Source organism: Thalassococcus profundi (assembly GCF_003344785.1).
Classification (GTDB): Bacteria; Pseudomonadota; Alphaproteobacteria; order Rhodobacterales; family Rhodobacteraceae; genus Puniceibacterium; species Puniceibacterium profundi.
This window is the reverse complement of sequence record NZ_QPMK01000004.1, coordinates 168,672-283,465: the sequence shown is the minus strand read 5'-3', so window position 1 is coordinate 283,465 and position 114,794 is coordinate 168,672. Positions and strand designations below refer to the sequence as shown.

The 114,794-nt window shown below is 65.8% G+C and carries 101 protein-coding genes, 2 tRNA genes and 1 pseudogene (2 of these 104 cut by a window edge); 46 read left to right on the top strand and 58 right to left on the bottom strand.

The genetic code is table 11. The features are described 5' to 3' along the window. From DU478_RS08350 to DU478_RS08335, 4 genes are all read right to left on the bottom strand, one after another. Positions 1-2,100, bottom strand: partial view of a glycogen/starch/alpha-glucan phosphorylase gene (locus DU478_RS08350; protein WP_233501162.1) — the 5' portion only. The gene continues 279 nt to the left of window position 1, outside the view; only the first 2,100 of its 2,379 coding nucleotides appear in the window; its start codon is at positions 2,098-2,100; its stop codon lies beyond the left edge, outside the window. A 171-nt stretch (positions 2,101-2,271) separates the two neighbouring features. Then, positions 2,272-3,255: a glucokinase gene (locus DU478_RS08345; RefSeq protein WP_114510487.1), complete on the bottom strand. Its 984-nt coding sequence runs from the start codon at positions 3,253-3,255 to the stop codon at positions 2,272-2,274. Next, entirely contained in the window at positions 3,248-4,582 is a 1,335-nt protein-coding gene (locus tag DU478_RS08340) for a GH1 family beta-glucosidase (protein WP_114510486.1), read from the bottom strand. The genes DU478_RS08345 and DU478_RS08340 overlap by 8 nt, the downstream gene beginning before the upstream one ends. A gap of 52 nt (positions 4,583-4,634) precedes the next feature. After that, positions 4,635-5,663 (bottom strand): LacI family DNA-binding transcriptional regulator, encoded by a 1,029-nt coding sequence (locus DU478_RS08335; protein WP_114510485.1) that lies wholly within the window; start codon positions 5,661-5,663, stop codon positions 4,635-4,637. A gap of 260 nt (positions 5,664-5,923) precedes the next feature. Here DU478_RS08335 and DU478_RS08330 point away from each other — a divergent pair, with 260 nt between their 5' ends. From DU478_RS08330 to DU478_RS08305, 6 genes are all read left to right on the top strand, one after another. Continuing rightward, the gene (locus DU478_RS08330) at positions 5,924-7,279 is read left to right on the top strand and encodes an ABC transporter substrate-binding protein (RefSeq protein WP_114510484.1); all 1,356 of its coding nucleotides are present in this window, start codon (positions 5,924-5,926) and stop codon (positions 7,277-7,279) included. 73 nt (positions 7,280-7,352) lie between these two features. Further along, a complete protein-coding gene (locus DU478_RS08325) occupies positions 7,353-8,330 on the top strand; it encodes a carbohydrate ABC transporter permease (RefSeq protein WP_114510483.1) in 978 nt (325 codons plus the stop codon). A 3-nt stretch (positions 8,331-8,333) separates the two neighbouring features. After that, positions 8,334-9,605, top strand: coding sequence for a carbohydrate ABC transporter permease (locus tag DU478_RS08320; RefSeq protein WP_114510482.1), 1,272 nt, complete (start codon positions 8,334-8,336; stop codon positions 9,603-9,605). 92 nt (positions 9,606-9,697) lie between these two features. Then, complete coding sequence (locus DU478_RS08315) at positions 9,698-11,350, top strand: alpha-glucosidase family protein (RefSeq protein ID WP_114510515.1); 1,653 nt, start codon at positions 9,698-9,700, stop codon at positions 11,348-11,350. Positions 11,351-11,377: 27 nt separating this feature from the next. Continuing rightward, a complete protein-coding gene (locus DU478_RS08310) occupies positions 11,378-12,472 on the top strand; it encodes an ABC transporter ATP-binding protein (protein ID WP_114510481.1) in 1,095 nt (364 codons plus the stop codon). A gap of 124 nt (positions 12,473-12,596) precedes the next feature. Further along, positions 12,597-12,884: a putative quinol monooxygenase gene (locus tag DU478_RS08305; protein WP_114510480.1), complete on the top strand. Its 288-nt coding sequence runs from the start codon at positions 12,597-12,599 to the stop codon at positions 12,882-12,884. Between the two features lie 5 nt (positions 12,885-12,889). Here DU478_RS08305 and DU478_RS08300 read toward each other — a convergent pair whose 3' ends face one another. Continuing rightward, complete coding sequence (locus DU478_RS08300) at positions 12,890-15,082, bottom strand: VWA domain-containing protein (protein WP_114510479.1); 2,193 nt, start codon at positions 15,080-15,082, stop codon at positions 12,890-12,892. Positions 15,083-15,330: 248 nt separating this feature from the next. Between DU478_RS08300 and uvrA the strand changes: the two genes are divergently transcribed. Continuing rightward, positions 15,331-18,213, top strand: a complete 2,883-nt coding sequence (gene uvrA / locus DU478_RS08295; RefSeq protein WP_114510478.1) for an excinuclease ABC subunit UvrA — start codon at positions 15,331-15,333, stop codon at positions 18,211-18,213. A gap of 473 nt (positions 18,214-18,686) precedes the next feature. Here uvrA and DU478_RS08290 read toward each other — a convergent pair whose 3' ends face one another. The 7 genes and pseudogenes from DU478_RS08290 to DU478_RS08265 all read right to left on the bottom strand — a co-directional run bounded on the left by DU478_RS08290 (position 18,687) and on the right by DU478_RS08265 (position 27,027). Continuing rightward, on the bottom strand, positions 18,687-19,034 hold the full coding sequence (locus DU478_RS08290; protein ID WP_233501161.1) for an excinuclease ABC subunit A: 348 nt from the start codon (positions 19,032-19,034) through the stop codon (positions 18,687-18,689). A 115-nt stretch (positions 19,035-19,149) separates the two neighbouring features. Further along, the gene (locus DU478_RS08285) at positions 19,150-20,802 is read right to left on the bottom strand and encodes a tryptophan halogenase family protein (protein ID WP_114510477.1); all 1,653 of its coding nucleotides are present in this window, start codon (positions 20,800-20,802) and stop codon (positions 19,150-19,152) included. An 81-nt stretch (positions 20,803-20,883) separates the two neighbouring features. Next, positions 20,884-21,756 carry a 3-hydroxyisobutyrate dehydrogenase gene (mmsB, locus tag DU478_RS23630; RefSeq protein WP_325048092.1) on the bottom strand — a complete coding sequence of 291 codons (873 nt, stop codon included), beginning with the start codon at positions 21,754-21,756 and terminating at the stop codon, positions 20,884-20,886. 33 nt (positions 21,757-21,789) lie between these two features. After that, positions 21,790-22,803: pseudogene (locus DU478_RS23625) on the bottom strand (enoyl-CoA hydratase/isomerase family protein); the annotation flags it as partial. A gap of 173 nt (positions 22,804-22,976) precedes the next feature. Continuing rightward, positions 22,977-24,119, bottom strand: a complete 1,143-nt coding sequence (locus tag DU478_RS08275; protein ID WP_114510475.1) for an acyl-CoA dehydrogenase family protein — start codon at positions 24,117-24,119, stop codon at positions 22,977-22,979. Positions 24,120-24,260: 141 nt separating this feature from the next. Beyond that, entirely contained in the window at positions 24,261-25,388 is a 1,128-nt protein-coding gene (locus DU478_RS08270) for a carboxylate-amine ligase (RefSeq protein WP_114510474.1), read from the bottom strand. Between the two features lie 139 nt (positions 25,389-25,527). Continuing rightward, a complete protein-coding gene (locus DU478_RS08265; protein ID WP_114510473.1) occupies positions 25,528-27,027 on the bottom strand; it encodes a CoA-acylating methylmalonate-semialdehyde dehydrogenase in 1,500 nt (499 codons plus the stop codon). A 98-nt stretch (positions 27,028-27,125) separates the two neighbouring features. Between DU478_RS08265 and DU478_RS08260 the strand changes: the two genes are divergently transcribed. From DU478_RS08260 to coaD, 3 genes are all read left to right on the top strand, one after another. Next, complete coding sequence (locus tag DU478_RS08260) at positions 27,126-28,019, top strand: LysR family transcriptional regulator (RefSeq protein WP_114510472.1); 894 nt, start codon at positions 27,126-27,128, stop codon at positions 28,017-28,019. 62 nt (positions 28,020-28,081) lie between these two features. After that, positions 28,082-28,516 carry a CBS domain-containing protein gene (locus DU478_RS08255; protein ID WP_114510471.1) on the top strand — a complete coding sequence of 145 codons (435 nt, stop codon included), beginning with the start codon at positions 28,082-28,084 and terminating at the stop codon, positions 28,514-28,516. A gap of 147 nt (positions 28,517-28,663) precedes the next feature. Continuing rightward, positions 28,664-29,155 carry a pantetheine-phosphate adenylyltransferase gene (gene coaD, locus DU478_RS08250; protein ID WP_114510470.1) on the top strand — a complete coding sequence of 164 codons (492 nt, stop codon included), beginning with the start codon at positions 28,664-28,666 and terminating at the stop codon, positions 29,153-29,155. 104 nt (positions 29,156-29,259) lie between these two features. Here coaD and DU478_RS23120 read toward each other — a convergent pair whose 3' ends face one another. From DU478_RS23120 to gap (DU478_RS08235), 4 genes are all read right to left on the bottom strand, one after another. Next, the gene (locus DU478_RS23120) at positions 29,260-29,421 is read right to left on the bottom strand and encodes a hypothetical protein (protein WP_199488303.1); all 162 of its coding nucleotides are present in this window, start codon (positions 29,419-29,421) and stop codon (positions 29,260-29,262) included. A gap of 499 nt (positions 29,422-29,920) precedes the next feature. Beyond that, positions 29,921-30,922: a type I glyceraldehyde-3-phosphate dehydrogenase gene (gene gap / locus DU478_RS08240; RefSeq protein ID WP_114510468.1), complete on the bottom strand. Its 1,002-nt coding sequence runs from the start codon at positions 30,920-30,922 to the stop codon at positions 29,921-29,923. A gap of 108 nt (positions 30,923-31,030) precedes the next feature. Further along, positions 31,031-31,174 carry a hypothetical protein gene (locus DU478_RS23115; RefSeq protein ID WP_199488302.1) on the bottom strand — a complete coding sequence of 48 codons (144 nt, stop codon included), beginning with the start codon at positions 31,172-31,174 and terminating at the stop codon, positions 31,031-31,033. A gap of 143 nt (positions 31,175-31,317) precedes the next feature. Then, positions 31,318-32,322 carry a type I glyceraldehyde-3-phosphate dehydrogenase gene (gap, locus tag DU478_RS08235; RefSeq protein WP_114510467.1) on the bottom strand — a complete coding sequence of 335 codons (1,005 nt, stop codon included), beginning with the start codon at positions 32,320-32,322 and terminating at the stop codon, positions 31,318-31,320. A 167-nt stretch (positions 32,323-32,489) separates the two neighbouring features. Between gap (DU478_RS08235) and DU478_RS08230 the strand changes: the two genes are divergently transcribed. Together DU478_RS08230 and DU478_RS08225 are read left to right on the top strand one after the other, a co-directional pair. After that, positions 32,490-32,894 (top strand): DoxX family protein, encoded by a 405-nt coding sequence (locus DU478_RS08230; protein ID WP_114510466.1) that lies wholly within the window; start codon positions 32,490-32,492, stop codon positions 32,892-32,894. After that, the gene (locus tag DU478_RS08225; protein ID WP_114510465.1) at positions 32,891-33,859 is read left to right on the top strand and encodes a DUF808 domain-containing protein; all 969 of its coding nucleotides are present in this window, start codon (positions 32,891-32,893) and stop codon (positions 33,857-33,859) included. The genes DU478_RS08230 and DU478_RS08225 overlap by 4 nt, the downstream gene beginning before the upstream one ends. Here DU478_RS08225 and DU478_RS08220 read toward each other — a convergent pair. The 3 genes from DU478_RS08220 to DU478_RS08210 all read right to left on the bottom strand — a co-directional run bounded on the left by DU478_RS08220 (position 33,853) and on the right by DU478_RS08210 (position 37,346). Next, positions 33,853-34,986: a serine hydrolase domain-containing protein gene (locus DU478_RS08220; protein WP_114510464.1), complete on the bottom strand. Its 1,134-nt coding sequence runs from the start codon at positions 34,984-34,986 to the stop codon at positions 33,853-33,855. The two genes, DU478_RS08225 and DU478_RS08220, sit on opposite strands and share 7 nt — an antisense overlap. A gap of 108 nt (positions 34,987-35,094) precedes the next feature. Next, entirely contained in the window at positions 35,095-36,288 is a 1,194-nt protein-coding gene (locus DU478_RS08215; protein ID WP_114510463.1) for a PQQ-dependent sugar dehydrogenase, read from the bottom strand. Positions 36,289-36,443: 155 nt separating this feature from the next. After that, positions 36,444-37,346, bottom strand: coding sequence for a LysR substrate-binding domain-containing protein (locus tag DU478_RS08210; protein ID WP_114510462.1), 903 nt, complete (start codon positions 37,344-37,346; stop codon positions 36,444-36,446). 101 nt (positions 37,347-37,447) lie between these two features. Between DU478_RS08210 and DU478_RS08205 the strand changes: the two genes are divergently transcribed. From DU478_RS08205 to DU478_RS08195, 3 genes are all read left to right on the top strand, one after another. Beyond that, a complete protein-coding gene (locus DU478_RS08205; RefSeq protein WP_114510513.1) occupies positions 37,448-38,671 on the top strand; it encodes an acyl-CoA dehydrogenase in 1,224 nt (407 codons plus the stop codon). 287 nt (positions 38,672-38,958) lie between these two features. Further along, positions 38,959-39,402, top strand: a complete 444-nt coding sequence (gene aroQ, locus DU478_RS08200; RefSeq protein WP_114510461.1) for a type II 3-dehydroquinate dehydratase — start codon at positions 38,959-38,961, stop codon at positions 39,400-39,402. Then, complete coding sequence (locus DU478_RS08195) at positions 39,399-40,160, top strand: LuxR family transcriptional regulator (RefSeq protein ID WP_233501160.1); 762 nt, start codon at positions 39,399-39,401, stop codon at positions 40,158-40,160. Before aroQ ends, DU478_RS08195 begins: the two co-directional genes overlap by 4 nt. A 386-nt stretch (positions 40,161-40,546) precedes the next feature. Here the strand turns inward: DU478_RS08195 and tsf are convergent, their stop codons facing one another. Next, the gene (gene tsf / locus DU478_RS08190; RefSeq protein ID WP_114510460.1) at positions 40,547-41,422 is read right to left on the bottom strand and encodes a translation elongation factor Ts; all 876 of its coding nucleotides are present in this window, start codon (positions 41,420-41,422) and stop codon (positions 40,547-40,549) included. Between the two features lie 93 nt (positions 41,423-41,515). Then, positions 41,516-42,286 carry a 30S ribosomal protein S2 gene (gene rpsB, locus DU478_RS08185; protein ID WP_114510459.1) on the bottom strand — a complete coding sequence of 257 codons (771 nt, stop codon included), beginning with the start codon at positions 42,284-42,286 and terminating at the stop codon, positions 41,516-41,518. Between the two features lie 266 nt (positions 42,287-42,552). On the opposite strand from rpsB, the gene DU478_RS08180 reads away from it, so the two are divergent. Further along, a complete protein-coding gene (locus DU478_RS08180) occupies positions 42,553-43,926 on the top strand; it encodes an NAD-dependent succinate-semialdehyde dehydrogenase (RefSeq protein WP_114510458.1) in 1,374 nt (457 codons plus the stop codon). 63 nt (positions 43,927-43,989) lie between these two features. Here the strand turns inward: DU478_RS08180 and DU478_RS08175 are convergent, their stop codons facing one another. Next, on the bottom strand, positions 43,990-45,291 hold the full coding sequence (locus tag DU478_RS08175) for a HupE/UreJ family protein (protein ID WP_233501159.1): 1,302 nt from the start codon (positions 45,289-45,291) through the stop codon (positions 43,990-43,992). A 147-nt stretch (positions 45,292-45,438) separates the two neighbouring features. Here DU478_RS08175 and DU478_RS08170 point away from each other — a divergent pair, with 147 nt between their 5' ends. The 4 genes from DU478_RS08170 (at position 45,439) to DU478_RS08155 (ending at position 49,138) form a co-directional block, all read left to right on the top strand. Next, the gene (locus tag DU478_RS08170) at positions 45,439-46,338 is read left to right on the top strand and encodes a PfkB family carbohydrate kinase (protein WP_114510456.1); all 900 of its coding nucleotides are present in this window, start codon (positions 45,439-45,441) and stop codon (positions 46,336-46,338) included. A gap of 66 nt (positions 46,339-46,404) precedes the next feature. Next, the gene (locus DU478_RS08165) at positions 46,405-47,349 is read left to right on the top strand and encodes a pseudouridine-5'-phosphate glycosidase (protein WP_114510455.1); all 945 of its coding nucleotides are present in this window, start codon (positions 46,405-46,407) and stop codon (positions 47,347-47,349) included. 52 nt (positions 47,350-47,401) lie between these two features. Beyond that, the gene (locus tag DU478_RS08160) at positions 47,402-48,097 is read left to right on the top strand and encodes a DUF502 domain-containing protein (RefSeq protein ID WP_114510454.1); all 696 of its coding nucleotides are present in this window, start codon (positions 47,402-47,404) and stop codon (positions 48,095-48,097) included. A 111-nt stretch (positions 48,098-48,208) separates the two neighbouring features. Then, a complete protein-coding gene (locus DU478_RS08155) occupies positions 48,209-49,138 on the top strand; it encodes a calcium/sodium antiporter (RefSeq protein WP_114510453.1) in 930 nt (309 codons plus the stop codon). On the opposite strand, the gene DU478_RS08150 is transcribed toward DU478_RS08155, so the two are convergent. Together DU478_RS08150 and DU478_RS08145 are read right to left on the bottom strand one after the other, a co-directional pair. Beyond that, a complete protein-coding gene (locus DU478_RS08150) occupies positions 49,119-50,150 on the bottom strand; it encodes a patatin-like phospholipase family protein (protein WP_114510452.1) in 1,032 nt (343 codons plus the stop codon). The genes DU478_RS08155 and DU478_RS08150 overlap by 20 nt on opposite strands. A 132-nt stretch (positions 50,151-50,282) precedes the next feature. Continuing rightward, the gene (locus tag DU478_RS08145; protein ID WP_114510451.1) at positions 50,283-51,056 is read right to left on the bottom strand and encodes a 3-hydroxybutyrate dehydrogenase; all 774 of its coding nucleotides are present in this window, start codon (positions 51,054-51,056) and stop codon (positions 50,283-50,285) included. Positions 51,057-51,480: 424 nt separating this feature from the next. Here DU478_RS08145 and DU478_RS08140 point away from each other — a divergent pair, with 424 nt between their 5' ends. The 6 genes from DU478_RS08140 (at position 51,481) to DU478_RS08115 (ending at position 56,485) form a co-directional block, all read left to right on the top strand. Then, a complete protein-coding gene (locus DU478_RS08140; protein ID WP_114510450.1) occupies positions 51,481-53,298 on the top strand; it encodes an extracellular solute-binding protein in 1,818 nt (605 codons plus the stop codon). A 5-nt stretch (positions 53,299-53,303) separates the two neighbouring features. After that, a complete protein-coding gene (locus DU478_RS08135) occupies positions 53,304-53,417 on the top strand; it encodes an entericidin EcnA/B family protein (RefSeq protein ID WP_114510449.1) in 114 nt (37 codons plus the stop codon). A gap of 111 nt (positions 53,418-53,528) precedes the next feature. Continuing rightward, positions 53,529-54,221, top strand: a complete 693-nt coding sequence (locus tag DU478_RS08130; protein WP_114510448.1) for a hypothetical protein — start codon at positions 53,529-53,531, stop codon at positions 54,219-54,221. Positions 54,222-54,403: 182 nt separating this feature from the next. Continuing rightward, positions 54,404-54,769, top strand: coding sequence for a helix-turn-helix domain-containing protein (locus tag DU478_RS08125; RefSeq protein ID WP_114510447.1), 366 nt, complete (start codon positions 54,404-54,406; stop codon positions 54,767-54,769). 67 nt (positions 54,770-54,836) lie between these two features. Further along, entirely contained in the window at positions 54,837-55,538 is a 702-nt protein-coding gene (locus DU478_RS08120; RefSeq protein WP_114510446.1) for an autoinducer binding domain-containing protein, read from the top strand. A gap of 98 nt (positions 55,539-55,636) precedes the next feature. Continuing rightward, positions 55,637-56,485: an acyl-homoserine-lactone synthase gene (locus DU478_RS08115; protein WP_114510445.1), complete on the top strand. Its 849-nt coding sequence runs from the start codon at positions 55,637-55,639 to the stop codon at positions 56,483-56,485. A gap of 68 nt (positions 56,486-56,553) precedes the next feature. Here DU478_RS08115 and DU478_RS08110 read toward each other — a convergent pair whose 3' ends face one another. Continuing rightward, a complete protein-coding gene (locus DU478_RS08110; protein ID WP_114510444.1) occupies positions 56,554-57,177 on the bottom strand; it encodes a helix-turn-helix domain-containing protein in 624 nt (207 codons plus the stop codon). An 89-nt stretch (positions 57,178-57,266) separates the two neighbouring features. On the opposite strand from DU478_RS08110, the gene DU478_RS08105 reads away from it, so the two are divergent. Continuing rightward, complete coding sequence (locus DU478_RS08105; RefSeq protein WP_114510443.1) at positions 57,267-58,772, top strand: class I adenylate-forming enzyme family protein; 1,506 nt, start codon at positions 57,267-57,269, stop codon at positions 58,770-58,772. A gap of 79 nt (positions 58,773-58,851) precedes the next feature. Then, a complete protein-coding gene (locus tag DU478_RS08100) occupies positions 58,852-59,490 on the top strand; it encodes a DsbA family oxidoreductase (RefSeq protein WP_114510442.1) in 639 nt (212 codons plus the stop codon). 3 nt (positions 59,491-59,493) lie between these two features. Here DU478_RS08100 and DU478_RS08095 read toward each other — a convergent pair whose 3' ends face one another. From DU478_RS08095 to pdxH, 7 genes are all read right to left on the bottom strand, one after another. Continuing rightward, complete coding sequence (locus DU478_RS08095; RefSeq protein ID WP_114510441.1) at positions 59,494-60,321, bottom strand: lysophospholipid acyltransferase family protein; 828 nt, start codon at positions 60,319-60,321, stop codon at positions 59,494-59,496. Beyond that, a complete protein-coding gene (locus tag DU478_RS08090) occupies positions 60,318-61,076 on the bottom strand; it encodes a GNAT family N-acetyltransferase (protein WP_114510440.1) in 759 nt (252 codons plus the stop codon). Before DU478_RS08090 ends, DU478_RS08095 begins: the two co-directional genes overlap by 4 nt. A gap of 451 nt (positions 61,077-61,527) precedes the next feature. After that, positions 61,528-65,208 (bottom strand): vitamin B12-dependent ribonucleotide reductase, encoded by a 3,681-nt coding sequence (locus tag DU478_RS08085; protein ID WP_114510439.1) that lies wholly within the window; start codon positions 65,206-65,208, stop codon positions 61,528-61,530. A 640-nt stretch (positions 65,209-65,848) separates the two neighbouring features. Next, positions 65,849-65,925, bottom strand: a tRNA-Pro gene (locus DU478_RS08080). A gap of 52 nt (positions 65,926-65,977) precedes the next feature. After that, positions 65,978-66,463 carry a DUF192 domain-containing protein gene (locus DU478_RS08075; protein ID WP_114510438.1) on the bottom strand — a complete coding sequence of 162 codons (486 nt, stop codon included), beginning with the start codon at positions 66,461-66,463 and terminating at the stop codon, positions 65,978-65,980. Then, positions 66,433-66,966 carry a cold-shock protein gene (locus DU478_RS08070; protein ID WP_233501158.1) on the bottom strand — a complete coding sequence of 178 codons (534 nt, stop codon included), beginning with the start codon at positions 66,964-66,966 and terminating at the stop codon, positions 66,433-66,435. The genes DU478_RS08075 and DU478_RS08070 overlap by 31 nt, the downstream gene beginning before the upstream one ends. A 123-nt stretch (positions 66,967-67,089) precedes the next feature. After that, positions 67,090-67,695, bottom strand: a complete 606-nt coding sequence (gene pdxH / locus DU478_RS08065) for a pyridoxamine 5'-phosphate oxidase (protein WP_114510436.1) — start codon at positions 67,693-67,695, stop codon at positions 67,090-67,092. Between the two features lie 110 nt (positions 67,696-67,805). Here pdxH and fabI point away from each other — a divergent pair, with 110 nt between their 5' ends. The 7 genes from fabI (at position 67,806) to trpE (ending at position 75,149) form a co-directional block, all read left to right on the top strand. Next, complete coding sequence (fabI, locus tag DU478_RS08060) at positions 67,806-68,612, top strand: enoyl-ACP reductase FabI (RefSeq protein WP_114510435.1); 807 nt, start codon at positions 67,806-67,808, stop codon at positions 68,610-68,612. 4 nt (positions 68,613-68,616) lie between these two features. After that, positions 68,617-69,225, top strand: coding sequence for a LysE family translocator (locus DU478_RS08055; protein ID WP_114510434.1), 609 nt, complete (start codon positions 68,617-68,619; stop codon positions 69,223-69,225). After that, a complete protein-coding gene (locus DU478_RS08050) occupies positions 69,226-69,837 on the top strand; it encodes a LysE family translocator (RefSeq protein WP_114510433.1) in 612 nt (203 codons plus the stop codon). A gap of 22 nt (positions 69,838-69,859) precedes the next feature. Continuing rightward, positions 69,860-70,363 (top strand): xanthine phosphoribosyltransferase, encoded by a 504-nt coding sequence (gpt, locus tag DU478_RS08045; RefSeq protein WP_114510432.1) that lies wholly within the window; start codon positions 69,860-69,862, stop codon positions 70,361-70,363. Between the two features lie 184 nt (positions 70,364-70,547). Beyond that, positions 70,548-71,741: an aminotransferase gene (locus tag DU478_RS08040; protein ID WP_114510431.1), complete on the top strand. Its 1,194-nt coding sequence runs from the start codon at positions 70,548-70,550 to the stop codon at positions 71,739-71,741. Between the two features lie 41 nt (positions 71,742-71,782). Next, a complete protein-coding gene (locus DU478_RS08035; protein ID WP_114510430.1) occupies positions 71,783-73,633 on the top strand; it encodes a peptidylprolyl isomerase in 1,851 nt (616 codons plus the stop codon). 4 nt (positions 73,634-73,637) lie between these two features. Continuing rightward, entirely contained in the window at positions 73,638-75,149 is a 1,512-nt protein-coding gene (gene trpE, locus DU478_RS08030) for an anthranilate synthase component I (RefSeq protein WP_114510429.1), read from the top strand. A gap of 343 nt (positions 75,150-75,492) precedes the next feature. Here the strand turns inward: trpE and DU478_RS08025 are convergent, their stop codons facing one another. Continuing rightward, a complete protein-coding gene (locus DU478_RS08025; RefSeq protein ID WP_114510428.1) occupies positions 75,493-75,900 on the bottom strand; it encodes a SufE family protein in 408 nt (135 codons plus the stop codon). 127 nt (positions 75,901-76,027) lie between these two features. On the opposite strand from DU478_RS08025, the gene DU478_RS08020 reads away from it, so the two are divergent. Continuing rightward, the gene (locus DU478_RS08020) at positions 76,028-76,549 is read left to right on the top strand and encodes a hypothetical protein (RefSeq protein WP_114510427.1); all 522 of its coding nucleotides are present in this window, start codon (positions 76,028-76,030) and stop codon (positions 76,547-76,549) included. 7 nt (positions 76,550-76,556) lie between these two features. On the opposite strand, the gene rnd is transcribed toward DU478_RS08020, so the two are convergent. Then, positions 76,557-77,714, bottom strand: coding sequence for a ribonuclease D (gene rnd / locus DU478_RS08015; protein ID WP_114510426.1), 1,158 nt, complete (start codon positions 77,712-77,714; stop codon positions 76,557-76,559). Between the two features lie 223 nt (positions 77,715-77,937). Here rnd and DU478_RS22870 point away from each other — a divergent pair, with 223 nt between their 5' ends. After that, positions 77,938-78,114, top strand: coding sequence for a hypothetical protein (locus DU478_RS22870; protein ID WP_158545758.1), 177 nt, complete (start codon positions 77,938-77,940; stop codon positions 78,112-78,114). Between the two features lie 3 nt (positions 78,115-78,117). On the opposite strand, the gene purN is transcribed toward DU478_RS22870, so the two are convergent. Both purN and purM read right to left on the bottom strand, forming a co-directional pair. After that, positions 78,118-78,711 (bottom strand): phosphoribosylglycinamide formyltransferase, encoded by a 594-nt coding sequence (gene purN / locus DU478_RS08010; protein ID WP_114510425.1) that lies wholly within the window; start codon positions 78,709-78,711, stop codon positions 78,118-78,120. Further along, on the bottom strand, positions 78,708-79,763 hold the full coding sequence (gene purM / locus DU478_RS08005) for a phosphoribosylformylglycinamidine cyclo-ligase (protein ID WP_114510424.1): 1,056 nt from the start codon (positions 79,761-79,763) through the stop codon (positions 78,708-78,710). The genes purN and purM overlap by 4 nt, the downstream gene beginning before the upstream one ends. Before the next feature lie 129 nt (positions 79,764-79,892). Between purM and DU478_RS08000 the strand changes: the two genes are divergently transcribed. Next, positions 79,893-79,969: transfer RNA gene (locus DU478_RS08000), tRNA-Ile, on the top strand. A gap of 71 nt (positions 79,970-80,040) precedes the next feature. On the opposite strand, the gene DU478_RS07995 is transcribed toward DU478_RS08000, so the two are convergent. From DU478_RS07995 to DU478_RS07975, 5 genes are all read right to left on the bottom strand, one after another. Continuing rightward, the gene (locus DU478_RS07995) at positions 80,041-81,432 is read right to left on the bottom strand and encodes a hypothetical protein (RefSeq protein ID WP_114510423.1); all 1,392 of its coding nucleotides are present in this window, start codon (positions 81,430-81,432) and stop codon (positions 80,041-80,043) included. A gap of 288 nt (positions 81,433-81,720) precedes the next feature. After that, positions 81,721-82,512 (bottom strand): FAD binding domain-containing protein, encoded by a 792-nt coding sequence (locus DU478_RS07990; protein WP_114510422.1) that lies wholly within the window; start codon positions 82,510-82,512, stop codon positions 81,721-81,723. A 99-nt stretch (positions 82,513-82,611) separates the two neighbouring features. Then, the gene (locus DU478_RS07985) at positions 82,612-84,975 is read right to left on the bottom strand and encodes a xanthine dehydrogenase family protein molybdopterin-binding subunit (protein WP_114510421.1); all 2,364 of its coding nucleotides are present in this window, start codon (positions 84,973-84,975) and stop codon (positions 82,612-82,614) included. A gap of 90 nt (positions 84,976-85,065) precedes the next feature. Continuing rightward, entirely contained in the window at positions 85,066-85,551 is a 486-nt protein-coding gene (locus DU478_RS07980) for a (2Fe-2S)-binding protein (protein WP_114510420.1), read from the bottom strand. Positions 85,552-85,613: 62 nt separating this feature from the next. Further along, the gene (locus tag DU478_RS07975) at positions 85,614-86,132 is read right to left on the bottom strand and encodes a CoxG family protein (RefSeq protein WP_114510419.1); all 519 of its coding nucleotides are present in this window, start codon (positions 86,130-86,132) and stop codon (positions 85,614-85,616) included. 261 nt (positions 86,133-86,393) lie between these two features. Between DU478_RS07975 and DU478_RS07970 the strand changes: the two genes are divergently transcribed. Further along, on the top strand, positions 86,394-87,134 hold the full coding sequence (locus DU478_RS07970) for an ABC transporter ATP-binding protein (protein WP_114510511.1): 741 nt from the start codon (positions 86,394-86,396) through the stop codon (positions 87,132-87,134). Continuing rightward, entirely contained in the window at positions 87,131-87,922 is a 792-nt protein-coding gene (locus DU478_RS07965) for an ABC transporter permease (RefSeq protein ID WP_114510418.1), read from the top strand. Before DU478_RS07970 ends, DU478_RS07965 begins: the two co-directional genes overlap by 4 nt. A gap of 306 nt (positions 87,923-88,228) precedes the next feature. On the opposite strand, the gene phoB is transcribed toward DU478_RS07965, so the two are convergent. From phoB to DU478_RS07930, 7 genes are all read right to left on the bottom strand, one after another. After that, positions 88,229-88,918, bottom strand: coding sequence for a phosphate regulon transcriptional regulator PhoB (gene phoB / locus DU478_RS07960; RefSeq protein ID WP_114510417.1), 690 nt, complete (start codon positions 88,916-88,918; stop codon positions 88,229-88,231). Positions 88,919-88,922: 4 nt separating this feature from the next. Further along, complete coding sequence (phoU, locus tag DU478_RS07955) at positions 88,923-89,663, bottom strand: phosphate signaling complex protein PhoU (protein ID WP_114510416.1); 741 nt, start codon at positions 89,661-89,663, stop codon at positions 88,923-88,925. A gap of 3 nt (positions 89,664-89,666) precedes the next feature. Then, on the bottom strand, positions 89,667-90,464 hold the full coding sequence (gene pstB / locus DU478_RS07950; RefSeq protein ID WP_114510415.1) for a phosphate ABC transporter ATP-binding protein PstB: 798 nt from the start codon (positions 90,462-90,464) through the stop codon (positions 89,667-89,669). 12 nt (positions 90,465-90,476) lie between these two features. Further along, positions 90,477-91,838 (bottom strand): phosphate ABC transporter permease PstA, encoded by a 1,362-nt coding sequence (pstA, locus tag DU478_RS07945; protein WP_114510414.1) that lies wholly within the window; start codon positions 91,836-91,838, stop codon positions 90,477-90,479. Continuing rightward, on the bottom strand, positions 91,835-93,316 hold the full coding sequence (pstC, locus tag DU478_RS07940; protein WP_114510413.1) for a phosphate ABC transporter permease subunit PstC: 1,482 nt from the start codon (positions 93,314-93,316) through the stop codon (positions 91,835-91,837). Before pstC ends, pstA begins: the two co-directional genes overlap by 4 nt. A 111-nt stretch (positions 93,317-93,427) precedes the next feature. Further along, positions 93,428-94,468, bottom strand: a complete 1,041-nt coding sequence (locus DU478_RS07935; RefSeq protein WP_114510412.1) for a PstS family phosphate ABC transporter substrate-binding protein — start codon at positions 94,466-94,468, stop codon at positions 93,428-93,430. Between the two features lie 166 nt (positions 94,469-94,634). Continuing rightward, entirely contained in the window at positions 94,635-95,981 is a 1,347-nt protein-coding gene (locus DU478_RS07930) for a YihY family inner membrane protein (RefSeq protein ID WP_114510411.1), read from the bottom strand. A gap of 320 nt (positions 95,982-96,301) precedes the next feature. On the opposite strand from DU478_RS07930, the gene trhA reads away from it, so the two are divergent. Then, positions 96,302-96,946 carry a PAQR family membrane homeostasis protein TrhA gene (gene trhA / locus DU478_RS07925; RefSeq protein ID WP_114510510.1) on the top strand — a complete coding sequence of 215 codons (645 nt, stop codon included), beginning with the start codon at positions 96,302-96,304 and terminating at the stop codon, positions 96,944-96,946. 12 nt (positions 96,947-96,958) lie between these two features. Here trhA and DU478_RS07920 read toward each other — a convergent pair whose 3' ends face one another. From DU478_RS07920 to DU478_RS07905, 4 genes are all read right to left on the bottom strand, one after another. Continuing rightward, entirely contained in the window at positions 96,959-97,990 is a 1,032-nt protein-coding gene (locus DU478_RS07920) for an ATP-binding protein (RefSeq protein WP_114510410.1), read from the bottom strand. After that, positions 97,987-99,165, bottom strand: coding sequence for a trans-sulfuration enzyme family protein (locus DU478_RS07915; RefSeq protein WP_114510409.1), 1,179 nt, complete (start codon positions 99,163-99,165; stop codon positions 97,987-97,989). Before DU478_RS07915 ends, DU478_RS07920 begins: the two co-directional genes overlap by 4 nt. Positions 99,166-99,406: 241 nt before the next feature. Further along, positions 99,407-99,949 carry a holin family protein gene (locus DU478_RS07910; protein ID WP_114510408.1) on the bottom strand — a complete coding sequence of 181 codons (543 nt, stop codon included), beginning with the start codon at positions 99,947-99,949 and terminating at the stop codon, positions 99,407-99,409. Then, positions 99,940-100,575, bottom strand: a complete 636-nt coding sequence (locus tag DU478_RS07905; protein WP_114510407.1) for a holin-associated N-acetylmuramidase — start codon at positions 100,573-100,575, stop codon at positions 99,940-99,942. Before DU478_RS07905 ends, DU478_RS07910 begins: the two co-directional genes overlap by 10 nt. An 88-nt stretch (positions 100,576-100,663) precedes the next feature. Between DU478_RS07905 and DU478_RS07900 the strand changes: the two genes are divergently transcribed. After that, the gene (locus tag DU478_RS07900) at positions 100,664-101,086 is read left to right on the top strand and encodes a cupin domain-containing protein (RefSeq protein WP_114510406.1); all 423 of its coding nucleotides are present in this window, start codon (positions 100,664-100,666) and stop codon (positions 101,084-101,086) included. Between the two features lie 72 nt (positions 101,087-101,158). Here the strand turns inward: DU478_RS07900 and DU478_RS07895 are convergent, their stop codons facing one another. The 4 genes from DU478_RS07895 to zwf all read right to left on the bottom strand — a co-directional run bounded on the left by DU478_RS07895 (position 101,159) and on the right by zwf (position 105,778). Beyond that, positions 101,159-101,896: a PRC-barrel domain-containing protein gene (locus DU478_RS07895; RefSeq protein WP_233501157.1), complete on the bottom strand. Its 738-nt coding sequence runs from the start codon at positions 101,894-101,896 to the stop codon at positions 101,159-101,161. 164 nt (positions 101,897-102,060) lie between these two features. After that, complete coding sequence (pgi, locus tag DU478_RS07890; RefSeq protein WP_114510405.1) at positions 102,061-103,644, bottom strand: glucose-6-phosphate isomerase; 1,584 nt, start codon at positions 103,642-103,644, stop codon at positions 102,061-102,063. A 5-nt stretch (positions 103,645-103,649) separates the two neighbouring features. Further along, positions 103,650-104,327 (bottom strand): 6-phosphogluconolactonase, encoded by a 678-nt coding sequence (pgl, locus tag DU478_RS07885; RefSeq protein WP_233501156.1) that lies wholly within the window; start codon positions 104,325-104,327, stop codon positions 103,650-103,652. Next, positions 104,324-105,778: a glucose-6-phosphate dehydrogenase gene (gene zwf, locus DU478_RS07880; protein WP_114510403.1), complete on the bottom strand. Its 1,455-nt coding sequence runs from the start codon at positions 105,776-105,778 to the stop codon at positions 104,324-104,326. Before zwf ends, pgl begins: the two co-directional genes overlap by 4 nt. Before the next feature lie 207 nt (positions 105,779-105,985). Between zwf and DU478_RS07875 the strand changes: the two genes are divergently transcribed. The 3 genes from DU478_RS07875 (at position 105,986) to DU478_RS07865 (ending at position 111,512) form a co-directional block, all read left to right on the top strand. Next, a complete protein-coding gene (locus DU478_RS07875; RefSeq protein WP_114510402.1) occupies positions 105,986-106,936 on the top strand; it encodes a radical SAM protein in 951 nt (316 codons plus the stop codon). 103 nt (positions 106,937-107,039) lie between these two features. Next, positions 107,040-108,284: a lytic murein transglycosylase gene (locus tag DU478_RS07870; protein WP_114510401.1), complete on the top strand. Its 1,245-nt coding sequence runs from the start codon at positions 107,040-107,042 to the stop codon at positions 108,282-108,284. Positions 108,285-108,515: 231 nt separating this feature from the next. Beyond that, positions 108,516-111,512: an Ig-like domain-containing protein gene (locus DU478_RS07865; RefSeq protein WP_158545757.1), complete on the top strand. Its 2,997-nt coding sequence runs from the start codon at positions 108,516-108,518 to the stop codon at positions 111,510-111,512. Between the two features lie 69 nt (positions 111,513-111,581). On the opposite strand, the gene DU478_RS07860 is transcribed toward DU478_RS07865, so the two are convergent. Then, positions 111,582-113,324 (bottom strand): methyl-accepting chemotaxis protein, encoded by a 1,743-nt coding sequence (locus tag DU478_RS07860; protein WP_114510400.1) that lies wholly within the window; start codon positions 113,322-113,324, stop codon positions 111,582-111,584. Between the two features lie 21 nt (positions 113,325-113,345). Further along, the gene (locus DU478_RS07855) at positions 113,346-113,918 is read right to left on the bottom strand and encodes a hypothetical protein (protein WP_407703152.1); all 573 of its coding nucleotides are present in this window, start codon (positions 113,916-113,918) and stop codon (positions 113,346-113,348) included. Between the two features lie 426 nt (positions 113,919-114,344). Here DU478_RS07855 and DU478_RS07850 point away from each other — a divergent pair, with 426 nt between their 5' ends. After that, positions 114,345-114,794, top strand: the start of a protein-coding gene (locus DU478_RS07850; protein ID WP_114510399.1) for a trimethylamine methyltransferase family protein. 1,089 nt of this gene lie beyond the right edge of the window; only the first 450 of its 1,539 coding nucleotides appear in the window; it begins with the start codon at positions 114,345-114,347; its stop codon lies beyond the right edge, outside the window.

Sequence of the window (114,794 nt, the reverse complement as noted above, 5' to 3'; positions counted from 1 at the left end):
CGCGGACTTCAACCTCGTGTCGTTGGCGATGGCCTTGGCCGCGTGGCCGTCGATGGCGCGGCGGGCATCGACCTCGTCGGCGGTCATGCCGAAGAGAAAGAAGTTCTCGGAGCCCACTTGTTCGCGGATCTCGACATTGGCGCCGTCCAGCGTGCCGACGGTCAGCGCGCCGTTCAGCGCGAATTTCATGTTGCCGGTGCCCGACGCCTCTTTCCCGGCGGTCGAGATCTGTTCGGAGAGGTCCGCGGCGGGGATAAGCCGTTCCGCCAGCGTCACGTTGTAGTTCGGCAGGAACACCACCTGCAACAGATGCCGCGTCTCCTCGTCCGCGTTAATAACCTCGGATACATCGTTGATAAGACGGATGATATCCTTAGCAAAGAAATAGCCGGGTGCGGCCTTGCCGGCGAAGATCTTGACCCGCGGCGTCCAGCCCACATCGGGGTTGGCCTTGATCTCCTGCCAATGGGCGATGGCTTCGAGGATGTTGAGATGCTGGCGCTTGTATTCGTGCAGGCGCTTGATTTGCACATCGAACATCATCGCCGGATCGACGGTGACGCCCTGCGTTTCGGCCATCCAGGCAGCCAGCTCGGCCTTGTTGTCGTGCTTGGCGGCAGCGTAACGCGCCAGCCATTCGGCATCGTCGACGTGGCTTTCCAGACCCTTGAGCTGCTCGAGGTCGTCGACCCAGCCGCTGCCGATGGTGTCGGTGATGAGCGACGACAGGCGCGGGTTGCAAGACAAAAGCCAGCGCCGCGGCGTGACACCGTTGGTCTGGTTGAGGATGCGGTCGGGATGCAGCCGGTGCAGTTCCTCAAAGACGGTGGTGGTCATCAGCCCCGAATGCAGCGCCGAGACGCCGTTGACCTTGTGTGCCATGATGAAGCTCAGCTCGCCCATCTTGACCTGTCCGTCGGCCCTCGCGCTGACTTTGCGCGACGGGTTGGCCTTGGCATGGGCGTCGTCGATGCGGTCGACGATCTGCAGGTGCCGCGGCAGCAGCTTGCCAAAGAGGTCCTCGCCCCAGGATTCCAGCGCCTCGGGCAGCAGGGTGTGGTTGGTGTAGCTGAGGCAAGCCTGCGCCGTGGCCATGGCATCCTCGAATCCCATGCCGCGCTCGTCGAGCAGCAGCCGTACCAGTTCCGGCCCGGCAATGGCGGGGTGGGTGTCGTTGAGCTGGATAGCGACCTTCGACGGCAGCAGGCCCAGGTCGTCGTATTCGCTGTCGAACCGGCGCAGGATGTCGCGCAGGGCACTGGCGGTGAGGAAATATTCCTGCTTCAGCCGAAGCTCCTTGCCCGGCCCGGTGGTGTCGTCGGGATAGAGCACGCGGGAGATGGTGCGCGCCAGCGCCTCGGGCTCGGCCGCCCCGGCGAAATCGCCACGGTTGAAGCTGTCGAGGTCGAAGGGGTCCACGGCCTTCGCCGACCACAGACGCAGCGTGTTGGCCCAGCGGCCTTTCCAGCCGACGATGGGCGTGTCGTAGGCTTCGGCCTCGACGAATTCCGCGGGCGACCAGGTGGCGGTCTCTCCCTTGACGTCGACCGTGCCGCCGAAGCCCAGCCGGAACCGCGCCTCGGGGCGTTCGAACTCCCAGGCATGCTGTTGCAGCAGCCAGGTTTCCGGCGCCTCGATCTGGCGGCCGTCCTTGAACGACTGCCGGAACAACCCGTGTTCGTATCGCAGCCCGTAGCCGTAGGCCGGGCAGCCGAGCGTCGAGAGGGATTCGAGGAAACAGGCGGCAAGACGGCCCAGCCCGCCGTTGCCCAGCGCCGCGTCCGGTTCGTCCGCCAGCACCGTATCGTAATCCTGGCCCAGCTCCTCGAGCGCGCCGCGGGCCTGGTCCACCAGCCGCAGGTTGACGATCCCGTCTTCCAGAAGCCGTCCGATGAGAAATTCCATCGACAGGTAATAGACCCGCTTGGCCTGCTCGGCATAGCTCTTGCGGGTCGCGGCGAACCAGCTGTCGACGATCTGGTCGCGCACCGCGAGGCTCAGCGCCATGCGCCAGTCCTGCACCTGCGCGTGTTCGGGGTCTTTGCCCAGCGCATATGTGAGGTGGCGCAGGATCGCGTCGCGGAACTGTGCTGCGGTCATCGTGGGGCTCGTTACCATATTCATGTCGGATCCTATGTCTTCGCTGTCCCGCGGTAAGGCGTCCGGGGCGCCGTTACCGCTATCAACCGTTTTCCCGTCCCTCTGACAAGGCGGGCTGCGCGATTTGCGCGCAATCGAAGGGCGCCTGCACAAGGTTTGTGCAGCGGGTCATCACGTGTCGCCGTGCCGGCCCAGAATTTCGGCCAGGTGACAGGCCGACCCGGTCAGAGCGGCGTAGTCGTCGGTGATCAGATGCACCGGGAACTGGCCCATGAAGTCGCGGAACCGGCCCTTGTCGGCAAAGGCTTCGGCAAAGCCGCCGGTGATCAGATGTGGGGCGAAGTGGCGCGCCACGCCGCCGCACAGATAGATGCCACCGAAAGGCAGCATGACCAGGGCGAGGTTGCCGCAGACCCGGCCCAGCATCTTGGAAAAGACCGCGACTGCCTTGGTGGCGCGGGCGTCGCTGCCGTCCGCCGCGGCCTGCATGATCGCACCCGCGTCGAGCGGCGCGCCGTCGCCATCCTCTTCGCAGAGCCAGGCATAGACCCGTTCGAACCCGCGGCCCGACAGCACGTCCTCGACCCCGGGCGTGCCGTGCTTGCGGGCGATGAACGCCATGAGCCGCAGTTCTTCCTCGGTCTGGACAGGCAGGGTGATGTGGCCCGATTCGGACGGCGGCACCAGCGTCTGGTCGCCCAGACGGAACACCGGCGCGGCGTTCATGCCGGTGCCGATGCCGATCACCAGCTTGGCGGCGTGGGGGGCGGCCTTCTGCCCCGGCAGCAGTTCGGTCAGCGCGTCTGCAGCGAGGAAATCCAGCGCATGGCCCTGCGCCTGCAGGTCGTTGAGCACGGCGACCGTGCCGGCCCGTGTGGCGTCGCGGATCACGTCCCGGTCGATGGTCCAGTCAAGGTTGGTGAGCTGCCCGACCCCGTCGCGTACCGGCCCCGCCATTGCGACGCAGGCGGCGGCGGGGGCGGCGTCCATATCGGCCAGGTAATGCGTCAGCACGTCGGTCAGTCCGCCGTTATCGGCATTCCGATAGCGCCGGATGCTGTCGGCGATCACCTCTGTTCCGCGGCTGAGCGCCACGCGGGTGTTGGTGCCGCCGATATCGGCGACGACCGCCAGCCTGTCCAAGGGTTCAGCCATGATCTTGCCTTTCCAGCGCTCGTGCCAGCGCGTGGTACGAGGCTTTGGGCGTGCGTTCAAGGCTGTCGAAATCCACGTGAACGAGGCCGAAGCGCTTTTCATACCCCAGCGCCCATTCGTAATTGTCCAGAAGCGACCAGAGGAAATAGCCCTTGACCGGCACACCGTCATCCATGGCGCGGCGCACCGCCGCCACATGGTCGCGGATGTAGTCGATGCGGTGGGTGTCCTCGACCTTGCCGCCGGTCATCGGATCGGGCGCGGCCATGCCGTTCTCGGTCACGAGGATCGGCGTGTCGCCGGTATATTCGGCCGCCGTGCGGATCAGGAACTGGTAGAGCCCGTCGGGATAGATCTCCCAATCCATGTAGGTCTTGGGCAGCGGCCCCTCGACATCACGCAAGGAAGGCCAGGCGCCGTCGGTGGCCGCGACGATGCGGCGGGTGTAGTAGTTGATGCCGCACCAGTCGACGGGGGTCGTGATGGTGGCGAAGTCGTCCTGCCAGCCGTGGGGCAGGTGCGGCTCCAGCCCCGCCAGAACCTCCGCCGGGTATGCGCCCTTGAAGACGCCGCTGAGGTAGAAGCGGTTGTAATATCCGTCGAACCGTGCACGGGCGGCCTCGTCGGCGGCGCTGTCCGACGCGGCCTTGGCCCATTCCATGTTGAACACGGCCCCGAGGTTGTTCATCCCCATGGCCCGCATCGCCTGCGTCGCGGTGCCGTGCGCTTTCAGAACATGGTGCATGGCCCGCGCGGTGGCGCGGATGTCGCGCAGGCCGGGGGCGTGGATGCCTTCGAAATGCGACAGCCAGGCGACGCACCAGGGTTCGTTGATCGTTGCCACCGAATGCATGCGATCGCCGATACGGCCCATGATCACTTCGGCAAAGTCGGCGAACCATTTTGCCACGTCGGGATTGGTCCAGCCGCCGCGATCGGCGAGGGCCGAGGGCATTTCCCAGTGGTAGAGCGTCACGCAGGGCTTGATCCCCCGCGCCAGCATCGCATCGGTGAGCCGGTCGTAGAAATCGAGGCCCTCCGGGTTGGGCGTGCCGCGCCCCTCTGGCAGGACGCGCGCCCAGGAGGTGGAAAACCGGTAGCAATCGAAGCCCGCCGTCTGCACGAGGTCGAGGTCCGCTTCGTAGCGGTGGTAGTGATCGCAGGCCAGCGCGCCGTTTTCGGCCCGCAGCACGTTGCCGGGGGTGGCGGCGAAGGTGTCCCAGTGGGTCTGGCCCGCGCCGCCAAACTGGTGACCCTCGATCTGGTAACTCGATGTGGCGGTGCCGAAAAGGAAATCGTCGGGAAAGTCGGCGCGGCGGAACGGCATGCTGTGGTCCTTCTCGGAATTTGCTTCTGTGTCAGAGGGATATGGCGCAACGTTAAGACTGCGGGGCAGGGCCGGTGGAGCGGCCGATGATCAGCTCGGCCTCGAGCATCCGGTGCCGCGGCCCGCTGCCGGGGTCGGCGATCAGCTCCAGCAGCATCTCTGCCGCCAGCGCCCCATGGCTGCGCACCGGAGAGCGTGTCGCGGTGAAAACCGGCACGGCAGCGCGGTTGCGCAGGTAGCTCAGGTCGTCGTCGTGGCTGACCAGCGACACGTCGCGGCCCATGACCAGCCCCGCCTCGTCCAGCGCGTGGCGCACCCCGATGGCGGTCACGATGGAGGATGTGACGACGGCGGTCGGCGGCGCGGGGGCGGCCAGCATCTGCCGCATGGCATTGTAGCCCAGCTCCTCGGTCATCTCGCCACTGAACAACAGGGCAGGGTCGGGCGTGAGGCCTGCGTTTTCAAGTGCGGCGCGATAGCCTTCTCGGCGGCGATAGGCGAAATCCATCGCCTCGATCCCGTTGATCAGCGCGATCCGGCGGTGTCCGAGGTCGATCAGGAACTGCGTCGCCCGGCGAAAGGCGCGGCGGTTGTTCATGTCGATCCAGGAATAATCCGCCGTCATGTCCGAGGCGCGGCCGTGCACGACGAATGGAATGCCAAGATCGGCCAGGAAGTCGATGCGGCTGTCCACCCGCTGCGGCCCGTGCACGATCAGCCCGTCGACATTGCCCTTGGCGCGCAGGTCGCGGTAGCGCTGCTCCTGTGCGCCGTCCTCGACCAGGCTGATGACAAGGTCATAACCGGCGCGGGTGTAGACCTCGGAGCTGCCGGTGATGAAATCGGCAAAGACCGGGTTCACCATCTCGTGCTTCTTCGACACCGGGATGACGTGACCGATGGACATGGCCCGGCCCGTGGCCAGCCCCTTGGCGCGGGCGTTGGGGGTGTAGTTGTGCAGCCGCGCGGCCTCCTGCACCCGCAGCCGCGTCGCCTCGCGCACTTCGGGATAGCCGTTCAGCGCGCGGCTGACGGTGGTCTGGCTCAGCCCCAGATGTTCGGCGAGTTGCTTCAGGTTCATGTGGCGCAGTGTCCAAAGCGCTTTAAATTCCGCTGCACCATAGCCGCAAGATTTATCGAATTGAAAGGGGGAAGCGCACAGGTCTTTAGCTGCAGCGCAGCATTATTCTTGCAGGAAAAGTTCCTCTCAGCCGTTGACTCAAGATCGGGGTTCAGACAGCTTGCAGACCATCAAAGCGCTTTGAAAAAGGCGCGCGGCGAATTAAATCTTGCGCCAAGGTGCAGGAATGCCCTGACATATGACTAGGGAGGATCAAGAACATGAAACACACGTTATACGTGAGTGCGGCCGCGCTCGCCCTGTCCGCCGGCGGGGCCCTCGCGCAAAGCGATCTGCCCTTCGCCGTCGGCGAGGGGGCGTTTGACTGGGACAGCTACACCGGCTTTGCAGAACAATACGATCTGTCGGGCGCGACTGTGGAAATCACCGGCCCCTGGACCGGCAACGAGAAGGAAAAGGTCGACCAGGTCTTCCGGTATTTCGAGGAGGCCACGGGCGCCGACGTGAACTATTCCGGTTCCGACAGTTTCGAGCAGGACATCGTGATCTCGACCCGTGCGGGATCGGCCCCGAATCTCGCGGTCTTCCCGCAGCCGGGGCTTGCCGCCGACCTCGCCAGCCAAGGCCTTCTGACGCCGCTGCCCGACGGCACCGCCGAGTGGGTGGCAGAGAACTACGCCGCCGGCCAGTCCTGGGTGGATCTTGCCACCTACGAAGGTCCGGACGGCACGGAGGACCTCTACGGCCTCTTCTACCGCGTCGATGTGAAATCGCTGGTCTGGTACAGCCCCATCGCCTTTGACGAGATGGGCTATGACATCCCCGAGAGCATGGAAGAACTCAAGGAACTGACCCAGCAGATCGTCGATGACGGCGGCACGCCCTGGTGCATCGGCCTGGGATCGGGCGCCGCCACCGGCTGGCCCGCGACCGACTGGGTCGAGGACCTGATGCTGCGCACCCAGAGCCCAAAGGATTACGACGCCTGGGTCGCCAACGAGATGCCCTTCGACAATCCCAAGGTCGTCGCGGCGATCGAGGAATTCGGCTGGTTCGCCCGCAACGACGAATTCGTGCAAGGCGGCGCGTCGAACGTGGCCACGACCGATTTCCGCGACAGCCCGGCGGGTCTCTTCACCATTCCGGCGGAATGCTACATGCACCGCCAGGCCTCCTTCATCCCGGCCTTCTTCCCCGACGGGACCGAAGTGGGGCAGGACGTGGATTTCTTCTACTTCCCAGCCTACGAGGACCAGGATCTGGGCACGCCGGTACTGGGCGCGGGCACGCTCTTTTCCATCACCCAGCCGTCCGATGCCACCAGCGCGATGATCGAATTCCTCAAGACTCCGATCGCGCATGAGGTCTGGATGGCGCTCGGCGGGTTCCTGACCGCCCATGCGGGCGTCAATCCCGACACCTACGTGGAGGACGCCCAGCGCGCGCAGGGCCAGATCCTCGCCGATGCGACCACCTTCCGCTTCGACGCCTCGGACCTGATGCCATCCGAGATTGGTGCCGGCGCCTTCTGGTCGGGCATGGTCGACTACGTGACCGGCGCCTCGGCCGAAGAAGTGGCCAGCGACATCCAGGCACGCTGGGATTCGATCCAGTAAGCCCGAACGCCCTAGACCGCCGCCCTTGATCCGGGGCGGCGGCCGTCCGCGAAACCGCAGGCAGGAGCGCCCCATGTCCCCGATCCTTCAGGGTATTCTGACCATCATCATCGGTGTCGGCGGCTGCGTCGCCTATTTCTACAGTTCCAACTGGGTGCTGGATAAGGTGATCTTTCCGCCCCGGAACGACGATCATGGACGCAACATCAACCGCGCCACGCTGGTGCGGCCCTGGCTGTTCCTGTTTCCCGCGATGTTCGCGCTGGGGCTCTACCTGGCCTATCCGGTGGTGGGCTCGTTTATCCGCTCGCTCTACAACCGCTCCGGCGACACCTTCATCGGCTTGGGCAACTACACCCAGATGTTCTCCGAGGAAGGGTTCCGTACGGCGGTTCTGAACAACATCCTCTGGGCGCTGTTCGTGCCCGCCGCGGCGACCTTCCTGGGGCTTCTGGCGGCGCAGCTGACGGACAAGCTGCGCTGGGGCAACATCGCCAAGTCGCTCATTTTCATGCCGATGGCGATCTCCTTCGTCGGCGCCTCGCTGATCTGGAAATTCGTCTATGCCAACGATCCCGACATCGGCATCATCAACGCGGTGCGCGATTTCATCGGCCTGTCGCCGGTAGACCCGCTGCAGATCCCGTTCTGGAACAACTTCTTCCTGATGATCATCCTCGTGTGGATCCAGACCGGCTTCGCCATGGTGATCCTCTCGGCGGCACTGCGCGGCATCCCCGAGGAAACCGTCGAGGCGGCGATCATCGACGGGGCCAACCCGTTCCAGATCTTCTTCCGCATCAAGGTGCCGCAGATCATGGGCACCATCGTCGTGGTCTGGACCACGATCACCATCCTCGTGCTCAAGGTCTTCGACATTGTCTACGCCATGACCGGGGGCAATTTCGACACCGAGATCCTGCCCAGTTACATGATGGATTACATGTTCCGCGACGACGGGCGGGCGACCGCGGTGGCCTTTGTCATCATGATCATCGTGCTGCCCGTGATGGTCTGGAACATCCGCCAGGCGCGCAAGGAAATGAGGTAACCCATGGATAATATGGCCGGACAGAAGACCTCTCTTTCCATCGTCACCAACCTTTCGGTGGTGCTGCTGGTGGTGCTTTGGCTGGTGCCGACCGTGGGCCTGCTGGTCAGCAGCTTCCGCGACCGCGAACAGATTTCCGAAACCGGCTGGTGGGCGTCGATGTTCCCGGTCGAGGCCGCCTACCGCGTGTCGCCGGAGCCGGAGGACGTGACGCAGGACGGCGATCTTTACATGTTCTCGGGCAACCTCTTTGCCGCCTCGGACGATGTGACGGCGCAGGGCTCGGGCGATGTGTCGGGCTTCGGCATCACCGGGCGCGATCCCGGCATCGCCACACCCGGCACCACCTACGGGCGGTTGAAGCTGTTGGTGGCCGAACCGGATGGCGGCACGGACGAGGAAAACTTCGAGACTTCCTGGCAAACCGACGCCACGCCCGACGTTCCCGGAGAGGACGAGGACGGCCGGCCGGTGCAGGACTTCTATATAGACCGGGCGGTGACGGTGCAGGCCAACGGCGATTTCACCTGGATGCAGGACGGCGAGGTCTCGCGGCCGCCCACGATCTACATCACCGCCGCGGCACCGCCCGACTTCGGGCTGCAGAACTACGAGCAGATCCTCACCTCGGACAACATGGACCGCGCCTTCATCAACACGCTGACGGTGACGATCCCGGCGACCATCATTCCGATCCTGATCGCGGCCTTCGCGGCCTACGCGCTGGCCTGGATGGACTTCCGCGGCCGCGGCTTTCTCATCGCCATGGTGGTGGGTCTGCTTGTTGTACCGCTGCAATTGGCTCTGGTGCCGCTCTTGCAGCTGCACAACGCCGTGGGCATCGGGCAATCGTTCCTGGGCATCTGGCTCGCGCATACAGGCTTCGGCCTGCCGCTGGCGATCTACCTCTTGCGCAACTACATGGTCGGCCTGCCGCGCGACATCATCGAAAGCGCAAAGGTCGACGGGGCCACCGATTTCCAGGTCTTCACCAGGATCGTGCTGCCGCTGAGCTTTCCGGCGCTGGCGAGCTTTGCCATCTTCCAGTTCCTCTGGACCTGGAACGACCTGCTGGTGGCCAAGGTGTTCCTGCCGTCGAATTCCGAATCCTGGGTGATGACGGTCAAGATCGCCGACGACCTGCTGGGGTCGCGCGGCGGCGACTGGGGCATCCTCGCGGCGGCGGCGTTCATCTCGATCGCGGTGCCTCTGGTGGTGTTCTTCGCCATGCAGAAATACCTGGTGCGCGGCCTGCTGGCCGGCTCCGTCAAGTAATTCCGCGCTGCCTCGGTCACGGGCCGGGGCAGGGCGCCCAAACGCGACTTCGGGTCCCGGACGGACCCCATCCAAGGATACGACCCATGACCATGGCCATGGCGCAAAGCGCCCCCGCCCCCGAGACCGCAACCGCCTCCGACTGGTGGCGCGGTGCGGTGATTTACCAGATCTACCCGCGCTCCTTCCAGGACAGCAACGGCGACGGCATCGGCGACCTTCTGGGGATCTCCCAGCGGCTGCCGCATGTGGCATCGCTGGGCGTCGACGCGATCTGGATCTCGCCCTTCTTCAAGTCGCCCATGCGGGATTTCGGCTATGACGTGAGCGACTATTGCGACGTCGACCCGATGTTCGGCACGCTGGCGGATTTCGACATCCTGATCTCCACCGCGCACCGGTTGGGGCTGAAGGTGCTGATCGACCTGGTGCTGTCGCATTCCTCGATGGATCACCCGTGGTTCGTCGAAAGCCGCGCCAGCCGCGACAACCCGCGCGCCAACTGGTACGTCTGGGCCGATCCCAAGCCCGACGGCACGCCGCCCAACAACTGGCTGTCGATCTTCGGCGGCTCGGCCTGGCAGTGGGAGCCGCAGCGGATGCAGTACTACCTGCACAACTTCCTGACGGAACAGCCCGACCTCAACTTCCACGAGCCCAAGGTGCAGGAGGTGCTGCTGGACACCGCGCGGTTCTGGCTGGATCGCGGCGTCGACGGCTTCCGGCTCGACACGATCAACTTCTACGTCCACGACGCACAGCTGCGCGACAACCCGCCGCTGCCCGAGGAAGAGCGCAACCCGATCACCGCACCAGCGGTCAATCCCTACACTTGGCAGAACCACCTCTATGACAAGACGCAGCCGGAAAACCTCGATTTCCTGCGCAAGTTCCGCAAGCTTCTGGACGAATACGGCGCGGTGTCGGTGGGCGAGGTCGGCGACGACCAGCGCGGGCTCGAGATCCTGGGCGAATACACCGCCGGCGACGATCTGGTGCACATGAGCTATGCCTTCGAGCTGCTGTCGGATCACATGCCGACCGCGAAATACGTCGCCAAGGTCATGGACGACATCGCCCGCGCCGCCCCCGACGGCTGGGCCTGCTGGGCGTTTTCGAACCACGACGTGCCGCGCCACGGCTCGCGCTGGGGGCTGAACGACGCGGCGGCGCGGTGCTTCATCACGCTGATGATGTGCCTGCGCGGCTCGGCCTGCCTTTACCAGGGCGAGGAACTGGCGCTGCCCGAGGCCGAGGTCGCCTTCGAGGACCTGCAGGATCCTTATGGCAAACGCTTCTGGCCGGCGTTCAAGGGCCGCGACGGCTGCCGCACGCCGATGGTCTGGGAGCCCAGCAACCAGAACGGCGGGTTCTCGTCGGGCATGCCCTGGCTGCCGGTGAGCCACGATCACCTCAACCGCGCGGTGTCGACGCAAGAGCAGGACCCGGCGGCGATCCTGCATCACTATCGCCACGCGATCCGCTTCCGGCGCAACCACCCGGCGCTGCGGACGGGCGATTTCACCCCGCTCGAGGTGCGGGAGACGGTGCTGAGCTTCATCCGCTCGGACGGCGAGCAGACCCTGTTCTGCGCCTTCAACCTGAGCGGCGATCCGGCGGCCATCGACATGCCCGAGGGCACCTGGCGTCAGATCGGCGCCGAACTGGGCAGCGCGGGCGTGTCGCCGGACGGGCGCCTGCATCTTGGCCCGTGGCAGCCCAGCCTCGCGCTGCGCACCGACTGACGGGAAAGAATTGGGGGAGGAGAGACCATGGCAAACCTGAAACTGACCGATGTGGCCAAGACCTATGGCGGCACGGTCGATGTCCTCAAAGACATCAACCTCGACATCAAGAAGGGCGAGCTGATCGTCTTCGTCGGCCCCTCGGGCTGCGGCAAGTCCACGCTGTTGCGGATGATCGCGGGGCTGGAGAAGATCACCGGCGGCGAATTGCAGATCGACGGGCAGGTGGTCAACGATGTGCCGCCCGCGCAGCGCGGCATCGCCATGGTGTTCCAGTCCTATGCGCTCTACCCGCACATGACCGTGCGCGACAACATGAGCTTTGCCCTCAAGATCGCCAAGAAAAGCCAGTCCGAGATCGACGCGGCGGTCGAGAAGGCCGCGAAGATCCTGCAGCTCGATCCCTACCTTGATCGCCTGCCCAAGGCGTTGTCGGGCGGCCAGCGCCAGCGCGTCGCCATCGGCCGGTCGATCGTGCGCGACCCCAAGGTCTATCTCTTCGACGAACCGCTCTCGAACCTCGACGCGGCGCTGCGCGTGGCCACCCGGATCGAGATCGCGCAGCTGAAGGAATCGATGCCCGACTCGACGATGATCTACGTCACACACGACCAGGTCGAGGCGATGACGCTGGCCAGCCGCATCGTGGTGCTGGCCAACAAGGGCATCGCCCAGGTCGGCAGCCCGCTTGAGCTCTACCAGAAGCCCAATTCCGAATTCGTGGCGCAGTTCATCGGCTCCCCCGCGATGAACCTGCTGCCCGGCACGGTCACCGGGACCGGTTCGCAGACCACCATCCGGATGGACGGCGGCGGCTTGGCGGTGTCGGATTACCCGTCCGAGCCGTCGGACGAAGGCGCCGAGGTCAAGGTCGGCGTCAGGCCCGAGGATTTCCTCGAGGTCGAAAGCGGCGCGGAACATATCTACGCGGGGAAGGTCGATATCACCGAGGCCTTGGGCGAGGTGACGCTGCTTTATTTCGAGAAGGAGATGGGAAGCGACCCGGTGATCGGCAAGCTACCGGGCATCCACGCCGACCTGCGCGGCAAGGAGGTCAAGCTGGGGGCCACGCCGGACAAGGTGCATGTCTTCCGGAACGGACGGTCGCTGCTTTATCGGTGAGCTGGGGGGATCCGCGCGATGCGCGCGGATACGAGAGACACCGTCCGGTGCGCTTGCGCAGCGGCGCAATCACAACCTACTCTCGTGCTCTCTGGAGTTTATTGGCAAGATGAAGGAGGGGCGTATGGCTTTGACGGTTGTGGCGCGCATCACGGCTGTGGCCGGTGAGGAAGAGGCCCTGAGGCAGGCGCTCGAGGATTTGGTGGCGCCGACGCGGGCGGAGGCGGGATGCCTGCAGTACGACCTGCACCGGGACAACGACGCGCCGGGGGTGTTCCTGTTCTTCGAAATCTGGGAAAGCCGCGCGCTCTGGCAGGATCACATGTCCGCGCCGCATATTCTCGCGCACCAGGCGGCGACCGGGGAGATGGTCGCCGACGTGGCATTACACGAGATGACGCGGATCGCCTGACGCGTCTATTCCGCGGTCACCTCGAGCGGACGGCTGGCGATGACGGCCTTGCCGTCACCAAGGTGATAGCGCAGCTCGTAGCTGCCGGGCGTTTCGGGCACCTCCATGACCATCGGGCTGTCCTCGGTGGTATAGACGTAGCTCAGGTATTCGCCCTCGGGCGCGCCGGCGCCGACGAGGCCGATGAAATCGCCGCGATAGTCCGGCCCCTCCCAGTCCACCGCCAGCTTGCCGCCCGCAGGCGCGGTGTCGGCGGCGGCGAGGGTCGCCGTGACCTCCTCCAGCTTGATGTCCTTGCGGGTGAGGATCACCGTGCCGTCGCCGGTCGCCACGTAGCGCAGCTCGTAGGTGCCGGGCTCGGTCGGCATCTGCAGGATCAGCGGCGATCCTTCGCGGGTGTAGGTGTATTTCTCGTACCCCTCGTCCCCGGGCCGGGACACGGCGATATAGTCGCCCTGGTAGGCCGGACCGTCCCAGCCCACCGCCACCGGCGCGCCGGCGCGGGCGCTTTCCGGCGCGCGGAGTTCGGCGCCGACGGCGACGACCTCGATCGGGTAGGCGGCCAGCTGGGTCTTGTCCTGGCTCATGTAGTAGCGCAGTTCGTAACGCCCGGTTTCCAGCGGCATCTTGAGCCCGAGGGGCGAGCCGTCGCGGGTGTAGGTATAGGTCTCGTAGCCCGCGTCGTCGGGTTTGGACACGGCGAGGTAATCGCCCTTGTAGTCCGGCCCGGTCCAGGTCAGCGACACCGTCTCGCCTGCCTGGGCCTGCGGCGGCGCGTCGATCGTGGCCGTCACCGGCGTCACGGTGAGCGGCCGGGTGGCCAGCACGCGGCGGTCCTGGCTCATCACGTAGCGCAGCTCGTAGGTGCCGGGCTCCGGCGGCAGCAGCAGCTGCGCGGGGCTTCCGTCGCGGGTATAGGTGTAGTTGATATAGGCCTCGTCGCCGGGCCAGCCGACGGCGATGTAATCGCCCTGGTAACCGGGCCCTTCCCAGGTCACCGGCAGGGTCGCGCCCGCCACGGCGCTGTCGTCGGCCATCAGCGAGGCGGGCGGGTCGGTGACGGTGATCAACGCCCGGGCAAGCACCTTGCGACCTTCGGACTGCACGTAGCGCAGTTCGTAGACCCCCGGTTCGGACGGCAGGCGCAGCTGCAGCGGCGAGCCGTCGCGGGTGTAGGTATAGGTCTTGTAGCCGTCCTCTTCCGGCAGGGCGGCGGCGATGTAGTCGCCCTTGCCGTCCGGGCCTTCCCAGCCCACCGGCACGGTGTCGCCCGCGACGCCGGTTTCGGGGCCGTCGACGCTGGCGGGCGGCAGCGGCACCGGCAGGACCAGCGTGACAGTCTTGTCCGCGCCTTCGACCATGACGCTCTGGCTGTCGGTTTCCTCGTCCTCGGGGCGCAGTACGGTGACGGTATAGCCGCCGTCCTCCAGCGCCTGTTCCAGCGTTGCGCCGCGCTCGAAGGCCACGACCGGCGTGTCGCCGGCATCAAGGCTCCAGATCAGCGGCGTGTCGATCTGCGGGCCGTTCGGCCCGGCGGTGGCGCGGAAGGTCACGGTGGCGGGCTCCGGCGCGGGTTCGGCCACCACGTCCGACAGGGCGGTGCCAAGTTCGCTGGCATTGGCGGCGGTCAGGAACCGGCCGCCGGTTTCGTCCGCAAGGCATTGCATCTGCGCCAGCGCCTCGGGGTCGGAAACATCGAAGCCGACCACATGGGCGGTGAAATCCACGCCGGTTTCCTCCAGCACACGCGCCGCGGCGCAGGGATCGGGGTTGCAGGTCTCGATCCCGTCCGAGACCAGGATCACGGTCGCCTTTTCCTCGCCGTAGCGCAGCGCTTCGGCGGCCATGCGCACGGCGTCGGTCATCGGGGTTTTGCCCTTGGGCTGGATGCCGTTCACCGCCGCGGCGATGTCGTCGCGGGTGCCCGCGCCGGGGGCCACCAACGTTTCGATATCCGTGCAATCGCCGCGGGTGCGGTGGCCATAGGCCGACAGCCCCAGCGCCTGCTCCTCGGGAAGGCTCTCCAGCAGGTCGCCGATCACCGATTGCGCGATGCCGATCTTGGCGGTGCCGTCGATCTGACCCCACATCGACCCCGAGGCGTCGAGCACGAGGATCGTCTGGCCGCCGGTCGACTGGGCGGCTGCGGGCAGGGCAAGGGACGCGGCCAGTGCGGCGGCAGAGAGAATACGGCGCATGGAAAACTCCTGGTCTCAAATCCCGGGCAGGATTTCACAGATACCCGGCTCTGAGAAGTCCGGATTCCCGGAAATCCCGGCGTACGCCCCACGCCCATTTGCCCATTCCCGAGGCAGAGCGCAGGACGTCGCGGCAGGCGCCCCGGGAATCCGCGGCTCGCGGCCAAAGTTCCGTATTCGTTCTCATTTTCCGGTTGGCGAAATCGCGGGTCTCGCCTATGTGTTAAAAATTGGTTTCAGGGGGTCCCATGGCCGAGCTCAAGCATATCGAGGTGCGCGGCGCGCGCGAACACAATCTCAAGAACATCGACGTGGATATTCCGCGCGACCAACTGGTTGTGATCACCGGGCTTTCCGGCTCGGGCAAGTCCTCGCTGGCCTTCGACACGATCTATGCGGAAGGCCAGCGCCGCTATGTCGAGTCGCTGTCGGCCTATGCGCGGCAGTTCCTGGACATGATGGAAAAGCCCGACGTCGATCATATCTCCGGCCTCAGCCCGGCGATTTCCATCGAGCAGAAGACCACCAGCAAGAACCCGCGCTCCACCGTCGGCACGGTGACCGAAATCTACGACTACATGCGGCTTCTGTTCGCGCGGGTCGGCACACCCTACAGCCCGGCCACCGGCCAGCCCATCGAGGCGCAACAGGTGCAGGACATGGTCGACCGCGTGATGGAGATGGAGGAGGGCACCCGCGCCTACCTGCTGGCGCCCATCGTGCGCGACCGCAAGGGCGAATACCGCAAGGAATTCCTCGAGCTGCGCAAGCAGGGCTTCCAGCGCGTCAAGGTCGACGGGCAGTTCTACGAGCTGGACGAGCCGCCGACGCTCGACAAGAAATTCCGCCACGACATCGACGTGGTGGTCGACCGGCTGGTGGTGAAGGACGGGTTGCAGACGCGCCTCGCGGACAGTTTCCGCACCGCGCTCGATCTTGCCGACGGCATCGCCATCCTCGAGACCGCGCCGAAAGAGGGCGAGCCGGAGCGCGTGACCTTCTCCGAGAATTTCGCCTGCCCGGTCAGCGGCTTTACCATTCCCGAGATCGAGCCGCGGCTCTTCTCCTTCAACGCGCCCTTCGGCGCCTGTCCGTCCTGCGACGGCCTGGGGGTGGAGCTCTTCTTCGACGAACGGCTGGTGGTGCCGGATGCGGACCTCAAGATCGGCGACGGGGCCATCGCGCCATGGCGCAAGGGCAAATCGCCGTATTTCACCCAGACCATCCAGTCCATCGCCAAGCACTACGACTTCAACCCCTCGACCAAGTGGAAGGACCTGCCCGCGCATGTGCAGCAGGTGTTCCTTTACGGGTCGGGAGACGACGAGATCCCGTTCCGCTATGACGAGGGCGGGCGCGTCTACAACGTGACGCGCAGCTTCGAAGGCGTCATCCCCAACATGGAGCGGCGCTACCGCGAGACCGATTCCAGCTGGATCCGCGAGGAATTCGAGCGCTACCAGAACAACCGGCCCTGCGGCACCTGCGAGGGCTACCGTCTGCGGCCCGAGGCGCTGGCGGTCAAGATCGGTCCGGCCAAGGGTCAGCCCGAGGACCGGCTGCATGTGGGCCAGGTGGTGCAGATGTCCATCCAGGAGGCGTTCGACTGGTGCGAAACCGTGCCAGGCTCGCTGACCCAGCAGAAGAACGAGATCGCCCGCGCCATTCTCAAGGAAATCCGCGAACGCCTTGGTTTTCTGAATAATGTCGGGCTGCAATACCTGACGCTGTCGCGCAACGCGGGCACCCTGTCGGGGGGCGAGTCGCAGCGCATCCGCCTTGCCTCGCAGATCGGGTCGGGTCTGACCGGCGTGCTTTACGTTCTGGACGAACCCAGCATCGGCTTGCACCAGCGCGACAACGACCGTCTGCTCGGCACGCTCAAGAACCTGCGCGACCAGGGCAACACGGTGATCGTGGTCGAACATGACGAAGAGGCGATCCGCGAGGCCGACTACGTTTTCGATATCGGTCCGGGCGCCGGGGTGCATGGCGGGCAGGTGGTGTCCAAGGGCACACCGGCCGAGATCATCGCGGATCCGAATTCCATTACCGGTCAATACCTTGCGGGCACGCGTGAAATCGCCGTGCCAGCCACCCGGCGCAAGGGAAACAAGAAGAAGCTGACGGTCGTCAAGGCCACCGGCAACAACCTCAAGACCGTCACGGCGGATTTTCCGCTGGGCAAGTTCGTCTGCGTGACCGGCGTCTCGGGCGGTGGCAAGTCGACACTGACAATCGAAACGCTGTTCAAATCCGCCTCAATGGCGCTCAACGGCGCGCGGCAGACGCCGGCGCCCTGCGAGACCATCAAAGGGTTGGAGCATCTCGACAAGGTCATCGATATCGACCAGCGCCCCATCGGACGGACTCCGCGTTCGAATCCAGCCACTTACACCGGGGCCTTCACCCCGATCCGCGACTGGTTCGCCGGTCTGCCAGAGGCCAAGGCGCGGGGCTACAAGCCCGGGCGGTTCAGCTTCAACGTCAAGGGCGGCCGCTGCGAGGCCTGCCAGGGCGACGGCGTCATCAAGATCGAGATGCATTTCCTGCCGGATGTCTACGTGACCTGCGAGACCTGCAAGGGCGCGCGCTATAATCGCGAAACGTTGGAAATTCGCTTTAAAGGCAAGAGCATCGCGGACGTTCTTGATATGACGGTTGAAGATGCCCAGGAGTTCTTCAAGGCGGTGCCGAGCATCCGCGAGAAGATGGATGCGCTGGTGCGCGTGGGTCTGGGCTATATCAAAGTGGGCCAGCAGGCGACGACGCTGTCGGGCGGCGAGGCGCAGAGGGTGAAACTGTCGAAGGAACTGGCGAAGCGATCGACCGGGCGCACGCTCTACATCCTCGACGAGCCGACCACGGGTCTGCATTTCGAAGATGTGCGCAAGCTGTTGGAAGTGCTGCATGAACTGGTGGATCAGGGCAATTCGGTGGTGGTGATCGAGCACAACCTCGACGTCATCAAGACCGCCGATCACCTGATCGATATCGGTCCCGAAGGCGGCGACGGCGGCGGCAAGATCGTGGCCGAGGGCACGCCGGAACGGGTGGCCGAGATCGAGGCCAGCCACACCGGCCGCTACCTCAAGCCGATGCTCGCGGCCCGCAAGGTCGCGGCGGAATGAAAAAGGCGGGCCACGACGGCCCGACCTTTGCATTTCGTGGTGCAACTCGTGGCGGAGCTCCTTGCGGACCTGACGCTATCTACGGCAAAGCCTGCCGAAGAGGTCTTCGGGTGGCCGCCGTGCCGGAGGCCGGCTTGGCCGAGGTAGCGGTCGTTGTCCAGTCGTGCCAGCGCCGGACCGGGGAACGGCGCATCTGGCGGCTCTGCTGATGCGTTTTATGGTCGCCAAGTCCGTCGTCGCGAAAAGCTAAGAGCCGAATTCAGACAAAGCGCCGGCCCACGGGGCCGGTCCGGCGCTGGCACGGCCGCCGCCTGCGGCGGCCTCGATTCCGTGCCGGGAGACAGAGGGGGGCGCTGTGCGAAAACGGCTCGGAGCGGATATATCGCTCCGAGCCTTTAGACCTATTTGCACCGCGAAATGCACAGGACTGGGCCAAGGCGGCCGGCCTTTTCACATCGGTTCAGAGGTCCGCGTCAGTTCAGCAATGCCGAGGCCAGCCCGATGATATCCAGCACCTGGCGCGTTTCGCGGTCGACACGGAAGATCTGGTCGCCGGTGCGATAGTAGGTGTAGTCGGGGTTCAGACCCCAGCGGCCGGGATCGCGGATGATCACGTAATCGCCGTCGATCCGGTCACCGACACCATAGCGGTAGCGCACCTCGTCGCGGCGGTCGTCGTAGCCTTTCTTCGCCTGACCCGGCGGCACGCAAGCGGGGCTTTTCTTGGCAAGTCCCGGCGGGCAGCCGTTCGGGGCGGCCACCGCTGGGGTCATGGCGGCGGCACTCAGGCAAAGGGTGAGGGCGGTCAGCATATGTCTCATGGCATAGGTCCTCTGATAATGTCAGTCGCACAGCCAACGTCCGGCAGCCCGCCCTGGTTGCATCGGTTTCCGGCACTGAGCGCGATCCCGCCGAAACCGATCTGCGTGGGACGGCTCAGAGCAACCCGGCGCCGTTCTCGGCCAGTTCCTTGGCCGACCGGGGCAGGGGCTGTCCGCCGGCCTGCGGCAACCCGAGGGTCGGCTGGTTCAACGTGGTCGCGCCGGGGGTGCGGACCGGTCCGGCTTCGCCGCGCAACTGCCGCAGCAGCGACCGGTGATCGGCCTTGCGCTTGACCTCGGCGGCATTGACTTTGGCGGTCTGATCCAGCGCCCGCATCCACGCGCCCCGATCCAGACGGATCCCGCTGTCCGGTCGCTTCACGCCGAACCCGGTCTGGTAGACCTGTTTGCCCAGAAGCACGGTGTTGTAGGTGCTCGTGGTGAAGAGGTACTGCGTTTCAAGGTCCGTATGCGCGGGCGGGCGATGCGCCCAAAGCTCCAGCAGCGCCGCCAGCCGGTCGGGCACGTCGAGGCTTTCGCGCGCGTCGATCCAGTATTGGCTGTCGGTGCGGTTGTTCAGCGCATAGTGCAGGCAGATGAAATCGCGCACCTCGTTATAGAGCGCATCCACCGTTTTGTTGTACTGGCGCCGCAGGGGCTCGGCGTAATCGGTGTCGGGGAAATGCGTGGCCAGCCAGCGCACCCCCATGTCGGTCATGTGGATGGCGGTGGATTCAAGCGGCTCGATAAATCCGCCGGACAGGCCGATGGCGACGCAGTTCTTGACCCAGGCATTGCGCGCGCGGCCGATCCGCATCGGGATGATGCGCGGCTCGGCCCCCTTGCCGGCCGGTCCCAGATGCGCCAGGAACTCGTCGCGCGCCGCATCGTCGCTGCGGTGGGCGGAAGAGAAGACATAGCCGGTTCCGATCCGGTTGAAGAGCGGCACCCGCCAGGACCAGCCCGCGCCAAGAGCGGTCGACCGCGTGGCCGGTTCGAGCTTTTCCGGGTGCGGATGCGGGATCTGCACCGCCATGGCGCGGTCGTTGCCGAGGTATTTCGAATAGCTGACGAAGGGCTCCTTCAGCGCGTCGCCCAGGATCAGGCTGCGGAAACCGGTGCAATCGACCACCAGTTCCACCGGGTGCCGGCCGTGGTCGCGGAGCTGCACCGCCGCGATAAAGCCGCGCTCGTCCAGATCCACCCCGTCCACGTCGTCGAGGATATGCGTCACGCCCCTCTCGACGCCGACCCCGCGCAGAAGCTCTGCGAATTTCACCGCGTCGAGGTGAAAGGCATAGGGAAGTCGGCTGTCGGTCTTGGGCAGGTTGAGCATCCGCGGCCCCTTGGAGGCGCGGACCATGTCCATCAGCGGCGAATAGGACTGCACATAGTCCCTTTGCCCGGCGCCGAAGTGACGGTAGAAATCGGCCCAGTCATAACCCTGCAGTTGAGGAGCGCTCGAGAAAGGGTTGATATAGCTGATGAACTTGCCGTGCCTGTCGGTGTTCCAGTCGGAAAAGACCACCCCCAGCTTGAAGCTTGCGTTGCAGGTCCGAAAGAATTCCTGATCGGAAATGCCCAGCAGTTTCAGCGTCTGCGGCATGTTCGGAACCGTGGCCTCGCCGACGCCGACGGTGGGGATGTTGGGCGACTCGATCAGGGTGATGGCCACCCGGTCGTCCAGAACCTTTCGCAGCAGTACCGCGGCGAGCCAGCCGGCGGTGCCCCCGCCCACGATCGTGACGTTCCGAACCGGCTGTCCCATGACTGTCCCCAATGCGCTGATTTAAAAAATTTGGGCACAAGGGTCCGCGTAATGGCCGCGGAAATCAAGGAAAAGCCTGTGTCAGCCGCGTCCTCGCGATTCGAACCTGAGCAGCATGGCGCTGAAATCGCGGCCCCGGCCGTCCTCGTCCTCGACAAACTGCCGGTAGAGCGCGAGGGCCGCGGCGCCCATCGGCGTGTCCGCATCCGCGCCCTCGGCGGCCTGCTGGGCGAGGCCAAGATCCTTGAGCATCAGCTCGGCGGCGAAGCCGGGTGTGTAGCCGTTGTCGGCGGGAGAGTGCGGGCCGATGCCGGGGGCGGGGCAGTAGGCATTCATCGACCAGCTGTAGCCCGACGAGGTGCTCACCACGTCGAACATCGCCTGCCGGTCGAGCCCCAGCTTGTCGGCAAGGGCGAAGGCTTCGCAGGTGGCGATCATGGTGACACCGAGGATCATGTTGTTGCAAATCTTTGCGGCCTGGCCGTTGCCCGAGGCACCGCAATGCACGGCCTTCTGGCCCATGATGTCGAAAAGCGGCTTGGCCTTGGCAAAGCCTTCGGGGGCGCCTCCGACCATGAAGGTGAGCGTCCCGGCAGACGCGCCGCCGATGCCGCCCGAGACCGGCGCGTCGAGCGCCAGCAGACCCGCGGCCTCGGCCTCGGCGGCCACGTCGCGGGCGCTGTCCACGTCGACGGTGGAGCAGTCGAGCAGCACCGCGCCTTTCTCCATGGCCGGGATCACCTCGGCAGCGACCTTTCTCAGGATGTCGCCGTTGGGCAGCATGGTGATGACCACCTCGGCCCCCTCTGCGGCCTCGGTGGCGGAATTGACCGGCTCGACCCCGTCGACCACGACGCTGGCGGTGTCGAAACCGCGGACGCTGTGGCCCGCCTTGGCCAGGTTGGCGGCCATCGGCGCACCCATGTTGCCAAGCCCGATAAATCCGATCTTCATGGCTCTCTCCTCCTCGTGGAATTGCAGTTTCGCCTCGCGTACCGGCATCAGCATCCGGGACATGGCGGTCGCGGGCACGCCGTCCAGCGTGTGCTGCCAGCGCGGGCTGCGGTCCTTGTCGACGATCGCCGCCCGGATGCCTTCTAGCAGGTCGCCGTCGGCCATGGCGCGGTGGGTGAAGCGGTATTCCAGTTCCAGCGCCTTGCGGATGTCGGGCGCGCCCTGGCGCAGGCGATGCAGGATCTCCAGCGTGCAGGCCATCGACAGGGGCGCGTGGCGCGACAGCGTCTCCAGCGTCTTCGTGGCGAAGTCGCCGGTCCCGGCGCGCAGGGAGGCTATGACGTCGCGCAGCGTCTCTCCGGCGAAGTGGCGGTCGATCTTGTCACGCAGCGCCGCCAGCGGTGCCTCGGGGGCTGTCTGTGCAGCCTCGGCGATGGCATCTGCCGACCCGTCCCGGACCAGCGTATCCTTGAGCGCGGGCCAGTCCGCTTCGGGGATAAAGTAATCCGCGAATCCGGCCAGCAGCGCGTCGCCCGGACCCAGCCGCGAGCCGGTGATCCCGATATATTCGCCCAACCGCCCGGGCGCGCGCGCCAGCAGCAGCGAGCCGCCCACGTCCGGTACGAGGCCGATGCCGCATTCCGGCATGGCGATGCGGCTGCTGTCGCTCACGATCCGGTGGCTGCCCTGGCACCCCAGCCCGACGCCGCCGCCCATGGTGAAGCCCTGCAGGAAACTCACCACGGGCTTGGGATATTCCGCGATCAGCGCATTCATCCGGTATTCGTCGCGCCAGAACCGCTGGCCATAGGCCAGATCACCCCGGGTGCCGGTGTCGTAAAGCTCCTGGATGTCGCCACCGGCGCAGAACGCCTTGTCGCCGTCGGCGTCGATCAGCACCAGATTGATTTCGGGATCGCGGCGCCAGGTGAGCAGCGCATCCTCGATGGCGCGGCACATGGCGTAGCTCAGCGCGTTGAGCGCCTTGGGACGGGTCAGGGTGATGCGGCCCGAGCGGCCTTCGGTGCGGATGTGGAAGTCGGTCATGGCGGCGTCACGTCTGTTGAGAAGGTCGGACCGGGGGCCAGCCCCAGGACGCAGGTAAAACCGGGGGCCAGCCCCCGGACGCAGGTAAAACCGGGGGCCAGCCCCCGGACCCCCGGAGGTTTTCCGCAAGTTTTGCCCTGCAAAACTCGCGGTGCAAGATGAAGCAGGGAGCGTCAGGCATTGGTGAGCATCTGCCGCGCCACGATCAGACGCATGATTTCGTTGGTGCCTTCGAGGATCTGGTGCACGCGCAGGTCGCGGACCAGTTTCTCGATGCCGTAGTCCGCGAGGTAGCCATAGCCGCCGTGCAGTTGCAGGCACTGGTCGACGGTCCTCGAACCGGTTTCGGTGACGAATTTCTTGGCCATGGCGCAGAACTTGGTGGCATCGGGCGCGCCGGTATCGAGTTTCCAGGCGGCCTGGCGCAGGAAGGTGCGGGCGGCCTGCAATTCGATCTCCATGTCGGCGAGGCGGAATTGCAGGGCCTGGAACTGGTCGATGGGTTTGCCGAAGGCGGTGCGCTCGGACATGTAGGCGAGCGTCGCGTTCAGACCCGCCTGCGCCGCGCCCAGTGAGCAGGCGGCGATGTTGAGCCGCCCGCCGTCGAGCCCCGCCATGGCATAGCGGAAGCCCTGGCCTTCCTCGCCCAGCAGCGCCTCGGACGGGACTTGGCAGTCATCGAACTGAACCGCGCGGGTGGGTTGGCTGCGCCAGCCCATCTTGTCCTCGAGCCCGCCGAAGCTGAGGCCCGGTGCCCCGTCCTCGACCAGCAGCGCGGTGATGCCGCGCGGGCCGTCCTCGCCGGTGCGGACCATGGTGACATAGGCGTCGGAATAGCCGCCGCCGGAGATGAAGGCCTTGGTGCCGTTCAGCACGTAGCCCGCGTTGCTGCGGCTGGCGCGGGTCTTGAGTGCCGCGGCGTCGGAGCCCGATCCCGGTTCAGTCAGGCAGTAGCTGAACACGGTGTTCATGGACAGCGCGGACGGAAGGACTCGGGCCTTCATCTCGTCCGAGCCGAAGCTGTCGATCATGCGCGCGCACATGTTGTGGATCGACAGGAAGGCCGCGACCGAGGGGCAGGCCATGCTGAGCGCCTCGAAGACCAGCGTGGCGTCGAGCCGGCTGAGGCCCGCGCCGCCTGCCTCTTCGGAGACATAGAGGCCGCCGAAGCCAAGCTCCGCGAGGCGCGGCCAGAGATCCTTGGGAATGGTGCCCTCGGCTTCCCAGGTGCGGGCATGGGGGGCGATCCGTTCCTGCCCGAAAGCGAAAGCCATGTCGAAGATGGCGGTTTGTTCGTCGGAGAGCGCGAAATCCATGGGGCCTCGTTCGGGAGTGTCGGTGGTCGGAATTGAACGGATGTTTAATTCATCTCACGCAACCTGCCGCCGGAGGCAATTTTCCTCAAGGAAAATTGGCAAAAATCCACGGGGGATTTTTGGCGCGGGCGGCGGCGTGCGTCAGACATCGGCCATGAACTCCTCGATCAGATGCGCCACCACGGCGCGCATCTGCCCTTCGTGATCCTGGCCAGCGGCCTTGGCCTCTTCGGCGACACGGCGTTGGCGGCTGGCCGAGGTGCCGCATTGGACGATTTCGCGCGCGCGTTCGACCTCGCGGTGGCAGTTGAGTATGCCGGCGTCTTCCTCGATCAGCGCGATCAGTTCCTCGACCAGCGTCTCGAAGGGCACGATGGCGCCCTGGCCGAAGTCGATCAGCCCCTCGGTCACGCCGTAGCGCTGCGCGCGCCAGCGGTTTTCGCCGATGAGGAAGCGGTCGTAGATGCGCCAGCGCTGGTTCTTCACCCGAAGCCGCCAGAGCATCCGCAGCAGGCACTGATTCAACGCCGCCAGCGTCAGCGTGTGTTCGAGCCGAGGCGAGACGTCCATGATCCGCGTCTCGAGCGTCGGATAGGCGGCGGAGGGCCGCAGGTCCCACCAGATCTTGGAGCTGTCCTCGATCACGCCCACGTCCTTGAGGATCTGCACCGAGCGCTGGAAATCCTCCCAGGTCTCGAACTGCGGCGGCAGTCCGGTGCGCGGCATGTTGTCGAAGACCGAGATGCGATACGAGGCCATCTTGGTGTCCTCGCCCTGCCAGAACGGCGAGGAGGTCGAAAGCGCCAGCAGGTGCGGCAGGAAATACGACATCTGCCGCATGAGGTCGGTGCGCAGCCAGTTGTCGTCGATGCCCACGTGCACGTGGCAGCCGCAGATCAGCATCCGCCGGACGATGCCGCCCATGTCGCGGCTGAGCGCGTTGTAGCGGTCCTTGTCGGTGTGGGTCTGCTGTTTCCAGTCCGCGAGCGGGTGGCAGGAGGCGGCGATGGGCGCGAGGCCGAACCTGCCCGCGTGCTTGGCCACGGCGCTGCGCAGGCGCTTGAGGTCGTCGCGCGCCGCACCGATGTCGGCGCAGACCTTGGTGCCGATCTCGATCTGGCACTGCAGGAATTCCGGGCTGACCTGGTCTTCGAGCTCTGCCGCGCAGGCCTCCATCAGGCCCACGGGCGCCTCGGCCAGGGCCATGGTGTCGGGATCGACGAGAAGGTACTCCTCTTCGATGCCGATGCTGAAGGCGGGTTCCTGCATGGGCTCCTCCCCGATGCGCTGCGCATGTCACTTGAGCAGAGCGGGGCGCGCAGGGCAAGTGGGCGCGCCCGGGCACCGGTGCCGAAAGAAAACGCCGGGCGCGATGGCCCGGCGTCTGTCGGTCGGATGGCGTTCGGCCTCAATCCATCGGCTTGAAGTTGAACTCGCCGCCGTCCTTGATGCCCGAGAACCAGCGCGCGGTGACGGTCTTGGTCTTGGTGTAGAAGCGGAAGGCGTCGGGGCCGTACTGGTTGAGGTCGCCGAAGGCCGATTTCTTCCAGCCGCCAAAGGTGTGATAGCTGAGCGGCACCGGGATGGGGAAGTTGATGCCGACCATGCCCACGTTGACCCGATGGGCGAAGTCGCGGGCGGTGTCGCCATCGGCGGTGTAGATCGCCGTGCCGTTGCCGTAGGGGTTGTCCATGGTCAGCTTCAGCGCCTCTTCGTAAGAGCCGGCGCGCACCTGGGTCAGGACGGGGCCAAAGATTTCCTCTTTGTAAATCTCCATGTCCGGGGTCGCGCGGTCGAACAGCGACGGGCCGATAAAGTACCCGTTTTCATAGCCTTGCAGGGAGAAGTTGCGACCGTCGATGACCAGCTCCGCGCCCTGGTCGACGCCCGAGGTGATGAGCCGTTCGATCCGCTCTTTCGCTTGCGCGGTGATGACCGGTCCGTAATCCACGTCTTCCCCGGCGGTGTAGGGGCCGACCTTGAGCTTTTCGACCCGCGGCACCAGCTTTTCGATGAGCCGGTCGGCGGTTTCCTCGCCCACCGGAACCGCAACCGAGATCGCCATGCAGCGTTCGCCCGCCGCGCCATAGCCCGCGCCCACCAGAGCGTCGGCGGCCTTGTCGAGGTCGGCGTCGGGCATGATGATCATGTGGTTCTTGGCGCCGCCGAAGCACTGCGCGCGCTTGCCGTTGTTGGCGGCGCGGCCGTAGATGTACTGCGCGATCGGGGTGGAGCCGACGAAGCCCACCGCCTGGATCGTCTCGTTGTCGAGGATCGCGTCCACGACCTCCTTGTCGCCGTTGACCACCTGCAGCACGCCGTCGGGCAGGCCGGCTTCCTTCAGCAGTTCGGCGAGACGCAGCGACGTCGAGGGACAGCGTTCCGACGGCTTCAGGATCATCGCGTTGCCGCAGGCCAGCGCCGGGGCCATCTTCCACAGCGGGATCATGGCGGGGAAGTTGAAGGGTGTAATTCCGGCAACGACGCCAAGGGGTTGGCGCATGGACCACAGGTCGATGCCCGGGCCGCCATCGTCGGTGAACTCGCCCTTGAGCATGTGCGGCGCGCCCATGCAGACCTCGACCACCTCGAGCCCGCGCTGCACGTCGCCGCGACCGTCGGGCAGGGTCTTGCCGTGTTCGCGGCTGACCAGTTCGGCCAGTTCGTCCATGTGTTCGTTGATCAGCGCGCCGAACTTCATCATCACCCGCGCGCGGCGCTGCGGGTTGGTGGCGCCCCAGGCTTTCTGTGCCTCGGCGGCGCGGGCGACGGCATCGTTCAACTCGTCGGCGCTGGCCAGCGGCACGCGGGCCTGCACCTCGCCGGTGGCGGGGTTCATGACGTCGGCAAAGCGGCCCGAGCCGCCCTTGACCTGGGCGCCGTCGATGTAATGTGTCAGCTCTTGCATGGAATCCTCCTGATTTTGCCGCCACTCTAGCCTTGCAATTTTGCCTGTCACAGGGGCAAGTTTCCAAAAAGGTTTTGCAAGATTGCAAGGGCAGGGCGATGGAACGCTGGGATGACATGCGGATTTTCCTGTCCGTCGCGCGCGGCGAAAGCCTGTCGGGCGCGGGCCGCACCCTGCGGATGGACCCGGCGACCGTGGGCCGGCGCATCGCGCGTCTGGAACAGGAGTTGGGCACGCCGCTCTTCGCCAAGTCGCCGCAGGGTTATGCGCTGACCGAGGCGGGCGGGCGGCTCCTGCGCCATGCCGAGGAGGCCGAACAGGCGATGCAGGCCGCGTCCGAGGCGGTGGCGGGCGCGACCGAGGGCCTGTCTGGCCAGATCCGCATCGGCGCGCCGGACGGCTGCGCCACCTTTCTTCTGCCGCAGGTCTGCGCCGCGATCGCGCGCGACAACCCGGCGCTGGAATTGCAGATCCTGTCTCTGCCGCGCGTGGTGAACCTGTCCAAGCGCGAGGCGGACATGGCGATCACCGTGAGCCCGCCCAATGCCGGGCGGCTGAGCGTGCAGAAGATCACCGACTACCGTCTGCACCTTGCCGCGACCCGCGGCTACCTTGATGCCCAGGCGCCGGTGACCGGGCTGGACGCTCTGCGGGAACATCCGGTGGTCGGCTACATTCCCGACATGGTCTTCGACAAGGAACTCGACTACCTGGCCGAGATGGGGCTTGACCGGGTCGACCTTGCGTCGAATTCCGTGGCGGTGCAGTTCCAGTGGCTGCGGCAGGGGGCGGGGCTGGGCATCGTGCACGATTTCGCGCTGCCCGCCGCACCGGACCTGGTGAAGGTGCTGCCCGACCGGATCAGCCTCACGCGCAGCTTCTACCTCGTGCGTCATGCCGACGACCGGCGGCTCGAGCGCATGAACCGGTTTTCCGCCGCCCTGGCGGACGGATTGCGCAAAGAAGTGCAGAGACTCGAAGGTCTGACTTGACAGATCGGCCATCGCAGGGGGACGCTGAGAAGACAACGCATTGATCGCGGGAGGTTTTCAAGATGCAGGTGCACCATATTCTGAAAAGCAAGGCCGATGACGGCGTGGTCACCGTGCCGCCCGACGCCCTGGTGTCGGACGCGGCCAAGCTGCTGGCGGAACGGCGCATCGGGACGGTCGTCATTTCGGAAGACGGATCGGTCGCCCTGGGCATCCTTTCGGAGCGCGACATCGTCAAGCATCTGGCCGCCAACGGCGCCGCATGCCTCGACGCGAAGGTCAGCGAGTACATGACCTCGAAATTGCAGACCACGCATCGCGACGAAGAGGCGGATTCGGTGCTCAAGCGCATGACCGAAGGCCGGTTTCGCCACATGCCGGTGATCGAAGACGGGACCCTTGTGGGCCTCATCACCATCGGCGACGTGGTCAAGGCACGGCTGAGCGAACTGGCGATGGAAAAAAGCGCCCTCGAAGGCATGATCATGGGCTACTGATTCCGCGACGCGGGGCAGGGCCGGGCACTTCGCGCTTGCATTGGCGTGCGCAATATTGTTGCGTGCAGCGCAACTGAAAGACGCACGGGCGGATGCGGGGCGGCCCCCTTTGATCTTGCGCCCGTCACGGCCAGAGGGGGGCAGCTTTTGCGCATCGGACTTTATCCCGGAACCTTCGATCCGATCACCCACGGGCATATCGACATCATCCGCCGCGCGGCGCGGCTGGTCGACCGGCTGGTCATCGGCGTGGCGATCAACCGCGACAAGGGTCCGCTGTTTGATCTGGACCAGCGCGTCGCGATGATCGAAGCAGAGATGCAAAGCCTGTCGGAGCAGACCGGCACCGAGATCGTTGCCCATCCCTTCGACAACCTGCTGATCGACTGCGCCCGCGACGTGGGCGCCGGGGTGATCATCCGCGGCCTGCGGGCGGTGGCGGATTTCGAATACGAGTTCCAGATGGTCGGGATGAACCGGTCTCTCGACGATTCCATCGAGACCGTGTTCCTGATGGCCGAGGCCCGGCACCAGGCGATTGCCTCCAAGCTGGTCAAGGAAATCGCCCGGCTGGGCGGGGATGTCAGCAAGTTCGTGACACCCCCGGTACGCGCCGCCCTGCAGGACAAGTTCGGCTAAATCGTTCCGCGCAAAACCTGACTCACCAATCGCTGACTGAAGTACAGTATTTCAAAGCGTTACGTGATGATCTTCATGTAAAGTCAAACGCGGAACGCTATAGGTCAGGCGCCCTGCCGATAGACGGCGCGGCGCGCCACCTGGTCCTCGATCCCGGCGATGTCGAGGTCGAGCCGCACGTGCAAGGGCAAGGCCCGGAGTTCGCGGCGGGTGCGAGAATAGGCCCGGTGGCGGTCGATGCGCTGTTTCAGGCTGGAGAAGGTCATGGCGTGTCTCCTGTAATGTCCGTTGCTTCCGTTAGCGCCAACATAGGCATGCTGCGGCGCAGCACAATTGACCCGTTTCCAAAGCCGCCATGCAGAAATTGCAACGCAAGCGGTAAGCCTTTGGCAAGTTTTAGGGCGTAGTCAGGGCTTATCGCAATGCAGGAGAATCCTGATGATCCGTGCCGTACCGCACGTTGCGCCGCCTCCTTCCGGCCAAAGGCCGACCGACAGCGTTCCGCCCGTCAAAGATGCGGGTTTCGATCCCGGCCTCGCGCCGGCCGCGCCGAAGACCGCCCACACGGTCCTGCCCGGCGCTTTCACCGCACCCCCGCCTGTCACACATAGCCTTCTGCCCCCCGCGGCAGCGGGCTACGCCGCCTCACGCGGCGCGGTGTCCGGCGACTGAAGCGTCGCCTCGGGCGATGAACACCGCCCGCACAGAAAAAGACCGGCAGGGGCCGCTCCCTGCCGGTCATGCATCGGTCCGATGAAAGCGCAGTCAGATCAGCTTGCCCATCGCCACGGCGGTGTCGGCCATGCGGTTGGAGAAGCCCCATTCGTTGTCGTACCAGCTCAGGATGCGGCACATGGTGCCTTCCATGACCTTGGTCTGGTCGATGTGGAAGATCGACGAATGCGGGTCGTGGTTGAAATCCATGCTCACGAGCTGCCGGTCGGTATAGCCGAGAATACCCTTGAGCGGCCCGTCGGCGGCGGCCTTGATCGCGTCGTTGATCTCTTGCACCGAGGTGTCGCGCGTCGCCTCGAACGTCAGATCCACCACCGACACGTTCGGCGTCGGCACCCGGATCGCCACACCGTCGAGCTTGCCGGCGAGGTCGGGCAGAACGAGGCCTACGGCCTTGGCGGCCCCCGTCGAGGTGGGGATCATGTTCAAGGCCGCGGCGCGGGCGCGGTAAAGATCCTTGTGCATGGTGTCCAGCGTCGGCTGGTCGCCGGTATAGCTGTGGATCGTGGTCATGAAACCGCGGGTGATGCCGATGGCATCGTTTAGCACCTTGGCCACCGGCGACAGGCAGTTGGTGGTGCAGGAGGCGTTGCTGACGATGATGTCGTCCTTGGTCAGCGTGTCGTGGTTGACGCCGTAGACGATGGTCTTGTCGGCATTGGTGCCCGGCGCCGAGATCAGCACGCGGCTCGCGCCGTTTTCCAGATGCGCCTGGCACTTTTCCTTCGAGGTGAAGATGCCGGTGCATTCCAGAACCACGTCCACGTCGCTCCAGGGCAGTTCGGCCGGGTCGCGCAGGGCGGTGACCTTCATCGGCCCGCGGCCCACGTCGATGGTGTCCTCGGTGGTCTTGACCTCGGCCGGGAAACGGCCGTGTACGCTGTCGAATTGCAGCAGGTGAGCGTTGGTCTCGACCGGGCCAAGGTCGTTGATGGCGATGACCTCGATATCGGTGCGGCCCGATTCCACGATGGCGCGCAGCACGTTGCGGCCGATGCGTCCGAATCCGTTGATGGCAACTTTGGTGGTCATGTGATCCCTTCCTCTGTCTCTGGTCGGCTCTATGAGGCGATTGCGCGGGTGTTACCGCTAACAATCAAATCGCCCGGTTCAAGTCAAGCCATCGGCCCACCGGCGTATCTAGCGCCAGAAGGCCATCCAATCGAGCAGAGCAAAGAACTTCTTGGCCAGAAACACAAGGTGTTCGGTGTCGTAAAGCCAGTAATCCACCGCCAGGGCGATCAGCAGCGCAAGCCCCAGCATGATGGCAATGCGGTTGGTCATGGCGCGGCGCGGCTCCCGGTTTGGTCTGGTGCCGGTGATGCCAGAGCCCCGCGCGCCTGTCACGTTTCTTCTGACCGAGTCGGCGGACATGAAAAGGCCCGGACCGATGGGTCCGGGCCTTGCGTGGCGGACTGCGCGCGGTGTCAGTGCAGCAGGCGGCCCATGGCGGCGGCGACATCTGCCATGCGCGCCGAGAACCCCCATTCGTTGTCGTACCACGCGAGCACCCGCACCAGACGCTTGCCCACGACCTTGGTCTGGTCCGGCGCGAAGATCGAGCTTGCGGTGGTGTGGTTGAAGTCGATCGACACCTTGGGTTCGGGATCGTAGGCCAGCACCGTGCCCATCCGGCCCGAAGCCGCGTCCTTCACCGCGGCGTTGACCTCGTCCACGGTCACGTCGCGGCCCGCTTCGAAGGTCAGGTCCACCGCCGAGACGTTGGGCGTCGGCACCCGCATGGCGGTGCCGTCGAGCTTGCCCTTGAGGTTCGGCAGCACCTCTCCCAAAGCCTTGGCCGCCCCGGTCGAGGTCGGGATCATCGCCATGGCGGCGGCGCGGGCGCGGTAGAGGTCCTTGTGCCGGCGGTCGAGCGTCGGCTGGTCGCCGGTGTAGCTGTGCACCGTGGTCATGATGCCGCTTTCGATGCCGAAGGCTTCGTCCAGCACCTTGGCCAGCGGCGCCAGGCAGTTGGTGGTGCAGGACCCGTTCGACACCATGCCGTCCTCGGGCAGCAGCTCGCGGTGGTTGACGCCGTAGACCACGGTACGCGCCACGTTCTTGGCGGGGGCCGAGATCAGCACCTTGCGCGCGCCGCGGCGCAGGTGCACGTCGGCCTTGTGCCCGTCGTTGAACTGCCCGGTGCATTCCAGCACGACGTCGCACCCGGACCAGTCGAGCTCTTCGGGATCGTAGGTCGAGAACATCTGCATCGGCCCGCGACCCAGATCCATCGTGTCACCCTTGATCCGCACCTCGCCGCCGAAACGGCCGTGCACCGAATCGTAGCGCAGCAGATGCGCCGAGGTCTCGAGCGGGCCGGTGGCGTTGATCTTGACCACCTGCACGTCGTTGCGGGCGCTTTCGGCGATATGTGCCAGCGTGCAACGCCCGATCCGGCCAAATCCGTTGATCCCCAGGGTGACGGTCATACTGTGCTCTCCTATCCGACGGTTGCCTGCGGTCTACCGGCCAATGCTGCGCATGCATAGGTCAAAAATCCAATTTGGTCAGAGCGTTAGCGATAAACGTGGCCGGTTGCGCTAACGCAGGACGCGGGGTTGCGCTAACATCGGGCAGAATCGCGGAAGGAGCGGAGATGCAGGACTTGTCGGCACTGGTCGGCCGCGTGCTGATCGCGGCATTGTTCGTGGCAGGCACGGTGCAGAAGGCGGTGGACCCGGCTGCGGCGCAGGGCCTGCTGGCCGGGATGGGCTTGCCGGTCTGGCTGGTCTGGCCCGCGACGCTGTTCAACGCCGGCGCGGCGCTGGCACTGATCCTCGGGCTCTGGCTGCGCCCGGTCGGGTATGCGGCGGCGTTCTACTGCATCGTGACCAGCGCGTTCCATTTCATCCCGTCCGATCCGTGGCAAATGAGCATCTTCGTCAAGAACTGGGCGATTGCCGGCGGCTGCCTTGTACTGGCCGCGCAGGGCGGCGGGCGCTATGTGATGCAGGCAACGACGGAAAAGACAACGACGGAAAAGACGGGGGAACGGGCATGAGCGGACTACTGGCACTGCTGGACGATGTGTCGGCCATCGCAAAGGTCGCGGCGGCGTCTGTCGACGACATCGGCGCGGCGGCGATGAAGGCCGGGTCGAAGACGGCTGGGGTCATCATCGACGACGCGGCGGTCACCCCGAAATACGTGCAGGGATTCGCGCCGGCGCGCGAATTGCCGATCATCTGGCGCATCGCGCGCGGATCGCTGATCAACAAGCTGGTGTTCCTGATGCCCGCCGCATTGCTCATGGCGGCCTTCGCGCCCTGGCTGGTCTGGCCGCTGCTGATCCTGGGCGGCAGTTACCTGGCCTTCGAGGGAGCGGAAAAGATCGTCCACGCGCTGACGAAACACGACGAGACCTCGGGCGGGCCGGACGGCAGCCACGCGGTGAAGGACCCGATGCACCTGGAAGAGCAGAAGGTGAAAGGCGCCATCAAGACCGACTTCATCCTCTCGGCCGAGATCATGGTGATCTCGCTCTCTGCCATCGAAGCGCCGAATTTCTGGATGCAGGCCGCGACGCTGGCGGTGGTCGCGGTGCTGATCACGGCGGCGGTCTACGGGTCCGTGGCGGTGATCGTGAAGATGGACGATATCGGCCTCTGGCTGAGCCAGGTTGCCCGGACCGGCTTCGGGCGCTGGCTCGGCCGCGCCATCGTCAAGTTCATGCCCTGGCTGCTCAAAGCGCTGGCCATCATCGGCACGGCGGCGATGCTCTGGGTCGGCGGGTCGATCATCGTGCATTCGCTGCACGAAATGGGCTGGCACTGGCCCGAGGAGTTCATCCACGATCTGGCCGTCGCCTACGGGCAGGGCCAGCCTGCGCTGGAATGGGGCATCACCGCGGCGGTGGATTTCGTCATCGGCTTTGTCTGGGGGCTGATCCTGATCCCCGTCGGGGTCAAGGTGGTGGCGCCGGTCTGGTCATCGCTATTCGGCGGCAAGGAAAAGGCGGCTCACTGACCTGCGGCAGGGGCGAGCGCGGGCAGCATGCGGGTCAGGGTCTGCTCCATCGCCGGGCGGACGCGGCCCGCCGCCCCGTCGTTGGCTGAAAGGACCACGGCGATGCCGCGCTCCGGGTCGACGAGCACGATGTTGAACCACAGGGTGTTCGATCCTGCATGCACCAGCGCACCGGTGTCGCGCAACGCCCATCCCAGTGAGTAATTCTGACCCTGCACGTCGTCCTGCAACCGGTTCCAGCTGTCCCGCGCCAGAAAGCCCTGCGGCCGTTCGAGATGCGCGCGCAGGAACTTCAGATGGTCGCGCAGGCTCATGTGGATGGTGCCTGCGGGCCCCAGCGCCGGAATGTTGTCGGCCTCGGGCCCCGGAGCGACGGCGCCGCGCGACCAGGGAAACGGGCCGCCGTGACCGCGCGGCTGGCTCAGCGTCACGGCATTGCCGGGCGCGCCGAAACCCGCCGTTTCCATGTCCAGCGGCTCGAACACCCAGGCGTCGATCAGCTCTTCCCAGCTCTGGCCGGTGGCGGCTTCGATCATCGCGCCCGCGACCACGTAACCGGCGTTGGAATAGACGAACTCCGTGCCCGGTTCGGCAACGGGATCCTTGCCCAGCACCTCGCGGGCGTAGTCCCGGCGGTCCTTGACGACATCGCGATCCGACAGGCTGCCGACAAAGGACCGGGCAGAGAAAAAGCCCACATTCGCCACCACTCCGCCGCGGTGCGCCAGCAGCATCTCCAGCGTCACGTCGCGGTAGGCCGCGCGTGGGGATAGGTCGCCCAGGCGCTGACCCACGGTGTCGTTCCAGCCAATCACCCCGGCCTCGACCAGCCGCGCGGCCAGGGTCGCGGTCATCGCCTTGCCGTTCGACCCGATGTGCCACAGGTCCTGCCGGTCCGCCGCCGCATCCGTTCCGCGGGCCCGCACGCCCGCTGTCGCGATGCGCATGCCGCCGTTGCGATACCAGCCGACGCCCACGGCCGGGGCGCCGGACGCCGCGCGCAGATCACGCGCCAGCGTTTCGGGAGACAGTGCCGCAGGGGCAGGGGTGTCGGTCTGGGCCAAGGCAGCGGTTGTCCAGAGCAGCAGCGCCGCAAGCGCCGGATGGAGGCGGGAACGTGAGGTCATGCACCCACCTAGACCCGCACCCTGCAAGCTGAAAAGGCCCGCGCTGCGACGCGGGCCAATTCCTGCTGATTCAACCGGGCGGTGTGCTGTTTCCCGCCGACCGTCTGCCTAGCTTTGCGGCGACAGGCGCACCAGCACGCCGTTGTCGGTGTCGGTGATCGCCAGAAGCGTGCCATCCGAGTCGACCTCCAGATCGCGCACCCGGCCGAGGTCCATCGCCAGGCGCTCTTCTGCCACCACGGTGCCGTCCTCGAGGTCAAGCCGCACGATGCCGCCGGGGTAGAGCGATCCGATAAAGACGTCGTCCTGCCAGTCGGAAAAGACGTCGCCCTCATAGGTCAGCATGCCGCCCGGCGCGATCACCGGGTCCCAGAAATAGACCGGCTGCGCCATGCCGTCCTTGGCCGCGATCCCTTCGCCGATGTCGGTGCCGCTGTAGTTCTGGCCGTAAGAGATCACCGGCCAGCCATAGTTGGTGCCCGGCTCGATCTTGTTGAGCTCGTCGCCGCCCTGCGGCCCGTGCTCGATCGTCCAGAGCTCGCCGTCGCGCATCATCGCGCCTTGCATGTTGCGGTGACCGTAGGACCAGATTTCGGGCATCGCACCCTCCTGGTCGACGAACGGGTTGCCGTCCGGAACCTCGCCGTCGAGCGTCAGGCGAATGACCTTGCCATAGGTCTTGTCGAGGTCCTGCGCATAGACGCGGTACTCCGGCGAAGAATGCTCGCCGGTGGTGATGTAGACATGACCGTCACCGTCGAAGACCACGCGGCTGCCGAAATGCTTGTCCACCGTGGACCCGGGCGACTGCACGAAGATGTCGGTGACATCTTCAAGCGCGGTCATGTCCTGGTTGAGCGTGCCATAAGCGGCAGCGGTAGCTGACAGCCCGTCACCCACCGGCTTGGCATAGCTCAGATAGACCCGGCGACTTTCGGCGAAATCGGGGGCGAGTGCCACGTCCAGAAGCCCGCCCTGATCCTGCGCGACCACCTCCGGCACGCCGCTGATCGGATCGGACAATGTACCGTCTGTTGCGACATGGCGCAGGCGGCCCGGGCGCTCGGTCACGAGATAACCGCCTTCGGGAAGCACCTCGATGCCCCAGGGATGCTCCAGGCCCTCGGCGATCACCTCCTGCTCCAGCGTGATACCGGAAGATTTGAGCGCGGCGCGGAACTGGCTCGGGTTCTGGGGCTCAAGGGCCGTGTTGCGGTCACCGCGCTGGAATTCCTGCGCGCAGGCCGCGGAGGTGGCGAGCGCACCGGTGACGGTAAAGCAAATCAGACGGCTGACGGTCATTGGGGTCTCCTCTCGTTGAAACTGAAGAGCCAACGCATCGCGGGCGGGCCTGTTGCATCACGAAACAGTCAGGACGGGAACCTTCAAAACGGCCAGCCGTGATACGCCTGTCGTACTGGATAAGAAGTGACGCGTAACAATCTGATAAGATGTCGCTATCTTGGCAATGCCTCGCCTTCGTCCGCCTGCAGCGCCAGCCAGTCGCGGAACCGGTCCAGCGCCGGGCTGGGTGTGCGGTCGGCGGGCCAGACCAGGTGATAGGCGCCCAGGCTGACCGGAGCGACATCCGCCGCACGGATCAGGGTGCCGTTGGCAAGGCCTTCGTTCACCAGGTAATCCGGCATCAGCGCCACGCCGAGCCCGTGCAGCGCGCCTTGCAGGATCGTGGTGAACTGGTCGAAGGTGGTGCCGGGCAGGGGACCGGGATCGCTGCCATGATGCCGGAACCAGTCGCGCCAGGCCTCTGGCCGCGTCTGGATATGCAGAAGCGGCAGCCTGGCCAGACGGTCCAGCGGCGCCGGTCCCTGCGGCAGAAGCGCCGGCGCGCAGACCGGCAGCACCTCTTCGCGCATCAGTTCCAGCCTGTGCGTATTCTCCCATCCATCACCGAATTGTATCGCAGCGTCAAAGGGTTCCGAGGCAAAGTTGAACGGCCTCAGCCGGGTGGTCAGGTTGATCGTCACCTCCGGGTGGCGACGGGTGAAATCGGGAAGGCGCGGCACCAGCCAGCGCATGCCGAAGCTCGGGAGGATGGCAAGGCTCAGCTCGCCGCCGCGCGCGCCCATGCGCAGCGCGACCGAGGCATTGGCGATCTGCGCCAGCGCCTCGCGTACCGTGGCGGCGTAGTCGCGCGCCTCGGGCCGCAGGCCGAGGCTGCGCCTGTCGCGGATCAGGAGGGGCGCGCCCAGGTGATCTTCCAGCGTTTGCAACTGGCGGCTCACGGCGCTTTGGCTCAGGTTCAGCTCGGATGCGGCGGCAGCAGCCGTGCCAAGCCGGTCCAGCGCCTCTATGGCACGGAGCGCGCCAAGGGGTGGCAGCAGGCGGCGGGCGAGGGACATTTGCATTTTTCTCACGAAACCATGCGGTATTGTCGTTTTTGATTGCGGCTTTTGCAAGCTATACTCTTGCAAATCGAAAAGGAGCCGCACCCATGAACGAGATGTCACCGACAAAACCGAGCCTCAAGGCCAAGGACGCGCCCGACCTGGGGCGGTTCGACTGGCAGGACCCGTTCCGCCTGTCCGACCAGCTGAGCGAAGACGAGCGCATGATCGCCGAGAGCGCGCGGTCCTATGCTCAGGAAAAGCTGCAACCGCGGGTGATCGCCGCCTATAACGAGGAAAAGGTCGAGCCCGAGATCTTCCGCGAGATGGGCGAGATGGGCCTGCTGGGCATCACCGTGCCCGAGGAATACGGCGGGCTGGGATCGTCCTACGTGGCATACGGCCTTGTCGCGCGCGAAATCGAGCGGGTGGATTCCGGTTACCGGTCGATGATGTCCGTACAGTCGAGCCTCGTGATGTATCCCATCTACGCCTATGGCTCCGAAGAGCAGCGGCAGAAATATCTGCCGAAGCTGGCGAGCGGCGAATACATCGGCTGCTTCGGTCTGACCGAACCCGATGCCGGGTCCGATCCCGCGGGCATGAAGACACGCGCCGAAAAGACCGACAGCGGCTACCGCATCAGCGGCTCCAAGATGTGGATTTCCAACAGCCCCATCGCGGATGTCTTTGTTATCTGGGCGAAATCCGACGCGCATGGCGGCAAGATCCGGGGCTTTGTGCTGGAAAAGGGTATGAAGGGGCTGAGCGCGCCGAAGGTCGGCAACAAGCTGTCCCTGCGCGCGAGCGTCACCGGCGAGATCGTCATGGATGGCGTCGAAGTGGGCGAAGACGCTTTGTTGCCCAATGTTCAAGGGCTTAAAGGGCCTTTTGGATGTCTGAACCGGGCGCGTTACGGCATTTCCTGGGGCGTCATGGGGGCCGCGGAATTCTGCTGGCACGCCGCGCGCCAGTACGGCCTCGACCGCAAGCAGTTCGGCCGTCCGCTGGCGCAGACGCAGCTGTTTCAGAAAAAGCTCGCTGACATGCAGACCGAGATCACGCTTGGCCTGCAGGCCTCGCTGCGTGTTGGCCGTTTGATGGACGAGGCACAGGCCGCGCCCGAGATGATCAGCCTGATCAAGCGCAACAACTGCGGCAAGGCACTTGATATTGCACGACTTTCCCGCGACATGCACGGCGGCAACGGGATCTCTGCGGAATTCCAGGTGATCCGCCACATGGTCAACCTCGAAACGGTGAACACCTACGAGGGGACCCATGACGTGCACGCGCTGATCCTGGGCCGCGCACAGACGGACCTACAGGCGTTCTTCTGATCGACCGGTGGTATCAATCGGGCTCAAAAGCCGCGGCTCCGGTCGCGGCTTTTTTTCATTGGAAAGATAGGGGATGCTTCGTGACCAGGTTCAGACCTTGCCCGGTCCGTTAATGTAATTCGTATAATCAGTATTATGTAAATAAAAGACGCTTCAGAAGGGCCGCTAACCCCTTGATTTCAAGACTGCGGCCATTTGCCCGCGGTTTGCGCTCTTTCAGTCCCGCGGGTGCTGGACAGAATGCCCGCACCTCCTTTAAGACTTTACGGCATTCAAGGAAATCGAACATGCGCAGGATCCTCATTCTCAACGGTCCGAACCTCAACCTGCTGGGCACGCGGCAGCCCGAGGTTTACGGCGCGACCACCCTCGCGGATATCGAGAAGATGTGCCGCGCCCATGCCGAGACCTGCGGCGCGACCATCGACTTTGCGCAGTCCAACCACGAAGGCGTTCTGATCGACAGCATCCACGCCGCGCGCGGCGAGCAGGATGGCATCATCCTCAATGCCGGCGCCCTGACCCATACGTCGATCGCGCTGATGGACGCGATTTCGTCCGCCGAGGTGCCGGTGGTCGAATTGCACCTGTCGAACATCCACGCCCGCGAAAGCTTCCGCCACAAAAGCTGGATCGCGCCCGTGGCCGTCGGGCAGATCTGCGGCTTCGGCGCGCGCGGTTACGTGCTGGCGATGGACGCGCTGCTGGGTCACCTGGAGGCCGCGAAGTGACGCCGGACCTGCGCAGCTGGCTGATCTCGCTGACCCAGGTGGACAATGTCGAGCTGCTCTGGGCGATGCATTGCGAGCGCATGGCGGGTTACGGCTTCGACAGGCTGCTCTACGGCTTCACACGCTTCCGCACCGCGCATTCCCTGGGCGACCCGAACGATTTCGTCATCCTGACCAACCACGATCCGTCCTATTCCGATGTCTTCATCGAGGAAGGCCATTACAGCCACGGGCCGATGGTCAAATGGGCGCTGGACAACAACGGCGCCTGCAGCTGGCGTATCCTGGGCGAGATGGCCGAGAAAGGGCTTCTGACCACCAAGGAACGCCGGGTCATGGAGTTCAATCTCTCCAAGGGCGTCAAGGCCGGGTATTCGATCAGCTTCCGGTCGGTGTCGACCCGGGCCAAGGGCGCCATCGCGTTGACTGCGCGCGCAGGGCTGACCCAGCGCGACGTGGATCTTGTCTGGGATCAGCATGGCGACGACATCCAGCTGATCAACAACATCGTGCATCTGAAGATCCTGTCGCTGCCATACACTCCGCCCAACCGCACGCTGACACGGCGCCAGCGCGAGGCGCTGCAATGGGTCGGCGACGGCAAGACCACACAGGATATCGCACAGATCATGGGCCTGACCCAGGCCACGATCGAAAAGCACCTGCGGCTGGCCCGCGACGCGCTGAACGTCGAAACCACGGCGCAGGCGGTGCTCAAGGCGGCGTTTCAGAATCAGATGTTCGTGCTCGAAGCCTGACCGGGACTGTTGCGCAGGCCGCGCCCGTGAATGCAGCGTGAAAAATCGCGCTCAACCGGCGGGTAAGGAAATCCGGACTTCCTTGACGCTGGGTTAATTGGCATCTTGTCACTGTTCCGTGAGTGGTGGCTTTAGCCTGGGGACGTCAGGTGCAAACCCTTGGTATTTCAAGGCTCTTTGCGTCTGCCGGCGCAAGCCGGGCGTCGGCCTGACTGGTGTATATTCATCGGCAGGTCGGCACTCCCGAACGCACCTCTCATCCCCAATTCGGGGTGCGTCGGGAAAAATAAAAGGAGCCGTCCTGATGATCAGGGCGGCTCCTTCATTTTCGGCGAGATGCGGACAAGGGCAGGTGGACCCGTGTCCCCTGCCCCGACCGGCCCGGATTAGCCCTGAGCTGCCTTCGCGACCTCGGCGGCGAAATCTTCCTGCACCTTCTCGATACCTTCGCCGACTTCCATGCGCACATAGGCCGTGATCGTCGCACCGGCCTCTTTCGCCGCGGCCTCGACCGTCAGGTCGGGGTTGATGACAAAGGCCTGGCCCAGCAGCGTGACTTCGCCCATGAACTTGGCCATGCGGCCGACGATCATCTTCTCGATGACCTGCTCGGGCTTGCCGGATTCGCGGGCGATGTCCATCTGCACCTGGCGCTCTTTCTCGACCACGGCCGGGTCCAGATCGGCTTCGGACAGGGCCGCGGGGTTGGCGGCGGCGATGTGCATTGCGACCTGGCGGCCAAAGGCTTCGTCGCCGCCGGTCATGGCGACCAGCACGCCGATCTTGCCCATGCCGTCAGCGGCGGCGTTGTGGACGTAGGACACGACCGTGTCGCCGCTCACCTTCGCCATGCGGCGCACCGACATATTCTCGCCGATGGTGGCGATTTTCGAGGTGATCTCGTCCTGGACGGTCTTGCCGCCCATGTCGGCGGCCATCAGCGCCTCGACGGAGTCGACGCCGGTGGCGGCATCGGCGATGCCCGCGACCATTTTCTGGAAATCGGCGTTCTTGCCGACGAAATCGGTTTCCGAGTTAACCTCGACCGCGACGCCGGTGCCGCCGTCGACCTTGACGGCCACGAGGCCCTCTGCAGCGGTGCGGCCGGATTTCTTGGCTGCCTTGGCCAAGCCCTTGGTGCGCAGCCAGTCAACCGCGGCGTCCATGTCGCCGTCGGTTTCGGTCAGCGCCTTCTTGGCGTCCATCATGCCTGCGCCGGTCATTTCGCGCAGTTCTTTCACCTGGGATGCTGTGATCGCCATATCGGCTCTCCTCATATGAAACTGGATTTCGGGCGGCCCCGGTGGGCCACCCGCTCATGTCATCGCGAGATGTCGCTGGTGCGACAGCCGGGCTCAGGCCTGCTCGGCCGGGGCTTCGGCAGCTTCCTCGACCGGCGCCTCTTCGAGCGCGCCCAGGTCGACGCCGGCGGCGCCCATCTGCGCGGTCATGCCGTCAAGCGCGGCACGGCTGGCCAGGTCGCAGTAAAGCGCGATGGCGCGGGCCGCGTCGTCGTTGCCGGGGATGATGTAATCGACGCCGTCGGGCGAGCAGTTGGTGTCGACCACGGCCACGACCGGGATGCCCAGCTTGTTGGCTTCGGCCACGGCCAGCTGCTCTTTCTTCACGTCGATGACGAAGAGCAGGTCGGGCACGCCGCCCATTTCACGGATGCCGCCCAGCGAGGCCTGCAGCTTCGTCTGGTCACGCTCCATGTTCAGGCGTTCTTTCTTGGTGAGGCCCTCGGCGCCCTGCTCCATCTGCTCGTCGATTTCCTTGAGACGGCCAATCGACTTGGACACGGTCTGCCAGTTGGTGAGCGTGCCGCCCAGCCAGCGGTGGTTCATGTAATACTGCGCGCATTTCTCGGCGGCTTCGGCGATCGGCTGCTGTGCCTGGCGCTTGGTGCCGACGAACAGCACGCGGCCGTTTTTCGCGACGGTTTCGCGGATCACGTTCAGCGCGGCGTCCAGCATAGGGACGGTCTGCGTCAGGTCCATGATGTGGATGCCGTTGCGCGCGCCGTAGATGAACTCGCCCATGCGGGGGTTCCAGCGCTGCGTCTGGTGGCCGAAGTGCACGCCAGCTTCAAGCAGCTGACGCATGGAGAACTCTGGAAGAGCCATGGTCGTTTCCTTTCCGGTTTTCGCCTCGGCACGGGGAGAGAGGCGGATGCCTCAACCGGTGGACCTGCGGGGATGTCTCCCCCGCAAACCCGCCCATGCCTGCGGATTACAGTGGTGCGCCTTTAGCGGGGTTTGCAGCCGCGCGCAACCCCTAGGCTGCGGCGCCACGGATCAAGCCCCGGCCTGGTCAAGACAGTGTGATGGAAAGCCCTGCGCTTTTCAGGTGTTGCCACTCCAGACACAGAAATTCGTATCAGAGGTACCCCATGAGCAGCAAGATCACCACCATCAATCCGGCGACGGACGAACAGATCGCCACCTACGACTACATGACCGATGCCGAAGCGCGCGACGCCGTGCAGGCCTGCCACGACGCCTTCCTCGACTGGCGTCTCAAATCGACCGAAGACAGGGGCCGCTTGCTGCGGGCCGTCGCGAAGGAACTTCGGAACAGCCAGGAAGATTTTGCCCAGCTGATGACCCAAGAGGTCGGCAAGCTGATCGGCGACAGCCGTCAGGAAGTCGAGCTTTGCGCGCAGATCTGCGAATTCACCGCCGACAACGGACCGGCGGAACTTGCCGACGAAGAGCGCAGCATTCCCGACGGTACGGGTGTTGTGAGCTATGCGCCAATCGGCGTCATCTACGGCATCCAGCCGTGGAACTTTCCTTGCTACCAGGTGGTGCGTTACTCCGTCGCCAACCTGATGGCCGGCAACGGCGTGTTGCTGAAACATGCCGAGAACTGCACCGGCAGCGGCCTTTTCCTTCGTGATGTCATGGAGCGCGCCGGCCTGCCCAAGGGTCTTTTCACCGTGCTGATGGTGGACCACGACCAGTCCGACAAAGTCATCGAGAATGACCTCGTTCGCGGCGTCACCATGACGGGCAGCGACACGGCTGGCCGGATCATCGCCAAGAAAGCCGCCGAGAACCTCAAGAAATCAGTGCTCGAGCTTGGGTCGAACGACGCCTACATGGTGCTTGACGATGCCGATCTCGACGTGGCGGTCGACGCCTGCGTCATGGGCCGCGTCTACAACAACGGTCAGACCTGCGTGAACGCCAAGCGCTTCATCGTCACCGAGAAGAACTATGACGCCTTCGTCAAACGCTTTGCCGAGAAGATGGGCGCGATCGAGCTGGGTGACCCGACCGAGGACAGCACCAAGCTGGGACCGATGGCGCGCACCGATCTGCGCGACGAACTGGCCAAGCAGGTCGACGAAAGCCTGAAGAAGGGTGCGAAGGCGCTCTGCGGCGGCGCCATTCCGGAACGCACCGGCGCCTATTATCCCGCGACCGTGCTGGTCGACGTGAAACCCGGTCAGCCCGCCTATGACGATGAGCTGTTCGGCCCCGTCGCCTCGGTCATCAGGGCCAAGGACGACGAGGACGCCATGCGCATCGCCAACGACAGCCGCTATGGCCTCGGGGGCGGCATCTTTTCCCGCGATGCCGACCGGGCGCGCGAACTGGCGTCGAAATACTTCGACACCGGCATGATCTCGGTCAACGGGTTCACCATTGCCATCCCGAACATGCCGTTCGGCGGGGTCAAGGACTCGGGGTATGGCCGTGAACACGGCGGCTTCGGCATGAAGGAATTCGTCAACGTGAAAAGCATCTACATGATGTAAACCACACGGGATGCGAGCTTGAAGCGGCGGGCCTTTCGGGGTCCGCCGCTTTGCGTCAGGGGGTCAGAGGAACACCCGCTCCACGAACCACCAGGCGCCGACCAGCGCGATGACGACCGACGCCGGAACCGCCACGAAGGTCCGGTAGCTGTCGAGCTTGTCGACATTGACCACCGACAGCAGGCAGAGCAGCGACAGCCCCGCCAACGGGATGAAGAACACCTGCGGCGCCACGCCCAGCACCGCCGCGAGGTCGGTTTCGGGCGTGATGAAGGCAAGCGCGAGAAAAGCAACCGCCAGCACGCCGTAGAACACCAGACCGCTGCGGTCCGCCATGTCCACCGCATCCACGCGCAGCGCGACCCAGACCAGCGCGAAGGCCGCGGCGATCACCGACAACTGCCCGATCTCCACCCCGACGTTGAACCCCAGCAAGGCGGGCACGAACTGGCCCTGCGGCAGGCCGAACTCGCCCAGCACCGAGGCAAATCCCAGCCCGTGCAGCAGACCGAAAACGAAAACCACCAGCGGCCGCCAGCGGCTCAGGCCGTTGCTGACGACATTCTCGACCGCGACGAAGACGATGGAGGCGGCGATGATCGGCTCCACGATGCTGGCGGGAACGGAAACGTATCCCAACGCCCCCAGCGCCAGCGTCACCGTATGCGCGAGCGTGAAGGCCGACACCTGCCAGAGCAGCGGGCCCAGCCGCGTCGACAGGAAAAAGAGCCCCAGAACGAACAGGATGTGATCCAGCCCCAGCGGCACGATATGTTCGAAGCCTACGGGGATGTAGCGCAGGAAGGCCTGCCAGCCGGTCTCTGCATCGCCGCCCGCCAAGGCGATCTCTCCGGATCCTTCGCCGCCCGTCAGGTATCCGGTATAGGGCTCTTCGACTCCCTGCTGGCGCAGGATCAGAGTGCCGTACTCGGCGGGCCACTGCATTTCGGCCACTCCCGCGCCCTGCGGAACAGGCCCAGACAGCACCAGCACCGTGCTGCGGGTCAGATCCACGTTGCCAACCGGCGGGATGGCGATGCTCTCGACCTCCAGCGGCACAGGCTCGCCGTCGACGCGCAGATCCATCGCAGCGACCATGTCGGGCACCGTCTCGCGCAGCCGTGCCTCCAGCTCTTCGGGCGGCAGCGCGCGCAAGGCATCGACCTCGGCGGCCTGATCTGTCGCGTTGGTATCCTGAACTCCTTCAAGATCGACTCCGGCGATGACGGCTTCGGCGCTGAACGCCAGTTCGAACTCGGCGCGGCCATCCGTCACGGTCAGGTCGGCGATGGCCGGGCTGACCTCGTGGGCGGCGGCAGTGGTGGCGGCCACGAGACCGAGCCAGAAAAGAAACAGATAACGCATGGACATGATTCCCCTGGACCGACGTCCGCTCATACTGGCGCAAGCCGCCGCATGCTCAAGAGCCACGACGAAAAACGTGTCGAAGTTTCAACCCTCTGACCGCTCAACGCGCTTGCGCGACGAAACCGCACCGGGCAGAACATCCCCATGACAGACACCCACGCTCCCGACATCCTGTGCATCGGTTCGGTCCTCTGGGACGTGATCGGCCGCTCCGCGAGTCACATGGCCAAGGGCGCGGACGTGCCGGGCCGGATCATCCGCCTGCCCGGCGGCGTCGCGCTCAACATCGCCATGACGCTGGTGCGCTTCGGCCTGCGCCCGGCGCTGCTCTCGGCCCTGGGGCGCGATGCCGAAGGCGAAGAGCTGGCGGCGGAATGCGCGCGCATGGGTCTGGATGTGGCGCATCTCTACCGCTCGGACGACCTGCCCACGGATCGCTACATGGCGGTCGAAGGCGCCAACGGCCTGATCGCCGCCATCGCCGACGCTCATTCGCTCGAAGCGGCGGGCGCCAAGATTCTGGCACCGCTCATGGGCGGCGCGCTGGGATCGGCAGAAGCGCCCTACCCCGGCCCCGTGGCGCTCGACGGCAACCTGACCGAGGGGCTGCTGGAAACCATCGCCCGCGACCCGGCCTTCCGCGCCGCCGACCTGCGGATCGCCCCCGCCAGTCCCGGCAAGGCGGAGCGGCTGCTGCCCTTCCTGCGCGCCGGCCGCGGCACGCTCTACGTCAACCTCGAAGAGGCCGGCATCCTCTGCCAGACCCGGTTCGGCACCGCCTCCGAGGCTGCGGCGGCGCTTCTGGAGCGGGGCGCGGCGCGGGCGCTGGTCACCGATGGCGGCAACGCGACCTCTGACGCCACGCCCCAAGGCGTCCTGACCCAAACCCCGCCCGAAGTGCTGGTGACCCGCGTCACCGGCGCCGGCGACACCTTCATGGCCGCGCATATCGCGTCGGAGCTTTCGGGGGCCGACCGCGACGCGGCGCTCGGGCGGGCCTTGCGCGCGGCGGCGGCCTATGTCTCGGGCGACACCCCGTCCTGAGGGCCGACACTCGACAATCCGGACCGGTGCGGGCTATTCCCACAGAGGTCAATTTCGGAGCCTGCCATGACGATCTTCCACTTCTCCCCCGCCGTTGCCGAGGCCATGCACGCCGGCCGTCCGGTCGTGGCACTTGAATCGACGATCATCACCCATGGCATGCCCTGGCCGCAAAATCTCGATATCGCGCGCCAGGTTGAAGGCGTGGTGCGTGACGGCGGCGCGGAGCCCGCGACCATTGCGGTGATCGACGGGCGGCTCTGCGTCGGGCTCGAGGACACCCAGCTCGAAACACTGGCACAGGCGCGCGGCGTGGCCAAGCTCAGCCGCGCCGATCTCGCCGTCTGCATGGCCGAGGGCCGGACCGGCGCCACCACCGTGGCAGCGACGATGATCGCGGCACGGCTGGCGGGCATCGGCGTCTTCGCCACCGGCGGCATCGGCGGCGTGCATCGCGGCGCCGAAACCTCCTTCGACGTCTCCGCCGACCTGCCGGAACTGGCCGTGACCCCGGTCACCGTCGTCGCCGCCGGGGCCAAGGCCATCCTCGACCTGCCAAAGACGCTGGAAGTGCTGGAAACACTGGGCGTGCCGGTCATCGCCTATGGCCAGGACATGCTCCCGGCCTTCTGGTCGCGCTCCGCGGGCCTCCGCGCGCCGTTGCGCATGGATGACGCCGCCAGCATCGCCCGTGCCCACCTGATGCGCGGCACCCTGGGTCTGCCCGGCGGTCAGCTGGTCGCAAACCCGATCCCCGAGGCCGCCGAGATCCCGCGTGACGACCTCGCGCCGGTGATCGCCCGTGCCAGCCGCGACGCCGCAGACCACGGCATCGCCGGCAAGGCGCTGACGCCGTACCTTTTGCAACGGATCTTCGAACTGACCGAGGGCCGGTCGCTCGACGCCAACGTGGCGCTGGTGCTGAACAACGCCCGCCTCGGGGCCGAGATCGCCTGCGAATTGAACACATTGCGCGCGTCGGAGGCACCGGCGTCGGCGCAGCCATTGTAGAACCGCGGCGGCCTGCCTAGCTTGAGTTCATGAATTTGAAAGACTCCGCGCGATGAAAACACCTTTCGAGCCGACCCAACGCCGACCCGGCCTGCTGGCCCGTTTGCGCGCAAGCTTTCTGACCGGCATCGTGGTGATCGCACCGGTCGGCCTCACGATCTGGCTGATCTGGTCGGTGATCGGCTGGATCGACGGGTTCGTCCTGCCGCTGGTGCCCAGCCGCTTCAATCCCGAGCAGTATATCGGCATCAACCTCCGCGGCGTCGGGGTGATCTTCTTCCTGCTCTTCACGGTCTTTGTCGGCTGGATCGCCAAGGGGCTGATCGGGCGGTCGCTGATCCGCTTTGCCGAGAGCCTGGTCGAACGCATGCCGGTGGTCCGGTCGATCTATTCCGGCGTCAAGCAGATCGCCGAAACGGTCTTTGCCCAGACCGAATCCAGTTTCGAAAAGGCCTGCCTGATCCAGTACCCGCGCAAGGGCATCTGGGCCATCGGCTTCATCTCCACCAAGACCCGCGGCGAGGTGGCGACCCGGGCCGAGACCGGCGGCGACCTCATGTCGGTCTTCCTGCCGACGACCCCCAACCCGACCTCGGGCTTTCTTCTCTTCGTGCCCGCCGAGGATGTGATCGAGCTCGACATGACCATCGAAGAGGCCGCGAAACTGATCATCTCGGCGGGTCTCGTGGTGCCCGGCCACAAGGAGCCCGGCCTCGCGGCAGAGGCTGAACTGCGCCGTGTCTCCTGACCCTTCAACTCTCTGACGCCGCGATTTTTTCCGGCCGCCCTTGAACGCGCGCCGCGCATGCCGATCTCTCCGACACGCCCGCGCCGCATTGCCGGGCACAACGGAGCTTTCATGGATTTCCTCTACATCGCACTCGGCCTCGCCGTGCTTCTGGGCGGCGGCGAGTTCCTCGTCTCCGGCGCCGTGGCCCTGGCCCGCCGGCTGGGCCTGTCGCCGATGGTCATCGGCCTCACGCTGGTCGGTTTCGGCACTTCGGTGCCCGAACTTCTGACCTCCCTGCGCGCCGCCTTTGAAGGCGCGCCCGACATCGCCCTGGGCAATGTCGTGGGCAGCAATATCGCCAATATTCTGCTGATCCTCGGACTTGCGGCCCTCCTGCGCCCGATCCCGGTCACCGGTGCGGCCTTCCGCTACGACGGCGCCTGGATGGTGACCGCGGCGCTGGCCTGCGTCGGGCTGGCCATGTGGCCGGTGATCGGGCACGGAGCCGGCCTGGGGCTGCTGCTGGGTTTAGTCGTGTTTCTCTGGCTCACCCTGCGCCGTGGCGAGGATCTGGCCGCCCTGCCCGACGCCGATGCGCCGCCGATGCCGGTCTGGCGCGCCAGCGGGCTGTTCTTCGGCGGCCTCGCCCTGACTCTGCTGGGCGCGGTGATGCTCGTTTCCGGAGCCACCGGCATCGCGCGCAGCTTCGGTGTCTCCGAAGCGGTGATCGGTCTCACGCTGGTGGCGCTCGGCACCTCGCTGCCCGAGCTTGTCACCTCGGTCCTGGCGGCCCGGCGCGGCCACGGCGACGTGGCGCTCGGCAACATCCTGGGCTCGAACATCTTCAATGTGCTGGGCATCCTCGGGGCCACGGCGCTGGCAAAGCCGCTGCCGGTGGCGCCTATGATCGCGCAGGTGGATGTCTACGTGATGCTGGCCGCCAGCCTTGCGCTATTGGCAACGGGCCTGCTCTGGCAACGCATAAGCCGCACCGCGGGGCTGGCGCTGCTGTTGGGCTATGCGGTGTACATCGGCTGGCTCAGCCGAACTTTGCTCTGAGGTCCGCGGTCTGGCGGGTGTTGAGGTCGTCCTTGTGATCCGCCAGAAAGCCGCACGCCGCACGCCGCCCGGCGGCCTTGAGCTGGGTGATGACCGACGGCACCGGCACCAATTTTGTGGCCACCGACAGGTCGTTCATCAACCCGTCGTCGGCGATCATGTGCACCAGCACCTTTTTCATCGCGCCCTCCGGCATCCGCCCCTCGGCCAAGAGCCGCTGCACGAAGTCGATGGCCCGCAACTCGCGCAGAAGAGAGGAATTGAAGCTGATCTCGTTGATCCGGTTCTGGATCTCCGCCGCCGAAACCGGCACGTCCTCGCGCACCAGCGGGTTGATGTTCACGATCACCACGTCGTCCGGCAGGTGCGGCTGGTAGAGCGGAAAGAGCGCCGGGTTGCCGGTATAGCCGCCGTCCCAGAACGACTCCACCGCGCCGGTCTCGGGGTCCTCCACCTCCACCGCCTGGAACAGCGTCGGCAGGCAGGCCGAGGCCATGATCGACTGGGTGGTGATCCGGTCGCCGGAAAAGACCCGCACCTTGCCCTCGCGCACCTGCGTGGCGCAGATGAAAAGCTCAGGCCCCTCCAGCGCGCAGACCTTGCCGAAGTTGAGCTTGGCGACGATCGGCTCCAGCGGGTTGCGGTAGAGCGGCCCCCAGGCGTAGGGCGACATCATCCGGCTTACGGCGTCGCCCAGCATATAGCCCGGCGCGTTCTCCAGGCTGCGCGAGATCATGCCGGGGGTCGGCAGCCAGGCATTCATCCAGGCCGGCAGGCTCGGAGCCTGCACGGCGCTCACCTGCGCCCAGAGCCAGTCGAGTCGCGCCCGCGCCCCCGCGCGCCCGCCTTCCAGGATCCCCGCCTTGAGCGCCGCGCCGTTCAGCGCCCCGGCAGACGTGCCGGAGATGGCCGCGATCTCGATGTCCTCTTCCTCGAGCAGACGGTCGAGCACGCCCCAGGTAAAGGCCCCGTGCGCGCCGCCGCCCTGCAGGGCCAGGTTGATCCGTTTCATCGCATGTCCCTCGTCGCCCGATCGCGCGGGTCCTGATCTTCTCTGGTTTCCAATACCCCTCGGGGGAGTCGCGGCGTGCCGCGACGGGGGCAGCGCCCCCGCCTCCTTCGCCCTCCGCAGAGCGTCGCGCAGTTACTGCGCGCTCCAGCCGCCGTCAGCCGAAATCGTGGTGCCGGTGATCTGCGCCGCCGCGTCCGAACACAGGAACAGCGCGATGCCACCCAGTTGTTCAACCGTGACGAACTCCTTCGACGGTTGCTTGGCCAGGATCACCTTCTCGACCGCCTCGTCCTCGGAGATGCCGTATTCCTTGGCGGTGTCGGGGATCTGGCCCTCGACCAGCGGGGTCAGCACGTAGCCCGGACAGATGGCGTTGCAGGTGATCGGCTCTTTCGCCGTTTCCAGCCCCACCACCTTGGTCATGCCGACGACGCCGTGTTTGGCGGTGACATAGGCGGATTTGTAGGGCGAGGCGCGCAAGCCGTGGGCGCTCGCCACGTTGATGACCCGGCCCCAACCCGCCTTGCGCATCATCGGCAGCGCCGCGGCGGTGGTGTGAAATGCGGAATTCATGTTTATGGCGATGATCGCGTCCCACTTGTCCACCGGGAACTGGTCGAGCGGCGCGACGTGCTGGATGCCGGCGTTGTTCACGAGGATATCGCAGGCCCCGGCCTTCTCGATCAGCGCCCGGCACTGGTCGGCCTTGGACATGTCGGCCTGGATGTAGCGCACCGTGGTGCCGAATTCCTCGGCCATGTCCTTGGCCAGCTGATGATCCTCGTCCCGGTCGGTGAACGAATTGAGCACCACATCCGCGCCTTCGGCGGCCATGGCGCGGGCGATACCAAGCCCGATGCCCGAATTCGATCCCGTGATGACGGCGGTTTTTCCGTTGAGCGACATGGCACATCTCCTTTCGATGCGTTGCGTTTGGCGGCAGGCTACATGCTGCAACTGCACAATGGAAAGAGGACATGCCCGGTTCCGCCGGGAATTTCCGCGCAGGGTCCGCGCGTCGATTCGCAAAGGCGCGGAGCCTTCGGCAGGGGGTGCGTCACCGGCGGCGGTTGACGGGCGGGTGAGCCATCACCCCTGCTATGCTTGGGTCAACGCAGCTTCGGCCTTGGGCATTCGGCCAAAAAAAACGCCCGCACGAAGCGGGCGTTAAGTTATTGAGGCAGGTTTCATACAGGCAAGAAACCTATCGAGCAGTGACCCCTGTATAAGCCTTTCTCCGCTCGGGGCCAAGCTAAAAGTTTGATAAGGCGGGAAACCCTCGCTATTTTGGGCACCAATAAAACAAGAGCAGAGCAGGATTGTTGCCGGTATGGCCATAGAGTTTTTCTCGCGCAGAGGGGCTGCGCGGCTTTTGTGCGCGGTGCTTGTCAGCGCGGGCACCGCCTCGGCAGAGCCGCAGCATGGCATAGCTATGTACGGCGAACCGGCGCTGCCACAGGATTTTGTGTCGCTGCCCTATGCCAACCCCGATGCGCCCAAGGGCGGGCGCATCGTCACCGGCGAGACCGGCAGTTTCGACAGCCTCAACCCGCATATCCTCAAGGGCTCCGCCCCGTGGCAACTGCGGCTTTTGGGATACGAGTCGCTGATGGGGCGCAGCTGGGACGAACCTTTCACCCTTTACGGGCTTCTGGCCGAATCGATTGAGGTCGGACCGGACCGCGACTGGGCCGAATTCACCCTGCGCGAAGAGGTCGCGTTCTCCGACGGCACGCCCGTCACCATCGAGGACGTCATGTGGTCCTACGAGACGCTGGGCACCGAAGGCCACCCGCGCTACCGCGGCGTCTGGGACAAGGTCGCGAGCATGGAGCAGACCGGCCCGCGCTCGGTCCGCTTCGACTTCAATATCGAAGACCGCGAGCTTGCCCTGCTGATCGGCATGCGGCCGATCCTGAAAAAGGCGCAGTGGGAGGGCCGCAACTTTGCCGAGTCGGGCCTTAACGTGGTGCCGATCACTACCGCGCCCTACGTGATCGAGGATTTCGAGGCCGGGCGCTACGTCTCGATGAAGCGCAACCCCGACTACTGGGGCCGCGACCTGCCCTTCATGCGCGGTCAGGCCAATCTCGACGAGATCCGCATGGAATTCTACGGCGACGGCACGGTGCAGTTCGAGGCGTTCAAAGCCGGTGCGCTGAATTCCATTCGCGAGAACAACGTCGAGAAGTGGGAAACGCAGTACGACTTTCCCGCGGTTCAGTCCGGCGACGTGGTGAAATCGGTGATCCCGCACGAACGGCCCTCGGGCATGACCGGCTTCCTGATGAACACCCGCCGCGCCGCGTTCCAGGACTGGCGTGTGCGCGAAGCCATGCTGCTGGCGTTCAACTTCGAATTCATCAACGAGACGATGACCGCCTCCAAGAGCCCTCGCATCACCTCGTATTTCTCAAACTCGGTTCTCGGGATGGAAGACGGTCCCGCAACCGGCAAGGTCCGCGAATTCCTGATGCCCTTCGCCGACGACCTGCTGCCCGGAGCGCTGGACGGCTATGTCCTGCCCGAAGGCGACGGGTCCCTGCGCAACCGCAAGAACCTGCGCCGCGCCACGGCGCTCATGGCCGAGGCCGGCTGGACGGTGCAGGACGGGGTGATGAAGAACGCCGACGGGCAGCCCTTCGTCTTCGAGATCCTGCTGACCCAGGCGCAGGTCGAGGAAGGCACCATCGCCGATCTCTTCGTGCAGGGCCTGACCCGGCTGGGCGTCAGCCCCCGGATCAGCACCGTGGATGCGGCGCAGTACAACGAACGGCTGGTGGATTATCAGTTCGACATGATCTTCTACCGTTACGGCCTGTCGCTGAGTCCCGGCAACGAACAGCGGCTCTACTGGGGCTCCGACGGGGTGGATCAGCCCGGCTCGCGCAACCTCATGGGCATGGACAGCCCCGCCGCCGAGGCGATGATCGACCGGTTGCTGAACGCCGCCAGCCGCGAGGATTTCGTCGCCGCCGCGCGCGCGCTCGACCGCATTCTGACCACGGGACGCTACGTCATCCCGATCTATCAATACAACGTCAGCCGTATCGCCCATGTGAAAGAGCTGACATATCCGGACAGGCTTCCGATCTACGGCGATTGGGTCGGGTTCCAGCCGGATGTCTGGTGGTGGCAAGAGGAGTAAGGCGCATGAAGACGCTGATGATTTTGACGATGATGGCAGCACTTGCAGGCTGTGCGACCATCGACGGCGTGGGACAGGATATCTCGGGCGGCGCACGCACCGTGCAAAGCTGGTTCTGACAGGGTCGGGATGGACGCCCGCGCAAGCGATGCCTAGACTGGCGCACTGACGCTGCGGGCGGGCCGTCGGACCGCGGACAGACGTTCTGGTAATGACCGAGGTATTTTGCGGTGCGTCCATCCACACTGACCCAGACGGACTTTGTACGGCAGAGCGGCGAGTCCGCCGTTCTGACGATCCGTCCGGCCCGCGTGGCCATGCACACCGGCACCAAGTGGCCGGTGTCCAAGGCGCGTCTGCGCAAACTGCACCGGGTCCTGCCGCGGGCGCTGACCAACCTCGTCCGCCCCGCGATCAAGCGCCGCGAGCCCTTTGTGATTCCCCCCCGGTATTTCGGCACTCCGCATCCGATGACCGAAACCCCACGTTACCTCAGGGTCGCGGACTTCATCCGCCGCCCCGGATCGGTGGAAGACACGGCGTGGTTCCGTGATCTGGCCGAAGAACTGGCCGCGACCGGCGCCGCCCGTCACAAGGACATCATCATGCGCAGCCGCGAGGACATCCACGGCTTCTTCGACACCTACGTGATTCCGATGATCGACAGCCTGCGCCGGGACGGCTTTGATACGACCCGCGCCGATTTCGACTCGGTCGCCGTCATCGACGCCAACGGGCGGCTGACGAAGGCCGGCTCGGGCAACCACCGATTTGCCATCTGCCAGGTGCTGGACAGCCCCAGCTTTCCGCTGCGGGTGGTGGCGGTGCATGCCGACTGGTACGCACGGGCCGTGATGGCGCAGGGCGACAGCTGGGAATCGCTGTTTCGGGCGCTGAAAGCGGTAGAACACGATCACCAGTAACTAGGCAGATCGGCGCCGCGGCACCGGGGCGGCGCGCCCCGGACCAGCACCGCCGATGCGCCGCCACCGCAAACTGCCGTAACGTCAGCTTGCACGGAATAATGGCAGGCCGGGCTAATTTTGATTGAATTTTTATCTCATTCAATTGAATGGTGAAATCTGGGAAATGAGAGACTGTATCCATGAGCGTTATTGACGAGTTGCTGGGTCGGAGCATTTCGGAACGACGTCGCCAGATCGGCATGTCCCAGGCGGAATTGGCCGCCGGATTGAAGATCACACAACGTAAAATAGCCGCCTTCGAAAACGGCACGGACCGCGCCACGGCGCAGCAAATCTTCGAAATTGCCGACCTTCTCGATGTCGACGTGACGGAATTCTTCGACAAGGCGGATGCCCCGGACGCCGCCGGCTGCGCCCGGGATATCCCCGACTGGGCGGGGGTTGAGTCGGTTGTCGGACATTACGACGTGCTGTCGAAGGCACATCGCGCCGCCATATTCGCCTTTTTGCTTGCCTTGACCCCCGATCGCAAAGAAAACTTCTAAGAATGGCGTCAACGGCGCACCGCGCGACAGGCTCACCCGCGCAATCGGAACATTAAGGCTGCCGCCCTTGTCTGTGATCGACCTCAGCAAGCTTCCGTCACAGGAAAGCAATCTTCGGAACTATCTCGATACGGTTTGCGAGACCTACGAGCTGGATTACGCCGCCTATGCCGGGGTCAATCCGATCGCCCAGACCGTACACGGCTTCGTCAACTATCCCGACGAATGGCAGACGCGCTACATCCGCCAGGGGTTCCAGCACAAGGACCCCGCCCTGCTGGTGGCCAGCCGCAGCATCGCCCCGGTCGACTGGCAGCGCCTGCGCGGCGAGGCGTCGTTCCAGACCATCTTTCGGGCGGCGCATGATTTCGGCATCAGCGAACAGGGCTTGACCGTGCCGGTGCGCGGACCCTACGGCGACGTCGGCCTGTTCAGCGTGACCCGCAACTGCTCGGACCGCGAGTGGAGCCTGCTCAAGGCCAATATCCTCAGCAAGCTGCAAAGCGCGGCGGTGCACCTGCACGACAACGTGGTCCGGTCGCAGGCGCTGACGCGCCAGTTGACGCATCCGACCCTGTCGGCGCGCGAAGTCGAGATCCTGCAATGGGTTGCGGCGGGCAAGTCGCAGCAGGACGTGGCGGATATCCTTTCGATTTCAAACCGCACGGTCGAGGTCCATCTGCGCTCGAGCCGCAGCAAACTGGGCGCTCTGACCACAGCGCAGGCGGTCGGCCGGGCTATCGGGCTGGGCCTCATCTATCCGTATTAGCACCCGCTCCTCACGGGCGGCCTACGGGATTTCCACAATAGCGCCAGATTCAAGGCCATATGATGATGCCGTTAATCACTCATTAGCGGAGAAGTCTCATGATCCTTGTCGTCGACGGTCTGAACCGGCACCGATACACACGAATCCTGGATGAAATGTTCGCCCTGCGCGCCCGCGTCTTCGGCGACCGCCTCGGTTGGGAGGTCGAGATCACCGATGGCAAGGAGATCGACCATTTCGACGCGCTCGACCCCGCCTACGTGATCGGGATCAACGACGACGGCCGGGTGGTGTCCTGCGTGCGCGCGCTGCAGACCACGGGGCCGCACATGCTGGCGGACGTGTTTTCCGACATCCTCGATGGCGAACCGCCGCTGCGCAGCGGCACGCTCTGGGAATCCACGCGGTTCTGCGTCGATACGGACATCCTCGAACGCGGACAGTCGCGCAACTCGGTGAGCTATGCGACCTGCGAACTGATGGCCGCATCGCTGGAATTCGCCAAGAATTCGGGGATCACCGATATCGTTACGGTGATCGACCCGGTGATGAACCGCGTGCTGAAACGGTCCGATTGCGCGCCCTACGATTACGTCGGAAAGGTCACCCCGATGGGCAAGGTGTCGGCCATGGCGGCGCTGCTCGACTGCTCCGACGAACGCATCGACCGCATTCGCCGCTTTGCCGGGATCGAGGGCGATCTGTTCGTCGATGCGCAAATCGCAGAGGCCTTGGCCGATGCGCCGGTGCCCGCACGCCCGTCCGTTGTGCCGTTCGAAACAGCAAAAGAGCCCGTCTGCACCAAGGCCGCACTCGAACAGTATTGCGTCGAACAGATGCGGGATGCCCGCACCCACGAGGAGCTGAGCGCCGCTAAGCGCCTGTGCGAAATGCTGCTGGGTCAGGTGATGCCGGCGAATCGCGCCGGTCCCCTGGCCAGCTGCTGAACCGAAACGAAGGTCCGGACCCGGCGCCCGAGCGGCGCCGACCGCCGCCTGCCGTACAGGCGCGCCGGTTACACCAGTGATGTCACCCAGAGGATCGTGGCGTCGTCGTCGCTGATCGAGATCACATTGTGACCCATCGTGGCGTCGTAATAGGCGCTGTCGCCGCGGCGCATCTCGATGGGTTCGTAGAATTCGGTGTAAAGCCGGATCACCCCGGTCAGCACGTAGAGGAATTCCTCGCCGTCGTGGCGCACCCAGCCGTCGAACTCGGTCACGTCCCGCGCCCGCACCCGCGCCGAATAGGGCAGCATCCGCTTCTTGCTCAGCGTGTCGGCAAGCATGTCATGTTCGTAGGTTGCCGTGGCCTGCCGGTTGCCCTGCCCCGCCTTGGTCACTGCCAGCCGTCCGTTCACCTGTGTGTCGCGCGGCGGAGTGAACAACTGCGGCACCGAGATCTCGAGCCCCACCGCCAGCTTTTTCAGCGCCTCGTAGGTGGGCGACATCTGCCCGTTCTCGATCTTCGACAGGGTCGAGCGCGCCAGCCCCGCCTGCCGCGCCGCCTGCTCCAGCGTCCAGCCCTGCGCCTTGCGCAATTCGCGCACGCGGCTCCCAAGGTCGAGCGGCTCGGCCTCTTCCGAGGCGCCGCCGGACCGCGCGAGGCGGATCAGGTACTTGGGGTCGGTCTGGGACATGCGGGGCACCGGTCATCAACTGCCGCATTGCTATAGGCCCGCGCCAGGACGCTTGCAACCGCACCTGCGCGGCGCTACGCCCGAAGCTTATGCAAGCCGTGTTTGACCAGGGCCCGTTCGCGCCCTGCCCCGCCCCGTTCAACCTTGCCGCCCATGTGCTGGGCCGCGCCGCGACACAGCCCGACAAGATCGCCCTGTCGGTCCTCGGGCCATCGCGCGCCGAACGCTGGAGCTTTGCCCGGCTCGACGCCGCGGTGCGCGGCACCGCCACCGGGTTGCTGCGCAGCGGTCTCGTGCCTGGTGACATCGTGCTGATGCGGCTGGGGAACACGGTGGACTTTCCGCTGGCCTACCTGGGCGCCATCGCCGCCGGTCTGGTGCCGGTGCCCACGGCGGCGCAGCTGACCGCGCCCGAGGTCGCGTCGATCGTCGCCACGCTCGGCGCCCGAGCGGTGCTCCTGGCCGACGGCATCGCCTGCCCCGACACGGACCTGCCCGTACACGGGCAGGACGCGATGAAGCGCTGGCGCGACCTGCCGCCCGCGGACTACGCCATGGGCGATCCGGACCGGCTGGCTTACGTGATCTACACCTCCGGCACCTCGGGCCAGCCGCGCGCGGTGGGTCATGCGCACCGTGCGATCTGGGCGCGGCAGATGATGATGCGCGACTGGTACGACCTGCGCGCGGAGGACCGGCTGATGCACGCGGGCGCCTTCAACTGGACCTTCACCCTCGGCACCGGGCTGATGGATCCCTGGACGATGGGCGCCACGGCGCTGATCCCGGCGGCAGGGGTGGGCCACGATCAACTCGGCCTGCTCATGGCGCGGCACGAAGCCAGCCTCTTTGCCGCGGCCCCGGGCGTCTTTCGCAACCTGCTGAAAACGCCACTGCCCCGGATGCCGAAACTGCGCCATGGCCTCGCCGCGGGCGAAAAGCTGTCACAGCCGATCCGCGACGCGTGGGAGGCCGCCACCGGCACGCCGGTCTTCGAAGCTTACGGCATGTCCGAATGCTCCACCTTCATCTCCGCCGGTCCCGACCGCCCGCCCCTGCGCGGCACCCTGGGCTGTCCGCAGCGCGGACGCCGGGTGGCGATCCTCGGTCCCGAAGGTCCGGTGAGCTTTGACGAACCGGGCACAATCGCGGTCCACCGCAGCGATCCGGGCCTGATGCTGGGCTACCTCAACGCGCCAGAGGAGACCGCAGCAAAGTTCCAGGGCGACTGGTTCCTCACCGGCGACCAGGGGACGATGGACGCGAAGGGGTCGGTCACCTACCTGGGCCGCGACGACGACATGATGAACGCCGGCGGCTTCCGTGTCTCGCCCATCGAGGTCGAGGCGGCGCTGCTCGCACATCCTGGCATCACCGAGGCCGGAGTGACGGATATCGAGGTCAAGCCGGACGTCCGCATCATCGCCGCCTTCTACACCGGCCCCGATGCGCTGGACGCCGACGCGCTCGCCGCCTGGTGCGCCGAGCGTCTTGCCCGCTACAAGCAGCCGCGCAGCTTTACTAGGCTCGACGCGCTGCCCAAGAACCCCAACGGCAAGCTCCTGCGCCGGGCGCTGCGCGATCTCGGCGCCTGACCCGCTCCGAAGGGCGCCCGTGCAATCCCGGCATGCGGCTGATATGGTCTCTGAAACTCCGCAGGAAAGGCACATCCCGATGGTCAAACTCGATATCATGTCCGATCCGATCTGCCCCTGGTGCTATATCGGCAAATCCTACCTCGACCGGGCGCTGGAACAGGCACCGGATCATCCTTTCACCATCGAATGGCATCCCTTCCAGCTGAACCCCGAGATGCCCGCCGAAGGAATGGACCGGCGCGAATATCTCGAAGGCAAGTTCGGCGGCAAGGACGGCGCGGTCAAAGCCTACATGCCGGTGGCCGAACACGCCCAGAAGGCGGGGCTGGACCTGAACCTCGACGGCATCCGGCGCACGCCCAACACGCTCGATGCGCACCGGTTGATCCACTGGGCCGGGATCGAGGGGCGGCAGACGGCGGTGGTGTCGTCGCTCTTCCGTGCCTATTTCAAGGAAGGCCGCGACATCGGCGAGGCCGAGGTGCTGGGTGACATCGCCGACAGCTGCGGGCTCGATGCGTCGATCATCCTGCGGCTGCTGGCCAGCGATGCCGACCGCGAAGAGATCCGCGGCCGCGACGCCGCCGCGCGCGAGATGGGCGTGACGTCCGTGCCCACCTTCATCATCGGCGGACAGCACGCGGTTCCGGGCGCGCAGCCGCCGGAGCTTTGGCTCAAGGTGATCGCGGAAATGACGGAAAGTGCCGCGAGTTAGCGGTCATTCCTCAGTCAGCGCATGACCTTCACGCACCAGGTCTTCGAGGTGCTGGGCAAGGCTCTTTCTGTTTGGGAAATCGTCGACGCGCACCGGCGGGTGGTACCGGACCTCGACCCGGCCATGGCGGCGCGCGGCCAGCGTCCGCAACAGATGCGTGCCGAAACTCATGTCGCCCCACCAGCCATAGAAGCGCGGGTCCGCGCCCGGCGGCGCGTGGTAGATCACGCTGACCGCCTGCACTTGCAGTTCGTGCTTCAGAGCGTCGTTGAAGAACGCCGCGAACAGCGTTGTCTTGAATGGCAAAACCCGCAAGCCGTCGGTCGATGTGCCCTCCGGGAAAAAGAGCAAACGGTGGCCATGCAGCAGACGCTCTTCGAATACCTTGGTCTGTGCGCGGGCCTCGCGCGGATCGCGCTTGATGAAGACCGTGCCGGTGGCGCGGGCGAGCCAGCCGATGCCCGGCCAGGCCGCCACTTCGGATTTCGAGACGAAATAGACGTTCTTGCGCGCGTTCAGCACGAAGATGTCGAGCCAGCTGGAATGGTTCGCCACCACCGCCCCCGGCCCGCCGATGCGCGGCCCGTGCAGTGTGACCGGCAGCCCGAGGATGCGCAGCGCCGCGCGGCAGACGCCCTGCGTGATGTAGGGCGTCGCGGGCCTGTCCATGCCGCACAGCGGGCGTTCCACCAGCCGCACTAGCAAGAGCACCGCGAGTCCGCCGAACACCGTTACCCCCATGATCGACCCGCGCGCGAGAACGCGCAGCCAGCCGACCGGCCCCAGTGGCGGCTCTGGCGGCGCGTCTTCGCTTTGCCAGGTGACACTCATGCGGACCCGCGTGCGTACAGGCTGCGCTGGCGTTCGTTCATCTGCGCCGTGTCCATGACCAGGCAGACATCGGTGGTGTTGAAGGCATGATCGACAAAGGCACCGTCACCCACGGTGCCGCCCAGCCGCAGGTAAGCCTTGATCAGTGCCGGTGTCTCGAGCATCGCCCGGCGGCGGTCGATCTGGTCCTCGGCCACCAGGTCCATGCTCTGGTAGACCCGCGCGCGGACCCGCAGCGGCTCGGGCGCCAGGTGGCGGTGATGCAGCAGCGAGAGCGGCTGCCGAAGCGCCGCGACATCCGTGCCGTGGAAGCTGGCGGCGCCGAACAGCACCTCGATCCCGTGGCTTTGCACATAGTCGGCGAGCGCCTGCCAGAGATGCATCATCCCGGCCCCGCCGCGATAGTCCGCATGCAGGCAGGACCGCCCCAATTCCAACAACTTGCGGCCCGATCTTCGCAAGGGTTCGAGGTCGAATTCATCTTCGGAATAGAACTGTCCCGCGGCCTGGGCCTGGTCTTCGCGCATCACCCGGTAGACCCCGACCACCGCGTTGCCACGGGCGGCATCGCGCAGCAGCAGGTGATCGAAGACCGCGTCGAAGCGGTCGCATTCCAGCCGCGCGTCATGATCCACGCCGTCGCCGCCGCCGCCAAGTTCGGCCACAAACACCTCGTAGCGCAGCCGCTGCGCCGCGCGCACATCGGCGGCATCGCGGGCAAGGCACACGGAAAACTGCGGAGGCTCAGACGGCATGGCGCGGGTCCCTTATCTGCCCTTGGGTTCTACTCAAGCCGGCGCGCGCTGGGAACCCGGAATTGGGCCAGCCGCCACCGGTTTGGCTAACCCTTCAGGATTCTGGCTTGGCATCAGTGGCTTGACCGCAGCGCTTAATTCTTCACATGAAAAAAGGGCCCCGCAAGGGGGCCCTGTCAAGGTTCGCTGGTAAGGCTCTGTTTTACACCGCCCGTGTCTGGTTCTGCCTGCGGCCTCACCCGCGTCCAAGACCGGCGCACCGGCCTCTTGCCCCATGAGAAATCAAGGATTTCTCGTGGCGCGTGACAGAGCGGAAAACCTCGTTTTCTGCGGAGTCACGCCCCGTTAGATCTCGATCTGCCCAAAAGCGCAGTCCGTTTTCGTCGGGGACCCGATCCCGGTCGGCCCGCGGCCGGGTCCCCTGCGCACCCATCACCGGGTGCGGGTTCGCTTAGCTACAGCCCGACGTGCCGCCGCAGGTGTTGCACTTCATGCAGGTGCCGTTGCGCACCAGCGTGTAGTTGCCGCATTCGCCGCAGGGGTCGCCTTCGTAGCCCTGCATCTTGGCCTTGGTGGCGGCATTGATCGCCATGCCCGAGGTGCCGGAGCCGCCCGAAGACTTCGCGGTGTTGACCACCATCGTCGTCGTGCCCGCGTCGGGGATCAGTGCGCTGAGCGCCGCCGAGGGGTCCTCGTGGGTGGCGAATGCCGTGGCCTGGCCGCCCTGCAGCACCACCAGTTCCTGCGGCACACGCTTGCGCAGGTAGCCGGTGGAGCTGATCTGCTTGAGCACTTCGAGCGACCGGGAGGCAGCGCTATCCGACAGCTCCTTGACGTTGCTCACGCCCTCTTCCTCGCCGCGGCCCAGGTCGTCGAACGTGGCGCCTTCGGGTTTGACATGGGCAAGGTCCGTGCGGTCGAGGTACGACACCGCCAATTCCCGGAAGATGTAGTCGAGGATCGACGTCGCGTTCTTGATCGAGTCGTTGCCCTGCACCATGCCCGCCGGTTCGAACTTGGTGAAGGTGAAGGCGTCGACGAATTCCTCGAGCGGCACGCCGTACTGAAGACCCACGGACACGGCGATGGCGAAGTTGTTCATCATCGCGCGGAAGCCGGCCCCTTCCTTGTGCATGTCGATGAAGATCTCGCCCAGCTGGCCGTCGGCATATTCGCCGGTGCGCAGGTAGACCTTGTGCCCGCCGACGATGGCCTTCTGGGTGTAGCCCTTGCGGCGCTCGGGCATCTTCGCGCGGGCGGTGGCCTTTTCCACCTCCTTGATGACGATCTTCTCGACCACCTTCTCGGCCAGCACGGCAGCCTTTTCCTGGATCGAGCCCGATTCGAGGATCTCTGCCGCCTCGTCGTCATCTTCGACCAGCGCCGCGGCGAGCGGCTGCGACAGCTTGGACCCGTCGCGATAGAGCGCGTTTGCCTTCACCCCCAGCGACCAGCTGAGTTCATAGGCCTTCTGGCAATCCTCGATGGTGGCGTCGTTGGGCATGTTGATCGTCTTCGAGATCGCGCCCGAGATGAACGACTGCGCCGCGGCCATCATGTGGATGTGGCTGTTCACACCCAGGTAGCGCTTGCCCTTCTTGCCGCAGGGGTTGGCGCAATCGAAGATCGGGTAGTGCTGCACCTTGAGGTGCGGCGCGCCTTCGAGCGTCATGGTCCCGCAGACGTGGTCGTTGGCCGCGTCGATGTCCGCGCGGGTGAAGCCCAGATGCTTGAGCAGGTCGAAGGTCGGATCGTTCAGCTTGGCCGCCGGGATACCCAGCACCTCGCGGCAGAATTCCTCGCCCAGGGTCCACTGGTTGAAGACGAAGCGGATGTCGAAGGCCGAGGCCAGCGCCGCTTCGACCTTCTCGATCTGCGCGGGGCCGAAGCCGTGGCCGATCAGCGAGGTGTGGTTGATCCCCGGCGCGTTGCCGATGGAGCCGTGACCGACGGCGTAGCTGACGATTTCCTCGATCTGGCTGGAGGAATAGCCGAGCTTTTCCAGCGCGGCCGGCACCGAGCGGTTGATGATCTTGAAGTAGCCGCCGCCGGCGAGCTTCTTGAACTTCACCAGGGCGAAGTCGGGCTCGATCCCGGTGGTGTCGCAGTCCATTACAAGGCCGATCGTGCCGGTGGGCGCGATCACGCTGACCTGCGCGTTGCGGTAGCCGTGCTTTTCACCGAGGCGCAGCGCCTCGTCCCAGGACGACATCGCCAGTTCGACCAGCGTCGCGTCGGGGCAGCCGGCGTGATCCAACGGCACCGGCTTGGTCGCCAGTTTCTCGTAGCCCGTGGTCGCGCCGTAGGCGGCGTTGCGGTGGTTGCGGATGACGCGAAGCATGTGCGCCTTGTTGCGCGCGTAGCCCGAGAAGGCGCCAAGCTCTCCGGCGATTTCGGCGGAAGTGGCATAGGACACGCCGGTCAGGATCGCGGTCAGCGCGCCGCAGAGCGCCCGGCCCTCGTCGCTGTCATAGGAAAAGCCCATGTTCATCAGCAGGCCGCCGATGTTCGCATAGCCCAAGCCCAGGGTGCGGAAATCGTAGCTCAGCTGAGCGATCTCTTTCGACGGGAACTGCGCCATGGTCACGGAGATTTCCAGCGTCAGCGTCCAGAGCCGCGTGGCGTGCATGTAATCCTCGGCCTGGAACTTGCCGTCCTTAAGGAAGGTCAGCAGATTCATCGACGCCAGGTTGCAGGCGGTGTCGTCGAGGAACATGTACTCCGAGCACGGGTTCGAGCCGCGGATCGCGCCGTCTTCGGGGCAGGTGTGCCAGTCGTTGACGGTGTCATGGAACTGGATGCCCGGGTCGGCACAGGCCCAGGCGGCGTGGCCCACGTCTTCCCAAAGCTTGCGCGCCTTGATGACCTTGGCGACCTTGCCGTCGGTGCGGCGGATCAGCTCCCAGTCGGCATCGTCCTTGACCGCCTTGAGGAAGGCGTCGGTGACCCGGATCGAGTTGTTGGAGTTCTGGCCCGAAACGCTTGCGTAGGCCTCGGAATCCCAGTCGGTGTCATAGGTCGGGAATTCGATGCTGGCATAGCCCTGCTTGGCGTAGTCCAGCACGCGCTTGACGTAGGTTTCGGGGATCTGGACCTTCTTGGCTTCGCGGATCGCCTGCTTGAGGCTGGCGTTGGCCTTGGGGTCATAGGCATCCTCTTCGGCGCCGTCCCAGGTGCGGATCGCGGCGAAGATGCCGTTGAGCTTCTGCTCGTGCATCTTGGAGCCCGCGACGATGCTGGCAACCTTCTGCTCTTCCTTGACCTTCCAGTTGATGAACTCCTCGATATCCGGGTGATCGGCGTCGCAGATCACCATCTTGGCGGCGCGGCGGGTGGTGCCGCCGGACTTGATGGCCCCTGCGGCACGGTCGCCGATCTTCAGGAAACCCATCAGGCCCGACGACTTGCCGCCGCCCGACAGCTTCTCGCCCTCTGCGCGGAGCGATGAAAAGTTGGTGCCCGTGCCCGAGCCGTACTTGAACAGGCGCGCCTCGCGGACCCAGAGGTCCATGATGCCGCCGTCGCCCACCAGGTCGTCCTTGACGGACTGGATAAAGCAGGCATGCGGCTGCGGGTGCTCGTAGGCGGATTTGGACTTGGTCAGCTTGCCGGTTTCGAAATCGACGTAGAAGTGGCCCTGGCTCGGGCCGTCGATGCCGTAGGCCCAGTGCAGGCCGGTGTTGAACCACTGCGGGCTGTTGGGCGCGGCGCGCTGGGTCGCCAGCATGTGGCGCATCTCGTCGAAATAGGCACGGGCGTCTTCCTCGGTGGTGAAATAGCCGCCCTTCCAGCCCCAGTAGGCCCAGGCGCCGGCGAGCCGGTCGAAGACCTGCTTGGACGAGGTTTCGCCGGTGGTTTCGGTGTCTTTCGACGCCGCCACCGAGCGCCACAGGAATTCCGGTACGCCCTCTTCGGGGACGCGCTTGGTCTCGACCGGGACACCGGCCTTGCGGAAGTACTTCTGCGCGATCACGTCGCCTGCGACCTGGCTCCACCGGGCGGGCACCTCGACATTGTCGAGCTTGAAGACAACCGTCCCGTCCGGATTGCGGATCTCCGACCGGGTGCTCACGAAGTCGATATTCGCGTAGGCGTCCTGTCCTGCCGTGGTGAAGTTTCTTTCGATTTTCATGGTCGCTGCCCCGTGTTTTTCAGCTTTGCTCAGCTTCGTTACCCTGCGCCCCGGATCCGCACCGGCGCGCGCCCAATTCTGGCGACAAGTCTGCCCCCGGCGGCGCTGTTGCGCTGCCGAACCGCTCATGATTGGCGTGTCGTGTTCAGGTCTGTCCCCGCCGGCCTGACGCTATATCTAGTATGTTCCTGACCGGCTCGCACAACCTGACGTATTTGCGCCCGGCCCGTCAACGAAATTTTAAGGCCCCCGCGGCAACTTTTTCGTTTGACCAGACCCCGCCTGCGCCTGCGTGTGAAACTGTCCGTGATTCCTCCCTGAATCACTCACAGGCCAGGGCCGCAGGAAATCTTGGAAATCGGTGCCGCGGCGGGCGGTTATCCACAGGTGTTGAGAGATTGATCGAAGCTGCCTTGCACCGGCTTGGAGCGGGATGAAAAAATCGGCGCAAACGCAGAAATGCCACAACATGAAGCGGAGATTTCGCCCCCGACACCACATGATGTGGTGCGAGAAGGCGTTTGTACGGAGGAAAACGACTCGGCCCGAAGACTAGATATGGGGAAGACACGCGGCTGCGACGGCGCGACGCCCTGCGCAGGACATGCGGTTTTCCGACGGCTCACATTGTGCGGAAAAATGGTCGGGGCGATAGGATTCGAACCTACGACCTACGGTACCCAAAACCGTCGCGCTACCAGGCTGCGCTACGCCCCGATCCAAGCGTTCGTTTAGACGCCGCGGCCCGGATTGGAAAGACCAAAGATGTCTAGTCGCAGGGCCAGGCCGCCTGCGCCTGGTCGATGGCCGGATGCTGCATCTGCGCCCCCGCCTCGATCCCCAGCTGCGCCGACAACCCGCCGTTGATCTCGAGCACGTACTGGATGCCGTCGCCGCCGGGGATGCCGGTCAGATCGCCAGGCACCGCGTTGGCATGCACGCGCTGCACAACGCCGCTTGCGTCGGCAAAGATCATGTCCAGCGGAATGAGCGTGTTCTTCATCCAGAAGGCCACGCTCTGCGGTCGCGGGTAGACAAAGAGCATGCCCTGCGACCGGGCCATCTTTTCGACGAACATCAACCCGCGGCTGCGCTTCGGGCCGGTGTCGGCCACGGCGACGCTGAACCGCGCCGTGCCGAAATCGCCTCTCAGGAACAGCGTATCGGGGCTGCAGGCCGCGGTGGCGGAGACCGTACTCAGAAACAGAAAAACGAAAACGGCGGTCAGTCGTCTTGCGACAGCGCGGATTCCCATGCGTGCACCTCGGTGGCCATGCGACCGCGCTTTCCCTCGATCACCCGAATGGCCAGCGCTTCGCCAGGTTGCAGGTCGGCCAGACCGGACCGGCGCAGCACCTCGACATGCACGAACACATCCTCGCTGCGGCCGAACACATTGGCAAAGCCGAACCCCTTGGCCTTATCGAACCATTTGACCCGGGCAGGTTCAAGAGGTGCGGCGTTCATAATCTCGGGATCGATTTCCTCGAAGTCGGCCAGCGGAAGGTTCGAGGCACCTTCGGGCGGCTCGATTCGCAGAACCTCGGTCGCCTGAACCCCGCGTTCCGTCTGTTGCACACGGATTTCGATCCGGGCCTGGTCCGCGACGGAGCTTTGCCCGAAGTTCCGCAGCACGTTGGCGTGCAAGAGGATGTCAGCCCCGCCGTCGTCCGAGATCACAAAGCCGAAGCCCTTGACCGGATCGAACCACTTGACCTTCCCCAGAACGCGTCGCGCTTCTGTTTCATCATCTGTCAAAAGTGTTTCCACTGATTGTATCCCCACATATGTCTTGCGACAACAGGGAGGTCCATTGCAAGCCCCTCTCACTCCAATTTACGCCATATTTCGGCAAAGGATACACTTCACGTGACGTGAATGTCAGGGGTTGAGACGGGTCACCGACCACGCTTCGGCAGGGTTCCGCCGCCGCCAGACGAACCGGTCGTGCAGGCGGAAATCGCCGTCGGCCCAGAATTCGATTTCCACCGGCGCGATGCGGTAGCCGCCCCAGAACGGCGGCCGGTCCGGCGACGTCCCCTTCTGCGTCGTCACCTTCGCCACTTCGGCCATCAGGCTGGTCCGGCTGTCGAGCGGCCGCGACTGTCGCGACGCCCAGGCGCCAAGCCGGCTCTTGAGCGAACGCGACCGGTAATAGGCATCCGCCTGCGGCCCATCCTCGCGCGTGACCGCACCACGCACCCGCACCTGCCGACGCAGGCTTTTCCAGTGCATCACGAAGGCCGCCTTTCCAGAGGCGTCGATCTCAGTGCCCTTGGCGCTTTCGTAATTGGTATAAAAGACGAAGGCCGCCGGCTCGATCTCCTTCAGCAGCACCATGCGCACGTTGGGCAATCCGTCGGCATCGACCGAGGCGAGCGCCATGGCATTGGGGTCGTTGATCTCTGACCGTTCCGCCTCTGCCAGCCAGCGGCGGGCGATCTCGAAAGGATCGTTGCCCGCGAAGATACCGGTTCTGTCGCTCATGTCTCTGGCCTTTCGCCTTGGGATGCGCCCGCACGGACGGGCATGTGCTCTTGATGGGGTCCCGGCATTCGCCTAAAGGACAGGAACCTAATGTCGGCTGGAGGGAACGGATGTCAAATACACTGATGGCGGGCAAGCGCGGCCTGATCATGGGCCTGGCGAACGACAAGTCGATCGCCTGGGGGATCGCCAAGACCCTCGCCGATGCCGGTGCAGAGCTTGCATTCTCCTACCAGGGCGAGGCGCTGAAAAAGCGTGTGGGCCCGCTGGCGGAACAGCTTGGCTCGGACATCGTGCTGCCTTGCGACGTCGCCGACATGGCCTCGGTGGATACGCTTTTCGCCAGCCTGGGCGAGCATTGGGACAGCCTCGATTTCGTCGTGCACGCCATCGGATTCTCCGACAAGAGCGAATTGCGGGGCCGCTACGTCGATACCAGCCGCGACAACTTCGCCATGACCATGGACATCTCGGTCTACAGCTTCACCGCGGTCATGCAGCGCGCCGAGAAGATGATGACCAACGGCGGTTCGGCCTTGACGATGACCTATTACGGCGCCGAACGGATCATGCCGCATTACAACGTCATGGGCGTGGCCAAGGCGGCGCTCGAGGCCTCCGTCCGCTACCTCGCCGAGGATCTGGGCAAGGACAACATCCGCGTCAACGCGATCTCTGCCGGGCCGATCAAGACGCTGGCCGCCTCCGGCATCGGCGATTTCCGCTACATCATGAAGTGGAACGAATACAACTCGCCCCTGCGCCGCAACGTGACCATCGAGGATGTGGGCAAATCCGCGCTCTACCTGCTGTCGGACTTGGGCTCCGGCGTCACCGGAGAGACGCACCATGTGGACGCCGGATACCACGTCGTCGGGATGAAGGCGGTGGACGCACCCGACATCACCAAGGCCTGACACGATGACCCTCGCCGCCCTTCTCGCCTTCAACATCGCCCTGCTGGTGGCCCTCGCGAGCCCAGGACCTGCGCTTCTGCTGGCGCTGCGCACGGCGCTGGTGGCAGGTCCGCGAGCGGGCATCGCCACGGGCGTGGGGCTGGCCCTGGTCGCGGCCGGCTGGACCGCCGCGGCGCTGCTGGGCCTGCAGGCGGTCTTCGCGCTCGTGCCGTTCGCATATTTCGCCATCAAGACCGTCGGTGCGCTCTACCTTCTGTGGATCGCCTACACCCTTTGGCGCGATGCCCGCGCGCCGCTGGCCGATCCCGCCCGCCGGATCGACCCGGCGCGCGCCTTCCGGACCGGCATGCTGGTCAACCTCGCCAATCCAAAATCCGTGCTCTTCGCCTCTGCGGTGCTGCTGGTGATCTTTCCCCCCGACCTGTCGATCACGGCCAAGGGGCTGATCGTGCTCAATCATTTCCTGGTCGAGGTTATGGCCTACACTGCTTTCGCGATCCTCCTGGGCACGGCACGGGCGCGCGGCGCCTACCCGCGCGCCAAGCCGCTGCTCGACCGCATTGCGGCGGGCGTTCTGGGCCTTCTCGGCCTGCGCCTTCTGGTGGCGCGCTAGATGACGCTTGGCGCCTTTCTCACGGTGGCGTTGATCCACCTCGCCGCGGCGATGAGCCCGGGGCCATCCTTCGTCGTCGCCGCGCGGACCGCCGCCACCGACGGCTTCGGCACCGCCTGCGCGCTGTCGCTCGGATTCGGGCTGGGGGCGGCGCTCTGGGCGCTGGCGGCGATGGCCGGTCTGGCGCTCCTTTTCGAACTGGTGCCGGCGCTCTTTGCCGTGCTCAAGATCGTCGGCGGGCTGTTCCTGATCTGGATTGCCTGGACGCTCTGGCGCCACGCGACCAGCCCCCTGCCCGACACCGCCACACGCGGCCCGCGCTCGGCGCTTTCCGCGATGCGCTTCGGCTTCCTGACTTTTGCCACCAACCCCAAGACCGCGGTCTTCTTCGGCGCCGTGTTCGTGGGTCTGGTGCCCGCAGACACGCCGCTGGCCCTGCGCGCGGCACTGATCGTGGTGATCTTTGCCAACGAGGTGCTATGGTACATCGCCGTCGCCTTCGCCTTTTCCCGGCCCCGTGCCCGCGCGCTCTACCTGCGCGCCAAGGCCTGGCTGGACCGCGCCTTCGGGCTGCTGATCGCGGGGTTCGGCCTGCGCATCGCGCTCACCTGACCGACCCTGCAAAGGATATGCCATGACCGATCTCCTGCCCCATGAAAAAGGCTTTCACGTCAGCTGGGACCAGCTTCACCGCGACGCCCGAGCGCTGGCGTGGCGGCTGCAGGGCCATGGACCCGAGAACGGCGCCTGGAAGGCGGTGGTCGCAATCACCCGCGGCGGCATGGCGCCGGCGATGATTGTCGCGCGCGAGCTCGACATCCGCACCGTCGACACGATTTCGGTGAAATCCTACAACCACCAGACCCAGTCCGAACCCAGGGTGATCAAGTCGCCCGACATGGAGGTGGTGGGCGACGGCACCGGCGTCCTGATCGTCGACGACCTCGTCGACACCGGCCGCACGCTCGAAGTGGTGCGCGCGCATATGCCGAACGCACATATCGCCACGGTCTATGCCAAGCCCAAGGGCCGCCCGCAGGTCGACACTTTCATCACCGAAGTCAGCCAGGACACCTGGATCTTCTTCCCCTGGGACATGGCGCTGCAATACGTCAAACCGTACCGTGGCGACGAATGACCGGCGCCGCGCCAGAAGAACTTGATGCCTCCGGCGGGAGTTTATCGGCAAGATGAAGCGGGGGCGTCTCGATCCAACTTCATCTTGCACCGCGAGTTTTGCACAGCAAAACCCGCGGGGAAACCTCCGGGGAGTTTGAGGGGCTGGCCCCTCAATCCCGACAGTTGAGAAAGAGCAGACCCCGATGACCACACGCACCGCGAGCACCTTCGCCCCGCCCGTCATGGAAGCGCGCCGCTGGCTCGACGGCGTGAGCCACCCCGCCGACCGGCCGCTCATAAACGTGAGCCAGGCGGCCCCGGTGGATCCGCCGCCCGCGCCGCTGCGCGCCGCCATGGCGGAGGCGCTGGAGCTGACGGAAACGCACCTTTACGGGCCCGTGCTGGGCCTGCCTGAACTGCGGGCGGAGCTGGCGGTGCAGTGGTGCGCGCATTACGGCGGCGCGGTCGCGGCGGACGAGGTCGCGATCACCGCGGGCTGCAACCAGGCCTTCGCCGCGGTCATCACCGCGCTGTGTACCGAGGGTGACGAGGTGATCCTGCCGACGCCCTGGTACTTCAATCACAAGATGTGGCTCGACATGGCGGGCGTGCGGGCCGTGCCGCTGTCCACCGGGCCGGACCTGTTGCCCGACGCCGCGGCGGCGCGCGCGCTCGTCACCCCGCGCACCCGCGCCATCGCCCTCGTCACCCCCAACAATCCCGGCGGCGTCGAATATCCCGCCGCGACGCTGCGCGCCTTTGCCGACCTCGCCGCCGAGACCGGCCTGCGGCTGATCGTCGACGAGACCTACCGCGATTTCGACAGCCGCGCCGCCCCGCCGCACGACCTGCTGCGGGACGGGGTCGGCGCGCCGCTGATTCAGCTCTACAGCTTTTCCAAGGCCTACCGCCTCACCGGCCACCGCGTCGGCGCCGTCATCGCCGAAGCGCCGTTGCTGGCCGAGATCGAGAAGTTCCTCGACACGGTCGCGATCTGTGCGCCGCAGCTGGGCCAGCGTGCAGCCCTCTGGGGCCTGCAGAACCTCGGGCCATGGCTGGCGGGTGAACGGGCGGAAATCCTCGACCGCCGCGCCGCGATCGCGGAAAACATGCCGAAACTCGAGGCGCAGGGCTGGCGGCTGCTGGGCGTCGGCGCCTATTTCGCCTATCTCCAGCACCCCTTTGCCGACAGCGCCGCCGATCTGGCGCCGAGGCTGGTGCGCGAGGCGGGCGTGCTCGCCCTGCCCGGCACCATGTTCATGCCCGCCGGCGACGACCGCGGCGCGCGGCAGTTCCGCATCGCCTTTGCCAATGTCGACCGCACCGGGATCGGCGCGCTTTTCGACCGGCTCGCCGCGCTCGACTGGCCCCTTGCGAGCCCCGACCGCCCAGCGTAGACACGGGTGCAATTCGCACCAGCCCAGGGGATCAGCGGCAGATGGCATTCAAGGCGCGCAGTCTTTCCAAGACCTTCGTATGGATTCTCATGGGCCTGCTGATCCTGGGTCTGGCGGGGTTCGGCGCCACGAACCTGTCGGGCACCCTGCGCAGCATCGGCACCGTGGGCGACCGCAGCATCGGCGTCGACCGCTACGCCCGCACCTTGCAGAACGAGATCCGTGCCCAGCAGGCCGAAACCGGCAATCCGCTCACCGTGTCACAGGCCGTGGCCCAGGGGCTCGACCAGCGCGCGCTGGCGCAGCTGGTGACCGCCGCGGCGCTGGACGAAGAGGCCGAACGCATGGGCCTCTCCATCGGGGACGCGGAACTGGCGCGGCAGGTGCAGCAGATCGGGGCCTTCCAGGGGCCCGACGGCAGCTTCGACCGCGAGGCCTACCGCTTTGCCCTGCAGAACAACGGCCTCTCGGAATCGGAATTCGAAGAGGATCTGCGCGGCGAATCCGCCCGCACCCTGTTGCAGGGCGCGGTTCTGGCCGGAAACACCCTGCCCGAGACCTATGTGAACACGATCCTCGCCTATGCCGGCGAAGAGCGCAGCTTTACCTGGTCGATCCTCGGGGAAGGCGCGCTCGACACCGGCGTGCCCGAACCGACCGAAGCCGACCTGCAGACCTATTACGACGAGAATATCGACGCCTATACCCGTCCCGAAACCCGGGCGATCACCTATGCCTGGCTGACGCCCGAGATGATCGTGGACACCGTCGAGGTCGACGAAGAGGCCCTGCGCGAGGCCTACGAGGCCCGCGCGGCCGAGTTCAACCTGCCCGAACGGCGGCTGGTCGAACGGCTGGTCTTCTCCGACGAGGCCGCGGCGCAAGAGGCGCTGGACCGGATCGAAAGCGGCGACGCCACCTTCGAGACCACCGTCGCCGTGCGCGGCCTGAGCCTGGCCGATGTGGACATGGGCGATGTCACGCAGCCCGCGCTCGGCGCCGCCGGAGAACCGGTTTTTGCCGCCGAGACCGGCGCTGTGGTCGGCCCCCTGCCCTCGGACCTCGGACCGGCGCTCTACCGCGTGAACGGGGTGCTGGCCGCGCAGACCACGCCCTTCGAAGAGGCCGAGCCGCAGCTGCGCAACACTTTGGCGCTGGACCGGGCGCGCCGGGTGATCGAAACCCAGGCGCAGGGATTCGACGACCTGATGGCCGGCGGTGCGACCCTCGAGGACCTGGCCGAAGAGACCGAGATGGACCTGGGCCAGATCGACTGGACCGGGGGCAGCGAGGACGGCATCGCCGCCTACGAGGCGTTTCGCGAGGCGGCTGCCGCGGCCACGCCCGAGGATTTTCCGGACGTGGAAGAGCTGGGAGACGGCGGCGTCTTCGCCCTGCGCGTCGACGAGGTCCGCCCGCCCGCGCCGGCGCCGCTGGACGAGGTGCGCGACCGTGTGCGCCAGGGCTGGGAGACTGCGCAGAAGACCGCAGCGCTCGAAGAGCAGGCGCAGGGCCTCGTGCAGCAGCTGGGCGACGGCCAGACCTTCGAGGCGCTGGGGCTGGAGCCGCGCAGCGACGAGAACCTGACCCGCACCGCCAACATCCAGGACCTGCCGCCGGGCCTGCTGCCGGCGGTCTTCGACATCGCGGCCGAGGGTGAGGCCGCCGTCGTGCCGCTGATGGGCTCGGTGGCGCTCGTGCGGCTCGATGCGATCACACCCGCCGATCCCGAGGCCGAGGGCAATGCGCAGCTGGCGCAGTTGCTGCGCGACCAGGCGGCGGGCGATCTCGCCAACGATCTCTTCCGAGCGCTCAGCGCCGACATCCAGTCCCGCGTCGGTGTCAGCATCGACCAGAGCGCGCGCAACGCCGTGCACACGCAGCTGCAGTAGCGCCATGGCCCTGACCCCCGCCTTCGACGCCTTCGCCCGCGCCTACGAGGCCGGGGAAAACCAGGTGGTCTATTCGCGCCTGGCCGCCGACCTCGACACCCCGGTGTCGCTGATGCTGAAACTGACGGGGGCCGCCAAGGACGCGTTCGTGCTGGAATCGGTGACGGGCGGCGAGGTGCGCGGGCGCTATTCGATCATCGGCATGAAACCCGACCTGGTGTGGCAGTGCCATGGCGACACCAGCCGCCTGAACCGCCAGGCCCGGTTCGATCCCGACGCCTTCGAGGACATGCCCGGCGATCCGCTTTCGGCGCTGCGCAGCCTGATCGCCGAGTCGCGCATCGATCTGCCCGCGGATCTGCCAAAGGCGGCAGCGGGGCTCTTCGGCTACCTTGGCTACGACATGATCCGCCTGGTGGAGCACCTGCCCGATGTGAACCCCGATCCGCTGGGCCTGCCGGACGCGATGATGATCCGGCCCTCGGTGGTGGCGGTGCTCGACGGGGTCAAGGGCGAGGTCACGGTGGTGTCGCCGGCTTGGGTCAACGACGGGCTCTCGGCCCGCGCCGCCTATGCCCAGGCCGCGGAACGGGTGATGGACGCGGTGCGCGACCTCGAACGCGCGCTGCCGCAGGCGAGCCGCGAAATGGGTGAGGCGCAGGAGGCGGGCCCGCCGGTGTCGAACTTCACGCCCGAGGCCTACCGCGCGGCGGTCGAAACCGCCAAGGACTACATCCGCCGCGGCGACATCTTCCAGGTCGTGCCGTCGCAGCGCTGGACGCAGGATTTCGCCCTGCCGCCCTTCGCGCTCTACCGTTCGCTGCGGCGCACCAACCCGTCGCCCTTCATGTTCTACTTCAACTTCGGCGGCTTCCAGGTGATCGGCGCCAGCCCCGAGATCCTCGTGCGGGTCTTCGACCGAGAGGTCACGATCCGTCCCATCGCCGGCACCCGGCCGCGTGGCGCCACGCCGGAAGAGGACGACGCGCTCGAGGCCGAGCTGCTGGCCGACCGGAAGGAACTCGCGGAACACCTGATGCTGCTGGACCTCGGGCGCAACGACACCGGCCGGGTGAGCAAGATCGGCACGGTGCGGCCCACGGAAAAATTCATCATCGAACGCTACAGCCACGTCATGCACATCGTGTCGAATGTGGTGGGCGAACTGGCCGAGGATCAGGACGCGCTCTCGGCCCTGCTGGCGGGGCTGCCCGCAGGCACGGTGAGCGGCGCGCCCAAGGTCCGCGCCATGCAGATCATCGACGAGCTCGAGCCGGAAAAGCGCGGCATCTACGGCGGCGGCGTCGGCTATTTCTCGGCGGGCGGCGACATGGACATGTGCATCGCCCTGCGCACGGCCATCGTGAAGGACGCCAAGCTTTACATCCAGGCCGGCGGCGGCGTGGTCTACGACAGCGATCCCGAGGCGGAATTCCAGGAAACCGTGCACAAGTCCAACGCCATCCGACGCGCGGCTGCGGATGCTGCGCGCTTTACCGGCAGCGGGAATATCTGAGACGGCGGACGGGGGGCTGTCTGCCCCCCGGGCACTGCGTGCCTCCCCCCGAAGGGTTATTTTGAACCAGAGAAGCAAGGGTTTCTTAACCCTTTCACGCCAGTCTGACCGGGCGGTACAGGCGGAGGCGTCGATGACCGCAACCGGAGAAGCCTCCTGCCCTCCGTGGCAGGAGGTGGACCGCGCCCTGATCTTCTCCGGTTATCAATACCCCTCGGGGGAGTCGCGGCGTGCCGCGACGGGGGCAGAGCCCCCTTGATCAAAGGAACGCAACGAATGCCGCCGGAATCACCGGTCCGGCAAGGGCCTTGATCGCCTGGCGCTGGCGGGTCTTCGCGGCATGTCAGGCCGCCGCGGCCTGCGCGCGGATTCGCTCGATCATCGCGCGCAACCCGTTCGAGCGCTGCGCCGACAGGTGATCGTGCAGGCCAAGCCGCCCCAGCTCGGTGCGGGCGTCGACCTTGCCGACCTCGGCGACCGGCACACCGTCATAGAGCCTGTGCAGCACCGCGATCAGGCCGCGCACGATCATGGCATCGCTGTCGCCGCGGAAATGGTAGACGCCGTCCGAAATCTCGGGATGCAGCCAGACCTGGCTCGCGCAGCCCTCGACCTTGGTGGCGGGGACGCGCAAGGCCTCGGGCAGCGGCTCCATCGCCTTGCCCATCTCGATCACCAGCCGGTAGCGGTCTTCCCAATCCTCCAGGAATTCGAAATCCGCAACCACGTCCTCGAAGGCTTCCTGCGCCATGTCCAGTCCCTTTTCCCTTTCCACATCAGGTAAGTGGGACCCGGAAAAAGGTCCACCCCCGCCTTGATGCTTTTCAACCGCGCCGCAATGCGATAACCGGAAAGGGTCAGGCAAGAGGCGGCGTGTCATGGTCAAATCCCTATCGATCCTTCTGATTTCGGCCACGGTGCTGACCAGTTGCGGGGCCGTGCGCGAGTCGCGGATCAACCCGTTCAACTGGTTCGGCCGCAGCGAGCCGGTCGCCGTCCAGACGGTCCAGAGCGGGACGGTCAACCCTCTCATTCCTGCGCGGCGCCACAATCCGCTGGGCCTGCGCACCGACAATACGCCGGTCGAATACACCGCGCCCCCTATCGCGGAGGTCACAGAGCTGCTGATCGAACGCCGGACGGGCGGCGCGATCATCCGGGCCACCGGGCAGTCCGATGTCGTCGGCCCGTTCGACGTGCGGATGACACTGGACGAAGCCGCCAGCGGCAACGGCACGCTGGCCTATACGCTGCGCGCCTTTCAGACACCCGGACCGCGCAGCACCGGTCCGCTGGCACGTCTGGTGACCGCGGCGGTCTACCTGACCGATCAGGACCTTGCCGGGATCAGCACCATCCGGGTGGCGGGCCGCGAGAACGCGCTGGCCTCGCGGCGCTGAGCGCCGCTCAGAGCTCGATCACCGCCACGTCCTTGCCCTTCGCGGCCAGCGCAATGCGGCCTTCGCAAAGCTTCAGCGCATCCTCTCCGAACACCTCGCGCCGCCATCCGCGCAGCGCATCCACGTCCCGCAAGCCAGCGGCGATGGCGTCGAGGTCGGCCGCGGGTGCGATCAGCTTCGACGCGACACCGGCGCTTTCGGTCTTGGCCTTCAAGAGCACGCGCAAAAGGTCCGCCAGCGCCGGGTTCACCTGCAGTTTGTCGCGGCTGGTGTCGACCTGCGGCAGGTCCTCCTTGGGCAGGTTCAGGCCGGTCTTGACTGCCGCCAGAATGCCGTCGGCGATGTCGCCCTTGCGCGCCTCGCGCAGCAGGAGCCGCGAGCGTCCCAGGTCGTCGTGGTTCTGCGGCTTGGTCGAGGCCAGTTCGACCAGCGCATCGTCCTTGTAGACCCGGCTGCGCGGGATGTTGCGGTCCTGCGCATAGCGTTCGCGGAAGTTCGCCAACTCGCGCACGATGGCCAAAAAGCGCGGGCTCGACGACCGCGTCTTGATGCGCTTCCAAGCCTCTTCGGGCCGGGTGATGTAGGTTTCGGGGTTGGTGAGCAGCGCCACCTCTTCGGCCACCCAGCGATGCCGCCCGGTCTGTTCGAGCTTTTCCGCCAGGAATTCGTAGATCTGGCGCAGATGCGTCACGTCCGCCAGCGCATAGGTTTTCTGCGCATCCGACAGCGGTCGCCGCGACCAGTCGGTAAAGCGCGAGGACTTGTCGAGCCCGGACTTGGCGATGCGTTTCACAAGCGTCTCGTAGCCCACCTGTTCGCCGAAACCGCAGACCATCGCCGCCACCTGCGTGTCGAACATCGGCTGCGGGATCACGCCGTGATCGACGTAGAAGATCTCGAGATCCTGGCGTGCGGCGTGGAACACCTTGACCACACTTTCGTCGCGGAAGAGGTCCATCAGCGGTGCCAGCGAAAGACCGTCGGCCAGCGGATCGACCAGCACCGCCGTGTCGTCGGTGGTGCCGGGCATGGCCAACTGCACGAGACAGAGTTTCGAATAATAGGTCCGTTCGCGCAGGAATTCCGTGTCGACGGTGACATAGGGGTGGGTTGCGGCCTCTGCGCAGAAAGAGGCAAGCGCGTCCGTCGTGGTGATCGTTTTCATGCAGGCTCCGGCGCCGGGTTGTAGGGTTCTGCCACCTAACCGCATTCCGCGCCGAAAGCAAAGCGTGCAGGCGTCTCCGCCTCGTCGTCGGGCGGCTGCGCTGATGGCTCGCGCGACAGGTCCGGCCATCACTTAACGTGATGGAAGTCGGATCAAACATTCATTTCCATAATGCCGGTGACGCGCCTATCTGGAGGACATCACAGTCATACGGAGACACACCATGACGACCCTCGACACTTTCGTCGGCGCCCGCCCCCGACCCGACCTGTCGCTTCTGCCGGCCCTCGCCACCGCCGCGTTCCTGCTGGTGGTGATCGGCGGGGCCGCCCTGACAGCCCCGGCACAACCCGAGGCGACACTCGACTGGCACGGCAACAGCGCGACGCTGGCACGCTGAGTCCTACGGCAGAAGCACCGGTTCGCGGCGTCCGGCGGCGAACCGGCGCAGCACCGCCGGGTAGAGGCGATGCTCCATCTCCAGCACCCGCGCAGCCAGGCCTTCGGGCGTGTCGCCGGGCTGCACCGGCACCCGCGCCTGCCCCAGGATCGGGCCGTCGTCCAACGCCGGCGTCACCTCGTGCACGGTGCAGCCGTGTTCGGCATCGCCGGCCTCCAGCGCCCGTGCATGGGTGTGCAACCCGCGATACTTGGGCAGGAGCGACGGGTGGATGTTCAGCATCCGGCCCTGCCAACGGGCGACGAAACCTTCGGTCAGGACCCGCATGAACCCCGCCAGACACAGGATGTCGGGCGCCGCCTGGCTCAGGCGTTCGTGCAACGCCTCCTCGAAGGCGCCCCGGTCCCCGGCAAACGGGCGGTGATCGACGAAACCCGTCTCGATCCCCATGGCGGCGGCCTTCTCCAGCCCGCCCGCATCGGCGCTGTTGGCCATCACCAGCACCGGCCGCGCCGGATGGTCGCCGGTCATGCTGCGCGCGAGGGCGACCATGTTCGACCCCCCACCCGACAGCAGGATCGCCACGCGTCTGGTCACATCAGCGTCCCGGAGTAGTGCATGCCGGGGCGGTCCACGACCCGGCCCAGGGCGTGTACCTCTTCACCGGCCCGGGTCAGCAGGTCGGCAAGCGCGCCCGCGCGGTCGGCGGAGACCACGAGGATCATGCCGATGCCGCAATTGAAGGTCTTGAGCAGTTCCGCCTCGGCCATGCCGCCGGTCTGGGCGAGCCACTGGAACACCGGCGGCAGTTCCCAGGCATCGAGGAAGACCTCGGCGCCGCAGCCCTCGGGCAGGACGCGCGGCAGGTTCTCGGTCAGGCCGCCGCCGGTGATATGCGCCAGCGCATGAACCCCGCCCGCGCGCACCGCCTCCAGAGCCTGTCGGACGTAGAGCCGCGTCGGCGTCAGCAGCGCCGCCCCCAGCGTGCCCTCGTCCCAGGGGCAGCCCGCGTCCCAGCCCAGACCCGAGACCTCGACCAGCTTGCGCACGAGGCTATAGCCGTTGGAATGCACGCCGTTCGACCCCAGCCCCAGCAGCACGTCGCCGGATGCCACGCCCTCGGGCAGCGCGCCGCCGCGTTCCATTGCGCCCACGGCAAAACCGGCAAGGTCGAAGTCGCCCGCTTCGTACATGCCCGGCATCTCGGCCGTCTCGCCGCCGATCAATGCGCAACCCGACAGCTGACAGCCCTCGGCGATGCCTTCGATCACCTGCGCCGCGATCTCGGTCTCGAGCTTGCCGGTGGCGAAATAGTCGAGGAAAAACAATGGCTCCGCCCCTTGGCAGACCAGGTCGTTCACGCACATGGCAACGAGGTCGACGCCGACGCCGCCGACATGGCCTGTGTCGATGGCGATGCGCAGCTTGGTGCCCACGCCGTCGGTCGCGGCCACCAGCACCGGGTCGGTGTAGCCGGCGGCCTTGAGGTCGAAGAGCGCGCCGAAGCCGCCCAGACCCGCCATCACGCCGGGCCGGTCGGTGCGCTTCGCGGCGGGCTTGATGCGTTCGACAAGGGCGTTGCCCGCGTCGATATCCACGCCCGCATCCGCATAGGTGATGCCGCTCTGTTTCGGGGTCTCGCCGGTCATCGCGCTCTCCGTCTGATCTGGTCGCGGCATAGCGCATGGCGGAAATGAAGGAAAGCGCGAAGGCGGCCCGCGGTCGCCCGATGCTTCGGGCTTGACCCGTGCGGCGCGGATGGTATGCAGCCAGTCGGCGGGCCTGTAGCTCAATTGGTTAGAGCAGAGCGCTCATAACGCTTTGGTTGCGGGTTCAAGTCCTGCCGGGCCTACCAGTCCGCCCCGCCCCGCACAGCAAAAGACCCGAAGGCGGCGCCTCCGGGTCTTTCGTTTTTCTATATGCCGATCAGGCCACGTGCATCATCGGATCGTCCTCGGTCGTGTCGTCCTCGGGCGTATCGTCACTTTCGCAGACGCTGGTTTCCTGCAGGTACTGGCTGAGGTCGATCTTGTCGGGCTTGCCTTCGCCGTGGGCATAGGGGGCCTCGACCTCGACGGTGAGTTCGTCATCCCGCAGACCGTCGATGCCCTTCTCGGGATCGGCTGCCGGCAGCATGATCTCGTCCACATCGTTGAAATGTCCCCAGCCGACGGATGCGCCGTCACTGTCGAGGAATTCCACCGTACCGGACAGCTTGCCCGTGGCCGGATCGACCGCCTGATTGATGATGCGCAGGTCGCCCTCATCGCTCAGGTCAAGCACGGTCTTGGTGCCACCGGGGCACGGAGCGCCGTCCGAGCCTTTGGTGCCGCCGGAACCGCTGCCCTTCGTACCACCCGAGCCCGAGCCCTTGGTGCCGCCGGACCCGGAACCCTTGGTGCCGCCCGAACCGGAGCCCTTGCTACCACCCGAGCCGGAGCCCTTGGTGCCGCCGGAGCCTTTGCTGCCGAACCACTTGCTCCAGCGCGATCCYTTGGTGCCGCCGGACCCGGAGCCCTTGGTGCCGCCCGAACCGGAGCCCTTGCTACCACCCGAGCCGGAGCCCTTGGTACCGCCGGAACCTTTGCTGCCGAACCACTTGCTCCAGCGCGATCCCTTGGTGCCGCCCGAGCCGGAGCCCTTGGTCCCGCCGGAACCCTTGGTCCCGCCGGAGCCTTTGGTCCCACCGGAACCCTTGGTCCCGCCGGAGCCTTTGGTCCCACCGGAACCCTTGGTCCCGCCGGAGCCCTTGGTGCCACCAGAGCCCTTGGTGCCACCAGAGCCCTTGGTGCCGCCGGAGCCTTTGGTGCCGCCGGAGCCTTTGGTGCCGCCAGAGCCCTTGGTGCCGCCGGAGCCCTTGGTGCCGCCGGAGCCCTTGGTCCCACCGGAGCCCTTGGTGCCCTTAGTGCCTTTGGTACCGCCCGAACCCTTGGTCCCGAACCACTTGCCCCAATGCGACCCCTTGGTGCCGCCCGAGCCCTTGGTGCCTTTCGTGCCACCGGACCCCTTGGTGCCGCCGGAGCCTTTGGTGCCGCCCGACCCCTTGGTGCCGCCCGACCCCTTGGTGCCGCCGGAGCCTTTGGTGCCGCCGAACTTGTCGTGCTCGTGACGCAGGGTCTCGAGCTTCTCGTAATACTTTTCGAGACGGCTGCTGTACCAGTTGCTGAAGGATTTTCCCTCGACCCCGCCGTTGTGGTACGACTTCGAGCTGCTGGCCTTCATGCCGCCGCCGGTCCCGGACCCCTTGGTGCCGCCGCTGCCGCTGCCGCGATTGCGATCGTGGCTCTTATATTTCGAGCTGAAAAAACGATATCCCATAACTGACCTCCTGATGATGGTTACGCGTGATCTCCCGCCCCCAGGGATCCATTCGGGCACTATGCGGCCCGACCCGGATCGAGCCAAATTTTCCGCTCATTTCTGACTGATTTGGCGGTCTTTGACCGCGGCTCACGGTGAAATCCGCAGGCGATCCGAGACACCGTTTCCTTTGGGGAAACCGACAGCAGCGGTTCCGCGGCGAAAACAAGGCACCGCGATTCGCGGCAAAGAAAAACCCCCGGTCGCGTGACCGGGGGTTTTCGATGGATCAGTAAGCGCGTGGGATCAGTGCGCGGCGGCAACCGCCCGCTTGGTCATCACCGCCACCAGATGCGCGCGGTAGTCGCCGCTGCCGTGCAGGTCCGAGATCATGCCGTCGCCCGGCACCGACAGGCCGTCAAGCGCGCCAGCCGAAAAGTCCTTGGACAGCGCCGCCTCGGCCTCGCTCCAGCGGAACACGCCGTCGTTGGAGGCACCGGTCACCGCGACCCGCACGCCGTCGGCGTATTTCGCGACGAAGACCCCCACCAGCGCAAAGCGCGAGGCGGGCTGTTCGAACTTCATGTACTTGGCCTTTTCCGGAACCGGGAACTTGACCTCGGTGATGATCTCGCCCTCGTCCAGCGCTGTGGTGAACATACCCTGGAAATAGTCGTCGGCGGCGATCTCGCGGGTGTTGGTCACGATGGTCGCGCCCGATCCAAGCGCCGCCGCCGGATAACAGGCCGAGGGATCGTTATTGGCCAGGCTGCCGCCGATGGTGCCGCGGTTGCGCACTGCCGGGTCGCCGATATGGCTGGCAAGCTCCGCCAGCGCCGGATAATGCGCCGCCGCCTCTTTCGCCACCACGGCATGTTTGGTGCCGCCGCCGATGCACACCCGCCCGTCGTCATCCTTGCAGACGCCCTGGATCTCGGCGATGCCCGTGAGGCTGACCAGGACCGATGGCATCGCCAGGCGCTGCTTGAGTGTCGGGATCAGGGTCTGCCCCCCGCCGAGCGCCTGCGCCTCTTCCTTGCCCAGGGCGGCGACCGCATCGGCCACCGATGTGGGCCGTTCCACGTCAAATGCATACATTTTTTCGTCCTCCTTGAACCATGCCCGACCTCATGGGCTTCTCTGGTTCTCAATAACCCTCGGGGGTCCGGGGGCAGCGCCCCCGGTCCCGCCGTCCGTTCACCCTTGCATCGCTGCCCAGACGCGCGATGGCGTCGCCGGCATGTCGATATGGGTCACCTTGTGGCCGCCCGACTGCAGCGCGTCCACCACCGCGTTGATCACAGCGGGGGGCGATCCGATGGCGCCGGCCTCGCCGCAGCCCTTCACCCCGAGCGGGTTGTGGGTACAGGGCGTCTGGCAGGAATGGTCGACCTGGTAGAACGGCACGTCGTCGGCGCGCGGCATGGCGTAATCCATGTAGGAGGCCGACAGCAGCTGGCCGTTCTCGTCATAGGCGCAGTTTTCCAGCAGCGCCTGGCCGATGCCCTGGGCGATACCGCCGTGAACCTGGCCCGACACGATCATCGGGTTGATGATGTTGCCGAAATCGTCGGCGGCCGCGAACCGCTCCACCGTCACCTTGCCGGTCTCGGGATCGACCTCGACCTCGCAGCAATAGGCGCCGGACGGATAGGTGAAGTTGCTGGGATCGTAGAACGCCGTCTCCTCCAGCCCCGGCTCGATATCCTCGAGCGGGTAGTTGTGCGGCACGTAGGCCGCCAGCGTCACGTCGCCCCAGGCCACGGACTTGTCCGTGCCCGCGACGCTGAAGGCGCCGTCCTTGAGTTCGATATCCGCCTCAGAGGCTTCCATCAGGTGGGCCGCGATCTTCTTGGCCTTGTTGATGATCTTCTCGGTGGCGCGGACCATGGCCGACCCGCCCACGGCAATCGAACGCGACCCGTAGGTGCCCATGCCCATCGGCGTGTTGGCGGTGTCGCCGTGCACGATGTCGATCATGCTCTCGTCGATGCCCAGCATCTCGGCCACAACCTGCGGAAAGGCGGTTTCATGCCCCTGCCCGTGGCTGTGGCTGCCGGTCATCACCGAGATCGTGCCGGTGGCGTTGACCCGAACGGTGGCGGATTCGTAGAGACCGGCACGCGCCCCGAGCTGCCCCACCAGGTTCGACGGCGCGATGCCGCAGGCCTCGATGTAGCAGTTGATGCCAAGGCCGCGCAGCTTGCCGTTCTTCTCGCTTTCCGCGCGGCGGGCGGCGAAGCCCTTGACGTCGGCGATTTCTTCGAGCTTGGCCATGGTCGCCATGTAGTCGCCGGTGTCATATTCCACCGCCACCGGGGTGGCATAGGGGAACTCGGTGATGAAGTTCTGCTTGCGCAGCGCGATGGGATCGACACCCAGTTCGCGCGCCGCCTTGTCGATCACGCGCTCGAGCTGGAAGGTCGCCTCGGGGCGTCCCGCGCCGCGGTAGGCATCGACCGGCACGGTGTTGGTGAACACCGCCTTCACGTTCACGTAGATGTTGGGCGTCTTGTAGTTGCCCGCCATCAGCGTGCCGTGCAGCCAGGTCGGCACCGACGGTGCGAAGGTCGACAGATACGCGCCCATGTTGGCGTAGGTTTCCGTGCGGATCGCGGTGAAGTTGTTGTCCTTGTCGAGCGCCAGTTCGATCTTGGTCACGTGGTCGCGGCCATGGGCGTCGGACATGAAGGCCTCGGACCGGGTCGAGGTCCACTTGACCGGGCGCTTGATCTGGCGCGCGGCGAAGGTGCAGAACGCCTCTTCGGCGTAGTGGAAGATCTTGGTGCCGAAACCGCCGCCCACGTCCGGGGCCACGACGCGCAGCTTGTGCTCGGGGATGCCGAGGACGAAGGCGCCCATCAGCAGACGGATCACATGCGGGTTCTGACTGGTGGTGTAGAGCGTCGACATGTCGTCGGAGCGGTTGTAGTCGCCGAGGGCGACGCGCGGCTCCATCGGGTTGGCGACAAGCCGGTTGTTCACCAGTTCCAGCGTGGTCACGTGGGCGGCGTTCTTGATCGCCTCCTCCACCGCACCCTTGTTCTCCTCGACGAAGCCCCAGTCGTAGCAGAGGTTGTCCGACAGCTCGTCATGCACCTTGGGCGCGCCGTCCTTGAGGGCGGCCTTCATGTCCACGGCGGCGGGCAGGTCCTCGATCTCGACCATGATCGCCTCGGCGGCATCGCGGGCCTCGGCCAGTGTGTCGGCGACGACGGCGGCGATGGGCTCGCCCACATGGCGCACCTTGCCCTGCGCCAGCACCGGATGCGGCGGCTCCTTCATCGGCTCGCCGTGACGGTCGGTGACCTGCCAGCCACAGGGCAGACCGCCCACGCCTTCGAAATCCGCTCCGGTGAAGATGCGCACCACGCCCGGCATCTTGGCCGCCTCGGCGGTGTCGATGCTGGTGATCTTGCCATGCGCCACGTCCGAGCGCAGGAAATGCACGTAGGTCTGGTGCAGAACGTTGATGTCGTCGGTATACTTGCCGTGACCGGTCAGAAAGCGGACGTCTTCGCGCCGCTTCGTGCTGGCCCCGATGCCATTGTCTTTGGGCATTTTAGGTCCTCCCTGGGGATGGTGGGTTGGAAACCCACCCTACGCTTCGTTCCGCGGCACGGGGGCACCCGCCCCGCCGCCGCGCGTGGCTCATTCGGCGGCTACGCTGCTCACGTCCTGGCCCGATGCGGCCATGATCGCCTTGACGATGTTGTGGTAGCCGGTGCAGCGGCAGATGTTGCCCTCGAGATGATCGCGGATCTCGGCCTCGGAAGGCTTGGGGTTTTCCTTGAGCAAGGCGGTGGCGGTCATCACCATTCCGGGCGTGCAGAAACCGCACTGAAGCCCGTGGTGGTCCTGGAACGCCTGCTGCACGACCGACAGCGATCCGTCGTCGTTCTCGACCGCCTCGATGGTGGTGACCTCGGCGCCCTCGGCCTCGGCGGCGAACATGGTGCAGCTCTTCACCGCCTCGCCGTTCACATGCACGACGCAGGCGCCGCACTGGCTGGTGTCGCAGCCGACATGAGTGCCGGTCAGGTTGAGTTTTTCTCGCAGGAACTGCACCAGAAGCGTGCGTCCCTCCACGTCGCGGCTGACGGATTTCCCGTTCACCGTCATCGTTACCTTTGCCATGTGATCCTCCCGTGGAAATTGTGTGATCTTTCAGACGGCCGCAGCACGCGGTCCGCCGGGCGTCAGTTCGACACCATCCTCTTGAACCAGCCTTTCTTCTTGCCGTCCGCCTCGGCCTCGGGGGCCGCGTCGGGATCGGCGGGGCCTTCGACGGCCTCCTGGAAATTCTGGAAAAACTTGTCGGCCATGTTCTTGGCGAACCCGTCGATGATGCGGCTGCCCAGCTGCGCCAGCTTGCCGCCGACCTTGGCCTCGACGTCGTAATGCAGCATCGTGCCCGCGTCGGTCGGTTCGAGCTTCACGTCCGCGCCGCCCTTGGCGAAACCGGCAGCACCGCCCTTGCCCTCGCCCGAGAGCGTCAGCGAGTTCGGTTCGTTCATGTCCGAGATCGTCACCTGCCCCTTGAAGGTCGCCTTCACCGGTCCGACCTTCTGCACCACCGTCGCCTCGAACCCGTCTTCCGGGCTGCCGGTCATCTCTGTACATCCCGGCACGCAGGCCTTGAGCACCTCCGGGTCGAGAATGGCGGCCCAGACGACCTCGGGGGCTGCCTTGATCTCGCGGGAATCGCTCATCTTCATCGGAACACCTCCTCGTCCAATTTCGGGCAGCCTAGCAGGCTGAGGCAGCGGTGATATTAGACCATTGGCCTAGATTGCCGCCGAGACAAGTTTCACGAAGCCGCGGGGCCGTTGCAAGTCCCGCGTGCGGCTGCGCTTCGGGTCGCCGGTCCCACCCCGACCCTTTGCGGGGTTGAGAGGCGCCGCGGCCACGGATACAGTGTCTGCGAACCCCCGCGCAGATACGCGCAACCCTCTGAAAAGAAACGCACACTCGCCATGATCCAAGGTCTTTCCGTCGATCGCGTCAGCTACCGCTACGGCGACAAGGTGGCGCTGGACGCGGTCAGCTTCGACGTGGCGCCGGGCCGATTTGCGGCGCTGCTGGGCCCGAACGGCGCCGGCAAGTCGACGCTGTTCTCGCTTCTGACCCGGCTGTTCACCACCGGAGACGGGCGGATCTCCATTGCCGGTCAGGACATGGGCCGCACGCCGCGCGCTGCGCTGGCGCGCATGGGCGTGGTGTTCCAGTCGCCGACGCTGGACCTCGATCTGACGATCCGGCAGAACCTGAGCTACTTCGCCGCGCTGCACGGCCTCTCGGGCCGCGATGCACGCAGGCGCATCGACGCCGCCCTCGACCGGCTGGAAATCCGCGCGCGCGCGGGCGAGAAAGCGCGCAACCTCAACGGCGGCCACCGCCGCCGGACCGAGATCGCGCGGGCGCTGGTCCACGACCCCAGCGTGCTGCTGCTGGACGAGCCGACCGTGGGGCTCGATGCTGCCGCGCGGCAGTCGATCACCGAGCACGTGCACCGCCTCTGTGCCGAGGACAACCTCACCGTCCTCTGGGCCACGCACCTGACTGACGAGGTCTACGACGACGATCAGCTGGTGCTGCTGCACCAGGGGCGCATCCTCGCGGGCGGCACCTGCGCCGAGCTGCGCGGCGACAAGTCGCTCAAGGACTATTTCCTGGACCTGACCCAGATGCCCCGCCAAAGCACCGAGGCGGCGCTATGATTCCCTATCTCGTTGCGCTCCGCGCCATCGTCCTGCGCGAAGGGCTGCGCTTCATCCACCAGCGCGAACGCTTCGTCGCGGCGCTGGTGCGCCCGCTGGTCTGGCTGCTGGTCTTCGCCGCCGGGTTCCGCGCCGCGCTCGGCCTGTCGATCATCCCGCCCTACGCGACCTACATCACCTACGAGACCTATATCGTGCCGGGCCTCTGCGGAATGATCCTGCTCTTCAACGGGATGCAGAGTTCCCTGAGCCTGGTCTACGACCGCGAGACCGGGTCGATGCGGCTCTTGCTGACGGCGCCCCTGCCGCGCGGCTGGCTGCTCTTCTGCAAGCTCCTGGGCAGCACGGCGATTTCCATCGTGCAGGTCTATACCTTCCTCGCCATCGCGGCGCTTTTCGGCATCGAGATGAACGCCTGGGGCTATGTCGCCGCCCTGCCCGCGCTGGTGATCTCGGGGCTGATGCTGGGCGCGCTGGGGCTGGCGCTGTCGAGCTTCATCAAGCAGCTGGAGAATTTCGCCGGCGTGATGAATTTCGTCATCTTCCCGATGTTCTTTCTCAGCTCGGCGCTCTACCCGCTGTGGAAGATGGCGGAGTCGAGCCCGCTCCTGCGCGACATCTGCGCGTTCAACCCGTTCACCCACGCGGTCGAACTGATCCGCTTCGCGCTGTACATGCAATTCAACGGCATGGCGCTTTTGTGGGTGTTGCTGGCGACGGTGCTGTTCATGGCCTGTGCGCTCTGGGGATATGACCCCGCGCGCGGGATGGTGAAGCGCAAGGGATGAAACCGGGCCTTGGCGCTACTTCGCCCGGCAGCCAGCGGGGTGCCGCACTGACGGTTCCGCTTAGCGCTTTATGCCAGCACAATCCGGACGAATTTGCAGCCACGTGCCAAGCTCAACCAAAGCGGCAGCCCGGTGGGCTGGCTGCCGCTGCCCGGCGGCTGCAAGCAGCCTTTGTTCCGGGTGGGTGCGGGCTGAAAGGTCAGGGTACAGCCGGTTTCAAAGCGCCACGCTGCCCCGCGGCCGCAAGCGACCTCGATCCCGGTCGGGTGTGGGGTGAGAGCTCGGATCAGCGCAAACCCTTGGACCCTACCCCAGCGCATACCCCGCGCCGCGCACGGTGCGCAGCGGGTCGGTGCCTCCGTGCTGGCTCAGCGCCTTGCGCAGGCGGCCGATGTGGACGTCCACCGTGCGCGTGTCGACGTAGATGTCGCGACCCCAGACCCGGTCCAGAAGCTGCTCGCGGCTCCAGACCCGGCCGGGCTTTTCCATGAAGGTCGAGAGCAGCCGGAATTCCGTTGGCCCCAGCTTCAGCGCCTCGCCCGACCGGGTGACCCTGTGGGTTTCCGCATCGAGCACGATGTCGTCGTATTCAAGCCGCAGCCCGGCGGCGGCGGGGCGGGTGCGGCGCAGCTGAGCGCGCACGCGGGCCATGAGCTCGACCACAGAATAGGGCTTGGTCACGTAGTCGTCGGCGCCGGTTTCCAGACCGCGCACCTTGTCCACCTCTTCGGACCGGGCCGAGAGCATGATCACCGGCGTGTTGCGGGTGCCGACCTTGGTCTTGAGCTGGCGGCAGACCTCGATGCCCGAGACATTGGGCAGCATCCAGTCCAGCACGATGATGTCCGGCGCCTCTTCGTCGACCATCATCAGCGCCTCTTCGCCGTTCTCGGCGCGCGCCACGCGAAAGCCTTCGGCCTCGAGGTTGTAGCTCAGCACCTCGCGCTGCGCCGCCTCGTCCTCGACCACCAGAACCACCGGCTGATCCGCGCTCATGCCGTCACTCCTGCTCTGCGCCCGCTTCGACGCTGTAGCTGGCGTCGGTCGAGGTCAGATCGCCCTTGGGCCGCGGGACGCCGGGCTTGGCGCCAGTCACGAGGAAAACCACCTGTTCCGAGATCGAGGTCACGTGGTCGCCCATGCGCTCGATGTTCTTGGCAATGAAATGCAGATGCATGCAGGCGGTGATGTTGCGCGGATCCTCGAGCATGAAGGTCAGGAATTCGCGGAAGAGCGTATTGTACATCTGGTCGACGTCGCGGTCGCGTTCGATCACGTCCTGTGCCAGTTCCGCGTCGCGCTGGATATAGGCGTCGAGCGCGTCCTTGAGCATCAGCTCGACCTCGCGCGCCATGCGCCGCAGGGTGCTGGACGACCCGTTGATGGGCTGCAGTTGCACGAGAACGCCGGTGCGCTTGGCCATGTTCTTGCTGAGGTCGCCGATGCGTTCGAGGTTCGCGGACATGCGCATCACCGACAGGATCACCCGCAGGTCGACGGCGGTGGGTGCGCGCAGGGCGATGACCCGCGCGGCCTCTTCGTTCAGCCGTTCCTCAAGCGCGTCGATGACCCGGTCGCCGGCGCGCACGCGTTCGGCCAGTTCCTCGTCGCGGGTCTCGAGCGACTTCGCCGCATCGCGGATGGCGGTCTCGACCAGGCCGCCCATCTTCATGATCTGTGCCTGGATGCCCTCCAGGTCCCGGTCGAAGGCCGAGGCGATGTGTTCGTTCATCTCGTGCATGACTTATCCGATCCGTCCGGTGATGTAGGACTCTGTGCGCTTGTCGGTAGGATTGGTGAAGATCTTGTTGGTGTCGTCGTATTCCACCAGGTTGCCCAGGTGGAAGAAGGCGGTCTTCTGGCTGACCCGCGCGGCCTGCTGCATCGAGTGCGTGACGATCACCACCGCGTAGTTCTGGCGCAGCTCGTCGATCAGTTCTTCGACCTGGGCCGTGGCGATGGGATCGAGCGCCGAACAGGGCTCGTCCATCAGCAGGATCTCGGGTTCGGTGGCCACCGCGCGGGCGATGCAGAGACGCTGCTGCTGACCGCCCGACAGGCCCGTCCCCGGCGCCTGGAGCCGGTCCTTGGCTTCGTTCCAGAGCGCGGCGCGGCGCAAAGCCGACTCGACGATGTCGTCAAGCTCGGCCTTGTTGCGGGCCATGCCGTGGATACGCGGGCCGTAGGCCACGTTGTCGTAGATCGACTTCGGGAACGGGTTGGGTTTCTGGAACACCATGCCGACCTTGGCGCGCAGCTGCACCGGATCGACACGCTTGTCGTAGATATCCTCGCCGTCGATGTGGATGTCGCCCTCGACCCTGCAGATGTCGATGGTGTCGTTCATCCGGTTCAGGCAGCGCAGGAAGGTCGACTTGCCGCAGCCCGAGGGGCCGATGAAGGCGGTGACGGTCTTGTCGGCGATCTGCACGTCCACGTCCTTGATGGCGTGGGTGTCGCCGTAATAGACCTGTACGCCCTTCGCGGCGATCTTGGTATCGGTTGCGGTCACGGTTCTCTCCGAATTTGGCACGTCGTACATGTTGTCTCTCCGTTACCAGCGACGCTCGAACCTGCGGCGAAGCAGGATGGCGATGAGGTTCATGGTCAGCAGGAACACGAGCAGGATGATGATACCGCCCCAGGCGCGTTCGTAATAGGCCGGATCGGCGCGTTTCGCCCATTCGAAGATCTGCGCGGGCATGGCCGAGTTGGGATCGAGGAAGCCCGAGGCCACCCCGTCGGGATAGTTGGTGGCGATGTAACCCACCATGCCGATGAGCAAAAGCGGCGCGGTTTCGCCAAGCGCCTGCGCGAGGCCGATGATCGTACCCGTGAGGATGCCGGGCATCGCCAGCGGCAGCACGTGATGGAACACCGACTGCATCTTGCTGGCCCCCACACCCAGCGCCGCGTCGCGGATGCTGGGCGGCACCGCCTTGAGCGACGCGCGGGTCGAGATCACAATGGTCGGCAGGGTCATCAGCGTCAGCGTGAGACCGCCCACCAGCGGCGCCGATTGCGGCAGATGCGCGAACTGGATGAACACGGCAAGGCCCAGGATACCGAACACGATGGACGGCACCGCGGCGAGGTTCGAGATGTTCACCTCAATGAAATCGGTGAACTTGTTCTGCGGTGCGAATTCCTCGAGGTAGATCGACGCGGCGACGCCGATGGGCAGCGACAGCACCAGCACCACCAGCATCATGAAGAACGACCCCAGGATCGCGACGCCCATGCCGGCCTGTTCGGGGCGGCTTTCGGAGGCGTCAGAGCCGGTGATGAACGGCCAGTTGAAGCTGCGGTTGATCGCTCCGGCGTCGACCAGCCCGTCGACCACGTCCAGGTGTTCCGGGCTGAGGTTCGGATCGCGCGCCAGGCTCTCGCGATCAACGCGCCCCTTCATGTAACCGTCGACGCGGCTCGAGGCCAGCAGGCGGAATTCCTGCGTGGTGCCGATAACGTCGGGGTCCGCCAGAACCGTGTCGCGCAGCTGCGCGCCCGCAGCGCTCGACAGCATGTCGCGCAGGTCGCTGCCGTCGGTGATCTCGGTCTCGATGCCGGCTTCGGACACGGTCCGCTCCAGCGCCGCGGCGATCAGCGGATTGTACCCGAAGGTCGACACCTTCCTCAGGTCTTCGGGATCGCGGTTGCCGTTTTCGTCCAGCACATCCGCGGGCAGTTCGATCTGCACCGTCATGTAGGTCTGCGTGAAGGCCGGGATGCCGTTGCGCACGATGGCGAACAGCAACGCCGCGAGGAACAGCATGCCGATGCTGATCGCGATCACGCCATACAAGCGGAAACGTCTCTCGGCGGCGTTGCGGCGCTTCGTGCGGTCGGATTCGTGCAGGATCGACCCGATGCGGGGCGGCTGCGACGCCGGGGCGGAGGCAGAGGTTGCGTCGGTCATTCGTATTGCTCCCGGTAACGGCGGACGATCCAGAGCGCCAGCACGTTCAGCGCCAGGGTGATGACGAAGAGCGTCATCCCCAGCGCGAAGGCGACCAGCGTCTCGGGGCTGTTGAATTCACCGTCGCCGGTCAGCTGGCTGACGATCTTGGCGGTCACGGTGGTCATGGCTTCGAAAGGGTTCAGGGACAGCGATGCCGCGGCCCCTGCCCCCAGCACGACGATCATCGTCTCGCCGATGGCGCGGCTGGCGGCCAGCAGGATGGCGCCGACGATGCCCGGCAGGGCCGCGGGCAGGATCACCTGGCGAATGGTCTCGGACTGCGTGGCGCCCAGCCCGTAGGAGCCGTCGCGCATCGCCTGCGGGACCGAGTTGATGATGTCGTCCGACAGCGAACTGACAAAGGGAATGAGCATGATGCCCATGACCAGCCCCGCCGTCATCGCCGCGGTGCCGCCCGACATCCAGCCCAGCTGCAGCACGCCGTCGTTCCCGAAAGCGCTCAGCAGCAGCGGGCCGACGGTCAGCAGCGCGAAGAGGCCGTAGACGATCGTGGGAATGCCCGCCAGCACCTCGAGCAGCGGCTTGACCACCGACCGCACCGGCTTTGACGCGTATTCCGACAGGTAGATCGCCGAGAAGAGGCCCAGCGGCACTGCCACGGCAAGCGCGATGATCGAGATGTAGAGCGTGCCCCAGATCAGCGGCAGGAAACCCAGTTCGGACCCGCCGCCGCGCCCGGAAAAGCTGGGCTGCCAGGTGGTGCCCAGGAAGAACTCCGCCGCCGGATAGCGCGAGAAGAAATCGAGCGTGTTGAAGATCAGCGAAAAGACGATGCCGATGGTGGTCAGGATCGCCACGCAGGCTGCGGCGATCAGCAGGATCAGCACCGCGCGCTCGACCGTGTTGCGGGCGCGGAAATCCTTTGCGGTCATCATGTAGGCGGCGCCGAAGCTGGCCAGCGCCACCAGCAGCACCAGCACCGTCCGGATCGTGTTACCGGTGTTGGTCAGGTTACGATATTGCTGCGCAAGTTCCAGCGTCGTCTCGTCCACGTCGGACCCGAGGGCGATGCCCACCGCGCCCAGCCGCTCGCGGATGTCGTTGGCCGAAACCGACAGGTTGGCGGCCTCTTCGCGCGTCATCGCGCCCTGCGACACCGCATAATCGAGCCCGTCCGCAACGCGGCGCACGTCGGCCATCGCCAGCGACCGTTCGCCGGCATCGGCTTGGATCGCCTCGGGCAGGCCGGAGGACACGTAGAGGTCGCTGACCATGGGTTGCGCGATCAGCCAGATCGCCAGCAGCCCCAGCGCCGGGACGGCGGCGGCCATTGCGGCATTGGTGCCGTAATAGCTCGGGAGCGAATGCAGGCGACGCTGATCGCCGCCGGCCGAGGCCATCGCCCGGCCGCGGGCCAGCACGTATCCGGCGGCGGCAAGGACCACGACGATCAGGAAAATCCAGCTTGCGGGCATCTGAACGGGCCTTTGAAAGAGCTTGGAGGGAAACGGCACCGGGGACCAAGCGCCCCCGGTGCAGAAGGTCGGGCCGGGCGGCAGCCGCCGGGGCTGCCGCGCTGCGCCTGCTTACATGCCCTCGCCGAGGGTTTCCTCGTTGGCGACGGCTTCCTGGGTCTGTGCCAGCTCGGGATCGGACACCAGGCCGTAGTTGGACAGCGGGCCGTTCGGGCCTGCGATCTCGTCGGAAACGAAGAACTCGGCATATTCCTTCAGGCCGGGGATCACGCCGATGTGGGCCTTCTTGATGAAGAAGAACAGCGGGCGCGACACCGGGTATTCACCCGAGGCGATGGTTTCGGTCTTGGGCTCGACGCCGCCGATGGTCGCCACTTTGAGCGAGTCGGTGTTGTTCTCGTAGAATGCGAGGCCAAACACGCCGATGCCGTTGGGGTTGCTGTCAACGCGTGCCAGCGTTTCGGTGTAGTCGCCGTCGATGTCGACGGTCACGCCGTTGCCGCGCACGTCGAGGCAGGCATCCTCGGCGTCGTCCTCGGACATGCCGCCGTCGATCATCGCCTGCATCGCGCCGGTGTCTTCGCAGCCCTGCAGCAGAACCTTTTCCTCGAACACTTCACGGGTACCGTGCTTGGTGCCCGGGATGAAGGCCAGGATGTCGGCCGCCGGCAGATCGGCGTTGAAATCGGCCCACTGGGTATGCGGGTTGTCGACGATCTCGCCGTCGACCAGGACCTTGGCCCCCAGGGCGTTGAAGATGTCCGACGCTTCGAAGGCGGTGAATTCCGGGCCGTTCAGCTGGCTGGCGAAGACGATGCCGTCATAGCCGATGCGCACTTCGATGATGTCGTCCACGCCGTTCTCGGTGCAGAGCTCGAGGTCGCTTTCGCGGATCGGACGCGAGGAGTTGGCGATATCGATGGTGTTCTCGCCCACGCCTTCGCAGAAGCGCTTGAGACCGGCGGAGGAACCGCCCGATTCGACGACCGGCGTCGGGAAGTCGAAGTTTTCACCGAAAGCTTCGGCCACGATCGACGCATAGGGCAGCACGGTCGAGGAACCGGCGATCTGCACGTTGTCACGGGCAGCGGCGGCGGTGGCACAGACGGCAGTGATCGCCAGAGCAGAGGCGGTCAGTTTCACAGATGTCATGGAATGCTCCTGTAGGACATTTCGGTGACCATCCCCACGATGGCCTTGGCCCGCATCTAGGAGCCGCACGCAATGCTTTTGTGACAGCCGTGTAACAGTTTCATGACGACCGCCGCCGGCGCGGTTTTTCTGCGCGCTGACGTGGCGACACCCCGCTGCGTCGGGATCATTCCGCCGCGCGGTCCATCGCGCCGTCGTCGCGCGCCTTGAGAAGCTCTGCCAGCGGCGCGTCGAGGATGCCAGATTCGGCGTCGAACAGCCGCTCCAGCCGGTCGCGCACCGCCTCGGTCTCCGGCCCCAGCCGCGCGCGAAGTGCCTCGGGCACTGCCTCCTCGGACGCCGGATCGAGCCCCAGCGACAAGCCGAGGTCGCGGGCAAGATCGTGCAGCGTCGTCACGTAAAGATCCCGCGACAGGGCAATGCAGCCGTTCTCGGTCTCCACGAGGTAGCCCGCGGTGGTCAACTGCTCGACGATCTCGTCGCGTGCCTCGAGCGGGGCGGCATCGACGAGGTCCTCGACGTCGATGGTGCGTCCGGTCCGGGCGTGGGTCATCAGCCGCGCCAGCACCGCCACAGCCACCTGCAGCTTGCCTGACGCGGACAGATCCGCGCCCAGCACCGCCGACCGCGATTCCCACCAGTCCGGAAAGGAGGCGGCGAAGACCGCGCCGAGGATGATCACCATCCAGCTGGTGTAGATCCAGACGAGGAAGACCGGCACGGCGGCGACCGCACCGTAGATCGTCTCGTAGCTCGACCCGGAACTGTAGAAGGTGTTGAACCCCCAGGACAGCACCTCGAAGGAAATGGCAGCAAATGTCGCCCCGATAATCGCGTGGCGGATACGCACGCGGCGCGCGGGCACCAGCACGAACAGCGCGGTGAAGCCCACGATGTTGATAAGCACGCTCAGGAAGAAGGTCGCCAGCGCCGTCTTGGTGAAGTCGGTGTCGGCCTCCACCCCCAGCATCTGAAGGTTGCTGCTGCTGGCGATGGCGCGCAGGTCCGAGGTCAGGGTGATGCTGGCCGCGATCAGCAGCGGCCCCAGCGTCAGGATCGCCCAGAAGATCAGCAGACGCACGAGGATCGGCCGCGGCCGGTCGACGTGCCAGACCCGGTTCAGCGTGTCCTCGACCGTGGACAGCAGCAGCAGCGCCGCCACCGCCAGTGCCACGATGCCCACCGCGGTCAGGTTGCTGGCATTCTGGGTGAAATTCGTCAGGTAGTCCGAGATCGCCGCCCCCGCCTCGGGCACGACGGCGCTGAAGAACAGCTCCTGCATGCGGCCCTTGACTTCGTTGAAGGCCGGAAAGCTGGACAGGATGGCAAAGGCGATCACCAGCAGCGGCACCAGCGCCAGCAGTGTCGAATAGGTGAGCGAAGCGGCCGAGTTGTTCATGCGCTCGTTGAAAAAACGCCGCAGCGCGAAAACCACGAAATGGCCCAGCTGTTCAATGGCAGAGCCGGCCCGGGTCTGGCGCAGCGTGTCGATACGGGTCAAAAACTGTTTCATGACCGGCAAACTAGTGCAGTTTGCGCACGAATGCAGGCGATCCGGCCGTTTTTCACCGAAGACTGGCAGATTTGGCACGGATTCAGGGCTGGTGCGGTGGCTTGAGGCGGGTGTCCGGTCGCGCGCCTTACCGGAGATAGGGAAGACGGGGTCGTCATCCTGGGGACAGCACGTTTGCGACCGGTGTACTGTCCTGCGGATGACTGGAGGAACGGTAGACCGTCTGGGATGCCCGCGTCATCGCGCCCCGCTGGGCAAGCGCCACGAAAAAGCCACGTATGCGGGGTATGTTGAAGACAGACCGCGCCAAAGGTGCCCCGATGCCCTATCCCGCCTATGCCCGTTCCGAACGACTTGCCGATGGTGCCATGCACGTGATCGGCGTCGCGGGCGCCATCATCGGCGCGGCGTTCCTGCTAATGGTCACCGCCGAAGCTTCGGACGCCGGCACGCGGGCGGCGCTCGCGGTCTACGGTGCGGCGCTGGTGGCGACCTTCCTGGCCTCGGCCTGCTATCACATGACCCCCTGGGAGGGGCCGCGACCGATTCTGCGGCGCATCGACCACGCCGCAATCTACCTCAAGATCGCGGGCACCTACACGCCGCTCGCAGTGCTGATCGGCTCGGGCCTTGCCTATCTCGTGCTGACGGTGATCTGGGGTCTCGCGGCCTTCGGCATGGTGCGCAAGCTCTTCTTCTGGCGCACGCCGGGCCGGGCCGACTGGGTGTTCTACATGGTCATGGGATGGCTGGCGGTGCTGCTGCTGTCGTCGCTTGTGCCGATGGTGCCCGGCGCGGCCCTGGCGCTGATGGTCGCGGGTGGGCTGCTCTACACGCTGGGGGTCGTTTTCTACCTTTGGGAGAGCCTGAAATTCGCCAATGCGATCTGGCATTTCTTCGTGCTGATCGCTTCGGCCTGCTTCTTTGCCGCCATCGCCGTCGCACTGCCCGGCACCGCACTCTGACCGCGCCCCGCCTCACTCCACCGGCAGGATCACCTTGAACGTGCTGCCCTGCCCCGGTGCGCTTTCGATGCGCAACCGCCCGCGGTGGCGATTGACGATATGCTTGACGATGGCGAGCCCCAGCCCGGTGCCGCCCTTTTCCCGCGACCGGTGCGAGTCCACCCGGTAGAAACGCTCGGTCAGACGCGGAATGTGGCGCGGCTCCATCCCCGGACCGGTATCCTGAACCTCCAGCACGACACCGTTGCCGCGCAGGGGTGCGAGGTAGTCCGGCGCGCTCAGCCGCACGGTGACGGTGGCGCCGGCGCCGGAATACTTGATCGCGTTCTCCATGAGGTTCGTCAGCACCTGCCGCAGCTGGTCGGCATCCCCGCGCATCACGAAAGCGTCCGGCAGGTCCAGGTTCAGTACGACACCCGAGTCCTGCGCGAGCGGTTCCATGCCGGTCGCGGTGGAGCGGATCAGCCCGCCCAGATCGACCTGCATCGTGGGCCGCATGCGTTCGTCCGCCTCGACCCGGCTGAGGCTCAGCAGGTCGCGCACCAGCCGGTTCATCCGGCCCGCCTCGGTCTCCATGATGGTCAGGAACCGGTCGCGCGCCGCGGCATCGTCGCGGGCGGGGCCTTTCAGCGTCTCGATGAAGCCCATGAGCGCGGTCAGCGGCGTGCGCAGCTCGTGGCTGACGTTGGCGACGAAATCGCGGCGCATCTGGCCCGCCTGTTCCAGCTGGGTCACGTCCTGGAAGACCACCAGCACCCCGGCATCCTGGCCGAGCGACACCGCGCGCACCGACACGTCGAAAGTCGTGTCCTGCCGGCCGTCGTTGGTCAGGTACCGCGTGCGGCGCGGCTGCCGGTCGCGCAGGCTCGCCTCGATCGTGTCGAGCAGCTGCGGCTGGCGCAGGGCGGTGATGAAATGCCGCCCCGCGATGGCGTCGCCCAACAGGCTGCGCGCCTCGCCGTTGGCGGCCTCGATCCGTTCGTCGCGGCGGATCAGCACCGCCGGCAGCGGCACCGCGTCGACAAAGCGCGCGGGGTCGCTCACCTTGCCCCCCGCGCCGCTGCGAGACCGGCGCCAAAGGTGTCCTGAAGCGCCTCCGGATCCTCGAGCCCGACAGAGACCCGGAAGAACCCTTCGGAGATGCCGATCGCCGCGCGGGCCTCGGGGGTGAGGCCGCGATGCGAGCTCGAGGCGGGATGCGACAGGGTCGTGCCCACATCGCCCAGGGTCGGCGCGAAGGCCACGCCTTCGGCCGCCGCGGCAAAGGCATTGGCCGCCGCGCGCCCGCCCTCGATCTCAAAGCTGAGCATGTTGCCGCCCGTCCCGCGCAGCAGCGCCTGCGCCCGGGCGCGGTCGGGATGGTCGTCGCGCGTTGGGTAAAGTACCCGCGTCACCCCCGCCTGCCCCGCCAGCCAGCGGCCCAGCGTCTCGGCAGTGCGCTGGGCGCGGTCGAAACGCAGATCGAACGAGACCAGGCCGCGCTCCGCCAGCCAGCAGTCGAAGGGGCTGGGGGTGAGCCCTGTGGTGACGATGAAATCGTAGAGCTGCCTTTGCAGATCCGGGTCTTTCGCGGCCACCCAGCCCAGCGTCACGTCGGAATGGCCCGCAAGCAGCTTGGTCACCGAATGCAGCACCACGTCGGCGCCTTGTTCGAAAGGCTTGATGGCGCGTGGCGTGGTGAAGGTATTGTCCACGACCAGCAGGATGTCCCGCGCCTTGCACAGCGCCGCGATCCCGTCGAGATCGGCCAGCCGCAGCGTCGGGTTCGACACCACCTCGATCAGCACCAGGCGGGTGGTCTCGCGCAGGGCCGCCTCCATCGACGCGGCATCGGTGGGATCGGCCAGCGTCGTTTCGATCCCCAGCCGCGGCAGGTCGTCCCGCATCATCCGCAGCGACCGGCCATAAAGCTGGTCGCCGCCCAGTACGTGATCGCCTGCCTTGCACAGCCCCAGCAGCGCCGCCGTGACCGCCGCCATGCCCGACCCGGTGACGATGCCGCCTGTCGCGCCTTCGAGCGCGTCGATGCGACGGGCCAGGACATCGGCATTGGGGTGGCCCTCGCGGGCGTAGGTGTAGCCGCTGGTGCGGCCCTCGTACTGCGCATCAAGCGCGTCGGGCGTGTCGGAGGCATAGACCACCGACGGCATGATCGGCGTCACCACCGGGCTCGAGACGCTGTCCGGCAGGCCCTGCGGGCGGATGATCGTGGGTTTCATGGGCATCTCCTGCGTTTGGGGCAAGAGGTGCCACATGGGTCGGGGGGCGACAAGCCGGGAAGCGCGGTGATGGTCGTCGCGTGCCAGATGCGAGGGGCGCTGCCCCTCGCGCTCCCCGGAGGTTTATGGGCAAGATGAAGATGGGGGCGAACTCTGGTGCGACTGGCAGCGTGTCACATGCGGAACGGGTATCACGCAGGTGGGACGCCTACCGCGCGGAAGGGGCCAGGATAACATTGGTTCAGCCGTGGGCGCGCGCGGCGCGCCATTCCTCGAGCGCGGGGTTGTCAGAGGATGTCGGCGACGCATCCGGCGCGGACCGCAGGTCCTCGATGTCGGTCACGGTGCGCACCACCTGCGGGACGGCGGCCATTGTCACGGCCAGGTCGCGCTGGAAATCCTGGCCCTTGGCCTGGTGGCGCGCGCCGAAATAGAAGCTGACGATGGCGCCCAGCAACCACCAGAGCGGTTCCGGCACCAGCGCGATCCCGGCCATGCGTGCGGCGAACCAGACCGGGTCCACCATCGCCGCCACGAAGAGGCCCAGCGTCCCCAGCGCCATGGCCGGTCGCGGCACGCGGTTGAGCGCGTCCATCAGCCGGTCGAACCAGCCGCGTCTGGCCAGGCGGAATTCCTGCCCGAACTGTTCAAGCGCCTGGCCCTGCAGACCGGCCTCGCGGCCCGCCTGCGCCTCGGCATTGACGCGGAAGACTTCGGCGGTTTCCGCCACCACGTTGCGGCCCGATCCGAAAACGAGGCCGAGAATGCGTTCGATCAGCCCCATGCCGCCACCCGTGCCCTGAACTGCGCCTCGGTGAGGTGAAAGCGCGGCGAGATGAATTCTTCGGCGCGGCGGATCCAGCCGCCCTTGCCGCCGTCGCGGCGGCGCGCGTATTTGCGGCTTGCGGGGCGGCGGTCGGCCAGCGCGAAGTAGTAATTGCGCCGCGCGATGCCGTAGGCGTCGGCCAGGTGATCCGGTGCCGCGGCCTGGGCGCGGGCGGTGGCGGCGATGGTCTGCGGGCCGATGATGCCGTCGACCGCCACCTCCTGCCGCATGTCCATCAGCAGGCGCTGCAGGATCTTCACCGCATTGGCACCTGCGTTCACGTACATGTCGAAGACCGTGGCATGCAGCGCCGGCGGCAGTTCGGCGATCCGCGGACGCAGGAAGTAATGCGTGGTGAAGATCTGTACCGCCTGGGCGCGACTCAGGCGGCGTACGTCGGCCTCGGTCACGCGCCCGTCGCCGGTGATATCCAGCCCAAGTCGTTGCATCGTGCCAAGCGTGACACCGAAATTCGTGGCGCCGCCCGGATCGTCGGGATCGTTTACATAGCCGCCTTCGCGGGCGACGATCTCTTCGGCGATGCGGCGCACGCGGTCGTCTGCGGTGATCTGGTCGGTTGTCATCTCTGGCCCCTTGCCTGCGTCGATGTCGCGGCAGAGACTGCGGAGAATTGGTTAACCGGGCTTGAGCCCACCGCACGCAGAGGACGCCATGGACGCAGAAACGCTGATCGCCCGCCTGAACCTTGCCCCGCATCCCGAGGGCGGGCATTACCGCGAAACCTGGCTGGCCGAGGCCAAGGACGGTGACCGGCCCGCGGGCAGCTGCATCTATTTCCTGCTGACAGCGGGCGAACGCAGCCATTGGCACCGGGTCGATGCGACGGAGATCTGGCATTTCTACGCGGGCGCGCCTCTGGTGCTGTCGCTCTCCGAAACGCTCGACGGTCCGCGGCAGGATCTGCTGCTGGGGCCGGATTTCGACGCCGGTGCCGCGCCGCAGGTGATCGTGCCCGAGGGACATTGGCAGGCGGCGCGCAGCACAGGGGCCTGGACGCTGGTGGGCTGTACGGTCTCGCCAGCCTTCCACTTCGACGGCTTTACCCTGGCCGATCCCGACGTCGATATCCCCTGACACGAAAAAGGCGCCCTCCGCTCCGGAAGGCGCCCTTGTCTCGCGTCGAAGGTCCTGAGGACCCCGGACCGCTTAGTTCATCGGGGATTCATCGACCGACTGCATGTTCTCCAGCTCTTCCTCGCTGTAGCCAACGATGACCTTGTAGGTTTCGTCTTCGACCGGGACGAGCTGAACGTTCTGCATTTCGAGCATCACGTGCTTGTCGCCGATGCCGAGGAAGCCGCCGACCTCGGCAACGATGCCGCTGATCTTGCCGTCGGACGTCAGGATGATGTCCTCGATCTCGCCGATGTCGGTCCAGTCCTCGCCCATTTCGCTGTATTCCTGGGTCGAGAATTCGGCGACGCCGTTCTGGCTGTCGACCGAATAGATGTCGCCGCCCAGAATGTCGCGGACGCGGATCATGTTGGTGTCGTTCGATGCCATGTCCGTGGTTGCGGCAGCGGCTTCGTCCATGGTCTCTTCGGTCTCGGCAGCCGCCTCGTCCATGGTTTCCTCGGTTTCAGCCGCGGCGTTGTCCATGGCTTCGCCGGTTTCCTCGGCGGCGTTCTCCGCAGCCTGTTCGGTCTCTTCGGCCGCGTTTTCTGCGGCGGCGGCGGTGTTCTCGGCCGCGTTCTCTACGGCGTCGCCCGCCTCCTCGGCGGCATTGGCCGTCGCATCCGCGGCGTTTTCGCCTGCGTTCTCAAGGCTCTCGCCGGCATTTTCGAGGTTCTGCTCCATCTGCTCGCCGTTGTTCTCGCTCTGCGCATAGACAGAGCCTGCGGCGATGGTCAGGGCGAGTGCGGTGGTGGTCATAAGGGTTTTCATATCGCATCCTTCGTGTTGAAGACGTTGTGCGAAATCAACCCGGGCCTGCGGTGCGCGTTCCCCCGCCGAAGCCAAATATATTTCGCGATTCTCACGGAACCGCGAGCGGGTGTGAGGCGTTCGCGGCGCGGCAAAAGCGCGCAGGCCAGCCCGGCCGATGCGGTTCAGCCGGAATAACGCTGCACATAGGTGATCAGTTGGCGGGTCGACCCGTCCTTGCCGTCGGGCGCCTGCTCTCCCGACACCATCGGACCGAGCGTCGTGGCCAGTTCCTTGCCCAGCTCGACGCCCCATTGATCGTAGGAGTTGATACCCAGCACCACGCCTTCGACGAACACCCGGTGTTCGTAGAGGGCCACGATCTTGCCCAGCACCTCGGGCGTGAGCTGCGGATAGATCAACGTGGTCGAGGGCCGGTTGCCCGGGAACACACGGTGCCGGGCCTGCCGGTCAAGCTCCGGCCCCACCAGACCCTTCGCGGCCATGATCTCGGTCGCCTCTTCCAGCGACCGGCCGCGCATCAGAGCCTCGGACTGCGCGAGGCAGTTCGCGATCAGCAACTGGTGATGGTGCCGCAAGTCCGGTTCATGCCCTTCCGCTGCGACCAGGAACTCGCAGGGAACGACCCGCGTGCCCTGGTGGATCAGCTGGTAGAAGGCGTGCTGTCCATTGGTGCCCGGCTCGCCCCAGACCACGGGACCGCTGTCGACGGTCAGGTCGGCGCCGTCCATCGACACGCGCTTGCCGTTGCTCTCCATCTCGAGTTGCTGAAGGTAGGCGGGCAGCCGGGACAGGCGGTTGTCGTAGGGCAGCACGGTGCGGGTGGCGTGGCCCAGCCCCTGGTTGTGCCAGATGCCGACCAGTGCCAGCAGGACCGGCATATTCTGATGCAGGGCGGCGGACTGGAAATGGCGGTCCATCTGCTGCGCCCCGCGCAGGAAGGCGGTGAAGGCCTCGGGCCCGATGGCGATCATCAGCGACAGACCGATGGGCCCCCAGACCGAGTAGCGCCCGCCGACCCAATCCTCGAAGCCGATCACCTTCTTCGCCGGGATGCCCCATTCGGCGGCCTTTTCCGCGTTGGAAGACAGCGCGACGAAACGGCCCTCGATCGGCACGCCCTTGTCCTCCATCCAGGCCTTGGCGGTGCGGGCGTTGGTCATCGTCTCGATCGTGGTAAAGGTCTTGGACGCGACGATGAACAGCGTCTTTTCCGGGTTACACCGGCGCAGCACGTCCGAGATGTCGGCACCGTCGACGTTCGACACGAAATGACAGCGCGGCCCGTCGTGGTAAGGCGAGAGGGCGATCGCCGCCATCTTCGGCCCAAGGTCGGAGCCGCCGATGCCGATGTTGACCACATCCGTCACGTCCGACGCGCGGATTTCTTCCGCCAGCGCCGTCATCCGCTTCAGCGTGTCGAGAACGCCGGGCATGACATCTTCGCCGTCGACCATCACCGGACCGCCGTCGAGGTTGCGCAAGGCGGTGTGCAGCACCGCGCGGCCTTCGGTTTCGTTGATCTTCCCGCCCGAGAACATCTCGGCCCGGCGCTGTTCGACACCGGCATTCTGCGCCAGAGCGATCAGCGCCGCGCGCGATTGTTCGTCAAGCTGGGTCTTGGAATAGTCGAAGAGCATGCCGGCGGCGCGAAGCGAGAATTCCTCGGCCCGGTTGTCGTTGTCGAAGAGGTCGAGGATCTGCCGGTCGCCGACCCGCTCTGCTTGAGCCCTGATGCTGTCCCACATGTGCCTTACTCCGCCCAGTGTACGATGGCGCCGTCCAGAACGGCGTTGATCGGTGCGTCCTGCACCGTTTTGCCCTTGGCATTCTCGAGCGCCGCGCGTTTGTCGGCGCCCATGATCAGGATGTGCTTGCGGATCGCGTCGTTCAGCACCCGCGCCGAGAGCGTCACACGAGGCTCGGGCGCGCCGGGTGCGCGCATCGGCACCAGCACCGGCGCATCGGGGCGCAGCGCCGCGTCCAGCTGGTCGGCGCCGGGAAAGATCGACGCGGTGTGCATGTCCGCGCCCATGCCCAGCAGAACCACCGAGAGCGGCAGCTCCGCCTCGATGATGGCGGTCAATTCTTCCAGCCGGTCCTCGGGTTCCTGGCAGGGCATGTACATCGGCAAGAGCTGCGCCTTGGCGGCCTTGTCGGTCAGCAGCCGGTCGCGCAGCAGCCGGGTGTTGGAGCGGTCCGAATCCTCGGGCACCCAGCGTTCGTCGGTCAGCATCACGTCGACCCGGTCCCAGGCCAGGTCCGTGGCGCACAGGTCGTCGAAGACCGGGCCGGGGCTGGTCCCGCCCGGCACGGCAAAGGCCACACGGTCGTTGCGAGACAATGCCGCGCGCAGGTCCCCGGCAAGCTGCCCGGCCAGGTCGATGAACAACATTTCGCGGTCGGGGTAGTCCTGAAATTCGTAGGTCACGCCTTGATCTCCCGCCATTTACGCCCGTCGCGATGCATCAGCATCAGCGAATCCTCGGGCCCTGCGCTGCCCGCGTCATAGGTCTTGGGCACGTCGTTGCGCGCCGCCCAGCCGGCGATGATCGGATCGGTCCAGGCCCAGGCGGCCTCGACCTCGTCCCCTCGCATGAAGAGTGTCTGGTTGCCGCGGATCACGTCCATGATCAGCCGTTCGTAGGCATCCGGCACCTCGTCCGCATCCGGCCCCAGCGCATCGGCAAAGGTCATGTCCAGCGGCACGTCGACCAGCCGCATGCCACCCGGCCCCGGCTCCTTGATCGTCACGTCGAGTGTCATGCCCTCGTTGGGCTGCAACCGGATGATCAGCACATTGCGGTGGCGCCCCGCCTCGGCGCCGAAGATCGAATGCGGCGCGTCCTTGAAGACCACGGCGATTTCCGAGGTCCGCGCCCGCAGCCTCTTTCCGGTGCGCAGGTAGAACGGCGTGCCGGCCCACCGCCAGTTCGAGATATGCACCTTCATCGCCAGAAAGCTTTCGGTCCGTGATTTCGGATCCTCGACATCCTCGCGGTAGCCCGGCTCCTTTTCCGTGGCGTCGTACTGGCCGCGCACGATGTGATGCGGCTCCACCGGTTCCAGCGCGCGGATGACCTTGAGCTTTTCGTCCCGCACCGAATCCGGTTCGAACTTCGCCGGCGGCTCCATGGCGATGAGACACAGCAGCTGCATGAGGTGGTTCTGCACCATGTCCCGCATGGCGCCCGACTTGTCGTAATAGCCGCCGCGCCCGCCGACGCCCACGGTCTCGGCCACGGTGACCTGGATGTGATCGACATATTGCGCGTTCCACAGCGGTTCGAACAGCACGTTGCCGAAGCGGACGGCCATCAGGTTCTGCACCGTCTCCTTGCCGAGGTAATGGTCGATCCGGTAGATCTGCGTCTCGTCGAAATGCTGGGCCAGCACGGCGTTGAGCGCCTTCGCGGTGCCCAGGTCATGCCCGAAGGGTTTCTCGACCACAATGCGGCTTTGGCCCGAGGCCATGCCGTACTGGTGCAACCGCTCCGCGAGGTCGCCGAAAAGCGACGGACCGACGGAGAAATAGAAGGCCCGCACCCGGTCTTCGGTAATGCGGCGGCTCAGTTCCTCCCAGCCGTCGGTTCCGGTGGCATCCACCTGAACATAGCCCAGCCGGGCGAGAAACGCGTCCAGCGCCCCGCCTTCGGGCACGGGTTTGTCGCCGAATTCCTCGATCGCGTCGCGCACCAGTTGACGGTAGCCGTCATCGTCCATCTCGGACCGCGCGGCGCCGATGATCTGCGCCTCTTCGGGCATCTGGCCGGCACAGAAGCGGCGGAACAGACCCGGCAGGATCTTGCGCCGCGCCAGGTCGCCGGTGCCGCCGAAGATGACAAGATCGAAGGGATCGACCGGGATGACTCGCGAAACCATGTCAGGGCACTCCTGTAGTTGTCCGGCGGACTCTCGGGCCCGAACGCCCCCGCCGTTAGCGCTAACGACGCCCATTTAGCGCATGTCTTTTGCAAAGTCTAACACTCTGACGCGGCATCACAATGGTGTCACACCGAAACCGCCGGGCTGGCCAGATGTCCTCGTCCCCGATACCTGTCTGGAAATCCAGAGGATACGAGTACCGTCATGAAAGACACGCCGAACAGGGCAAACGCCGGAAAATTCATCGACCCGGCCGTCACCGCGGGCGGTGAACCGCGCGCCAGCGTGGCGCTGAGCCATCCGCAGACGCTGTGGTTCAACACCGGCACCTTGTGCAACATCGAATGCCTGAACTGCTACATCGAAAGTTCGCCCAGCAACGACGCCCTGGTCTACATCACCGAGGCGGAGGTGGCCGAGTATCTCGACCAGCTCGACGCACGCGGCTGGGGCGTGACCGAAATCGGGTTCACCGGCGGCGAGCCCTTCATGAACCCCGAGATGATCGGCATGACCCGCGCCTGTCTCGCGCGCGGCTACGAGGTGCTGATCCTCACCAACGCCATGCGCCCGATGATGCGGCGCAAGATGCGTGAGGGGCTCGCGGCGTTGCAGGCCGAGTATGGCGACAAGCTCACCCTGCGCATCTCGGTCGATCACTGGTCCGCAGACAACCATGACGCCGAACGCGGCGCCGGCACCTTCGAGAAGACGCTCGAGGGCATGCGCTGGCTGCGGGACACCGGCATCCGCATGGCCGTCGCCGGGCGCACCATGTGGGACGAGACCGACGCACAAAGCCGTGCGGGCTATGCGGCGCTTTTCGAGGCCGAAGGTTTCGAGATCGACGCGACGGATCCGGCGATGTGCGTGCTGTTTCCCGAGATGGATGAAAGTGTCGAGGTGCCCGAGATCACCACCGCCTGCTGGGGCATCCTGAACAAGGACCCCAAGGACGTCATGTGCGCCTCGTCCCGCATGGTGGTCAAGCGCAAGGGCGCCGAAAAACCGGCCGTCCTGGCCTGCACGCTGCTGCCCTATTCCCCGGAATTCGAGCTGGGAGCGACGCTCGAAGAGGCCGAGCGCGACGTGGCGCTGAACCATCCGCACTGCGCCAAGTTCTGCGTGCTGGGCGGGGCCTCCTGTTCGGGTTGAGGGCTCGGGTCGGCGGGCTCCTTCTCAAACCCGCGCGATCCCTAAAACCCTGCTTGCAGCCCGGCGGCAAAGGCCGCACTCTGTCGGCAAACAGGGGCACAAGATGCAGGTCACAAGACGCAGTTTCACAGTTCTCGGGGCCGCCGCCTTTCTGGCGGGCTGTGGTGGCGGCGCAGGCCCGGTGGGACGCCTGACGCCCGCCGCCGATCCCGACCTTCAGCCGCAGCCGAACCCCGCCTACGACGCCTGGGTCGCCAGCTTCCGCAGCCGCGCCCAGTCGCGCGGCATCCGAGCGGATGTGCTGGACACCGCGTTCCGCTCCGCAGGGTATCTGCCGGGGGTGGTCACCCGCGACCGCAACCAGACGGAATTCAAACGGTCGCTCGAGGATTACCTCGCCATTGTCGCCTCGGAGGAAAAGGTCGCGACCGGCCGGTCTCAATTCGCCCGGACCCGCGGACTGCTGGGCCAGATCGAGGCGCGTTACGGCGTGCCTTCGCATGTTGTCGCGGCGGTCTGGGGGATGGAGAGCAACTACGGCGCGCGCCGCGGCGACATTCCGGTGATCTCTGCCACCTCGACGCTGGCCTTCGACGGACGGCGCGGTGATTTCTTCGAAAGCCAGCTGATGGCGGCCCTGCGCATCCTGCAACGCGGCGACGTGTCGGCGCAGGGCCTCGTCGGCAGCTGGGCCGGAGCGATGGGGCATACGCAATTCATTCCGACGACCTACCAGGCCCATGCGGTGGACTTTGCCGGCGACGGACGTCGTGACATCTGGTCCGACGATCCCACCGACGGGCTGGCCTCTGCCGCGGCCTATCTGTCCGACTCGGGCTGGCGGCGCGGTATGCCCTGGGGGCTGGAGGCGCGGTTGCCGTCCGGGTTCAACGCCGGCCTCGCGGGGCGCGGACGGCGCCGGCCGGTATCTGAGTGGTCGACGCTGGGCGTCAGAAGCGCAGGCGGCGGTGCCCTGCCCGATCACGGCCCGGCGGCGCTCCTGCTGCCGCAGGGGGCCTCTGGTCCGGCCTTCCTCGCATTTCGGAATTTCGACGTGATCCTGCGCTACAACAACTCCGAGAATTACGGCATCGGCGTCGGCTACCTGTCGGACCGGATCGCCGGCGCGGGACCCTTGCGGTCGGATTTTCCGCCTGACCGCTATGGCCTGACCATCGACGATCGCCGCCGCCTGCAGCAACGTCTCACCGCGAATGGCTTCGACACCGGCGGTACCGACGGGGTGATCGGCCCGAAATCGCAGGAGGCGATCCGCGCCTACCAATCCAGCCTCGGCGTTCCCGCAACCGGAGAGCCGTCTCGCGCCCTCCTGGACCGGCTGGGCTAAGGCGCCCGAAACGCCAGATAAAATCGCGAACCTGGCCCGTCTGAGCATGCGCTTTTGCGGGACAGGCCGAGTTTCCTGTGATACCACTTTTTCAACGCATTCACCGGGAGATGTTTCATGGACCCATTTTCATCGCCGTTACTCGGCCCCGAACCGCTTCCGCCTTATTTCGATTATCCAGAATGGATGCGCAGCTTTTCTATCTCGCCTGAATTCGGGGCCACGAGCGCCATGCTGTCCGCACCGGCCCCCGATGCCACACCGACCTTCAGCTTCCGCCTGATCGGCGACGACAGCGGCCAAACCCTGGAGGGCACCACCGAGAACGACAAGATCATCGCCGGGGACGGCGACGATTCGATCGACGGCTTCGCGGGGGACGACGGGCTGAACGGCGGCGAAGGCAACGATACGGTCAACGGCGGTGCGGGCCACGACGATATCAAGAGCGGCGGCGGCGATGACGAGGTCTATGGCGGCGAGGGCAACGACACGATCAAGGGCGGCAGCGGTGACGACCTGATCGACGGCGGCGACGGCGACGACCACATCGACGCGGGCCTCGGCAACGACACGGTCTTCGGCGGCCTGGGCAACGATACCCTCTTCGGTCGACGCGGCATCGACACGGCGGTCTTTGCAGGCTCGATCCTGGATTTCGTGTTCGATCCAGATGCCGGGCTGCGCGACACGTTCGAGGTGACGGACCTGAACGCCGCCGACGGCGATCAGGGCACCGACACGCTGACGCGTTTTGCATTCCTGCAATTCGACGATTTCACCTATGACATCCGGGTCAACAACGGCCCGCTTGTGGTGGCCCAGGACGTTGTGACCGACGAAGAGACACCCGTGGTGCTGACTGTGTCGGCCTATGATTTCGAAGGCGACGCGCTCAGCATCGCCGGGGTGACCTTCCCCGGCACGGTGGCAATCACGCCGCTGAGCAACGCAGCACTGGTGCCGGTGGTCGGGACCGGGCGCAGTTTTTCCTTCACCTTCAACCCGGTCGGGTTCCGCGACGATCTGGCCGCCGGGGCCAGCGCGGTCGAAACTTTGTCAGTCTCGGTGCAGGATGCCGACGGCAACCTGGGATCGGTGGACTTCGATGTGACGATCAACGGCGTCAACGACGCGCCCGTGGCCACCGATGACGCCGCCGCAACCGATGAAGACACGCCGTTGCTGATCGACGTTCTGGCCAACGACACGGATGTCGACACCGGCGATACGCTGACCATCACCTCCGCATCGGCGGATAACGGCACGGTGGCGGTCACCGCGGGCGGGCAGTTGCTGTATACGCCCAACCTGAACTTCAACGGCGGTGACACCATCCGGTACGAGATTTCGGACGGCAACGGCGGCACAGATTTTGCCGATGTGACTCTGACGGTGAACGCGATCAACGACGTGCCCGTTGCGCTGAACACCGACTTGACCTTCAACGAGGCCGACGGCCCCTTCGTCATCGACCTCAACGACCAGGTGTCCGAGGTCGACGGCGATACGCTGACCTTCAGCAACATCGCGCTGAGCCGCGACAGCGCGCTGATCGCTTTCACCGTACTGGCGGGCGGGCGGATCGCGATCGACCCGACCACGATCGCGGGTCTCGACACAGGCGATGACCTGACCGTGCGCTTTTCCTACACGGTGACCGACGACAGCGGCGACACCGGCAACGACAGCGCCAACGGCGCATTCGATCTGACCATCGTCGGGCAGGATGACCCTGTGTTCACCGGAAACGTTCCGCCCACGGCGAACCCGATCACGGTGATCGCGGATGAAGAAGACGGGCCGATCTCGATCCCGATCTCTGCTTTCGTCACCGACCCGACCCCGAACGAGGTACTGACGATCACTTTGCTGGTGCGCGGCGATCCCGCCTCTGCCGTCGTGTTTTCCGGCGGTGTGGACCTCGGCGAAGGCGGCGCGCTGATCATCGACCCGGTGCAGTTCGGGCTGAACGAGGGCGAGGCAGAGACCTTCCTTCTGACCTACGTGGTCGAGGACAGCATCGGCTCGCTGGACCGGAACATCATCACGCTGCAACTGACCGGCGACACGCCCGCCCCGCCCGGAAACCGGGCTCCGGTGGCGCTGAACATTCCCGGAGTGGCGGGCTATCCGTCTTCGCCCGACCCCTTCGGCGGATCCGGACCGTTGCCCGGTGAAGTCACGGGCGATCTCGTGGTCGATTTCGACGACCTCATATCGGATCCCGACGGCGATTCGCTGACACTCGAGCTTGGGCAGTTGGTTGCAGGCATCGACGAAGCCACCGGGGTGCCGATCACCGTGCCTTACAGTTTCGACCCCGACAGCAATGTCCTGACCGTGTCGTTCGAAGATGTCGGGCTCGACCCCGGTCAAGAGCAACTGGTCACGCTGGAATACAGCGTGTCGGACGGCTTCGTCTCGACCGCGGGCCAGATCGTGGTGAATTTCGTCAATCCGCCTTTGGCGCCGGATGAACCCGAAACCGTGGTCATCGACTTCGAAGAATTCGCCGCCGCGGACCCGTCCTTTATCCTTCCCGTTACGGAAGTTGGCCCGCTGGGCGTGACTGGCCTCGCCAACGTAGTCGAAACCGACGAGCTTGACGAACGCGCGCCCGGCGGTCTGGTCAACGGCCAGACGACGGTCGGCGGCGACAACGTGCTTACGGGGACCTTCAGCACGACGCTGCAACCGGTGCTGAACGAATCCGATGAGCCGGTGCTGGACGAACGCAACGAACCCATATTCGAAGAAGTGCTCGAAGACCGCTTTGCCCTGCTCGCCCCGGGCCAGAGCTTCGGCCCGGACGACGGCGGCGTGCTTCTCGGAACCACGTCTGCCGGACTCAATTTTCCGGTCCCGAATCCGCTGCCGTCGAGCGTCGGAACCGCCTTCGACCTGGAGGGTCTGTCGCTGAACCTCGCGAACGCGGTCACGGCGACGGTAACGATCACCACATACCGGATCGGCGTCGTGGAAACCGAGAGCAGCTTCGGCGCGAGCTTCAGCGAATATTATCTGCGACTGGTCGAGGACGACAGCTTCGACTTCGTGATCGACGGCGCGACTCCAGCGGCGGTGCTGGATTTCGAAGGTGATTTCCTGGGCGGTGGCGACACCCTGCCCGAGAACAACGCCGCTTTCGACGATATCCTCGCGGTGACGATCGCCGCCGACGACGGCACGCCGGTGGTCCTGGACGATATCCTGGTCTTCATCTGACCCCCCCGCGCCGCGGGCCATATCAAAGCTTCAGGGCCACCCGCAGAGGGTGGCCCGTTTGCTGTCGTGTCAGGCCGCGCGCGGGTTGAGCATCTGCAGGGTTTGCAAGGGACCGGTTTCGAGCGTGAAACGTCCCACAAGCTGGATGAGCGTATCGGCGTCGCTGCCAAGCATCTGGGCGGCCGCCGTGGATTGCTCGACCATCGCGGCGTTCTGCTGTGTGACCTGGTCCAGGTTCGTGACGCCGAGGTTGATCTCGTGCAATCCTTGCGACTGTTCCGTTGCGCCATGCGCGATGGTGCCGACCAGACCCGAGATGTGCTGGACCCGTTCCACCACCTCGTTGAGCGCCGATCCCGCCTGTTCGACCAGCTGTGCGCCGGTCTTGACCTGCTGGGTCGACCCACTGATCAAGGCCTTGATCTGTTGCGCCGCATCCGACGAGCGCTGGGCCAAGGCCCTTACCTCGGAGGCCACCACGGCAAAGCCCTTTCCTGCGGTTCCCGCACGCGCCGCCTCGACTCCGGCATTCAAAGCCAGGAGGTTGGTCTGGAACGCGATGTCGTCGATGACGCTGATGATATCGCCGATCTGGTCCGAGGATTTCTCGATCCCGGCCATGGCCGCGACGGCGTTCTGCATGATCGCGGCGTTCTGATCGACCAGGGCGCTGGCATCCTTGACGATGCCGTCGACCTCCGTCGCGCTGCTGGCGGCGGATTTCACGCTCGCCACCAGTTGATCCAACGCCGCGGCGGTCTGTTCGAGCGTCGCCGCCTGCGTTTCGGTGCGGTGCGAAAGATCTTCCGACGCGCGCCCGATCTCGCCGGCACCGCGGTTGATGTTCTGCGCGCTCGCGGTGACGTCGGTCAGCGCATCTGCAAGGCTTGCGATGGCCTGGTTATAGTTGACCCGCAGCTGTTCGTAGCGCGGCGAAAAGGCGGTTTCGATCCGGTGGGACAATCGCCCCTCGGCCATGGCCTGCAGACCGCCGCTCAGATGGTCGACAACAACGCGCTGAGCCTCTGCATCGGCGGCCCTCTCTTCCTCCGCCCGGCGCGCGGCGCGCAGGGCCTCGATCATGTTCTGCAGATTCCGGGAGATCGCGCCGAATTCATCACCGCGGCCCTGCATCGGTGCATCGGGGTCGTAGTCACCCTCCACGATGCCGGTGATCGTGGCCCCAAGGCGCGCCAGAGGGCGCCCCATGATGCGCTGCAGCAGTGCGATGGTGATCATCATCATCACCAGGAAGATGCCGGCGCCGTAAAGCATGGCGCGGGACTGTTCGGCATTGACCTGCGCGAGCGTCGCTTGCGAAGACCACTGCATCACGACAACGCCGATCGGCTGCGCGCCCGCCTCGACCACGACCGGCGCCGCAAAAACCGTGTCCGAACCCGCTTCGGCCGCGCCGCCCTCTTCAAGGACACGCATCCCGTGCGCCGCCAGCCGCTGCTGTTCCTTATCGGCCAACTCGCTGCTCTGGGCGACGACCGAGCCGTCGGCATCGACAACGATCGCGGCCCGGCCCGCGGCTCCGAGGCTTTCCACCGCCTGCACCAGAGCCGCTTCCACTTGGTCGACCACGCCGAAGCGTAGCGGCTTGGCCACGTCCTTGGCCTTGGACAGGACCGCGGTTTCGACGCTGGACCGGACCGCCTGCACGGCGATCCTGTCGGTCATCGACGACAACAGAAAGACCAGCACCACCGCCACCAGCATCGTAGTCAGCGCCATGATGGCCGCGCATTTGACAAAGACCGATCCGGCCATCCGCCGCAGCCGGCCCGAAAGCGCTGAAAAGCTCATGGAATTTCCTCGTTTAACGGATCACATCAGGCTGTCGGCGTCGACGCCGATGGTCATCGCGCCGATCACCGCGCCGGTGTCCGGATCGCTCAGGCTGATGGAGATCTGGGCCTGGTACATCTGGCTCGATTCGTCGAATTCGATGTCGCTGAAATGGACGGCCCTGGCGCCCTTGCCAAAGGTATCCTGATGCTTGGCTTCGTCGCCCTGCCAGTAGTCCGAGGTCACACTCGACGCCGCGACATTCAGGCCCTGCGCATCCATCACGAAGATTTCGGTGATTGCGCCGCCCGAAGCGGCGACCTTTTCGCGCAGGAGATCGGCAGCGGGATTTTCCAGGACCGGCGTGATCGTCGGCGTGTCCGCGGTGCCGACCTCGGCGCGCCAGGCCTTGTCGAGCTGGTCGATCTCGGCCGCCGTCAGCTCTGCGGTGCGCGCGTTCTGCGCGGTGACAGCCGCGAGAATGGTGGCATCGCCGCTCCATTCCCTGAAATGCGCATCGAGGTAGGATTGCATGGCGGTCTGGGCGTCAATGGCCTGAGCGGCGGGCGCGGCCATCAGCGCGACGGCTGCGGCGTAGAGGAAGTGTTTCACGGCATTTCCTTTCGCTAGGTTGGCGGTGCCCCCGGAGCGGCCCCAACGTTACCCGAGACAGATAACCTGCGAAGTCCTGACATTGGCTTAATGCCACTCGGAAAGCTCGGATTCTCCCTACTTTCCTTGAGCCTCGGCGGCGCCTCCCGACGCCGGCAACCCGGCGGCGAAACCGGAAACCGATCCCGGTCACCGGCGCCCCATGCGCCAAAAGCGACCTTGGGTCGTTTTTGATCCAGAAAAACCGCTCGGACGCCGGCATGCTCGGGCAAACGCACGGTGGAGGGTACGCCGGTGCAGAGACGCGACACGGTCGACCGGATCACCCGCACCATCGGGGCGCGGCGCGGCCGCGCGGCACGGGGACGACCGGCCCGGCGTCGGGCCTGACCACACTGATCTTTCCTCCTGTTCCGGATTCCCGCCATGAATGCCCCCGTTTCCCGCCGCTCCGGTGGCCGCGCCGCCCGCCATGCCGCCCGCACCGCCCCCCTGGCAGAGCACCTGCGCCCGGTCCGTCCCGGCCTGACCGGCGGCCACTTCGCCCCGCTCAGCGCCGCCGACCTCGACCGGATCCACCATGCCGCCCTCGCCGCTCTGGAACAGATCGGACTCGCCAACGCCCCCGCATCGGGCATCCGGGCCATGACGGCCGCGGGCGCGATCCTTGGCGACGACGGACGCCTGCGCTTTCCCGCGGCGCTCGTCGAGGACACCATCGCCCGTGCCAACCGCCACGTGACGCTCTGCGGCCGCGATCCCCGCCACGATCTGGACCTCTCCGGCACCCGGGTGCATTTCGGCACCGCAGGCGCCGCCGTGCACCTCGTCGATGCGGCCACGGGAACTTACGCCGAAAGCACGCTGCAGGACCTC

Bases quoted from the DNA above. Each gene is read 5' to 3' on its own strand.
- DU478_RS08345 (WP_114510487.1), bottom strand. From the start codon at position 3,255: ATGGCTGAACCCTTGGACAGGCTGGCGGTCGTCGCCGATATCGGCGGC.
- DU478_RS08340 (WP_114510486.1), bottom strand. From the start codon at position 4,582: ATGCCGTTCCGCCGCGCCGACTTTCCCGACGATTTCCTTTTCGGCACC.
- DU478_RS08335 (WP_114510485.1), bottom strand. From the start codon at position 5,663: ATGAACCTGAAGCAACTCGCCGAACATCTGGGGCTGAGCCAGACCACC.
- DU478_RS08330 (WP_114510484.1), top strand. From the start codon at position 5,924: ATGAAACACACGTTATACGTGAGTGCGGCCGCGCTCGCCCTGTCCGCC.
- DU478_RS08325 (WP_114510483.1), top strand. From the start codon at position 7,353: ATGTCCCCGATCCTTCAGGGTATTCTGACCATCATCATCGGTGTCGGC.
- DU478_RS08320 (WP_114510482.1), top strand. From the start codon at position 8,334: ATGGATAATATGGCCGGACAGAAGACCTCTCTTTCCATCGTCACCAAC.
- DU478_RS08315 (WP_114510515.1), top strand. From the start codon at position 9,698: ATGGCCATGGCGCAAAGCGCCCCCGCCCCCGAGACCGCAACCGCCTCC.
- DU478_RS08310 (WP_114510481.1), top strand. From the start codon at position 11,378: ATGGCAAACCTGAAACTGACCGATGTGGCCAAGACCTATGGCGGCACG.
- DU478_RS08305 (WP_114510480.1), top strand. From the start codon at position 12,597: ATGGCTTTGACGGTTGTGGCGCGCATCACGGCTGTGGCCGGTGAGGAA.
- DU478_RS08300 (WP_114510479.1), bottom strand. From the start codon at position 15,082: ATGCGCCGTATTCTCTCTGCCGCCGCACTGGCCGCGTCCCTTGCCCTG.
- uvrA (WP_114510478.1), top strand. From the start codon at position 15,331: ATGGCCGAGCTCAAGCATATCGAGGTGCGCGGCGCGCGCGAACACAAT.
- DU478_RS08290 (WP_233501161.1), bottom strand. From the start codon at position 19,034: ATGAGACATATGCTGACCGCCCTCACCCTTTGCCTGAGTGCCGCCGCC.
- DU478_RS08285 (WP_114510477.1), bottom strand. From the start codon at position 20,802: ATGGGACAGCCGGTTCGGAACGTCACGATCGTGGGCGGGGGCACCGCC.
- mmsB (WP_325048092.1), bottom strand. From the start codon at position 21,756: ATGAAGATCGGATTTATCGGGCTTGGCAACATGGGTGCGCCGATGGCC.
- DU478_RS08275 (WP_114510475.1), bottom strand. From the start codon at position 24,119: ATGGATTTCGCGCTCTCCGACGAACAAACCGCCATCTTCGACATGGCT.
- DU478_RS08270 (WP_114510474.1), bottom strand. From the start codon at position 25,388: ATGCAGGAACCCGCCTTCAGCATCGGCATCGAAGAGGAGTACCTTCTC.
- DU478_RS08265 (WP_114510473.1), bottom strand. From the start codon at position 27,027: ATGCAAGAGCTGACACATTACATCGACGGCGCCCAGGTCAAGGGCGGC.
- DU478_RS08260 (WP_114510472.1), top strand. From the start codon at position 27,126: ATGGAACGCTGGGATGACATGCGGATTTTCCTGTCCGTCGCGCGCGGC.
- DU478_RS08255 (WP_114510471.1), top strand. From the start codon at position 28,082: ATGCAGGTGCACCATATTCTGAAAAGCAAGGCCGATGACGGCGTGGTC.
- DU478_RS23120 (WP_199488303.1), bottom strand. From the start codon at position 29,421: ATGACCTTCTCCAGCCTGAAACAGCGCATCGACCGCCACCGGGCCTAT.
- gap (WP_114510468.1), bottom strand. From the start codon at position 30,922: ATGACCACCAAAGTTGCCATCAACGGATTCGGACGCATCGGCCGCAAC.
- DU478_RS23115 (WP_199488302.1), bottom strand. From the start codon at position 31,174: ATGACCAACCGCATTGCCATCATGCTGGGGCTTGCGCTGCTGATCGCC.
- gap (WP_114510467.1), bottom strand. From the start codon at position 32,322: ATGACCGTCACCCTGGGGATCAACGGATTTGGCCGGATCGGGCGTTGC.
- DU478_RS08230 (WP_114510466.1), top strand. From the start codon at position 32,490: ATGCAGGACTTGTCGGCACTGGTCGGCCGCGTGCTGATCGCGGCATTG.
- DU478_RS08225 (WP_114510465.1), top strand. From the start codon at position 32,891: ATGAGCGGACTACTGGCACTGCTGGACGATGTGTCGGCCATCGCAAAG.
- DU478_RS08220 (WP_114510464.1), bottom strand. From the start codon at position 34,986: ATGACCTCACGTTCCCGCCTCCATCCGGCGCTTGCGGCGCTGCTGCTC.
- DU478_RS08215 (WP_114510463.1), bottom strand. From the start codon at position 36,288: ATGACCGTCAGCCGTCTGATTTGCTTTACCGTCACCGGTGCGCTCGCC.
- DU478_RS08210 (WP_114510462.1), bottom strand. From the start codon at position 37,346: ATGTCCCTCGCCCGCCGCCTGCTGCCACCCCTTGGCGCGCTCCGTGCC.
- DU478_RS08205 (WP_114510513.1), top strand. From the start codon at position 37,448: ATGTCACCGACAAAACCGAGCCTCAAGGCCAAGGACGCGCCCGACCTG.
- aroQ (WP_114510461.1), top strand. From the start codon at position 38,959: ATGCGCAGGATCCTCATTCTCAACGGTCCGAACCTCAACCTGCTGGGC.
- tsf (WP_114510460.1), bottom strand. From the start codon at position 41,422: ATGGCGATCACAGCATCCCAGGTGAAAGAACTGCGCGAAATGACCGGC.
- rpsB (WP_114510459.1), bottom strand. From the start codon at position 42,286: ATGGCTCTTCCAGAGTTCTCCATGCGTCAGCTGCTTGAAGCTGGCGTG.
- DU478_RS08180 (WP_114510458.1), top strand. From the start codon at position 42,553: ATGAGCAGCAAGATCACCACCATCAATCCGGCGACGGACGAACAGATC.
- DU478_RS08175 (WP_233501159.1), bottom strand. From the start codon at position 45,291: ATGCGTTATCTGTTTCTTTTCTGGCTCGGTCTCGTGGCCGCCACCACT.
- DU478_RS08170 (WP_114510456.1), top strand. From the start codon at position 45,439: ATGACAGACACCCACGCTCCCGACATCCTGTGCATCGGTTCGGTCCTC.
- DU478_RS08165 (WP_114510455.1), top strand. From the start codon at position 46,405: ATGACGATCTTCCACTTCTCCCCCGCCGTTGCCGAGGCCATGCACGCC.
- DU478_RS08160 (WP_114510454.1), top strand. From the start codon at position 47,402: ATGAAAACACCTTTCGAGCCGACCCAACGCCGACCCGGCCTGCTGGCC.
- DU478_RS08155 (WP_114510453.1), top strand. From the start codon at position 48,209: ATGGATTTCCTCTACATCGCACTCGGCCTCGCCGTGCTTCTGGGCGGC.
- DU478_RS08150 (WP_114510452.1), bottom strand. From the start codon at position 50,150: ATGAAACGGATCAACCTGGCCCTGCAGGGCGGCGGCGCGCACGGGGCC.
- DU478_RS08145 (WP_114510451.1), bottom strand. From the start codon at position 51,056: ATGTCGCTCAACGGAAAAACCGCCGTCATCACGGGATCGAATTCGGGC.
- DU478_RS08140 (WP_114510450.1), top strand. From the start codon at position 51,481: ATGGCCATAGAGTTTTTCTCGCGCAGAGGGGCTGCGCGGCTTTTGTGC.
- DU478_RS08135 (WP_114510449.1), top strand. From the start codon at position 53,304: ATGAAGACGCTGATGATTTTGACGATGATGGCAGCACTTGCAGGCTGT.
- DU478_RS08125 (WP_114510447.1), top strand. From the start codon at position 54,404: ATGAGCGTTATTGACGAGTTGCTGGGTCGGAGCATTTCGGAACGACGT.
- DU478_RS08115 (WP_114510445.1), top strand. From the start codon at position 55,637: ATGATCCTTGTCGTCGACGGTCTGAACCGGCACCGATACACACGAATC.
- DU478_RS08110 (WP_114510444.1), bottom strand. From the start codon at position 57,177: ATGTCCCAGACCGACCCCAAGTACCTGATCCGCCTCGCGCGGTCCGGC.
- DU478_RS08105 (WP_114510443.1), top strand. From the start codon at position 57,267: ATGCAAGCCGTGTTTGACCAGGGCCCGTTCGCGCCCTGCCCCGCCCCG.
- DU478_RS08100 (WP_114510442.1), top strand. From the start codon at position 58,852: ATGGTCAAACTCGATATCATGTCCGATCCGATCTGCCCCTGGTGCTAT.
- DU478_RS08095 (WP_114510441.1), bottom strand. From the start codon at position 60,321: ATGAGTGTCACCTGGCAAAGCGAAGACGCGCCGCCAGAGCCGCCACTG.
- DU478_RS08090 (WP_114510440.1), bottom strand. From the start codon at position 61,076: ATGCCGTCTGAGCCTCCGCAGTTTTCCGTGTGCCTTGCCCGCGATGCC.
- DU478_RS08085 (WP_114510439.1), bottom strand. From the start codon at position 65,208: ATGAAAATCGAAAGAAACTTCACCACGGCAGGACAGGACGCCTACGCG.
- DU478_RS08075 (WP_114510438.1), bottom strand. From the start codon at position 66,463: ATGGGAATCCGCGCTGTCGCAAGACGACTGACCGCCGTTTTCGTTTTT.
- pdxH (WP_114510436.1), bottom strand. From the start codon at position 67,695: ATGAGCGACAGAACCGGTATCTTCGCGGGCAACGATCCTTTCGAGATC.
- fabI (WP_114510435.1), top strand. From the start codon at position 67,806: ATGTCAAATACACTGATGGCGGGCAAGCGCGGCCTGATCATGGGCCTG.
- DU478_RS08055 (WP_114510434.1), top strand. From the start codon at position 68,617: ATGACCCTCGCCGCCCTTCTCGCCTTCAACATCGCCCTGCTGGTGGCC.
- DU478_RS08050 (WP_114510433.1), top strand. From the start codon at position 69,226: ATGACGCTTGGCGCCTTTCTCACGGTGGCGTTGATCCACCTCGCCGCG.
- gpt (WP_114510432.1), top strand. From the start codon at position 69,860: ATGACCGATCTCCTGCCCCATGAAAAAGGCTTTCACGTCAGCTGGGAC.
- DU478_RS08040 (WP_114510431.1), top strand. From the start codon at position 70,548: ATGACCACACGCACCGCGAGCACCTTCGCCCCGCCCGTCATGGAAGCG.
- DU478_RS08035 (WP_114510430.1), top strand. From the start codon at position 71,783: ATGGCATTCAAGGCGCGCAGTCTTTCCAAGACCTTCGTATGGATTCTC.
- trpE (WP_114510429.1), top strand. From the start codon at position 73,638: ATGGCCCTGACCCCCGCCTTCGACGCCTTCGCCCGCGCCTACGAGGCC.
- DU478_RS08025 (WP_114510428.1), bottom strand. From the start codon at position 75,900: ATGGCGCAGGAAGCCTTCGAGGACGTGGTTGCGGATTTCGAATTCCTG.
- DU478_RS08020 (WP_114510427.1), top strand. From the start codon at position 76,028: ATGGTCAAATCCCTATCGATCCTTCTGATTTCGGCCACGGTGCTGACC.
- rnd (WP_114510426.1), bottom strand. From the start codon at position 77,714: ATGAAAACGATCACCACGACGGACGCGCTTGCCTCTTTCTGCGCAGAG.
- DU478_RS22870 (WP_158545758.1), top strand. From the start codon at position 77,938: ATGACGACCCTCGACACTTTCGTCGGCGCCCGCCCCCGACCCGACCTG.
- purM (WP_114510424.1), bottom strand. From the start codon at position 79,763: ATGACCGGCGAGACCCCGAAACAGAGCGGCATCACCTATGCGGATGCG.
- DU478_RS07990 (WP_114510422.1), bottom strand. From the start codon at position 82,512: ATGTATGCATTTGACGTGGAACGGCCCACATCGGTGGCCGATGCGGTC.
- DU478_RS07985 (WP_114510421.1), bottom strand. From the start codon at position 84,975: ATGCCCAAAGACAATGGCATCGGGGCCAGCACGAAGCGGCGCGAAGAC.
- DU478_RS07980 (WP_114510420.1), bottom strand. From the start codon at position 85,551: ATGGCAAAGGTAACGATGACGGTGAACGGGAAATCCGTCAGCCGCGAC.
- DU478_RS07975 (WP_114510419.1), bottom strand. From the start codon at position 86,132: ATGAAGATGAGCGATTCCCGCGAGATCAAGGCAGCCCCCGAGGTCGTC.
- DU478_RS07965 (WP_114510418.1), top strand. From the start codon at position 87,131: ATGATTCCCTATCTCGTTGCGCTCCGCGCCATCGTCCTGCGCGAAGGG.
- phoB (WP_114510417.1), bottom strand. From the start codon at position 88,918: ATGAGCGCGGATCAGCCGGTGGTTCTGGTGGTCGAGGACGAGGCGGCG.
- phoU (WP_114510416.1), bottom strand. From the start codon at position 89,663: ATGCACGAGATGAACGAACACATCGCCTCGGCCTTCGACCGGGACCTG.
- pstB (WP_114510415.1), bottom strand. From the start codon at position 90,464: ATGTACGACGTGCCAAATTCGGAGAGAACCGTGACCGCAACCGATACC.
- pstA (WP_114510414.1), bottom strand. From the start codon at position 91,838: ATGACCGACGCAACCTCTGCCTCCGCCCCGGCGTCGCAGCCGCCCCGC.
- pstC (WP_114510413.1), bottom strand. From the start codon at position 93,316: ATGCCCGCAAGCTGGATTTTCCTGATCGTCGTGGTCCTTGCCGCCGCC.
- DU478_RS07935 (WP_114510412.1), bottom strand. From the start codon at position 94,468: ATGACATCTGTGAAACTGACCGCCTCTGCTCTGGCGATCACTGCCGTC.
- DU478_RS07930 (WP_114510411.1), bottom strand. From the start codon at position 95,981: ATGAAACAGTTTTTGACCCGTATCGACACGCTGCGCCAGACCCGGGCC.
- trhA (WP_114510510.1), top strand. From the start codon at position 96,302: ATGCCCTATCCCGCCTATGCCCGTTCCGAACGACTTGCCGATGGTGCC.
- DU478_RS07915 (WP_114510409.1), bottom strand. From the start codon at position 99,165: ATGAAACCCACGATCATCCGCCCGCAGGGCCTGCCGGACAGCGTCTCG.
- DU478_RS07910 (WP_114510408.1), bottom strand. From the start codon at position 99,949: ATGGGGCTGATCGAACGCATTCTCGGCCTCGTTTTCGGATCGGGCCGC.
- DU478_RS07905 (WP_114510407.1), bottom strand. From the start codon at position 100,575: ATGACAACCGACCAGATCACCGCAGACGACCGCGTGCGCCGCATCGCC.
- DU478_RS07900 (WP_114510406.1), top strand. From the start codon at position 100,664: ATGGACGCAGAAACGCTGATCGCCCGCCTGAACCTTGCCCCGCATCCC.
- DU478_RS07895 (WP_233501157.1), bottom strand. From the start codon at position 101,896: ATGAAAACCCTTATGACCACCACCGCACTCGCCCTGACCATCGCCGCA.
- pgi (WP_114510405.1), bottom strand. From the start codon at position 103,644: ATGTGGGACAGCATCAGGGCTCAAGCAGAGCGGGTCGGCGACCGGCAG.
- zwf (WP_114510403.1), bottom strand. From the start codon at position 105,778: ATGGTTTCGCGAGTCATCCCGGTCGATCCCTTCGATCTTGTCATCTTC.
- DU478_RS07875 (WP_114510402.1), top strand. From the start codon at position 105,986: ATGAAAGACACGCCGAACAGGGCAAACGCCGGAAAATTCATCGACCCG.
- DU478_RS07870 (WP_114510401.1), top strand. From the start codon at position 107,040: ATGCAGGTCACAAGACGCAGTTTCACAGTTCTCGGGGCCGCCGCCTTT.
- DU478_RS07865 (WP_158545757.1), top strand. From the start codon at position 108,516: ATGCTGTCCGCACCGGCCCCCGATGCCACACCGACCTTCAGCTTCCGC.
- DU478_RS07860 (WP_114510400.1), bottom strand. From the start codon at position 113,324: ATGAGCTTTTCAGCGCTTTCGGGCCGGCTGCGGCGGATGGCCGGATCG.